At 47.1% G+C, this 82,696-nt stretch carries 61 protein-coding genes and 3 pseudogenes; 46 read left to right on the top strand and 18 right to left on the bottom strand.

Annotated features, from left to right (window positions below; all coding sequences use genetic code 11):
• Positions 1–6 precede the first annotated feature (6 nt).
• The 25 genes and pseudogenes from NO352_RS25160 to NO352_RS14475 all read left to right on the top strand — a co-directional run.
• Positions 7–237, top strand: a pseudogene (locus NO352_RS25160) (condensation domain-containing protein); the annotation flags it as partial.
• Between the two features lie 2 nt (positions 238–239).
• Positions 240–6,248, top strand: a complete 6,009-nt coding sequence (locus NO352_RS14590) for a non-ribosomal peptide synthetase (protein ID WP_289355977.1) — start codon at positions 240–242, stop codon at positions 6,246–6,248.
• Positions 6,221–7,345, top strand: coding sequence for a condensation domain-containing protein (locus NO352_RS14585; protein WP_289355976.1), 1,125 nt, complete (start codon positions 6,221–6,223; stop codon positions 7,343–7,345). Before NO352_RS14590 ends, NO352_RS14585 begins: the two co-directional genes overlap by 28 nt.
• Positions 7,342–7,767 carry a condensation domain-containing protein gene (locus NO352_RS14580; RefSeq protein WP_289355975.1) on the top strand — a complete coding sequence of 142 codons (426 nt, stop codon included), beginning with the start codon at positions 7,342–7,344 and terminating at the stop codon, positions 7,765–7,767. The genes NO352_RS14585 and NO352_RS14580 overlap by 4 nt, the downstream gene beginning before the upstream one ends.
• Before the next feature lie 10 nt (positions 7,768–7,777).
• Positions 7,778–17,305 carry a non-ribosomal peptide synthetase gene (locus NO352_RS14575; protein ID WP_289355974.1) on the top strand — a complete coding sequence of 3,176 codons (9,528 nt, stop codon included), beginning with the start codon at positions 7,778–7,780 and terminating at the stop codon, positions 17,303–17,305.
• Positions 17,306–17,867: 562 nt separating this feature from the next.
• Complete coding sequence (locus NO352_RS14570; RefSeq protein ID WP_005546179.1) at positions 17,868–18,257, top strand: Asp23/Gls24 family envelope stress response protein; 390 nt, start codon at positions 17,868–17,870, stop codon at positions 18,255–18,257.
• 51 nt (positions 18,258–18,308) lie between these two features.
• Positions 18,309–19,412, top strand: a complete 1,104-nt coding sequence (locus tag NO352_RS14565; protein WP_289355973.1) for an aminopeptidase — start codon at positions 18,309–18,311, stop codon at positions 19,410–19,412.
• 176 nt (positions 19,413–19,588) lie between these two features.
• A complete protein-coding gene (locus NO352_RS14560; RefSeq protein ID WP_005546183.1) occupies positions 19,589–20,140 on the top strand; it encodes a TetR/AcrR family transcriptional regulator in 552 nt (183 codons plus the stop codon).
• A 182-nt stretch (positions 20,141–20,322) separates the two neighbouring features.
• Positions 20,323–21,702 carry an alpha/beta hydrolase family protein gene (locus NO352_RS14555; protein ID WP_289355972.1) on the top strand — a complete coding sequence of 460 codons (1,380 nt, stop codon included), beginning with the start codon at positions 20,323–20,325 and terminating at the stop codon, positions 21,700–21,702.
• 28 nt (positions 21,703–21,730) lie between these two features.
• Positions 21,731–22,480, top strand: coding sequence for a basic secretory protein-like protein (locus NO352_RS14550; RefSeq protein WP_353961262.1), 750 nt, complete (start codon positions 21,731–21,733; stop codon positions 22,478–22,480).
• Between the two features lie 299 nt (positions 22,481–22,779).
• Entirely contained in the window at positions 22,780–23,727 is a 948-nt protein-coding gene (locus NO352_RS14545; RefSeq protein WP_005546188.1) for a carbohydrate ABC transporter permease, read from the top strand.
• Positions 23,728–23,744: 17 nt separating this feature from the next.
• On the top strand, positions 23,745–24,581 hold the full coding sequence (locus tag NO352_RS14540) for a carbohydrate ABC transporter permease (RefSeq protein WP_005546189.1): 837 nt from the start codon (positions 23,745–23,747) through the stop codon (positions 24,579–24,581).
• 188 nt (positions 24,582–24,769) lie between these two features.
• Positions 24,770–26,140, top strand: a complete 1,371-nt coding sequence (locus NO352_RS14535) for an ABC transporter substrate-binding protein (RefSeq protein WP_005546191.1) — start codon at positions 24,770–24,772, stop codon at positions 26,138–26,140.
• Between the two features lie 132 nt (positions 26,141–26,272).
• Positions 26,273–30,643 (top strand): polysaccharide lyase family 8 super-sandwich domain-containing protein, encoded by a 4,371-nt coding sequence (locus NO352_RS14530; RefSeq protein ID WP_289355971.1) that lies wholly within the window; start codon positions 26,273–26,275, stop codon positions 30,641–30,643.
• 298 nt (positions 30,644–30,941) lie between these two features.
• Complete coding sequence (locus tag NO352_RS14525) at positions 30,942–32,456, top strand: alpha-L-fucosidase (protein ID WP_289355970.1); 1,515 nt, start codon at positions 30,942–30,944, stop codon at positions 32,454–32,456.
• A complete protein-coding gene (locus NO352_RS14520; protein WP_289355969.1) occupies positions 32,453–33,415 on the top strand; it encodes a sugar kinase in 963 nt (320 codons plus the stop codon). The genes NO352_RS14525 and NO352_RS14520 overlap by 4 nt, the downstream gene beginning before the upstream one ends.
• A gap of 52 nt (positions 33,416–33,467) precedes the next feature.
• A complete protein-coding gene (locus NO352_RS14515; RefSeq protein ID WP_289355968.1) occupies positions 33,468–34,133 on the top strand; it encodes a bifunctional 2-keto-4-hydroxyglutarate aldolase/2-keto-3-deoxy-6-phosphogluconate aldolase in 666 nt (221 codons plus the stop codon).
• A 289-nt stretch (positions 34,134–34,422) separates the two neighbouring features.
• The gene (locus tag NO352_RS14510; protein ID WP_289355967.1) at positions 34,423–36,852 is read left to right on the top strand and encodes a glycoside hydrolase family 95 protein; all 2,430 of its coding nucleotides are present in this window, start codon (positions 34,423–34,425) and stop codon (positions 36,850–36,852) included.
• 211 nt (positions 36,853–37,063) lie between these two features.
• Positions 37,064–37,894, top strand: coding sequence for a 5-dehydro-4-deoxy-D-glucuronate isomerase (kduI, locus tag NO352_RS14505; protein ID WP_085981362.1), 831 nt, complete (start codon positions 37,064–37,066; stop codon positions 37,892–37,894).
• Between the two features lie 41 nt (positions 37,895–37,935).
• Positions 37,936–38,742 carry a gluconate 5-dehydrogenase gene (locus NO352_RS14500; protein ID WP_005546205.1) on the top strand — a complete coding sequence of 269 codons (807 nt, stop codon included), beginning with the start codon at positions 37,936–37,938 and terminating at the stop codon, positions 38,740–38,742.
• A 140-nt stretch (positions 38,743–38,882) separates the two neighbouring features.
• Positions 38,883–40,697 (top strand): DUF2264 domain-containing protein, encoded by a 1,815-nt coding sequence (locus tag NO352_RS14495; protein ID WP_040735809.1) that lies wholly within the window; start codon positions 38,883–38,885, stop codon positions 40,695–40,697.
• Between the two features lie 127 nt (positions 40,698–40,824).
• Entirely contained in the window at positions 40,825–42,018 is a 1,194-nt protein-coding gene (locus NO352_RS14490) for a glycoside hydrolase family 88 protein (RefSeq protein ID WP_268619884.1), read from the top strand.
• Between the two features lie 78 nt (positions 42,019–42,096).
• Positions 42,097–43,854: a sensor histidine kinase gene (locus NO352_RS14485; protein ID WP_005546210.1), complete on the top strand. Its 1,758-nt coding sequence runs from the start codon at positions 42,097–42,099 to the stop codon at positions 43,852–43,854.
• Positions 43,829–45,424 (top strand): response regulator transcription factor, encoded by a 1,596-nt coding sequence (locus NO352_RS14480; RefSeq protein WP_005546212.1) that lies wholly within the window; start codon positions 43,829–43,831, stop codon positions 45,422–45,424. Before NO352_RS14485 ends, NO352_RS14480 begins: the two co-directional genes overlap by 26 nt.
• Before the next feature lie 38 nt (positions 45,425–45,462).
• Positions 45,463–46,266 carry a hypothetical protein gene (locus NO352_RS14475; RefSeq protein ID WP_005546213.1) on the top strand — a complete coding sequence of 268 codons (804 nt, stop codon included), beginning with the start codon at positions 45,463–45,465 and terminating at the stop codon, positions 46,264–46,266.
• 145 nt (positions 46,267–46,411) lie between these two features.
• Here NO352_RS14475 and NO352_RS14470 read toward each other — a convergent pair whose 3' ends face one another.
• Positions 46,412–47,116, bottom strand: a complete 705-nt coding sequence (locus NO352_RS14470; RefSeq protein WP_005546216.1) for an alpha/beta hydrolase — start codon at positions 47,114–47,116, stop codon at positions 46,412–46,414.
• Positions 47,117–47,157: 41 nt separating this feature from the next.
• A pseudogene (locus NO352_RS14465) lies at positions 47,158–47,280 on the bottom strand (IS1595 family transposase); the annotation flags it as partial.
• A gap of 198 nt (positions 47,281–47,478) precedes the next feature.
• Here NO352_RS14465 and gnpA point away from each other — a divergent pair.
• The gene (gene gnpA / locus NO352_RS14460) at positions 47,479–49,650 is read left to right on the top strand and encodes a 1,3-beta-galactosyl-N-acetylhexosamine phosphorylase (RefSeq protein ID WP_005546217.1); all 2,172 of its coding nucleotides are present in this window, start codon (positions 47,479–47,481) and stop codon (positions 49,648–49,650) included.
• 108 nt (positions 49,651–49,758) lie between these two features.
• Here gnpA and NO352_RS14455 read toward each other — a convergent pair whose 3' ends face one another.
• A complete protein-coding gene (locus NO352_RS14455) occupies positions 49,759–50,682 on the bottom strand; it encodes a GNAT family N-acetyltransferase (protein ID WP_289355966.1) in 924 nt (307 codons plus the stop codon).
• A 254-nt stretch (positions 50,683–50,936) separates the two neighbouring features.
• Here NO352_RS14455 and NO352_RS14450 point away from each other — a divergent pair, with 254 nt between their 5' ends.
• The 3 genes from NO352_RS14450 (at position 50,937) to NO352_RS14440 (ending at position 53,311) form a co-directional block, all read left to right on the top strand.
• Positions 50,937–51,536 (top strand): DUF2087 domain-containing protein, encoded by a 600-nt coding sequence (locus tag NO352_RS14450; RefSeq protein WP_171416595.1) that lies wholly within the window; start codon positions 50,937–50,939, stop codon positions 51,534–51,536.
• Between the two features lie 127 nt (positions 51,537–51,663).
• Complete coding sequence (locus NO352_RS14445; RefSeq protein ID WP_262866567.1) at positions 51,664–52,344, top strand: YdeI/OmpD-associated family protein; 681 nt, start codon at positions 51,664–51,666, stop codon at positions 52,342–52,344.
• A 31-nt stretch (positions 52,345–52,375) separates the two neighbouring features.
• Entirely contained in the window at positions 52,376–53,311 is a 936-nt protein-coding gene (locus NO352_RS14440; protein WP_289355965.1) for an aminoglycoside phosphotransferase family protein, read from the top strand.
• A 112-nt stretch (positions 53,312–53,423) separates the two neighbouring features.
• Here the strand turns inward: NO352_RS14440 and NO352_RS14435 are convergent, their stop codons facing one another.
• Together NO352_RS14435 and NO352_RS14430 are read right to left on the bottom strand one after the other, a co-directional pair.
• Positions 53,424–54,644, bottom strand: coding sequence for a GNAT family N-acetyltransferase (locus NO352_RS14435; protein WP_005546228.1), 1,221 nt, complete (start codon positions 54,642–54,644; stop codon positions 53,424–53,426).
• 181 nt (positions 54,645–54,825) lie between these two features.
• On the bottom strand, positions 54,826–55,206 hold the full coding sequence (locus NO352_RS14430; protein WP_262866568.1) for a VOC family protein: 381 nt from the start codon (positions 55,204–55,206) through the stop codon (positions 54,826–54,828).
• Positions 55,207–55,550: 344 nt separating this feature from the next.
• Here NO352_RS14430 and NO352_RS14425 point away from each other — a divergent pair, with 344 nt between their 5' ends.
• On the top strand, positions 55,551–55,892 hold the full coding sequence (locus NO352_RS14425; RefSeq protein WP_289355964.1) for a cupin domain-containing protein: 342 nt from the start codon (positions 55,551–55,553) through the stop codon (positions 55,890–55,892).
• A 137-nt stretch (positions 55,893–56,029) separates the two neighbouring features.
• Here the strand turns inward: NO352_RS14425 and wecB are convergent, their stop codons facing one another.
• Positions 56,030–57,187, bottom strand: a complete 1,158-nt coding sequence (wecB, locus tag NO352_RS14420; RefSeq protein ID WP_289355963.1) for a non-hydrolyzing UDP-N-acetylglucosamine 2-epimerase — start codon at positions 57,185–57,187, stop codon at positions 56,030–56,032.
• A gap of 336 nt (positions 57,188–57,523) precedes the next feature.
• Here wecB and NO352_RS14415 point away from each other — a divergent pair, with 336 nt between their 5' ends.
• Together NO352_RS14415 and NO352_RS14410 are read left to right on the top strand one after the other, a co-directional pair.
• Positions 57,524–57,787, top strand: a complete 264-nt coding sequence (locus NO352_RS14415; RefSeq protein WP_005546235.1) for a YqkE family protein — start codon at positions 57,524–57,526, stop codon at positions 57,785–57,787.
• A 170-nt stretch (positions 57,788–57,957) separates the two neighbouring features.
• The gene (locus tag NO352_RS14410) at positions 57,958–58,599 is read left to right on the top strand and encodes a GTP pyrophosphokinase (protein WP_268600104.1); all 642 of its coding nucleotides are present in this window, start codon (positions 57,958–57,960) and stop codon (positions 58,597–58,599) included.
• Positions 58,600–58,749: 150 nt separating this feature from the next.
• Here the strand turns inward: NO352_RS14410 and NO352_RS14405 are convergent, their stop codons facing one another.
• Positions 58,750–59,022 carry a hypothetical protein gene (locus NO352_RS14405; RefSeq protein WP_289355962.1) on the bottom strand — a complete coding sequence of 91 codons (273 nt, stop codon included), beginning with the start codon at positions 59,020–59,022 and terminating at the stop codon, positions 58,750–58,752.
• A 358-nt stretch (positions 59,023–59,380) separates the two neighbouring features.
• On the opposite strand from NO352_RS14405, the gene NO352_RS14400 reads away from it, so the two are divergent.
• Positions 59,381–60,130 carry an alpha/beta hydrolase gene (locus NO352_RS14400; protein ID WP_289355985.1) on the top strand — a complete coding sequence of 250 codons (750 nt, stop codon included), beginning with the start codon at positions 59,381–59,383 and terminating at the stop codon, positions 60,128–60,130.
• A 128-nt stretch (positions 60,131–60,258) separates the two neighbouring features.
• On the opposite strand, the gene NO352_RS14395 is transcribed toward NO352_RS14400, so the two are convergent.
• The 3 genes from NO352_RS14395 to NO352_RS14385 all read right to left on the bottom strand — a co-directional run bounded on the left by NO352_RS14395 (position 60,259) and on the right by NO352_RS14385 (position 61,713).
• A complete protein-coding gene (locus NO352_RS14395) occupies positions 60,259–60,987 on the bottom strand; it encodes a 3-ketoacyl-ACP reductase (protein WP_289355961.1) in 729 nt (242 codons plus the stop codon).
• A gap of 29 nt (positions 60,988–61,016) precedes the next feature.
• Complete coding sequence (locus NO352_RS14390; protein WP_268600101.1) at positions 61,017–61,325, bottom strand: antibiotic biosynthesis monooxygenase; 309 nt, start codon at positions 61,323–61,325, stop codon at positions 61,017–61,019.
• Positions 61,326–61,422: 97 nt separating this feature from the next.
• A complete protein-coding gene (locus tag NO352_RS14385) occupies positions 61,423–61,713 on the bottom strand; it encodes a winged helix-turn-helix transcriptional regulator (protein WP_268619965.1) in 291 nt (96 codons plus the stop codon).
• Between the two features lie 373 nt (positions 61,714–62,086).
• Here NO352_RS14385 and NO352_RS14380 point away from each other — a divergent pair, with 373 nt between their 5' ends.
• Positions 62,087–62,605 carry an NAD(P)H-dependent oxidoreductase gene (locus tag NO352_RS14380; protein WP_268600100.1) on the top strand — a complete coding sequence of 173 codons (519 nt, stop codon included), beginning with the start codon at positions 62,087–62,089 and terminating at the stop codon, positions 62,603–62,605.
• A gap of 275 nt (positions 62,606–62,880) precedes the next feature.
• On the opposite strand, the gene NO352_RS14375 is transcribed toward NO352_RS14380, so the two are convergent.
• Entirely contained in the window at positions 62,881–63,672 is a 792-nt protein-coding gene (locus NO352_RS14375; protein WP_268600099.1) for an HAD-IIB family hydrolase, read from the bottom strand.
• A 91-nt stretch (positions 63,673–63,763) separates the two neighbouring features.
• On the bottom strand, positions 63,764–64,405 hold the full coding sequence (locus tag NO352_RS14370) for a LysE family translocator (RefSeq protein ID WP_262866569.1): 642 nt from the start codon (positions 64,403–64,405) through the stop codon (positions 63,764–63,766).
• Between the two features lie 110 nt (positions 64,406–64,515).
• Here NO352_RS14370 and pdxR point away from each other — a divergent pair, with 110 nt between their 5' ends.
• Together pdxR and NO352_RS14360 are read left to right on the top strand one after the other, a co-directional pair.
• The gene (gene pdxR / locus NO352_RS14365; RefSeq protein ID WP_289355960.1) at positions 64,516–65,976 is read left to right on the top strand and encodes a MocR-like pyridoxine biosynthesis transcription factor PdxR; all 1,461 of its coding nucleotides are present in this window, start codon (positions 64,516–64,518) and stop codon (positions 65,974–65,976) included.
• An 83-nt stretch (positions 65,977–66,059) separates the two neighbouring features.
• Positions 66,060–66,905, top strand: a complete 846-nt coding sequence (locus NO352_RS14360; protein WP_289355959.1) for an HAD family hydrolase — start codon at positions 66,060–66,062, stop codon at positions 66,903–66,905.
• Between the two features lies 1 nt (position 66,906).
• Here the strand turns inward: NO352_RS14360 and NO352_RS14355 are convergent, their stop codons facing one another.
• The 3 genes and pseudogenes from NO352_RS14355 to NO352_RS14345 all read right to left on the bottom strand — a co-directional run bounded on the left by NO352_RS14355 (position 66,907) and on the right by NO352_RS14345 (position 68,543).
• The gene (locus tag NO352_RS14355) at positions 66,907–67,797 is read right to left on the bottom strand and encodes a LysR family transcriptional regulator (protein WP_005546255.1); all 891 of its coding nucleotides are present in this window, start codon (positions 67,795–67,797) and stop codon (positions 66,907–66,909) included.
• 45 nt (positions 67,798–67,842) lie between these two features.
• Positions 67,843–68,195 (bottom strand): annotated as a pseudogene (locus tag NO352_RS14350) (DUF4260 domain-containing protein).
• A 264-nt stretch (positions 68,196–68,459) separates the two neighbouring features.
• Positions 68,460–68,543: a putative holin-like toxin gene (locus NO352_RS14345; protein WP_268593777.1), complete on the bottom strand. Its 84-nt coding sequence runs from the start codon at positions 68,541–68,543 to the stop codon at positions 68,460–68,462.
• A gap of 423 nt (positions 68,544–68,966) precedes the next feature.
• Here NO352_RS14345 and NO352_RS14340 point away from each other — a divergent pair, with 423 nt between their 5' ends.
• Positions 68,967–70,019: a YeiH family protein gene (locus NO352_RS14340; RefSeq protein WP_289355958.1), complete on the top strand. Its 1,053-nt coding sequence runs from the start codon at positions 68,967–68,969 to the stop codon at positions 70,017–70,019.
• A gap of 206 nt (positions 70,020–70,225) precedes the next feature.
• Here the strand turns inward: NO352_RS14340 and ald are convergent, their stop codons facing one another.
• Both ald and NO352_RS14330 read right to left on the bottom strand, forming a co-directional pair.
• The gene (gene ald / locus NO352_RS14335) at positions 70,226–71,356 is read right to left on the bottom strand and encodes an alanine dehydrogenase (protein WP_005546262.1); all 1,131 of its coding nucleotides are present in this window, start codon (positions 71,354–71,356) and stop codon (positions 70,226–70,228) included.
• Positions 71,357–71,540: 184 nt separating this feature from the next.
• Complete coding sequence (locus tag NO352_RS14330; RefSeq protein ID WP_289355957.1) at positions 71,541–72,830, bottom strand: PucR family transcriptional regulator; 1,290 nt, start codon at positions 72,828–72,830, stop codon at positions 71,541–71,543.
• Positions 72,831–72,937: 107 nt separating this feature from the next.
• Here NO352_RS14330 and NO352_RS14325 point away from each other — a divergent pair, with 107 nt between their 5' ends.
• On the top strand, positions 72,938–73,429 hold the full coding sequence (locus NO352_RS14325) for a sensor histidine kinase (protein WP_353961260.1): 492 nt from the start codon (positions 72,938–72,940) through the stop codon (positions 73,427–73,429).
• An 81-nt stretch (positions 73,430–73,510) separates the two neighbouring features.
• Here NO352_RS14325 and NO352_RS14320 read toward each other — a convergent pair whose 3' ends face one another.
• Positions 73,511–75,226 (bottom strand): alkaline phosphatase, encoded by a 1,716-nt coding sequence (locus tag NO352_RS14320; RefSeq protein ID WP_289355984.1) that lies wholly within the window; start codon positions 75,224–75,226, stop codon positions 73,511–73,513.
• Between the two features lie 394 nt (positions 75,227–75,620).
• Between NO352_RS14320 and NO352_RS14315 the strand changes: the two genes are divergently transcribed.
• The 8 genes from NO352_RS14315 to NO352_RS14285 all read left to right on the top strand — a co-directional run bounded on the left by NO352_RS14315 (position 75,621) and on the right by NO352_RS14285 (position 82,687).
• Complete coding sequence (locus NO352_RS14315) at positions 75,621–76,229, top strand: hypothetical protein (RefSeq protein ID WP_005546271.1); 609 nt, start codon at positions 75,621–75,623, stop codon at positions 76,227–76,229.
• A gap of 17 nt (positions 76,230–76,246) precedes the next feature.
• Positions 76,247–76,903 carry a hypothetical protein gene (locus NO352_RS14310; RefSeq protein ID WP_262866572.1) on the top strand — a complete coding sequence of 219 codons (657 nt, stop codon included), beginning with the start codon at positions 76,247–76,249 and terminating at the stop codon, positions 76,901–76,903.
• Positions 76,903–77,469, top strand: a complete 567-nt coding sequence (locus NO352_RS14305; protein WP_005546275.1) for a hypothetical protein — start codon at positions 76,903–76,905, stop codon at positions 77,467–77,469. Before NO352_RS14310 ends, NO352_RS14305 begins: the two co-directional genes overlap by 1 nt.
• A 25-nt stretch (positions 77,470–77,494) precedes the next feature.
• The gene (locus NO352_RS14300; protein ID WP_289355956.1) at positions 77,495–77,782 is read left to right on the top strand and encodes a hypothetical protein; all 288 of its coding nucleotides are present in this window, start codon (positions 77,495–77,497) and stop codon (positions 77,780–77,782) included.
• Positions 77,783–77,971: 189 nt separating this feature from the next.
• Entirely contained in the window at positions 77,972–78,940 is a 969-nt protein-coding gene (locus tag NO352_RS14295) for a stalk domain-containing protein (protein WP_289355955.1), read from the top strand.
• Positions 78,941–79,417: 477 nt separating this feature from the next.
• On the top strand, positions 79,418–81,547 hold the full coding sequence (locus NO352_RS14290) for a methyl-accepting chemotaxis protein (RefSeq protein ID WP_289355954.1): 2,130 nt from the start codon (positions 79,418–79,420) through the stop codon (positions 81,545–81,547).
• A gap of 117 nt (positions 81,548–81,664) precedes the next feature.
• Positions 81,665–81,859: an aminoglycoside adenylyltransferase domain-containing protein gene (locus NO352_RS25155; RefSeq protein ID WP_410453772.1), complete on the top strand. Its 195-nt coding sequence runs from the start codon at positions 81,665–81,667 to the stop codon at positions 81,857–81,859.
• A 135-nt stretch (positions 81,860–81,994) separates the two neighbouring features.
• On the top strand, positions 81,995–82,687 hold the full coding sequence (locus NO352_RS14285) for a hypothetical protein (RefSeq protein ID WP_005546284.1): 693 nt from the start codon (positions 81,995–81,997) through the stop codon (positions 82,685–82,687).
• The last annotated feature ends 9 nt before the right edge of the window (positions 82,688–82,696 follow it).

The following is an 82,696-nucleotide window of genomic DNA, read 5'->3' as shown; positions in this document are numbered from 1 at the left end:
CATGCGGTGCTGCGAACGAGCATCGACAGTCAGTGGCGAAGCGAACCGCTGCAAGTCGTGTACCGGAAGCGGCCGTTCACAATCGTCTATCGCGATCTGTCGAGGAGCGACGCGGGCGAGCAGGCAGCTTGCATAGCACAGTGGAAGTCGGAGGATCGGAAGCAAGGCTTTGCGGTAGCGTCGGAGAGCCTGATGCGTGTGGCGGTGCTCCGCACAGGAGAGCAAACCCACGAGGTGATATGGAGCTTCCATCATCTGTTGATGGACGGCTGGTGCTTGCCGCTGGTGATGGAAGAAAAGCGTTATCTGCGCTGCCGAAGCGGCAGCGTCAGGCGCAAGGCTATGAAGCGAAACGGGTGAGCTGGAGCGTCCCTCAGGAGCAGAGCAAAGCCATCGCACTGGCGGCCACTGCGCACGGCGTAACGGTAAGCACGCTGCTGCAAACGGCATGGGGACTGGTGCTGCACGCCTACAGCGGCGAACGGGATGCGGTATTTGGCGGTGTCGTTTCGGGCAGACCGGCAGACCTTCCCGGCGTGGAAGGGATGATCGGACTGTTCATCAATACGCTGCCTGTCCGGGTAGCGTGCGAGGGACGGGAAACGGTTGCGGACCTGCTGCGCCGCATGCAGGCGCAGGCGCTGACTGCGCAAGGTTACGCCTACTATCCGCTGCACGAAATCCAGGCGCAGTGCGCCGGAACGAGAGAGCTGTTCGACCATATTCTTGTGTTCGAGAATTACCCGATGCAAACCGCGCAGGCGGAAGCGTCAGCGGATGCAAGCGGACTGGAAATTACGGGGGTTCAGGCGGAGGAACAAACGAATTACGACCTGAATGTGATGATTCAGCCGGGAGAAGAGCTGCACATTCATTTTGACTACAACGGACAGGTGTACGAGCAAGGCACGATGGAGCGCTTGCAAGGTCACTGGATGCGGATGGTAGAGCAGATCGTGTCCACCCCGAACGTGGCGGTAGAAAAGCTGGAACTGCTGACGGCGGAAGAACGGGAAGAGCTGCTGGTGACATTTAACGATACGGCGGTTGAGCTGCCTGCGGAAGCAACGGTGCATGCGCTATTCGAACAGCAGGCTGCCCTGACGCCGGAGCAACCGGCGCTCGTAAGCGGAGAGGCCGTATGGACGTACGGCGAGCTGGAAGCGCGAGCCAACCGCATCGCTGGCTGGCTGCGTGCGCACGGGGTGAGAAGCGAAGACCGCGTCGGGGTGCTGCTCAGCCGTTCGCCGCAACTGATCGCAGCTCTGCTGGGCGTGCTGAAAGCTGGCGCGGCCTATGTGCCGCTGGATCCGGCGCTGCCGGCAGCGCGCATCGAGGGAATGATTCAGGATGCCGGTATCCAAATCCTGCTGAGCGAAGGGGCACAGACGGAAACGGTGGCAGACTGGGAAGAAACGCCGCTGCGACATGTCCTGTTCTTGGATAAGGAACGTTTGGCTGTTACGTGCTTGGATGAGGAACGTTCCGCTGTTACGGAAATAGCCGCTGCGGCTGTCGAAGGAAAGAAGGAACGCTTGGCCGTCACGGATGCCGAAGGGAACTGCTCCGCCATGGTGAGATTCGCCCCCGCGGAAGAATTGGAAGCCTATTCGCCGGCATCCACGGGAGCAACGGATGTACCGACAACGCCGATGAACAGCGCGTATGTGATCTACACGTCGGGCACCACCGGCAAGCCAAAAGGCGTGGTGGTGGAGCACCGGAACGTCGTGAACTTTATCGCGGGGATGGTGCGCTCACTGCCGTTTGCGCCATCTGCGTCGATCCTCTCGGTCACTACGGTGTCCTTCGACATCTTCGTGACCGAGAGCTGGGTACCGCTCAGCTGCGGGATGCAGATCGTTCTCGCCAATGAAGCGGAGCTTCAGGATCCTGCACTGCTAGGCGATTTACTGGCGGAGCATCCGGTACAACTGATGCAGACAACGCCTTCGAGGCTGTCGATGATGCTGAAGCAGGAGCATAGCGCCGCGCAGCTGCGCCGTATACCAGCCCTGTTGATCGGCGGCGAGCCGCTGCCAGCGGCGCTGCTGGAGCAGCTTCGAGCACAAACGAATGCGTCGCTGTACAATATGTACGGCCCGACGGAAACGACGGTATGGTCTACGTTTGAACATTTGGAGGATAGCGAAGGAGAAAAAGTTAGTATCGGCCGTCCGCTGGCGAACACGCAGGCGTATGTGCTGAACGAAGCGCTGCAGTTGCAGCCGATCGGAGCCGTAGGCGAGCTGTGCCTCGGAGGCGCCGGGGTCGCCCGCGGATACTGGGCGCGCGAAGAGCTGACCAGAGAGAAGTTTGTCGATCATCCGTACCTCCCCGGGGAGCGGATCTACCGGACGGGTGATTTGGCCCGCTGGCTGCCGGATGGCCGACTGGAGCATCTAGGCCGGATCGATCATCAGGTGAAGATCCGCGGGTACCGGATCGAACCGGGCGAGATCGAAGCGCATCTGCTGCGAGTTGAAGGCGTCAAGGAAGCGGTCGTGACCGTTGCTGCCGGGGAAACGCAGGAACTGTGCGCCTATGTAACGGGCAGCGGTGAGCTCACGGCGCAGGCGATGCGGAGCAAGTTGTCGGCAGGCCTTCCGTCTTATATGATCCCCACGCACTTCATTCGCTTGGAGAAGATGCCGCTCACGCCAAACGGGAAGCTGGACCGCAAGGCGCTGCCAGCGCCGGAAGGGGCGCTGCGAACGGGAACGGAATATGCAGCGCCGCGCACGGCGACGGAAGCGAAGCTGGCGCAGCTATGGCAAGAGGTGCTGGGGCTGGAGCGTGTCGGCATCCGCGATAACTTCTTTGACATCGGGGGCCATTCGCTCCGGGCGATGACGCTCGTATCGCGCATTCATCAGACGCTGGAGGCGGAGGTGCCGCTGCGGCAATTGTTCCTCTCGCCAACGATTGAAAGCTTGGCGGCTGCCCTGGAGGCGGCGGAGGGCAGCACCTTTGAAGCGCTTGTGCCTGCTACGCTGCAGGCGGCGTATCCGTTGTCGTCCGCGCAAAAACGGCTGTATGTGCTGCAGCAGTTGGAGGGCGCCGAGCTGAGCTACAACATGCCTGCGGCGCTTCGCCTGACGGGAGCGCTGGATCGCCAGCGGCTGGAAGCCGCCCTACAGGCGCTCATCGCCCGTCATGAATCGCTGCGCACAGCGTTTGCGGCGGTAGACGGGGAGCCGATGCAGCGCATCATAGAGGCTCCCGGCTTCACCGTCATGTACGAGGAGGCAAGAGGAGCCGAGGCGCAGGCGTTCATTCGTCGCTTCCTCCGTCCGTTTGACCTTGGCGTTGCGCCGCTGCTGCGTACGACGGTGGTGCGGCTGGACGAAACGGATCACGTGCTGCTGTTCGACATGCATCATATCGTGTCCGACGGTACCTCCATGAACATTTTGGTGCAGGAATTGACGAAGCTGTATGCGGGAGAAGAATTGGAACCGCTGCGGCTGCAGTACAAAGATTATGCGCTCTGGCAGCAGGGGTACCGACAAAGTGCGGCCTACCGGAAGATGGAAAGCTACTGGCTGAGCCAGTTTGCAGGCGAGCTGCCGGTGCTGAGCCTGCCGACGGATGCTCCGCGACCGGCGGTGCGCAGCTTCGAGGGGGATCGGGTCGATTTCGAGCTGGACAGTGTGCTGGCCGAAGCGGTCAGAGAGATGGCCCGGGAAAACGGCGCGACCGTATACATGGTGCTGCTGGCCGCGTACAGCGCCCTGCTGGGGCGGTTAAGCGGTCAAGAAGAACTGATCGTCGGTACATCGATCGCCGGGCGTTCCCATGCGGACCTGCAAGGGATGCTGGGGATGTTTGTGAACACGCTGGCGCTGCGGATGAACCCGTCCGGAGAAAAGCCGTTCTCTGCTTACTTGCAGGAAGTGAAGCAGACGGCGCTCGGGGCCTTGGAGCATGGGGACTACCCGTTCGAGGAACTGGTGGAGCAGGTGGTGAAGCAGCGGGATATGAGCCGCAATCCTTTGTTCGATGCCATGCTGGTGCTGCAAAACACCGAGCAGGCCGAATTGGAGCTGGCGGGTCTGGAATGGACGCCGTATCCGATCGAGAGCGGAGCAGCGAAATTCGACTTGACGCTGTCGGTCAGCGAGCACGAGCAGGGGATGCGATGCACCCTGGAATATGCGTCGAAACTGTTCGAACGGACGACGATCGAGCGTTGGGCGGGTCACTTTACCGAGCTGCTGCGTCAAGCGATTCATCATCCGCAGGCGATGCTGGGAAGCATCGAGGTGCTGACGACTGACGAGCGGGAAGAGCTGCTGGTGACATTTAACGATACGGCGGTTGAGCTGCCGGCGGAAGCAACGTTGCATAAGTTGTTCGAAAAACAAGCGGCGAAAACACCGGACACAGTGGCTGTGGTATTTGAAGATCATCAACTGACGTACTCCGAGCTGAATAAGCGAGCCAACCGGCTGGCGCGGACGCTTCAGGCCGCGGGTGTGGAAGCTGACCGGTTGGTCGGCATTATGGCGGAGCCATCGCTGGAGATGGTCGTCGGCATTTTGGCTATTTTGAAGGCTGGAGGCGCTTATGTGCCGATCGATCCGGCGTATCCGTCCGAGCGCATCCGTTATCTGCTGGAGGATTCAGGCGCATCGCCGCTGCTTCTGCAGACACGCTTCCAGGAATACGCCAGCCAGTTTGCAAAAGCACTGATCAGGCTGGACGATCCCGCCGCTTACCTTGAAGATGCCACGAACCTAGTGAATGTTTCCAGTCCGAGCGATTTGGCCTACGTCATCTATACGTCTGGCTCGACAGGCAAGCCAAAAGGGGTTATGGTAGAGCACCGGAATGCCGCCAACGTCATTTCCTGGTATATTTCCCGCTATGAGCTGAGCGATAACCTGATGTTAACGACATCGTTTACATTCGATCCTAGCGTAGAACAATTATTTGGCAGCCTGATGACCGGAAAAACATTGCACATGATCCAGAAAGAGACGTTGCTGAATCCGCCTAAGCTGCTGGACTACATCCACGAGAACAAGATCAATACGATCAACTTCACGCCGTCTTACATTCGGGAACTGCTCGTGAGTCAAACCAAACTACCGGGCTTGCAACATGTCATCGCCGGTGGAGAAAAGCTGGACGATCGGCTGAAAGAGGAAGTTTTGCAGCTTGGCTATCGTCTGTACAATCACTACGGACCTACGGAAACGACGATCGAGGTTCTCACAGGTCCATGTTATTCAAACGTAAAAGCGACTGTAGGCAAGCCGATTCATAATACGACGGTCTATATTTTGGACGCGCGCGGCGGATTGCAGCCGATCGGCGTCGCCGGGGAGCTGTACATCTCGGGCGCCGGGGTGGCCAGAGGCTACTTGAACCGTCCGGAGCTGACAGCGGAAAAGTTCGTCGAAAATCCGTTCGAGCCGGGCCGCCGGATGTACCGAACAGGCGATTTGGCCCGCTGGCTGCCTGATGGCACTGTGGATTATTTGGGCCGGATCGACGATCAGGTGAAAATCCGCGGTTACCGGATCGAGCTTGGAGAAATCGAAGCGCAGCTCCTGAAGGTAGCTGCGGTGGAAGAGGCGGCCGTGGTTGCACGCGAGGATGCTGCCGGGCAAAAGCAGTTGTGCGCGTACATTGTGGCGGAGCGCGTGCTGACGGTCGGAGAGCTGAGGAAGGCGCTGGCCCGCGAGCTGCCAGAATACATGATTCCGGTATACTTTACGCAGCTCGACCGGATGCCGCTGACCTCCAGCGGCAAAGTGGACCGCAAAGCACTGCCGGCGCCGGAAGAAGGTTTGAGTGCGGGGACGGAATACGTCGCCCCGCGCACGGGCGAGGAAAAAGCGCTCGTGTCCGTCTGGAAGTCGGTGTTGGGCGCAGAGAAGATTGGCATCTTCGATCATTTCTTTGAGCTTGGCGGCGATTCAATCAAAGCAATTCAAGTCGCTTCACGGCTGCTGCAAGCCGGATATAAGGTCGAGATCGTGCAGCATGATCCCGTGGATCTGCATCATTTCAACCACGCGGTCATGCTGCACCGGGAAGACCGGTTCGACATTGGAGCGCTGCGCCTGACGATGCAGCGCATTGCCAAGCATCACGACGCGCTGCGGATAATTGTAACGCAGACGGAAGACGGCTATGCCGCTTGGAACCGTAGTGTGGAAGACGGCGAAAGCTATTGTCTGGACGTATTTGACTTCCGTGGCGAAGAAACATGGAGCCAGCGGGTTATCATTTGCTGATCGCGATTCATCATTGGGTCGTCGACGGAGTATCTTGGCGCATCCTTTTTGAGGATATCGCGTCAGCTTACGAACAAGCGGCGCAAGGACAGGACATTCGGCTGCCGCTGAAAACGGACTCGTTTCAAACATGGGCGCAGCAGCTTGGCGCCTATGCGGCAAGTCCGGCGTTGGAGATGCAGCGTGCTTACTGGCAGTCGGTTGTAGAGAAGGATCTAGTGCCTCTGCCTAAAGATGATGAGCAAGGCGCGTCCACGCTGGCCGCCAGCCGGTCGCTGACGGTGGAGTGGTCGCAGGCACAGACGCAGCAATTGTTGAAAGAAGCACACCGGGCCTACGGGACGGAGGTCAACGATCTGTTGCTGACTGCACTGGCCATGGCGGTTCAAGCGTGGAGCGGACTCGAACGCGTGGCGGTCTTGCTGGAAGGACACGGCAGAGAACCGATTGCGGCGGATGTGGATGTTAGCCGGACGGTCGGCTGGTTTACGAGCGCGTATCCGGTGGTGCTGGAGATCGAGCCGGAAATGAGCCTGCCGCAGCGGATTAAGCGCGTGAAGGAAACGCTGCGGGCGATTCCGCATAAAGGGATCGGCTACGGTCTTCTGCGCTACATGTCCGTGCCGAATGAGGCGGAGTGGGCGTGCGATCCTGACATTTCGTTCAACTATTTAGGACAGTTCGATCAGGATTTGGAGCACAGCGCGCTGCGAATCTCGCCGCTTTCTACGGGCGAGGCGATAAGCGGCAGAAGACAGCGTGCGGCGGCGCTGGAATGCAACGGCATGATCGCGGAAGGAGCGCTTCGACTCCACATCAGCTACAGCGCGGAGCAATACCGCCAAGCGACGATGGAGCGCTTCGCGCACGAGTTACAGATCAGCTTACAAGAGCTGCTCGCCCATTGTGTCGCGCAGGAGAGGACGGAACTGACGCCAAGCGATCTGCTGCAGCCTGGCTTTACGCAAGAAGAGCTGGATGCGCTCATGCAGCGTAACGCAGCATTAGGTGAGATCGAAGATGTATATGCGTTGACGCCGATGCAGCAAGGGATCTGTTCCACAGCCGTCTGGATCCGCAGGCAGGAGCTTACGTGAACCAGATCCATCTGACCCTGCAAGGCGAGCTGCAGCCGGCAGCGTTTGAACAAAGCTGGCAAACCGTCGTGCAGCGGCATGCGGTGCTGCGAACGAGCATCGACAGTCAGTGGCGAAGCGAACCGCTGCAAGTCGTGTACCGGAAGCGGCCGTTTATAATCACCTATTGCGATCTGACGATGCACGACGCGGGCGAGCAGGCAGCCTGCATAGCACAGTGGAAGTCGGACGACCGGAAGCAAGGCTTTGCGGTAGCGTCGGAGAGCCTGATGCGTGTGGCGGTGCTCCGCACAGGAGAGCAAACCCACGAGGTGATATGGAGCTTCCATCACCTGTTGATGGACGGCTGGTGCTTGCCGCTGGTGATGGAAGAAGTATTGGGAATCTACAACGCCTTGCGCGCCGGAGGCGCAAGGCTATGAAGCGAAACGGGTGAGCTGGAGCGTCCCTCAGGAGCAGAGCAAAGCCATCGCACTGGCGGCCACTGCGCACGGCGTAACGGTAAGCACGCTGCTGCAAACGGCATGGGGACTGGTGCTGCACGCCTACAGCGGCGAACGGGATGCGGTATTTGGCGGTGTCGTTTCGGGCAGACCGGCAGACCTTCCCGGCGTGGAAGGGATGATCGGACTGTTCATCAATACGCTGCCTGTCCGGGTAGCGTGCGAGGGACGGGAAACGGTTGCGGACCTGCTGCGCCGCATGCAGGCGCAGGCGCTGACTGCGCAAGGTTACGCCTACTATCCGCTGCACGAAATCCAGGCGCAGTGCGCCGGAACGAGAGAGCTGTTCGACCATATTCTTGTGTTCGAGAATTACCCGATGCAAACCGCGCAGGCGGAAGCGTCAGCGGATGCAAGCGGACTGGAAATTACGGGGGTTCAGGCGGAGGAACAAACGAATTACGACCTGAATGTGATGATTCAGCCGGGAGAAGAGCTGCACATTCATTTTGACTACAACGGACAGGTGTACGAGCAAGGCACGATGGAGCGCTTGCAAGGTCACTGGATGCGGATGGTAGAGCAGATCGTGTCCACCCCGAACGTGGCGGTAGAAAAGCTGGAACTGCTGACGGCGGAAGAACGGGAAGAGCTGCTGGTGACATTTAACGATACGGCGGTTGAGCTGCCTGCGGAAGCAACGGTGCATGCGCTATTCGAACAGCAGGCTGCCCTGACGCCGGAGCAACCGGCGCTCGTAAGCGGAGAGGCCGTATGGACGTACGGCGAGCTGGAAGCGCGAGCCAACCGCATCGCTGGCTGGCTGCGTGCGCACGGGGTGAGAAGCGAAGACCGCGTCGGGGTGCTGCTCAGCCGTTCGCCGCAACTGATCGCAGCTCTGCTGGGCGTGCTGAAAGCTGGCGCGGCCTATGTGCCGCTGGATCCGGCGCTGCCGGCAGCGCGCATCGAGGGAATGATTCAGGATGCCGGTATCCAAATCCTGCTGAGCGAAGGGGCACAGACGGAAACGGTGGCAGACTGGGAAGAAACGCCGCTGCGGCATGTCCTGTGCTTGGATGAGGAACGTTCCGCTGTTACGGAAATAGCTGCTGCGGTTTTCGAAGAGAAGAAGGAACGCTTAGCCGCCACGGAAGCCGAAGGGCAGGAAAATTGTTCCGCCATGGTGAGGTTCGCCTCCGCGGAAGAATTGGAAGCCTATTCGCCGGTATCCACGGGATCAACGGATGTACAGTCGAATGTACCGACAACGCCGATGAACAGCGCGTATGTGATCTACACGTCGGGCACCACCGGCAAGCCGAAAGGCGTGGTGGTGGAGCACCGGAACGTCGTGAACTTTATCGCGGGGATGGTGCGCTCGCTGCCGTTTGCGCCATCTGCGTCGATCCTCTCGGTCACAACGGTATCCTTCGACATCTTCGTGACCGAGAGCTGGGTACCGCTCAGTTGCGGGATGCAGATCGTTCTCGCCAATGAAGCGGAGCTTCAGGACCCTGCGCTGCTGGGCGATTTGCTGGAAGAGCATCCGGTACAACTGATGCAGACAACGCCTTCGAGGCTGTCGATGATGCTGAAGCAGGAGCACAGCGCTGAGAAGTTGCGCCGTATACCAGCCCTGTTGATCGGCGGCGAGCCGCTTTCCGCGGCGATGCTGAAGCAGCTTCGTGCGCAAACGAATGCGTCGCTGTACAATATGTACGGTCCGACGGAAACGACGGTATGGTCTACGTTTGAACATCTGAAGGAAAGCGAAGGAGAAAAAGTCAGCATCGGCCGTCCGCTGGCGAACACGCAGGCGTACGTGCTGAACGAAGCGCTGCAGTTGCAGCCGATCGGAGCCGTAGGCGAGCTGTGCCTCGGAGGCGCCGGGGTCGCCCGCGGATACTGGGCGCGCGAAGAGCTGACCAGGGAGAAGTTTGTCGATCATCCGTACCTCCCCGGGGAGCGGATCTACCGGACGGGCGATTTGGCCCGCTGGCTGCCGGATGGCCGATTGGAGCATTTGGGACGGATCGACCATCAGGTGAAGATTCGCGGGTATCGGATCGAACCGGGCGAGATCGAAGCACATCTGCTGCGAATCGACGGCGTCAAGGAAGCGGTCGTAACTGTTGCCGCTGGGGAAACGCAGGAACTGTGCGCCTATGTAACGGGCAGCGGTGAGCTCACGGCGCAGGCAATGAGGAGCAAGTTGTCGGCGGAGCTTCCGACTTACATGATTCCCTCGCACTTCATTCGCTTGGAGAAGATGCCGCTCACGCCAAACGGGAAGCTGGATCGAAAGGCACTGCCAACGCCGGAAGGGGCGCTGAGTACGGGAACGGAATATATAGCGCCGCGCACGACGACGGAAGCGAAGCTGGCGCAGCTATGGCAAGAGGTGCTGGGACTGGAGCGCGTAGGCATTCGCGATAACTTCTTTGACATCGGGGGCCATTCGCTCCGAGCGATGACGCTCGTATCGCGCATTCATCAGACGCTGGAGGCGGAGATTCCGTTAAGAGACGTGTTCCGTTGTCCGACAGTCGAAGAGCTGGCGCAGGCGATCTCCGGGTTGGAGCAGAAGGAGTACGCAGCCATTCCTCTCATCGAAGCAAGGGACTACTACCCGGTGTCATCGGCGCAGAAACGGATGTACATTTTGCAGCAGATCAACGGGGCAGAGCGTAGCTACAACATGCCGGGCATGCTAATACTTGAAGGAACGCTAAACCGCAATCGCTTCGAAGAGGCATTCCGCAGTCTCATCGATCGTCATGAGACGCTGCGCACAGGCTTCGAGATGGTGCAAGGCGAGCCGATGCAACGCGTGTACGAGACGGTCGACTTTGAAGTAGCTTTTTCACAGGCTGGCTGGAATGAGGAAGAGACCATTATACGCGACTTCGTGCAGCCGTTCGACTTAAGCAAAGCGCCTCTGCTGCGGGTCGGTTTGATCGAATGGGCAGCGGATCGCCATTTGCTGATGTTCGACATGCATCACATCGTTTCCGATGGCATATCCATGGATATTTTGGTTGAGGAGTTTGTCCGCTTGTACAGCGGTGAGGAACTGCCTTCGCTGCGCATTCAGTACAAAGATTACGCGGTGTGGCAGCAATCTGAGGCCCAGAAAGAACAAATGAAACAGCATGGCTCCTATTGGATGAAAGTATTAGGCGGAGAACTGCCTGTGCTGGAAATGCCAACAGATTATGTACGTCCTGCGATACAGAAATACGAGGGCAGCTCTCTGGAATTCAAGATCGACTCAATGCAAAGGGATGCATTGCACCAGCTTGCCGCCCGAAACGGCGTGACGCTATATATGGTGTTGCTGGCCGTCTATAAAGCTTTTTTGCATAAATATTCGGGGCAGGAAGACATCATCATTGGTGTGCCGATTGCGGGGAGAACCCACAGCGACTTGCAAGGTTTGATAGGTATGTTTGTCGGGACATTGGCCATCCGCAGCTATCCAGCGGGAGAGAAGCCGTTTCTGTCTTATTTGAAAGAACTCAAGGAAACGATGCTGAGCGCCTATGAACACCAGGACTACCCGTTCGAAGAACTGATTGAACAGGTGCAAGTCAATCGAGACTTGAGCCGCAACGCGATCTTTGACACGATGTTTGTTTTGCAAAATACAGAAAGCAAGCCGTTTGGACTCGATCAGCTCCAGATGAAGCCATATCATACCGAGCATAAGACAGCAAAATTTGATTTAACCTTGCAGGCGGTGGACGAAGAAGCCGGAATAGCTTTCCATTTGGAATACGCAACTTCATTGTATAAGCTTGAAACCGTGCAGCGGTTTGCGAGACACTTTGTGCAGTTGATCGCCTCAGTGATCGAAAATCCGCAGGCGAGCCTTGCAACGCTGCAAATCGTGGCGGATGAAGAACGAGTGCAACTGATCAGTTTGTTTAACAATACCCAATTACCGTATCCTCGAGAGCTTGCGATCCATCAACGGTTTGAGGAGCAGGCCGAACGAACGCCACATGCACCTGCCGTTTTATTCGGGGAGAAGCAATGTTCCTATGGAGAGTTGAACGAGAAAGCAAATCGTTTGGCGCGGACGTTGAGAAGAGCCGGGGTTGAAGCGGAACAGTTGGTAGCCATTGCGGCTAAACGTTCTATTGAGATGATTGTCGGTATACTGGCAATCCTGAAAGCGGGAGGAGCCTACGTGCCGATCGACTCTCACTATCCGGAGGAACGCATACGTTACATGATGCAGGATGCAAATGTTCGCGTACTGCTAATCCAGAGCCATTTACAACAAACTGCCTTTGCTGCTGAAAAGGTTGTGCTTCTCGATGACGAGCTAGCATACGACCAAGATGGTACCAATCTGAAGTCGCTCACAGGGCCGACTCATCTGGCGTACGTCAACTATACTTCGGGCTCTACAGGAACTCCCAAAGGAGTCTGCGTCACACAGCGCGGGGTTGTACGTCTTGTTGCCCAAGCAAATTACGTAGACATCTGTGAAAGTGACGTCTTTCTGCAAGGGTCAACCATTTCCTTCGATGCTGCGACATTTGAGATTTGGGCCAGCTTGCTGAATGGAGCGTCTTTAGCGCTCATGCCTCCAACCGGCTTGTCGCTGGAAGATTGGACGCAAGCGATACGGAAGTATCAGGTCACGATTGTATGGCTAACGGCAGGATTGTTTACGGTTATGGCTGAACATCAACTCGAAGGATTGGCAGGGGTCAAGCAATTGCTCGTGGGGGGCGATATTGTATCGAAACCGCATGTGAAAAAAGTTTTGGAACGCTACCCGAACCTGCGATTAATCAACGGGTACGGCCCGACGGAAAACACAACGTTTACATGCTGCCATACGATCAGCTTGGAGGATATGGATCGATCTACCATTCCGATCGGTCGTCCAATCAGCAATACACAAGTGTATGTGCTGGATCGAGCAGGCATGCTGTTGCCTCTGGGCGCGGTGGGAGAGCTGTATGCGGCTGGAGACGGCGTAGCTCGCGGTTATTTGAATCTGCCTGAACTGACAGCGGAGAGGTTTGTAGACAATCCGTTTACACCAGGTGGAAAAATGTACCGAACAGGCGATCTCGCTCGCTGGTTGCCAGACGGTACCCTCGAATACGTGGGACGAACGGATCAACAGGTAAAAATTCGCGGGTACAGGATCGAAATTGGAGAAATCGAGGCGTTGCTTGGACAAATCGATGCTCTGCGCGAAGCCGTTGTGATCGCAAGGACTGCTGAAAACGGAGAACGGCAGCTATGTGCGTATGTTGTAGCCGATCGGAAACTGGCTGCAGGCGAACTGCGAGAACACTTAGCTCAGCGATTGCCAAATTATATGATTCCTGCGTACTTCGTGCAGATCGATCGGATACCGCTGACGGCAAATGGTAAAATCGATCGAAAAGCGCTGCCGGCGCCGGAAGAAAACCTTCTGGCTGCGGCTGAATATGCAGCGCCCCGAACTCGCGTCGAAGCGCAGCTCGTGAACATTTGGCAAGAAATACTTGGTCTTGACCGCGTAGGTGTGCGCGACAACTTTTTTGAAATCGGCGGTCACTCTTTGCGCGCTACGACCATGGTGAGCCGTCTGCACAAAGAACTGCAAGTGAACGTACCGTTGCGGGATGTATTCCGGTTCTCTACCATCGAGCTGCTGGCCGAGGCCATAGCAGATAGAGAGCAGCAGACGTTCACTGCTATCGAACCTGTCGAAGAGCAGGCGTATTATGCAGTGTCTTCCGCGCAAAAGCGGCTGTATATCTTGCACCAGCTCGAAGAAACGGGACTGAGCTACAATTTGCCTATAGTGCTGGAACTTCAAGGAGCGCTTGATCGGCAGCGGTTTGAATCCGCGCTTCACAAGCTTATTGCCCGTCACGAGACGCTGCGCACAAGCTTTCACATGGCAGAAGGCGAGCCTGTACAATGTGTTCATCATGAGGTTGGCTTTACTGCGGAATACGTGCAAGCAAGCGAAACGGAAGCCGCGGAAGCTGTTCGGACATTTATTCGCGCCTTTCATCTGGAGCAGCCGCCGATCTTGCGCGTCGGGCTGATAGAGCTTGCGTCTGAACGCCATTTGTTCGTGCTCGACATGCATCACATCATTTCCGATGGCGTATCGATGGGCATTTTGGTAGATGAATTTGCTCGCTTGTATGAAGGGGAAGAACTTCCGCCTCTGCGTATTCAATACAAAGACTACGCGGCATGGCAGCAGTCCGAGACGCAAAAAAAGCGCAAGCAGCAGGAGGAGACCTATTGGTTGAATAGGTTCTGTGGGCCTATTCCAGTTCTGGAGCTGCCGACCGATTTTGTCCGGCCTGTGGTACAAAGCTTCCAGGGAGAATCACTGTCATTTATGCTTGGGAATCCGCTACGCCAGAGCTTGAAACGGATAGCGGCAGAAACCGGATCGTCTCTGTATATGGTACTGCTGGCGATATATACAACCTTGCTGCATAAATATTCGGGTCAAGAGGATATTGTTGTTGGTACGCCGATTGCAGGCAGATCACATAACGACTTGGAGTCACTGGTGGGTATGTTTGTGGGCACGTTAGCGATACGCAGCTATCCGGCAGGCAACAAAACATTTTTATCGTATGTAGAAGAAATAAAAGAAACGATGCTTGATGCCTACGAGCACCAAGGCTATCCATTTGAAGAATTGGTCGAGAAGGTGCAGGTCAAAAGGGACAGAAGCCGCAACCCGATTTTCGATACGATGTTCGTTCTGCAAAATATGGAGCAAAGAGATTTGCAAATCCAGGGCTTGCACATCCAGCCCTATGCAATCGAACATTCCGTAGCGAAGTTTGATCTCACCTTCCAACTGGTAGAGGTGGAGAACGGAATCTCGTGCAGCATCGAGTACGCTTCTTCCTTGTTCAAACGAGAGACCATTGCGCGGATGGCGAAACACTTCGAGCAGTTGATTCATGCGGTTACGGCAAATCCTCAGGCACAGATTGCGTCGTTAGAGATCCTAACTGCGGAAGAGCGCGCACAGCTTGCGGCAGGATATGCGACAGCTTCGGAATATCCTCGAGAAGCAACGGTATACCAATTGTTCGAACTGCAGGCGGAAAAAACGCCAGAAGCGGTAGCCATCGTTCATGAAGAAGAGCAAGTGACATACAGAGAGCTGAATGCCCGTTCCAATCGCTTGGCAAGGACATTGCGGGCAGCCGGCGTACGAGCGGATCAATTGGTCGGCATTTTGGCGGATCGGTCGGTGGAAATGATCGTCGGCATACTAGGTGTGTTAAAAGCCGGAGGAGCTTACGTGCCGATTGATCCGGAGTACCCGGAACAACGCATTCGTTACATGTTGGAGGACTCCGGTTCGCAGGTGCTTCTCACGCAGCATCATTTACGGGCTCGCGTACAGTTTGAAGGAAAGCTTATCGATCTAAACGATCAGGCCGCCTACAGCAAAGATGAATGGAATCTCGAGCCGGTATCAAGCGCCAACGACCTTGCTTATGTGATTTATACATCGGGAACGACAGGAAATCCGAAGGGAGCAATGATTACTCATCAGGGCCTGACGAATTATTTATGGTGGGCGAAAAACGTATATGCTGCCGGAGAAAGGCTGGATTTCCCGCTGTACTCTTCCATTTCCTTCGACTTGACAGTGACATCCGTATTTACGCCTTTGCTTACAGGAAGTCTGATTCGGATTTATAGCGGGGAAGACAAAGCGCTATTAATTGAGCGGATTGTAACTGATAATCAAGTCAACATTGTCAAGCTGACGCCTGCTCATTTAAGTTTGATCAAGGAATTGAAGGTCACGCCCGGATCGAACATCCGAAAGCTGATTGTCGGTGGAGACAATCTTGGCACAGATCTAGCGAGAAGCATCCATGACCAATTCGGTGGAGAAATCGAGATATTCAATGAATACGGCCCGACAGAAACGGTTGTCGGCTGCATGATTTATCGATACGATCCGGCAACCGATACGAGCGGTTCGGTTCCTATTGGCGTACCGGCTGCGAATGTCAGCATCTATTTGCTCAATTCTGATGGCAAGCAAGTTCCGATAGGGGTACCAGGAGAAATCTATATTGCTGGAGATGGAGTCGCGAGAGGGTACCTCAACCGCTCTGACTTGACGGCTGAGAAGTTCGTAGACCATCCACTCGTTCCTGGAAAGCGAATGTACCGCACAGGAGACTTGGCAAAAATGAAGGCTAGCGGAAACTTGGAGTATTTGGGTCGTGCAGACGACCAAGTGAAAATACACGGCTTCCGCATTGAGCTGGGCGAAGTGGAAGCCGCTCTGACGAAAGTGAAGGAGGTGAAGGAAGCGGCGGTTATTGCTCGCGAAAATGAAGCGAAGGAGAAGCTTCTATTCGCATATGTCGTAGCGGATACCGAGCTTGTGGCCGGAGAACTGCGGAGAGCCTTATCCACGCAGCTCCCAGCCTATATGATTCCGACGCGATTCGTGCAACTGGATATGCTGCCGCTTACAGCCAATGGCAAAGTCGATCGCAGAGGCTTATCTCATATACAGCTCAATGAGCCTCTTCAAGCAAACTATACAGCGCCAAGAAATGCGTTAGAACAAGCGCTTGCCGACATTTGGCAGGAGATTCTCAACTTAGAGAGGATCGGCATTCACGATAACTTCTTCGATGCAGGCGGTCATTCTTTGAAGCTGATTCAAATGATTGGTGAAGCTCGCCGTAGATTGAATGTGGACATATCGTTTAGTGCCGCCTTCGCTTACCCGACGGTTATGGAACTCGCTGATCACCTTCAAAGCGGAATCAGTTCAGACGATCTAGCGAAGCAGCCAACGGAAGGAGTGTCCGTGTGGAACGGAAACGATGCAAACGGCATAACCTTGCATTGTTTCCCGCCTATCGTCGGATTTGGTCAAGTATTTACGATGCTGGCGACATTACTGCGAGATACGGCTGCTATTTATGCCTATGATTTTATTAGCTGTGAAGATGCAGCCTCATACTTTGCCCAAAGCGTTCACAAGCTGCAGCCTCAGGGCCCGCTTTATTTGTTGGGTTACTCTGCCGGAGGTAATCTGGCATTTGAAGTGGCCAAGCAGTTGGAACAACAAAATCGCGAGGTAGCCGGCATCATTATGCTTGATGCCTACCCAAGAAATTCGCATACCTTGGACATGCCGCAAGAAGAGTACCTGGAGACGCTACAAGAAGAAATTTCTCTATTTCTACGTTATGTTCCAGGACTAGACGCAGAAGAAGTGAGACAAAACATAACGGCTTACAAGAATTGGATCGATAATATGGCAACGACAGGAGAAGTTCGGGCAGACATTTATCTGATTCAATCGTCAGAAGCAACAGGCGAAGTAGAACGCGGATGGACGTCCTGGAGCGAGTTAACAACTGGACAGTTGCACTTCTATTCAGGAAACGGCAAACACGAGCAGATGCTGGAAAGAGACTATGCTCCAACAAACGCATCTATCATAAAAGCGATTTTGGAAAACTCCAAAGCTTACAAGTAAAGAAAAGTTGACCATTGCATGTAAACGGGTACCCATAGACTGGACACTAAGAAAAAAAGGTGTTCAGGCTGTGGGTATCTTTTTTTATAACGAAGTAAGCACGGAAGGGATAACATGAGTAAGAAACTTTTTAGCGAAGCAGACCGGAACTTTTGTCAATGAACAAATCATTTTCATTGAGACATTATTTTACGAACATACAAGGGGGGTTAGGCCTCATACTTGCAGCTTTTTTACATAGAAAATAGGAGTTGCTTCCGGAGTTTTTGAAGAGTTGACTTAGAGTTATTTTATGGTATTATAACAATATGAGTACTGAAAATACTAAATTGGTACTCTAGGTACGTGGGGGGGTAAGCAGAGGAGAAAATGAATGGCAGTAACTATGATTTGTTTCTTACCTATCGGGATGACATTGATGATGGAATTTTTTTATAGTCGGTATGACGCTATATCATTGGGGCTGATGATCGACGTGAGGAACCATTTTGCGTCCAGTATTCAATTTCACGTTCAACGATAGATTACTATCTAACTTGGAGAGACAGAAAGGAAGATGACCATGGCTGAGAAACAATTGAACAAACATGGAGGTAACATTCTGATATCCGATGATGTCGTCGCCACAATCGCTGGTCTAGCTGCGCTTGAAACTCCAGGAATTGCTGCTATGTCAGGCGGACTGTCGGATGATTGGGTAAAGATGTTGAGTGGCAAGAACTTGCAAAAGGGGGTGTCTGTCAAGGTAGGTGAAGTTGAAGCTGCTATAGACTTGCGAGTTATTGTTGTGTACGGTATGAAAATTCATGAAGTGTGTCACCAATTGCAGGTAAACATCCGCGATGCAGTTCAAAATATGACTGGACTTAGCGTTGTAGAGATTCATGTAAAGGTAGAGGAAGTCTCTTTCAAAGATGAGGAGTTGAAGGAAATTCAACGAATTAGCAAATAGGCACTGATATGCAATATTAATGGATAAAAACAATAGGTGAGGTGTAACTATATGTTGGATCCGCGACTCACAAATTTAGCTGATATGCTTGTAAACTATTCTACAAAAGTGCAAAAGGGAGACAATGTATTAATAGATTCAACTGGAATCGACACATCTTTGGCAAAAGAACTTGTGAAAGCCGTGCATAAAGCAGGTGGGCACCCATTCGTAAATCTGCGCGAAAACACTGTACGACGCCAGCTTTTATTAGAAGGGACAGAAGAACAGTTTAAGACCTGGGCTGAGATTGAAAAATATCAGATTGAAAAAATGCAAGCTTGTATTGTTGTCGACGGTGGGCAGATCAACGAGATGTCAGATGTACCCGATGACAAAATGAATCTGTTTTCTTCATTATACCAGCCCGCTATGATGGAGGTGTTTACATCCAAATGGATCTATCTCCGTTATCCGACTCCTTCTATGGCTCAGCTGGCTAATATGAGTATAGAAGCATTTGAAAACTTCTACTTTGATGTTTGCGCGGTGGACTATGCCAAAATGGCACGTGCAATGGAACCTTTGATCGAATTGCTGGAGAAGACAGACCGCGTTAAAATCCAAGGGCCAGGTACGGAGCTTACTTTTTCGATCAAAGGTATTCCGGTGATATCGTGTGCCGGTGATAACAATATTCCGGATGGAGAAGTGTATACTGCTCCGGTTCGTAACTCTGTGAATGGAGTTATCACGTTTAACATCCCATCACCTTATCAGGGATTTACATTCGAAAATGTCCGACTGGAGTTTAAAGATGGGAAGATCATTCATGCGACAGCAAATAACACCGAGCGGCTAAACAATATCTTAGATGCGGATGAAGGTGCACGTTACATAGGGGAGTTTGCAATTGGGGTAAATCCAGCCATCAGGGAACCAATGCAGGATATTCTGTTCGATGAAAAAATCGATGGCAGCTTTCATTTCACACCGGGGCGATGCTATGATAATGCATCAAATGGGAATGAGTCAGCAATCCACTGGGACATGGTGATGATCCAACGCTCAGAGTATGGCGGTGGAGAGATTTGGTTTGATGATCGACTGATTCGAAAAGACGGACGTTTCGTGATTCCAGAACTGGAAAAGCTAAACCCCGAAAATCTAAAGTAGTTCAAACGGTGGGTGATCGTTCCTCCGCTGAAGGCACAAATGGCTGAATGTGATTGAACAGGGCTAACTTGGTTGCAGAGTTTGACCCCAAGGAGATAAAGAGTTACACTTTTCTAGTACCTGAAGTACTATAAATGGATCTATGGGTACTACTCTTGGTTTGAGGTGAACTAAGGATGAAAGAACGGATTGCCAAAACTGCTATCGCGCTATTTCATGAAAAAGGAATCAAGTTTACAATGAATGATTTGGCGCGCGAATTAGGTGTAAGCAAAAGCACGCTGTACGAGCATTTCCCGTCCAAGGACGAACTTATAGGTTATGTGGTTCAGCAAGTTAACGAAGAAACGGAAAGACGTTTTCGAGAAGTGATCCAAGATACGAATTTGACCATATCTGAAAAATTAAAAGGGATACTCTTGATTGTCCCTCATGATTTTCAGAACAGCTATGTACGCTTACTGGTCGAACTTCGGCGGTACTACCCCGAACGGTGGAGGGAAATGGAGCAAGCCATTAATGATGAGTGGGATATCATTACTAGCCTCATTGAAGAAGGCATTCATAATGGTGATTTTCGTCCGATGCATATCCCAACACTGATCCAAACCCTCAATTTCTTAATGAAATCGATTTTCGATCAGCGCAATTTAGCTTCCAGCCAAATTACGGTGCAAGAATCTCTTTCCATGATGGTAGATATCATATTGAATGGAATTAGGAAGTGAACGAAGCGCCCATTCGTTAGAGCTGAGAAAAACAATGCTTACAGGTTGCCGTTCTTCTCAGCTTTCTTGTTTTCGTGGATTCATTTAGAGCAAATTTATGCTATATGATAACGTTTGTACTCAAAATAATAATATAGTACTTATAGTACTTGGGTGGAAATGAAGAAAGGTGGGAGAATCCGATGGGATTTTGGGAAATCAGTTTGATCTTTGTTAATTTCGTCCTTCTGGGATGGACTCTATTTGCAGGATGGAAGACAAAACGGTGGTCTGTCACCGCCTTGACGGTTGCATATGGTGTTCTTATCGTACAGCTTATCGCTGAAGGTTTTCGTTGGCAGATGATTCCGGCTTATTTGTCCCCAGCTATATTGACAGTATGTTATCTATTGGCCAGGAGCAAAGAGAGGCCCAAAAATAGAATTACGTTCACGGTTCGTACATTGTTGCTTGTCATCTATTTGTCTGTAGCGGTCGCGATGCCTGCACTCATGCCTGTATCTTTATTTCATAAACCGACCGGCCCATTTATGGTCGGCACAACGCTGTATCATTGGGTTGATAATCAGCGGGAGGAACTTTTTACAAAAGATCCGAATGACCGGCGCGAGCTAATGGTACAGATGTATTATCCTGCAGGTGATAAAGGCGAGGGGAATCGCGATCCCTTTATCCGCAATGCGCATGAGGTTGCAAAGGGACTGGAAGCAGATTTGTCCCTCCCGGCATTCGTACTAGGCCATCTGAATGTGGTGAAATCGAATGCGTTCACGGAAGCCCGGCTCTCAGACGCGGAGAGTCGTTATCCCGTATTGATCTTCTCCCATGGGTTGAACGGTTTTCGCAATCAAAATACGTTTCAAGTCGAAGAGTTAGCAAGTCAAGGTTATATCGTCTTATGTATCGATCATGCCTATGACGCTGCGGCTACCGTCTATCCAGACGGTCGAACCGCATATTTTCAGTCTGCTAATCTAACTGAACTTGCTGAAAGAGATCGCCATATCAAATTATGGCGGGAAGATACCGCTTTTGTGCTAGATCAAGTGGAGAAGCTTAACCGAGGCGATATAGACGACCGCTTTACGGGAAGGATCGACACCTCTCGAATCGGAATGTTCGGCCATTCTTATGGTGGCGCTACCGCTGCGCAAATGCTTGTGGAAGACACCCGCATCCAAGCAGCTATTAATATGGATGGTCTGTTGTATGGGTCGAATGTGCCAGATACGGGAATCGGCAAACCGATTCTGCTCATGAGTGCAGGGATAATCGATGATCCACTTGAAGATATCAAGGTAATCAACAACCGCAACGAGCGTGCGCTTGCCGGTGGTGGCATGTCGATGGTCATTCCCAACACCGATCATACGAGCTTCACTGATTTTCATCTGATTTCACCTTTATTGCGAAGCCCTGACGAAGATCCGCGGTACGTTCATCGTATCATTAACGAATTCAGTCTCGCTTTTTTTGACCTTTATGTGAAACAGACAGGCGACAGTTTGGCACTAGAGAGGTTGGCCGCCAAATACCCGGAAGTAAATTTTAAAGTGAACTGAAGAGTAGGGGGAATAATGAAACTTCTTAATCAAAAAAAGAGGAGAGGACAAACATGAAAAAAACAGGAGCACTTATCTTAGCGGCCCGGCCGCAATAGGATTAGGATTTAGCAGCAATGTACATATTCCGGTTGCTATTGCAGCCGAGTCGACACCGACCATTCTGCCGATCAATTTAGCTGTAAACGGCACGGTAACCGCAAGTGGTGATTTACCTAATGCCGAGCAAGAAATTTTGACGATCTTGCGTAAAGCAAATGAAATTTTCTACAAGAGTCCAGCAGAGATGCCGATTAGAGTAAAGAAAATTCTGGTGCAAATTGAAGACGTTCCTGGAGCTGCCTGGATATCAGGAGACAATGAGTTAAAAACGCTAGGTATCAGTTCTCAGCATCGCGCAAATTTAGCAGCTAATCTCAACAACTTACGCGATGAAATTATCGGCATTCTTTACCTTGAATGGGGTCATGCTTATCAATATAGCAACTTTGATGTAGAAGCAGTAGCGGATAGCTTGCGTTACGAAGCGGGTTATCATGATCGTAATCGCATCAGCCCGGGTGGAACTTGGTCTAGCAATGGAACAGCGAACTTCATTCGCTGGATTGAAGATACGAAACATCGCGGGTTCATTCGTGCTTTAAATGCGGAAAGAATTCCTTATGGCATGAATGAGCAGCAAATTCAATTATGGAAAGAAAGTCAATTTCAATCGATTACTGGCATAGACGTGAATACCCTATGGTCTCAATATCAACAATCACTTTCTAATCATTGATTGGGTATTTCAGTTGCAAAAGAGGTGATAGGCGGCCCTTACATGGAAAAGTAGGGGGCGCTTTTCTGTTTACATTGCATTTCTTCCCCAATTTGAGTGATCCAGCTCTCTCCATCTCCGATCTATCCAATCTAACCCTTCATCTAAGTGATGCTCAATATTAGTTACCTCGGTTGCATGTTTCCTTACACGACAAAGGTCAAAATTTTACCCACACAAGGTCATAATCCATCCTTTGTTCTCCCTTGTCTGCCGCTTATGATGAAGTCAACAAATTATAAGCTGAGGTGACATAAAAAGTGGAAGAGACAAAATCAAGTTATCAGCTTCCAAAACAGCAGGCGGAGAGCGGAGTGAAAAAATTTTGGTCGCCACGGAGAAAGGAAGCATTAGTTGGTTGGCTGTTTTTACTGCCTGAAATTGTGGGCATGTTGATGCTTAATGTATTTGCCCTTGGGTTTTCGTTGTATTTAAGTTTTACGGATTGGGATTTACTGTCTGGGGTATCAGGTATTAAATTTGCCGGTTTGCAAAACTACATTCATCTATTTCAAGACCCGACCATTTGGAAGGCATTATACAACAACTTAGTGTATACGGTGTTAACCGTTCCAATTCCGATTGCGATTGCGCTTGTGCTAGCGGTCGTTATTCATAGTAAAGTCTACTTTAAGGATTACTTTAAAGTCGTATTCTTCATACCTTATATTTCTTCGATTATTGCTGTGGCAGCAGTGTGGAGCATTTTGTTCCACCCATCGCTAGGCCCAATCAATCAATTTCTAATGGATCTTGGTATATCGAATCCTCCGAAATGGCTCGTTGATCCGAAAACATCACTCATCGCGGTCGCCATAATTAGTGCGTGGGCAGGGCTCGGTTATACGATTATTATTTATATGGCGGGACTGTCCAATATTTCCGAAGAATTATATGAAGCGGCAGAAATTGATGGGGCGACAGGGTTAAAGAAGTTTTTCAATATCACGATTCCGCTGCTCCGTCCAACGACGTTCTTCTTGCTTATTACGATGCTAATTGGTTCATTTAAAGTGTTCGATATTATTTCGTACTTGACCGAAGGCGGACCTGATAATTCATCAACGGTCATTGTATTCCGTATTTATCAAGAAGGCTTTGTCAACTACAATATGGGCTATGCATCTGCAATATCTTGGCTGTTATTTGCGATTATTGGTCTGATTACAGCGGCAACGTGGAAGATGCGTCAAGAAGAATCATTTTAATAGAAAGGGAGAATATGATGCTAACCTTACGTAATAAGATTTCTAAAATTATCGCTACCGTGTTAATGGGAGCATTGTCCATATTTTTCATCTTTCCATTATTATGGATGGTATCGTCGGCGTTTAAATTTGAAAAAGATGTGATGCGCTTCCCGATTGAATGGATTCCATCCGCAACCAACTTTATCAATAACTTTAAGGCAGTATGGATGCAAAGGGTACCGTTTGGTCAAATTTATGTAAACTCCATTAAAGTGGCGATTATCGTTACTATACTTTCGCTACTTATATCAACGATGGCAGCTTATTCATTTACGAAACTACAATTTCGCGGCAGAAACCTCGTATTTGCCATGCTGCTAGCCATGATGATTATTCCTGATCAAGCGACGCTCATTCCTCGCTTCATGCTGATTCGTTGGCTGGGACTATATGACACCCATGGAGCGCTAATATTGATGGGTATGTTTTCGATTTATTTTACATTTTTGTTGCGTCAATTTATGGCCGGAGTGAGTGATGATATTTTGGAAGCTGCTAAAATTGATGGTGCAGGGCACCTGCGTTCCTTCACTTCAATTATGCTTCCGCTCTGTCAACCTGTGATAGCGACGGTGGCGATTATTAAGTTCATCTGGTCGTGGAATGATTACCAAAATCCGTTAATCTTCTTGCAAACGAAATCATTGTATACCGTTCCGCTAGGCATGACATTGTTTAGGGATGATTATACGACCAACGATGCGATTATGATGATGGCGTCAGTGTCGGCGATTATTCCTCTGCTGATTGTGTTTATTGTTTTGCAGAAACAAGTTATCAGTGGGATTGCTCTTGGTGGTGTGAAGGGGTAAGCAAATCAGACTCGTGGTAAATCCGTAGGCATCTTTTAGTTTAGAGTCTTCAAAGAGGTCAAAATCGTTATCGTACAAGCACAAAATTATACACGCAAGCAAGTATTAAACGATATATACTGTCTGTAAGCGCTAACAATGGCCTTGATTAAAACAATTCTATCATTCATTTTAGGGGGAAGTTGCACATGGCAAGTAAAAGTAAACGTTATTTTCTTCTGTCAACATGTCTACTGCTAGCACTAATGATGTTTACAAGCGCTTGTGGAAACAAAGCTGACGAATCCGCACAATCGAACGGTACGGAGAAGAAGGAAGTGACCCTTAAGTACTATAACTGGGATAATGAGGCTCAACAAGAGGGGACAGACGCAATGCTGCGTGAGTTTGAAGCAGCTAACCCCGGTATTAAAGTGGAGCATGTCGTGCTCGTTCCAGGTAATTCATTGGAGATGTTGAAGAAATTAGACTTCCTTATTTCGTCAGGGGATGAAGTTGACGTCGTTCAATTACCAAGTACATCAGCGGTCGTTGAAAGAGCAGTTCGCAGTGCATTTACGCCACTCAATGAATTTTATGATAAAGAAGGTTTAAAAGCGGAAGATGAGTATTATGTAAATCCGCAAGTAGACGGCAAATATTACGGGATGCCATATACATCAGGTTATACCTATGTAATGCTCAATAAGAATGCGTTGGATGAAGCGGGACTGCCTGTTCCTAAATTCGGCTGGACATGGGATGACTATCGTGACTATGCGAAGAAGCTAACAAAAGGCGAAGGCGTAGACAAACGATATGGAACCTACTTCCATACATGGGAGTTGTATATGAATGCCCCAGCGCAAACGGTAATGAAAGATCCGTTCCGTTATGACGATGGCAGTACAATTCTGTCTGACCCAACCTATCCATATTTCTTCCAACTGCGCAAAGATATGGAGAGTGTTGATAAGTCAGCGAAACCATATGCGGATGTGCTAGCATCTAAGCTTAATTATCGCAGTGAATTTTTCGGCGGTAGTGCAGCGATGATCATGTCAGGCAGTTTCACGATTCCGGATCCAGGTAATCTTGAGCAGTACCCACATGATTTTGTGACTGCTTTCGCGCCAGTTCCTTTGCCTCCAAAGAATGCTTTGCCTAAAGATTATGAGGGCGGTAAATACTTTGTTGGCAGTTCACAATTAGCAATGGGTGCAACTACAAAGCACAAGGAAGAGTCATATAAGCTGATGCGCTTTATGTCTACAGCAGATTCAACCAATAGACAAGAGTTTTCCGGCTGGAAGAAAGCTGATCAAACAGCACTATTGGAGCGCATGATCGGCAAAAACAAGGACAAGTACGATGTAGAGTCGTTAAAGTACACACTGTTTGGCGACGATATTAAGTATTTGGATGCTTCCAAGGTGCTTACCATTTCGAGTGCAGATTTAACAAAAGTTATCGACGATGGCTTTAGCAAATTTATGCTTAGCAACGAGCCAATTGACAAAGTACAAGCATGGATGGTTGACGAAGCAACGAAGATTATTAATGAGAAAGAGAAGAAGTAACGATTAGGAAGTAACATAATAAATAGAAATCCGCTGAAACAAGGCGTCTCTATATTCCATGCTATATAAAGCGTAAATAGTGGGGAAAGGGACGCCTTTTCTGTATGGTGCTCAGAGAAAGGGTGAAGAGTGATGAAAAGAATACTAAGTTTGTTATTAGTAGTTACGATTGTTGTCACATTCTTGCCTGTTAGCACAGGTATAGCGATGTCATCACATGTTGATAATTTATTTCCAAATGGTGATTTCGAATCAACAGTAGCGCCGAGCGGTACTTGGACTCAATATACGGATACGAACCCTGCACCTGTTAATTGGGACACTTGGATTCCTGTAGGTTCTGGTAAACCAGCTGGCAGGACAGTAAGTGTAACGGTCGCTACCTATGATTCTTATAGTGGTCAGCAGTCGATGCTGATTGATGCTTCCGGCACAAGCCGTGTATCCATTAATGCTAAGGCACCCGTTGAGGCTGGGAAATCGTACCGTTTGCAAGTGTGGTATAAAACCGAAAATATTGCAGGCGGCAACGGTGCTTATTTTCGTACTTCTGTGCTGAATGCTTCAAATACAAAATTAATCGATGGACCTACTTCAACGAAGGTGTATGGTACGAACGATTGGACGATGCAACAGGTTTTTATAACGGTGCCAGCCGGTGGTGCCAAATTTTTTGTTGAATTGTTTTTAGAAAATTGCACCGGCAAAGTGTGGTTTGATAACATTCGGCTGGAGGAATATGACGGCATTACGGGGTTAACGCTTGAACCGACGGCAACGACGATGACGGTTGGAGATGTGAAACCGCTTACATTAACCGTCACTCCAAATAACCTGCCATCTCCCAAAGTAATATGGAGTACTAGCGATGAGAACGTAGCTACTGTTGATCAAGATGGCAATGTAACAGCAGTTGCAGCGGGTGTCGCAACAATCACTGTTGCAACAGATGACCAGATGATAAAGGCACAAAGTACCATTGGTGTAGACTCCACAGAAACAGCAGCTGCCTACAACCAATTGCGTGAACGCTGGAAGCAGAAGTTAGTAGGAGTTGTAGACGATAACCTCGCTTCTGATCCCGCTATTCTAGCATTAGTAGCAGAGATGGACAATAGCGTATCCAATGCCGCTCAGACGGGGTATCTTGATACGCTTAGTGCTAATGATGGCAGCCGCAGATACTTATGGTCAGATCTTGTCGATAACGCTGACACGAAGGTACAGCATGCTAACAACATCGTTAGCGAGTTTACTCGTATCAAAATAATGGCAAACGCTTACAATACAAAGTATTCCAATTATTACCACAATCCGCAGTTGCGGGATGCCATTATAGGTGCCTTGGATTGGATGTACGCTAAGCGTTATAATGAGCGTTTATCCTACAGTAGCGCCAGCAGCTGGTGGGGATTTGAAATCGGTGCACCGCAACTGTTAAATGATTGTTTGATCCTTATGTATGATGAGTTGAATGATCAGCAAATAGGCAACTTTATGCGGACAATTGATAAATATTGTCCTAACCCAACAATGCGGGTGCAAAATAGCTCCGTGATCGAGACTGGCGGCAATTTGCTGGACAAAGCGCTTGTCGTAACTTTGCGCGGCGTAATTGGTAAAAATAGCGCTAAAATTATGCAAGGACGGGATTCGATTGGTTCCGAATTCACCTATGTCACGAAAGGTGATGGTGTTTACGAAGATGGCTCACTGGTGCAGCATGCGAATATCGCTTACACTGCTGGTTATGGTGCAGTTTGGCTCAGCCGCACGGCGGACATCACTTATTTGCTCAACACTTCACCATGGCCTGTGACTGACCCGCGTGTGGCTAACATTTACAAGTGGGTAAGTGATACATTCGAACCGGTTATTTACAAAGGGCTGTACATGGATATGGTTAACGGGCGGGGGATCTCCAGAAGAGATTCGGGTACGGCTCGCAGTACGATTGTAGCCTTAGCAAGTTTAGCAGAGGGTGCACCGCCACAGATTAGTGCTACTATTCGCAGTATGGTTAAGGAATGGGTGAGCAAGGATACAACCTTTGATGATTATTATAAAGGCTTGCCAATTTATAGTGTGATGTTGCTGAAGAAAGTGATGAATGATGATACCGTTGCACCTCGCGGTGAGCTGTCGCGCAGTTATATGTTCAACGGAATGGCCCGTGTTGCGCATCATCGTCCGAACTACGCTTTTGGGCTAAGCATGTTCTCAGACCGCATTTCTGCCTTTGAAATGGGCAATAAAGAAAATGTGAAAGGTTGGGATACCGGTCTTGGCATGACCTATATCTATAACGAAGACTTATTGCAATATCGCGATGGATTTTGGGCAACGGTTAATAGTTTCCGCTTGCCAGGCACGACGACAGACGGTTCTGGCGAAGGAAAGATGCCGGGCGAATGGGCGTACTATTACAATACGAAAAGTCATGTTGGCGGTGCAACACTAGATCATTTATATAGCGCAAGCGGCATGGATTTCTCATTGACGAAAGTAACGGGCAGTGATTTAAGTGGTAAGAAATCATGGTTTATGTTCGATGATGAAATTGTAGCCCTTGGTACGGATATTCGTAAAACATCAGCCGCTACAAAAACGGTAGAAACGATTGTTGATAATCGCAAGTTGAATAGCAGCGGTGATAACGCCTTTGTGATTAACGGTGTACAGGTGCCTGCAGCATTGGATTATGCAGCAGATATTAACGATGTAAACTGGGCGCACTTGGCGGGCAATGGTGCAGGTTCTGGTGCGGATATGGGCTATTATTTCCCAACTGCACCCACACTCCATGTCGTGCGCGAGGCGAGAACAGGCTCTTGGTATGATATTAACAACGGTCAATCGCAAGATAAGTTGACGCGCAACTATGCCAGCATTGCCTTTGATCATGGGAATAATCCACAAGAAGCTAGTTACGAATATGTGTTGCTTCCGGGTAAGACAACGGCACAAACACAAGCTTATAGTGAACAACCGACAGTTGAAGTGCTGAGCAATACATCAACCGTACAGGCTGTTAGCAATAAGCCGCTTGGCATCACCGCGGCGAACTTCTGGAGTGCGGATACTGTGGGAAGCATCCATGTTAAATCCGCTGCTGCTGTCATCATGAAAGAAGACGGCGGTGAAATGACAATTGCGATATCCGATCCAACGCAAAAGCAGAACACAGTGACGATTGAAGTCCATCAACCGAACTTGACATTGCTAACTGCAGATACGGGGATGAAAGTTACACCGATACAGGATGGAGTCAGCATTGAAGTCAACACTTCGGGATCGCTTGGCAAGACGTACACGGCAACATTTGATCTCGGAAAGAGCTACACCGTAACGGCGGAAGGGGCAACAGCAGATAAACAGACTGCGAAGAAAGGTGAGACCGTAACGGTAACTCTGGATACACCTGTGGGTAAATCGTTCGACAAGTGGATCGTTACGCCAACAAGCTTGACGTTAACCCAAGATTCAACAAACACCAACATGTATGCGTTCATCATGCCAGATGAAGCAGTTAAAGTAACAGCAACGTACAAAGATACTACACCGGTAGACAATACCTCGCCTACATGGCCGACGGGTGCACAATTATTAGCTTCAAGTGTTGGTAAAACGAGTCTATTGCTTTCATGGACAGCAGCAACGGATGATACGGGTGTAATAAGCTATAAGATTTACAAGGATGGTATAGAATACATTCAATTACCAGATACTATCACGAGCTATACAGTCAGTGGTCTTTCACCAAACAAGAGTTATATCTTTGAGGTTAAAGCAGGCGATGCAACTGAAAAATGGAGCGATGGTCTGCGTGTAACGGTAAGGACTGAAGCTGACTCTTCGGGTGGCGGATCGACGCCATCACCGGGCCCGACAACACCAATACCGGATCCAACACCAACACCTGAACCAACTGATCCAATAGAACCTACTGATCCAGAAACTCCTAAAGTAGATTTGTCTGATATCGCAGATCATTGGGCTAAGGCTTCCATTGAAAAATCAGTTGAACTTGGTTTTGTAAGTGGCTATGAGGATGGAACCTTCAGGCCGAATAGGTCGATCACTCGCGGTGAGATTTCAGCCATGTTAGCTAGAGCGCTGAAATTGGAGAAAGTGAATACAGCATTTGGTTTTGCGGATCAAAGTCAAACTCCAGTATGGGCACAGCCATTCATTCAAGCACTTGCTAAAGCGGGATATATTTCAGGCTATGAAAATGGTACATTCCGTGCGAATAAAGAAATCACCAGAAGTGAGCTCGTTGTTATGATTGTTCGTGCACGGGGTCTTGAAGTACATCCAAATGCAACTCTGACGTTTACAGATGCAGATCAAGTGCCAGCATGGGCTAAGCCTTATGTAGCAACTGCAGAAGAAGCAGGCCTGATTAAAGGATATGGAGATGGTAAATTCAATCCTAATGCTTCTACAACCAGAGCTGAAGCAGTTACTTTGATTCTAGGCATGTTAAATGATTTGAAATAAGAGATGCTGACTTTTGTAGGTAAGTACTAGATGATCATCACCATAAACAAGTTGCTTCCAATGAAGAGTTAGTAAAGGTTAAAAGAAACAAAAAAAGCCAAGATCCGATTTTAAGGATCTTGGCTTTCGTTGTTAAGGTCAAAATATTGCATATTTATAAAAAAATAATGCGTGTTTCTACCTATCTTTGATTTGCTATTATTAGCCTAAGTTCGGTTTTTAATTTCTATATAGATACTTATTATATCTTTTTTATATCTTTCAATATGTTGCTTAGAGAAAATGAGGGGGGGGTTCAATGGTTATTTACAGCAGTGGAGTTATAAGACCAGAGCAAGTTAAAGCGGCAGCGTTGGTGCGGCCATCGGAACGGCAGTTGGCAATTCAAGAGATGGAGTTTTATGCTTTTGTACATTTTACAGTAAATACGTTCACGGATCAGGAATGGGGCAGTGGGCAGGAGCAGCCGGATATTTTTAATCCGACACAGTTGGATGCACGACAGTGGGTGCGCGCTTGTAAGGCTGCAGGGATGAAAGGCCTGATACTAACTTGTAAGCATCACGATGGGTTTTGTTTGTGGCCGAGCGAGTATACCGAGCATTCGGTGAAGAATAGCCCGTGGAAAGATGGCAAGGGTGATGTTGTTCGTGAGGTGGCTGATGCTTGTCGTGAAGGCGGGTTGAAGTTTGGGATTTATTTATCGCCTTGGGATCGTCATGAGGCCTGTTATGGGGATTCGCCAGCTTATAATGAGTACTTTACCAATCAACTGCGAGAATTGTTGACAGGGTATGGGGAAATCTTTTGTGTATGGTTCGATGGGGCTTGTGGTGAAGGTCCTAACGGCAAGCGACAAGTTTATGATTGGAATGGCTATTATGCACTGATTCGTGAATTGCAGCCAAATGCGAGTATTTCGGTTTGTGGACCGGATGTGCGCTGGTGTGGCAATGAGGCGGGGCATTGTCGCAAGTCGGAGTGGAGCGTAGTGCCTGCGGAGCTGCAGGATAAGGAGAGAATTCAGGAAAACTCACAGCAGGAAGATAATGCTGAATTCGCCAAGCGTTTCACTTCAGAAGATGAAGACTTGGGCAGCCGCGACATTATCGCCAATGTATCGGAGCTTGTCTGGTATCCAGCGGAAGTGGATACGTCGATTCGTCCGGGATGGTTCTATCATGCGAGTCAAGATGATCAAGTCAAGTCGCTTGATGAGCTGCGGAATGTGTACTATGGTTCGGTCGGAGGAAATGCTACGCTCTTGCTTAATATTCCTGCCGATACGCGCGGTCTGCTCCACGAGAATGATGTGCAGCGGTTAGAGGAGCTCGGGGCTTGGATTCGCAATACGTTTAAGACGAATGTGGCGCGCGATGCAGTTGCTGCGGCTAGTGAAGCGATGGCTGGACATGAAGCGGCCAATGTATTGGATGGCAATCGAGATACGTATTGGGCTCCTGAGCAAGGTACAGAGGTGGCGAGTATCACTGTCGATTTAGGAACAGTGCAGACGTTCGACCATATCGTACTGCAGGAGTATCGCTATACGCAGAGAATTGAGAGTTTCCGCTTAGAGTATTGGCAAGTCGATGCTGCTGCAACGACAGAGGCAAGCACGGATACAACTGCAGGCAGAGGGACGTGGCAGCCAATACTGGAGGGTACCATTATCGGTCATAAGCGAATATGCCATTTTCCAGCTGTTCGCAGCAGTCGATTGCGTCTTCAGATCACTGGCTCGCGCTGGTGGCCAAACTTGTCCACATTCGAAGTGTACAATAGTCAGGTTCAGGGTGGTGAATGTGAATGAATAATCGAAATGCTCATCCGGAAGTGGTCACCTTCGGGGAAAGTATGGCCTTATTGATCGCCGAGGGAGGAAAAGGTCTTGAATACACATCGAATTTGACGCCATCCTTTGGTGGAGCGGAGACGAATGTAGCGATCGGGTTGTCAAGGCTTGGACATTCCGTAGGCTGGTGCGGCCGGCTTGGAGATGATCCGTTCGGGCAGCGGATTTATAAGATGGTTCGGGGAGAAGGCGTAGATGTTACACGCGTTTCATTCACAGATGAAGCTCCAACCGGACTAATGATTCGAGAGAATGCGGGTGGAAGAAGTTCTGTTTATTATTACCGCAAGCTGTCGGCGGCTAGTAAAATGACTCCTGAGCATTTGGATGAGGAATATATTGCTGGAGCAAAGATTTTGCATGTTACCGGAATCACACCTGCGTTAAGTACAACCTGCGCGGAGACGGTGGCAGCAGCTATGGACATAGCGAAGCAGCACGGAGTCAAAGTGAGCTTCGATCCGAATTTGCGCTTGAAGCTATGGGATGTTAAAGCAGCCCAAAGGGTTCTATTGCCATTGGCGTTCAAAGCGGATTATTTCTTGCCGGGATTAGATGAATTGAAACTGCTGTATGAGACGGAATCGATGGATGAGATCGTTGCCAGACTCGGTGAGCTGTCCGCTGTAAGCATTATTAAAGGTGGCGAGGACAGAACCTATATTCTGGAGAACGGTAAACTGTCATCAGTTCCTTACTATAAGGTTGAGCATGTAATTGATACGGTAGGAGCTGGAGATGGCTTCTGCGCTGGATTTCTAGCTGGTTTGCTGCGGGAACATAGTCTTGAAGAGGCGGTTCGTCTCGGTAATTTGATAGGCTCACAGGTAATCCAGACGGTTGGCGATTGGGAAGGTCTCCCTAGTGGAGCACAAATCGAGCGTTTGCTAGCTGGTAAGGTGCATGTTGAGCGGTAAGATATAGGACTATTAATAGAAACGACATTCGATAAATGGGGAGGAGTTCAATATGAAGAAAATGCAGATTATTCAGAAGATTATGCAGGAAGGTGTCGTTGCCGTACTTCGCGGAGAAACGGCAGAAGAAGTTGTTGCAATGGCCGAGGAAGCGATACGCGGCGGGATTAAAGTGATAGAGATTACGATGACGGTTCCGTTTGCATTGAAAGCGATTGAGACACTAGCTCAAAAATATAAATGGGATTCGTCGGATGAATCTACTTATGCGATTATTGGGGTAGGGACTGTGCTGGATGCTGAAACGGCACGCGCGGCGATTCTTAGCGGCGCCCAATTCGTAGTGTCTCCTTTCCTTAGCGCAGAGACCGTAACCATGTGCAACCGATATCGCGTACCGGTTATGCCAGGAACGATGACCATTAAGGAAATTAATGAAGCGCTTGAGCTTGGAGCCGATATCGTCAAGCTGTTCCCAGGCAACCTGTATGAGCCATCCGTAATCAAGGCGATCAAAGGCCCATTGCCGCAAGCTAACATTATGCCAACCGGCGGTGTGTCGTTGGATAACCTTGGTGAATGGGTGAAAGCCGGAGCGGTAGCGGTAGGGATCGGCTCCGATTTGACGAATGAAGCAGTTAAGAACAAAGATTTCTCGTTGATTCAGAAGAAAGCTGCCGCTTATGTAAATGCCTATCGTCAGGCAAAGGGGATATAAAATTTCGAAATGATATACGAAAATCGGACGATTCAGCATGTATGAATCGTCCGATTTTTTTTGTTCAGCATGACCAGAAAATAGAGTGACAAGTATAGGTTGTTACACGATTTGAATGGATCAGAATGTAAGCAGTTGAAGCTTACGATATGTCAATAAAGGACACATACATGGTCATAATCGTGCATCTATTTTTAAGTAGAATGTCGATATAATGGTGCGAAGTACGATATAGGGGATAAGTTACAAGCTATTACACATGATTCTTTACAGAAATGAGGGTAGCTTAATGAATCATATAAGCAACTATTATTTGCTTGAGCGGACAGCGGCCAGCAAATGGACGGAAGCGTTTCCAATCGGTAACGGGCGCTTAGGGGGCGTTGTATATGGTGGGATACAGCGCGAGCAGATTCAATTGAATGAAGATTCGATTTGGTATGGTGGTTCCAGGGATAACGATAACAGAGCAGCGCAAGCGGCGTTGCCGGAAATTAAAAACTTGTTGCTGCAGGGTAACGTGCGCAAGGCAGAAAAGTTAGTGTTGAAGCATATGACGAACGTACCACAATATTTCAACCCGTATCAGACATTAGGCAACTTGTTCTTGGATTTTGAACCGAATATAGATGTTCATGCAATTCATCATTATTGTCGTGAACTAGATTTGGATAATGCTTTGGTTCAGGTAAATTATGAAGTGGGACGGCATGCTGAGGAAGGAAGTACGGCAACTAAGGCAGCGGGTAAAGCTCAGAAAGAGGCAATTCAGTACAGCCGTGAGATATTTTCTAGTGCCGCTGATCAAGTGCTGGTAATCCGGATGACTACGACCGATGAAGCAGGCTTAACCTTTGCAGCTAAATTCGATCGCCGACCATTCACCGGTGAAATGGTTCAGACAGATGATGGACAGGGTATTGCCATGCAAGGACAATTAGGAGCAGATGGCGTACCTTATGCTGTTGTGTTGCAGGCAGTAGTTGAGGGCGGACAGTGTCAGACGGCGGGCAATTATCTTGATATTCGCCAAGCTCGTGCAGTCACGCTTATTGTAGCAGCGCAGACTTCATTTCGCTGTGCGGATGCTTATGCTGTTGCTTGTCAGCAAGCGATACAGGCAGCAAAAGTGCCATATGAGACATTGAAGCAGCGGCACTTGGATGATTATAAGCCGCTGTTTAACCGTGTGACGTTGGATTTGGAAGCGGAGGAAGGAGAAAGGACTGAGCCACAGCAGCAGGTTCCTGGACAGCAATGCTTGTCCACGTCGCAGCGGTTAGAACGCTACCGGCAAGGTGCAACTGATAATGGGCTGGAGGCTCTGTTTTATCAGTACGGGCGTTATTTGCTGATTGCCAGCTCCAGACCGGGAACGCTGCCAGCTAACTTGCAAGGGATTTGGAACGATAGTTTTACTCCGCCATGGGAATCGGACTATCATCTTAATATTAACTTGCAAATGAACTACTGGCTTGCCGAGACGGGGAATTTAGCCGAATGTCACATGCCGCTATTTGATTTTATTGAACGCTTAGTCATTAATGGACGCCAAACCGCGCGCAATATTTATGGTGCACGTGGATTTGTTGCTCACACGAGCAGCAATCTGTGGGCGGATACAGGCATTTACGGTGAATATGTGAGCGCCAACATGTGGCCAATGGGTGGCGCATGGATTGCGCTGCATATGTGGGAGCACTATTGTTATAACGGCTCACTTTCGTTCTTGCGAGAACGTGCGTATCCCGTGTTGAAAGAAGCGTCGTTATTTTTCATAGATTTCTTATTGGAGCTGCCATCAGGACAGCTGGTGACCGTACCATCACTATCACCAGAAAACTCGTATCGTAGTGAGCAGGGTGAAGTCGGGGCGCTATGCTATGGTCCGTCGATGGACTCGCAAATTTTGTATGCGTTGTTTACAGCATGCATTCGTGCTGGTGAGCTGTTGCAACTGGATGAAGGGCATATGGGACAGGGATGCCAAGAGGACAAAGATTTATTGGCACAGTGGAAGCAAGTACGCAGTAAGCTGCCACAGCCACAAATCGGCCGCCATGGACAAATTATGGAGTGGGCGGTTGATTATGAGGAAGTAGAGCTGGGGCATCGCCATATCTCTCACCTATTCGCTTTGCATCCAGGTGAACAAATCATTCCTCATCGCAGTCCTGAACTTGGACAAGCTGCTAAGTTCACGCTGCAGCGCCGCCTAGCCCATGGTGGAGGACATACGGGCTGGAGTCAAGCGTGGATTGCAAACTTCTGGTCAAGGCTGGATGAAGGAGATCAGGCACATCTGAGTTTACGCAATCTATTAAGCAAAGCGGTACACTCGAACTTGTTCGGCGACCATCCTCCATTCCAAATTGATGCCAACTTTGGTGGAGCAGCAGCGATGCAAGAGATGCTATTGCAGTCGCACGGGGGTGAAATCCGGTTACTGCCAGCTCTTCCGCCTGCATGGCGGCAGGGTCATGTTACTGGCTTACGTGCCCGCGGTGGATTTACCATTGATATGGCTTGGCAGGCAGGCAAGCTGCAGCAGGCCCAGATAACGTCTACACTTGGCAAGCCTTGTGTTATTTATAGCACGGTTCCGCTTACTTTTCGTACTGATAAGCCATCAATGCCAGTGGCCGTAACACAGCCCGCGCCACATACGTATCAGTTGGATATCCCGCTTGGAGCTACGGTTACAGTACGCTTAGCGTAGGCTGCGCTTGAGTTAATACACAAAAAAAGGAAATATAAAAGTCAAATAGGCAAAAAGGTCAAAATTGTTCACAATCGAGCAAAATAATTGACTTACTATTGCTGGGAGCATTTACTATGATGGTTGTAGGTTCAATATCGAATGATCATCATTGTTCATTGTGATGAATCCAAGTCTATGAAATCGGGAGGAACTAGAAAATATGCAAACTATGGAGACACGCTACGCGTATGCGCCACAATCGATCGCACGCATGACAACAGAAGAATTGCGCAAGGAGTTTTTAGTGGAGCAGGTGTTTGTTCCCGGTGAAATTCGCTTGACTTACTCGCATAATGACCGTTTGATCTTTGGTGGCGTAACACCTACGAAAGAGCCGTTGGAGATTAAGCTTAGTAAAGATTTGGGTGTGGAGTATTTTCTAGAGCGTCGCGAACTAGGTATCATTAATATCGGTGGTCCTGGGTTTATAACGATTGACGGTGTACGTGAATCGATGAGCAATCAGGATGGCTATTATATCGGAAAAGAAACGAAAGAAGTGCTGTTTGCTAGTGCAGATGCAAGCAATCCAGCGAAATTTTATATTGCTTCTAGCCCGGCTCATCACAAATATCCGAATGTGCGTATTTCGATTGATAACATTAAGCCAATGGAGACAGGTGCTGATAACACAATGAATAAGCGCAAAATTTATCAGTACATTCATCCGAATGTGTGTCAGTCATGCCAGTTGCAAATGGGCTATACGCACCTAGAAGAAGGAAACGCTTGGAATACGATGCCATGCCACACGCATGAGCGACGCATGGAAGCGTATGTATACTTCGATTTGGAAAGTGACAACAAGGTATTTCATTTCATGGGCAAACCTGATGAGACGAAGCATCTCGTAGTCGGTAATGAGCAAGCGGTTATCAGTCCAAGCTGGTCCATTCACACTGGCGTTGGCACTAGCAACTATACGTTTATTTGGGCAATGTGCGGCGAGAATATCACATATACCGATATGGATATGGTCGCTATGGACGATCTAAAGTAGATAGATGAATAGATAGGGTATATAGAGAAGGGAGTATTAAAATGTCACAATTTTCGGTAGATCGTTTTCGCCTTGATGGTAAAGTCGCTCTCGTAACAGGTGCAGTGTACGGGATCGGATTTGAATTGGCAAGCGCTATGGCGCGTGCGGGTGCAACAATTGTATTTAATGACCGTAAGCAAGAAGGAGTAGAGCGCGGTATTGCTGCTTATAAGGAAATCGGCATTGAGGCACACGGATATGTATGCGACGTGACCGACGAGTCAGGTGTACAAGCGATGGTGCAACAGATTGAAGCGGAAGTTGGAGTCATTGATATTCTTGTCAACAATGCTGGTATTATTAAGCGGATTCCAATGATAGAAATGACTGCGGAAGAGTTCCGTGAAGTCATTGATATTGACTTGAACGGACCATTTATTGTTTCCAAAGCGGTTATTCCAGGAATGATTAAAAAAGGCGGCGGTAAAATTATTAATATTTGCTCGATGATGAGTGAATTAGGACGGGAAACGGTGTCTGCTTATGCTGCTGCCAAAGGCGGCCTCAAGATGCTAACCCGCAATATCGCTTCTGAGTATGGCAAATATAATATCCAATGTAATGGTATCGGACCAGGCTACATTGCTACGCCGCAAACAGCGCCGTTGCGTGAACTTCAAGCTGATGGCAGCCGTCATCCGTTTGATTCCTTTATTATTGCGAAGACACCTGCAGAGCGTTGGGGAGAAACGGAAGATTTAGCAGGTCCTGCAGTATTCTTGGCTTCACCAGCTAGTGACTTTGTCAATGGACATGTTTTATATGTTGACGGTGGAATCCTTGCCTATATTGGGAAGCAGCCTTAATTTACGAATAGTAAGATGAAAATATAGAGACTAACAGGAGTACGTTGCTGTTAGTCTTTGTAATTTATCTGATGTGTACGATGTGAGCTATGAGGTTTGTTGTGCTGTGAAAACTGTTGAAGGAAGCGTGAATAATCGTGATGGAGAAAATACGTAGCATGCAGTGGAATCATCGTGATGATGTAGCGGAAGCCCTGTTGACGCTAGTGCAGCCGCTAAGGTCGCGGGCAGCAGAACAGCCTGGACACTTAGCATTAGGAAGCCACGGCACGGTCTATACCGAGAATCGCAGAGATGCCGAAGGATTCTTAAGAATCCTGTGGGGATTGGGGCCTTTCCTCGTTCATTATGATGACGAGCAGCTTCAGCATCAATGGATGCGTGGACTAGCGGAGGGATGCAACCCGCACAGCGAGCATTATTATGGCAAGACGATGGATGGCGATCAACTGCTGGTCGAGATGGCATCTATCGCTACTACATTGCTGCTTGCACCGCACAAAACTTGGGATACACTTTCGAAGACAGAACAGCAGCATTTGGCGGACTGGTTATGGCAAATTAATGGACGCCGTTTGGCGCCGAATAACTGGCACTTCTTTCGCATCTTAGTGAATGTGGCACTGAAGCGGCTTGGTATGAAGTATTCTCAGGAGAAGATCGAAGAGGATTTTGCCCTGATTGAGTCATGCTATGTTGGCGATGGCTGGTATTTTGACGGTGTGGATCAGCAGTTTGATTATTACATCCCATGGGCGTTCCATTATTATAGTTTAATCTATGCTACGTTTATGGCGGATGAAGATCCGGAGCGGGCAGCTAGGTTGAAAGAGCGGGCTATACTTTTTGCGCGCAGCTATCAGTATTGGTTCGATAGCAAGGGAGAGGCGGTTCCTTTCGGTCGCAGTCTAGCGTATCGCTTTGCGCAAGCAAGCTTCTGGAGCGCGCTTGTGCTGGCCGATGTTGAAGCGCTGCCATGGGGCGTCATTAAAGGTTTGTATGCGCGCAATATGCGAAGCTGGATGAGTCATCCTATTTTTACGACAGATGGCGTCCTAAGCGTAGGCTATCGCTATCAGAACTTGGTGATGGGCGAGGGCTATAACGGTGCGGGTTCCCCGTATTGGGCGTTCAAAAGCTTCTTATTGCTTGCTGTTCCGGATGACCATCCTTATTGGCAGGCAGAGGAAGTAGAGCAAGAGGTATCACCAGGCCGACTGTCGCTGCCGAGCATGAAGGCGATGATTGAACATACGCATCATTCGCGACATGTGCTTATGTATCCGGTAGGTCAATTTATTGGCTATCAGAACCATGCTTGCGCCAAGTATTCTAAATTTGCCTACTCGACTGTGTTTGGCTTTAGTGTGCCGCGCAGTAATTATTACTACTATGAAGGTGCTTTTGATAGTGTACTTGCTGTAAGTGAGGATGGCGTACATTTTCGTGATAAGCCGCTCGATACGAGCTATGAGCTGCATGAAGATCGACTTGTACATAACTGGAAGCCGCAAGTCGGAGTTGCGATTCGCAGTACGATTGTCCCTTGCGGCGACAGCCATGTACGCATTCACGAGTTGGAAACGAGCCGCGCCTTAATTGCCTATGATGCCAGTTTCTCAGCGCCGTTCGCCACAGTTAGCAGTGACGACACAACCGTAGTCGAGACAAGCTGGGCGAGTTACGATTCGCCTGCCGGTACTACCACCGCCAAGGCGGTTACAGGATTCACACAAGCGGAGATGATTCGCACCGAGCCTAACACCAATGTGTTCTATGAGCGTACATTGATGCCTGCACTGCGTGCTGAACTTCAGCCAGGGACACATTTGTTAGTAAGTGTGATGGCAGGAGTGCCTGCTGGCTGCGAGTCGCAGTTGCCTGAGGTGAAACTGACAGCAGATCGCGTAATTGTGCACTATAACGAGCAAACGATAACGGTTAAGGTGAAATAGATAGAAAGTGAATACAACCAAAAAGTCAAAATTGTTCACATTTCACACAAATAAAGGCGTACATTCTGCGGAATGTATCCGCTATCATAAGATATGCATTGAGTTATTTTTCTGAGAGAGGGCTGAAATGCAGATGTCTACAGAGGGAACGCAAACAACGGTCATGCAAGCAAATCAACTTTACACACAAGCAATTGAAAATATTCTAGCGAAAACGCTGATCAATATTGATAAGTTTGGAACTCAGTTTCCGCATGTTAGCCTGAATGGGAAATATCAATTGAATGATAACAACGACTGGACAAATGGCTTCTGGTCGGGAATATTGTGGTTATGCTATGAATATTCACAAGATGAACGTTATCGGCAGGCAGCAGAAGCTACTGTGGCTAGTTTTCGTCAGCGGTTTGAGCAAAAAGTTGTATTGGATCATCATGATATTGGATTCCTATTTAGCTTGTCTTCCAAAGCGCAGTGGATCATAACAGGCGACGATCGTGCTCGTAAGTTGACACTTGATGCAGCTGATCATTTATTGAAGCGTTGGCGTAACACGAGCGATGGAAGCGGATACATTCAAGCTTGGGGAACGAAAGATAACGAGCAAGAAGCGGGTCGTATCATTATTGACTGTTTGCTTAATCTGCCATTGTTGTATTGGGCAAGCGAACAGACTGGTGATCCGAAGTATCGAGAAGTTGCAGAAATCCAAGCAGAGAAAACACGGCGCTATATCGTTCGTGGGGATGACAGTTCGTACCACACTTTCTTTTTCGATACCGAGACGGGGGTTCCAATCGGCGGTGCGACTCATCAGGGCTACAGTAACGGTTCGACGTGGACGCGTGGGCAAGCTTGGGGCGTATATGGCTTTGCACTTTCCTATCGTTATACGGGAAATGAGGCATTTTTGGAGACTTCTAAGCGTATGGCGCGCTACTTCCTTGAGCATTTGCCTGAGGACAGTGTTGCTTATTGGGATTTCAATGCGCCTGTAACGGCTGGTACGTATCGCGATAGTTCAGCTTCAGCGATTGTAGCTGCCGGACTAGCGGAGCTTATCTCACATTTGGATGATGCTGACCCCGATCGTCCTTATTTCGAAAAGATGCTGGCAACCAGTATGGAGTCGCTGATTCACAACTATGCTACGATGGATGACGATGCAGCGGAAGGTTTGCTTAAGCATGGCTCGTACTATGTCCATGGTGGCTTGTCCCCTGATGATTATATGATTTGGGGCGATTATTACTACTTGGAAGCGCTGATGCGTCTTGCACGCGGTATTCCTGGTTATTGGTATGAGCGTAAATCGAAATAGGAAGATAAAGTCGATGATTTGGCTTGAACTGTAACGGAAATGATGAAGGATTGAAGGAAGGGAAGTGACGCTAACCTTATGTTCCATTTAACTTACTATAAACGAATGTTACTTTCCTTCATGCTATTTATTATCGTACCGATGGTTGCTGTATCTGTGCAATCTTTTTATTTAATTAAGGAATCGATGCTGGATAAGTTGCATGCAACGAATGAAAACATGTTGAACGTAATCGGTGCAGAATTTAGCAAAACGATTGATGATGCTACGTTTGCCTCCCATTTCATTGTCAACGATGAAGGCTTCAAAACTAGCTTACGTCAATTCGCTGATGTGAAGCATTTAAATAGTTTTGCTGATTATGAGAATTTCTCGCAAATCAAAGCTGTATTTTCGCTTATCAATTCGAAAACGTTGAATAGGCAGACGCAGATGTACTTAATTAACCGCCAGCACTTTATTATCCCTTCAGGAGATGATGAACCGGCGAAACTATTACCGCATTTGTCAGAATTGTATAGCAAAATTAATTTCCAACAGCCAGAACGGCTGCAGTGGCTAGGACTACTCGATGACAAGGGAGCGAGTAAATATTATATTGCTCGTGTCATCTATGATCGTGTTAGTAAAGGGCATACGGCCGTGCTGCTGATTGGAATTGAACAGTCCTATTTCGAAAATGCATTACAGGCTGTGAAGTCATGGGATGTTGCTCTCCTGGATGAACATGGTGACCGGATTGCTGGCTCAGCACAATTGCTTGCCTCCGATTCAAATAAGGTGGACGATCGTATGCGTTCGGAAGTCGTGCTGAGCAAAAACGGGTGGAAGCTTGTATATGAGATGAGCAACAACACGTTTAGAGGCATTATTTCAAAGACCCTTTATATCGGTTCTGCTGAAGTCATGCTTTTTGTCATTATATTCTCTTTGTTTGCATTGCTGATCTCTAAACGATTGCATCGTCCGATTGAGCAATTACAGCAGGTTGCAGGACAATTTGGCAACGGCAAGCTCGATGTTAGATTGCAAGTTAAGGGAGATGATGAGCTAGCAGCGGTAAGCAAGACGATTAACTTGATGTTGGATCAACTGCAACAGTCCATTTATGAGATGGAGCGGCAACAGGAGCAGAGACGAGTGTTGGAGCTTGAGGCGCTGTTTATGCAAATTCGTCCCCACTTTCTGTTGAATACGCTTAATTCAATTAAGTGCAGCTTAATGTTGCAGAAGGATCGACTGCATAGCGGCATGATTGACTCCTTAATGAGCTTACTGCGTGCCTATATGAATTTCAATGCACTGGCAACACTGCAGGAAGAGTGTGAGTTAATGGCTCACTACATTGATATTATGCAAATGCGCAGTGATATTCCCATCCAACTGCAAGTCGATATAGAGCCACAATTGCAGTTGCTTAAGTTTCCAAAGTTATTACTACAACCGTTAGTTGAAAATGCAATTATACATGGCTTTGTCGATACTGATGTAGATATGGAGGGCAATGATACTAGGAGCCAGCAATCTCAAATTTGGATCTCCGTCTATCATGACGCGGATACCATCGTTATTGAGGTTGCCGATAACGGAGCAGGTATGGACGAGTCTTTGTTGCATCGACTGAATGAAAGTGTGTTGCGTTGCAGTGATGAACCTGATCCTAGTTATAAGCGGGTCGGATTGGTTAATGTTGCTCAACGCTTGAAACTGTCTTTCGGTTCAGAGGCTGCGCTTTCTTTTGCTCCTAACAGGTATGACGGTATAACGGCACGAATGCAGATTCCAGTGACATCAAGCGGGGGGACAACCAGTGATATACAAAGTGATGCTTATTGATGATGATGTGCCAATGCTCAAATTATTGCAGCAAATGATTGATTGGGAACAATTACAGTTGAAGGTTGTAGCTGCGACCTATTCCAGCGTCAAAGCAGTACACCTGTTTCAGCAGACCGTTCCCGATATTGTGATAACAGATATTGGCTTGCCGCAGAAGAATGGGATTGAGTTAGCAGAACAGTTTCGCCAAATCAAACCTGACGTGCGCGTCATTTTCTTAACCTGTCATGAAGACTTCAACTACGCGAGACAAGCGCTTAAGCTTCAGGCTGACGATTATTTAATTAAAGATCAATTAACAGATGAACAGTTGCAACAAAGTTTGCATAAGTCGCTGCGCTTACTGAAAAAACAATCATCGTCAGTAAGTGTACAACCTTCAAGCTACAATCAACAGTTGCTCAAACAAGGTTTATTACAGAGTGTGCTTGATCGAACGAATGTTGACGAGATCCTTAAATATGCCGCTGGCATTGGAGTAAGGTGGAGCTGTCCTTGGTATATGCTCAGTCTTGTGCATGTACAATATGCCAGTTACGATGAACATTACTCACAGCAATCGTTATCGTTAATTTGCTATGCCGTCTACAATATTGCGGAAGAGCTAGCACGCAAGTATGAAGGGATCACGCCATTTTTGCAGCAACATCATCTTGTCATTGTGTATAACTATCACGATAATTTAGCAGATAACAACGTGTTGCACTTCAACAGCTACTTGCAAAAATTGAAAGAACGAGTTGCACAATATATGAAATTGCAGCTGGTAAGCGTCACGGTTAGTGATAAGTTGCAACTGAAGCAAATGGGTACGTGTTATCACTCCTTATTGCGCCATAAATATGAGTTTTATGTTGGGGAGTCGATGCTGATTGCCGATCGGCGGCAGGCAATGGAATCAACATGGCTGAAATTGCCTGCTGGGGAGTTGGACAACTATAAAGGTGAACTAAAGCAGGCGCTAGCTATCCATGATATAGAGGGTATCCAACGTATTATTGGGAATATGAAAGAACATTTTCAAGCGAGAATGATTGAACCTGCTTCATTCATGCATGAGCTGCAAGTTTGCTTACGAGAGCTGACGATTGCAGCTTCGGTTAGACTCGATGAAGCGATCTTCAATTATATGGAGCAGGCACGGACCCTTGTTGATGTGCTTGCATTAGCGGAACGCCCGCTAACTGCGATAGCAATGTCTAACGATAAAGAGGGGAAACAAGGGCGAGGTACACTAGCTAGCAGCTATGAACCGAAGTTACAGCAAATTCAACATTATATCGAACAAAATTTAGCTGATAGTATTACTTCCATTGATATTGCGCGCTATCTGTATTTGAATCCAAGTTACTTCTCACGCTATTTCAAACGCATGACTGGCAGCAATTTCACGGATTATGTCCATCAGTATAAAATGAACATTGCTTCACAGATGTTGAAAACATCTGGGCATACGCTGGAACAGATCGCACTGACACTAGGATACTCAGACCGTACCTATTTCTCTAAAGTGTTTAAGAAGTATATGGGCGTAACACCGAGTGATTATAAGAACGAATGCTCGTAAATGTTTCACAAATAACGGAAGAAAGAGATGATCATCTTATGACACCACTAACGCAGTTTACGATTGAAATTCACGATGCAAATCATACCGTATTGGCAACTGCTTCTGATCAGGGGCAAGCCCAGCTTGTATATCATCAACCTTATCAAGAGGGTGACCAAATTGTTGTAAAGAGTGAGCAGCCCCACCAATATGTCATGTTGCAGCTTGATGATACGATGCCGGAAACGTTCGTATATTTAGCAACAACTTGCTATCGGCTTACGATTCCATTTGGAGAGAAGAAAATTTCCTATAATCCAAAATCATATAGTGGTGATATCCATGCGCTTAGCGTGCGTCTAGCGACTGAAGCGGAAATCTCCAGTTACAAAAATGTAGCCCTGAATCCATTCGACCAACATGAGAATGACAGTTGTTATCCGCATGCGATTGCGAATGTGGAAACGCGTGGAGAGTCCGTGTTTGCCGCTCGCAATGCCATTAATGGCAATTGCTTTAATGCAGGTCACGGGGCATGGCCATTTGAGTCATGGGGGATTAACCAGCAAGATGACGCTGAAATGAGCGTGCAATTTGGACGCACGGTAGAAATTGACTGCATTGCTCTTACGCTGCGAGCAGACTTTCCTCATGATAACTATTGGGAGCAAGTAACCGTCTGCTTCTCCAATGGTGATTATGAGACGATTCATTTAACGAAAACGCATGCCAAGCAGGTATTTAAGCTTACGCCGCGTCAGGTAGAGTCATTGACAGTAAAGAACTTAATCAAGTCCGCTGACCCGTCGCCGTTCCCTGCACTAACGCAAATTGAAGCTTATGGCTATGAAGTAAAGTGAGTAAATAAAAGATATAGAACTGAGCCTGCTGTGAGCAGGGAGGTCTATATCTTTTTTTTGGTGATGTTTTTAAAACAATGTTGAAATGATATAACTTTTAAGGGAAGTCATTTTGACTCCCCTTAAAAGCTTTTAAAGTTATCATTTAACGTATATGTTTTTTCAGCCATTGTCTGAAATACTGCAACTGTTCCTCAGTATGGAAATAGTGTTCTCCATTCTCCATTACTTGCAAATTACAGTTAAAAGATTTATTAAATTCAGACACAACGTCAAATTCACATACGTTATCTTCTGAACCATAGAGAATGGAAGTTGGAATATTCCAAGCAACAATAGGATGTTCTTTCACATAACAGTAGTAATCCCAATAGAGAGTTTGTCCAATAGGTGTAGAAATTTCTTTCTCTATTTTTAGTCTACTCTCACTTATGTTAAACCATGTCATCATATTATTTATGATACGTTCCATATTTACCACAGGAGAGAGAAACAAGCACTGCTTCAACGGCTCATGGCTATATTCTAATAGACTAAAATACGCTCCCATGCTGCAAGCAAAAAGGCTTATATGATTTGATAATGTTTTTGCATGGGTCATAATTGTATGAAGGTCTTGAACACAGTTTTGAACGTTGCAAAGATAAGTTTCATCCTTACGATCACCATGTTGAGGTAAATCAAAACTAAGCACTTGATAACCTACTGCTGTTGCTTCTTCTGCAAATACAATAATCGAGTCATCTGCCTTGTTTGACATGTTACCATGCACCACCACAAATAACTTATCTGATTTGTCGCCCCACAAAATCGCTGGAATATTTTCTATTTTCAAATTATTTTTTAACATTACAATTCATCCTCCATAAAATACAAGTAATTGCTGATTTATTTAGTTGCAACATCATTAAACGTATTCATCCACTTTTTTAATTTGCTGTGTACAGCATTCATGTGCCCGATATGGTGAGTTCCTCCTTTATGTATTCCTCTTTGTATGCGCTTATGTTCCAATGGTCATCGAGTCTTTCTAATTCTTGGTATGCCATTCTACTTCTTTATAGTAATCCATAATCGATTTAAAAACGCAGCCTTTTTTGCAGCAAAGGTCAAAATTTTACCCGTGGAAGGTCATAATCCGTCCTTGGGTCTCCCTTCCTCGCTGAGTATGATGGTATCAACAATCAGTTATGTGGAAGGAGCATGTTTCAAATGGGCGAGCAGAACCAGAACAAACAAGGCAGAGGGCGCCTCACCATCCCTACCGATCTTGATGTCGTAGGAGAAACGCTGAAAACGATGGAGTTGTGGGGAGCTGATGCTGTGCGCGATGCAGACGGCACAACTTTTCCGCAAGAGCTAGCTGAATGTGGAGCGAAAGTATACGCTACTTACTATACAACCCGCAAAGACAACAATTGGGCGAAAGCAAACCCTGACGAAGTACAGCAATGCTATATTTCAACGAAATTTGTTGCTGCTACAGATGCTGAGCTTTCTATTCGGTTATTGGAAGGGATCAGCGAAGACTTATTGCAAGTTAACAACCGCGATGATATATACCGCTGGTGGGAAGTTATCGATCGTACTACTGGCGAGGTCGTACCTACGAATCACTGGCGCTATGATGAAGCTAGCGGCTGTGTAATGATTAATAATACGATACCTTACCATGAGTATAGCGTGAGCTTCTTAACCTATCTGATTTGGGATCCTGTTCATATGTACAATGCCGTCGTGAATGATTGGAAGGATTTCGAACGACAAATTACGTTTGACGTACGTCAGCCTAAGACACGGGAATACTCCAAAGGCAGACTGCGTGAATTTTTGCGGGACAAGCCTTATGTAAATGTAGTACGGTTCACAACGTTCTTCCATCAGTTCACGCTTATATTCGATGAACTGCGTCGGGAGAAATATGTGGATTGGTACGGCTATTCCGCTAGCGTCAGCCCTTATATTCTCGAACAGTTCGAGCGTGAAGTTGGCTATAAGTTCCGTCCGGAATATATTATTGACGAAGGCTACTACAACAACCAGTATCGGATTCCGTCCAAACAATACTTGGACTTTATGGCCTTCCAACGGCGCGAAGTGGCGGGGCTAGCTAAAGAGCTCGTTGATATTACCCATGAAGAAGGTCGCGAAGCGATGATGTTCTTAGGGGATCATTTTATTGGCACTGAGCCTTATATGGATGAGTTTAAAACCATCGGACTGGATGCAGTCGTCGGCAGCGTCGGCAATGGTTCGACATTGCGCTTAATTAGTGATATTCCTGGGGTGAAATATACAGAAGGGCGCTTCTTGCCATACTTCTTCCCGGATACGTTCCATCCTGGCGGGAATCCAACGGCAGAAGCTCAAGAAAACTGGTTGACAGCTAGACGAGCTATTTTGCGTAAGCCTGTAGATCGCATTGGCTATGGCGGTTACTTGAAGCTGGCGCTGGACTTCCCAGACTTTGTTGATTATGTCACGAAAGTTGCCGATGAATTCCGTGATTTATATGAGAAGGCACGCACGAAGCCGCTGTGCTTAGCTAAAGTTGCTGTACTGAACTGCTGGGGGAAAATGCGCTCTTGGGGCTGCCATATGGTGCATCATGCACTGTACCAGAAGCAAAACTACAGCTATGCGGGCATTATTGAGATTTTGAGCGGCGCTCCTTTCGATGTATCGTTCATTAGCTTTGACGACATTCGTGAGCAGCCGCAGCTGCTCAATGATATCGATGTCATTATTAATGTCGGTGACGCGGACACCGCACATACCGGCGGTGACAACTGGAAAGACCCGTATATTGTTGAGCAAATCCGTGCATTTATTGCTCGCGGAGGCGGCTTTATCGGGGTAGGTGAACCATCCGCTGTTCAACATCAAGGCCGTTTCTTCCAACTGGGCGATGCTCTTGGCGTAGAGCTGGAGCGCGGCTTCACCCTCGGCTACGATAAATACAATTGGGATGTAAAACCATCTCACTTTATTACTGCCGATATGAATGGTGACATCAATTTTGGTGAAGGCAAGAAAAATGTATACGCGACGAGCGCTGATATTTTAGCTTGCAAGGATAAAGAAGTGCAGTTTGCAGTCAATAACTACTTTGGCGGTCGATCTGTCTATCTCGGCGGACTGCCGTACAGTGCAGAGAACGCCCGCTTGTTGCATCGTGCAATATTGTGGTCGTGCAGCAAGGATCATGAATTGCACAATTGGTTTAGTTCGGATGCGCATACGGAAATCCATGTCTATCCGGAAACAGGTACGTATTGCGTTGTCAACAACACGGCAGAGCCGCGCAACACGACTGTGTACGCGAATGGCAAGAGCTTCGAATTGGAGCTCAAGGGCGGCGAATTGCGCTGGTTTGATATGTAAGTTTACGTCGCATTCACACATTGCGATTGAAGAACAATTAGATTAGGCTGGGCAATTAGTATCTAATTGTTCCAGCCTAATCCTGTCTAATCCTGTAGAGCGATCCATTTATCTCAACTCTATGCAGTACCTTAGTTCTTCTGCCCTCTGCTCGAATCCGAGCGATTCGTACAATCGTAATGCTGTTCGATTGTCGGTTAATACCTCCAGGCTAGCACGTGTCAAGCCGTGAGACTGGGCATAATGCAATGCCTGAGCAAGCAGGAACTTCGCAAGGCCCTGACCCCGCCATTTCTCGCGAACGAATACATTATCGATTTGGACATATTCGTCTTCTTTCCAAATCAATAAACCGGCTACGACCGTATCTCCTTGGCGGACAACCATAGAAGTCCAGAGCGGATACTGCCTGTATTCATTCAGTCTCTCCAATCCAAGCGGATTATCTGGCCAAATTTCTGTATCGATATCCAGATAGGCATGAGCTTCTTCAGACGTATCTAAATTCCAATAAGAAAATTGATAAGCTTCTGGCAATTGCAGCTCTGGAATTGGTGCTTCTATCATTCGTTCCATTTGATATAGACTAATCAGATGACGGTAACCACGCTGCAGGAAGAATTGACTGTTCGCCTCTTCTGTTGAATCATTGCCAACACAGAGTCTCGTTCCGTATTCGGCAGGAAGTGTTGCCTTCAACTCGATGGCTCTGGCGTACAGCAGATTATAAATACGGTCAAGCAACACATAGTCATGCTCACGTTCTGGGATAGCTTTGATATTCACGTAAATGGCATGCTTGTTCTCTTGAGCCCGGCCGGGCGGTACAATATTAATGATACTGACCTGTCCCTTGGCAACCATCTTGCCGTGCTCGAAGGCACATACTACATTGCACCAATTTGCTTCTTCGCCTACCCACCAAAATATTGCATTCGGTCGCGAAGTAACAGATCGATATAATTCCCCTAGCAAAGGCATGTCCTCTTGTTGAAAATTACGGATCTGAAGCTCAGACGATAGTAAATTCACAGAATTCCCCTCTCTTTTTTTCAGGTGAGTCTAGCTTAAAACGTCATTCCTTCCTCATAACTATAGGGTACAAAATATGGATTGACAATATATTCCTTGATTGTGTACCATCTATTTTAATAAACATCTAATTAGATGTTTATTCAATTTGTATAATGCCACCTGTGATCATGACTTCACATTTCATAATCGAATGTTTTTATTGCCTGTTTCATATTGAGCTTCCCAGATCGAACAGAGGAGGAATACCCCCAATGCAGGTAGAGAAAGTAGTTGCTTATCATAAAGCGTTGGCCGATCCTACACGCATCAAAATGCTTATTTTACTGGCGGAAGGCGAGCGTAACGGTCAAGACTTGGCAGAGAAGCTGTTCGTTACACCAGCTACGATTACCCATCATGCATCCAAGCTTCGCGAAGCGAGCCTCATTAACGAACGAAGAGAGAAGAACATGATTTATTTTTCATTAAATGACTATTTTCTGAAAAACAATGCCGTTGCCGCCATGAATCTCATTTATCGCAGAGCTGAAGGAGGTGCTGAAATGTTGAATGAGGATCAACAGCGGATGAAAGATTCGGTCATTCGCAATTTTATTTCCAAGGAAGGCAAGTTAAAGAACATCCCTTCCCAGCTAAAAAAGAAGCTTATTGTACTGGAACATATGGTGTCTAACCTTGAAATGGGGCGGAAATACAGCGAGAAGGAAATCAATGAATTTATTAAGGCCTATCATGAGGATTTTGCTACGATTCGCCGGGAATTTATTATGCATCAATTTTTGTACCGAGAAAATGATCTCTATGAGATGAACCCGCGGGAGTTGTGGGCCAATTGGTCAACCTTATCATGAACAAAGGCTGGGTACTTCACAGCCAATTAGGTATAGACAGTGCACGTAACAGTTGGTCAGGATATGTGGTTTCTCAGGCTGGATGGTATACTAATGGACAGCACATATGGGAAGGAACTGACACAGGATGAACCAGAACTCCAAGAAGAATATTATTGATAAATTGAATTTGAATAAATACCCGATGAAGCTGATTTTGAACAAGCCGAGCGATATAGCAGAATTCGATGAATTGGATTATGACAATGCAATCCGCAAGGAGAACTATGATCTTATTTTTGCATTTATCTTCACGCTAGAAGAATTTACAGAGCTCGTACAGATGGTTATCGATAAGCAGTTGTTGAATAACAAGGGGTATCTGTTCGTCGCTTATCCGAAGAAAAACAATCCCAAATATGAACAATATATTGAACGTGACAGCTTTTTCAATATTGGATTCGTCAATGAGGATGGCTATGTAGCAAACAGCGCTATTAAATTTGCGCGGATGGTTAGCTTGGATGACGTGTTTACGGTAATCGGGCTGAAGTCGGAAACGAAAAAAACAACCAAACCAGCAGGAGCTACAAAGAGCCAGTGTGTAGATGACTACGTGGATCATATCGCTGACATTCAGAAATACCTGGCAAACAGCGCGCAATTGGAGTTTTACAACAACTTGACGCCAGGCTATCAAAAGGATTGGGCGCGTTATGTGTATAGTGCCAAAAAAACAGAAACGCAGCAAAAAAGGCTAATAGAGATGGAGTCCATTTTGGCCAAGGGATACAAATCATTTGATCTTTATCGAAGACGAGGAAAATAACATATTGTGCAGGATCGGGGAGAGTCAGCCAATGAGTTTCGCTTTTACAAAGGAAATCAAGAATTGGAATTCATGGGGAGCCGTTTATCAATCAATTGAAGATTTTCGACAGCTCATCGAAGTCATTTACGAGAAAGAAGATTTGAGCGGCGCAGAGCAAATATCGAATGTAACTCCAGGCACGAACGCGGTATTTCGGGCAGGCAGCTACGTGATTAAAATTTTTGCGCCCAAGGAATCTGGAGCGAATACCGACGCTGATTACGATGCAGAAATCAGTGCAATGGAACGTGCTCTCCAGCAAGGCATTCACGCGCCGAACATTATCGCGGCATCCTTTATTCAAGATAAATATTTGTTCCGTTATATAATCATGGACTTTATTCAAGGGCAGGAAGCGGGCAAGGTACTGCCTAATTCAACATCCTCCCAGAAGGCGACATTCGTTAAGCAACTGCTTGCTAATCTGGACAAGCTGAACACGCTGCCTGAGGAGCAGGTCGATGCAAATGCTATAAAGCAAAGAGTCGTTCGCAACGCGAGATGGAACATATTTACTGAAGCTATCCGAACTCAAATTGCTGAAATTGTCGCGAAAAGCCCGATATCACAGCCCGTATATGTGCATGGCGATATCACAGCGGAGAATGTCATGGTTGATGCAAAAGGTCAGCTTTACATGATCGACTTTGCAGACAGTACGATTGCTCCAGCGGCGTATGAATACCCGCCAATTTTGTTCTCGTTATTTGATTTTGATGCCGAGTTGATCCAATTGTTCATGCATGAGCTGAATTGCAGCCGCGAAGCGTTCATCGATGAGGTATTTCTCGCTATATTGCTGCATGAATTCGGCTTTGACTTTGTTAGAATGATCTGTGAGAAGTATTCGAAGCTGGGTGCTCAGTCATTAACCGATATTTATGAAGTAAAAAGATTGCTTCAAGCACACCTGCCTATGGAATGACGGAAGCGGAAGTAGAAATGGAAGCAAACAGCATCGTCCATCAGAAGTGGCGTAAAGCAGTTGAGAGCACTCTAACTCGTTTGGGAGTTGGAAGTGCTCTCTTTTTGTTCGCTTAGAAATAGTCGGAGAAGTATGGGATTTGGCGGATGATCAGTCGTTCAAGCATATCAATGGTTGCTTCGTTGGCCTGGAATCGTCCGATTTTTGCTAAATAAGATGGGCGCTTATAGCCCATAAGCATAGTGGTTAATGTTTGGATATCGAATTCAGCATCTCGTTGATTTCCACCCTTGATCAGCTTCCCATGTCCTTGTTCATCTACTGATAAGGTGAACACGCCTTGATTCCACTCCAGCATCGGATCGTGGAGGACGAAGGTGAAGCTGCACGGCATTTCCTGTGGCTGGAACGGATATTGTTTCAAAAATAAGCCGATATCGACGATCCTTGCCATATAGTAGGGAGCAATCGTCTCCTTAATGTCACTGTCTTCAAGCAAAAAGGCAAGTGGTTCATCGGTATAAATATGCCCCTTTACTTTGGTCACCATGGAGAAGTGTGCACTGATGAAGTTCCATAAGCCATTGCGTGCTTCCTGGTTCACATACACCATCTCTTTCATATAGAACACTTCCTCGGCAATCCAGTAAAGCAAATACCCTGTTGGCTCATGGCTGCTGTTATAATAAACGGCCACGGTCATATCATCGAGATCCCATCGCAAATATTCCTCCCACGCCAGTTCATTGCGCAGCATTGCACCGTGTGTCTGCAGAGCAAAGTGGTGATAGACTTGTCGCACGTCTGGATGCTCAATCGTAACACGCTCTACATTGCCGGGTACTGTTTTAAGCTTGGGCAACTGTGTATCTTTCACTTCGAACGAGATTTTATCGGAGATGATCTCCCAGCCTTTCCGGCGGTAGTAAGGAATGGAATAAGGATATAAATAGGATACGGATTGCTTGCGCTTGCGCATATTCGTCAGGGCTTGACGCATCAACTTATTCATTAAGCCTAGGTTGGCGTATTCAGGGTAGGTGCCGACTCCTGTTAATCCGCCCATTTCATATATTTGGCCAAAGATGTTGACTTGGAACGGGTATACTGCCAATTGGGAAATAAGTTTATCCCCATCGAACCAGCCCAGCACGTCAGCCTGCCTCAGCACAGGCAGCTTAGCCTGCGCGATCTCGCGATTTTCCCAACCTAGCGCCTGCAAATCATGATTGGTCACTTGGAATACATAGCGCAGCAAGTCATTGAACTGCTCGCCATGCTGGATTTCAACTTCCTTCATTTTCAGTCTTTCTTGCAGCTTTTGACGGCTCATGGAATAGAACCTCCTTATTTAGGGCCGATTAGCCTTATACTATTTTACACGAAATTGACATGGTTCAATCATGTATAGAAATAAGGACTGTGAAGGTAGGAGAGACGACGATAGGCAGAAGCTGCGAAACAAAAAAGAGCGCCGCCACGAAAGTGGAGGCGTTGTATATTGGAAAACGGGTTTATTTTTTCTCCATAACCGCAAAATAGTTGTTTTCGCTGTCTGCAAAGTTGAATAAGCGGCCTGTGGGCATGGTCACTAATTCACCGACCGTAATGCCTTTATCCTTGAAAGCTTCATACAGTCCATCGAGATTGTCGGAGAATAGCATGATCGAAGGTGTGCCAAGGTTAAGCTCTGGCTGCATCTGAGCAATAAGCTGCTTGTTATGAAGCACGAAGGAGGTTTGAGCACCTTGTGCAGGGGCGATTTCAATCCATTTCATACCTTGTCCGTTGTTATCTTCCGATACGACAACGAAGCCGACCTTTTCTGTCCAAAATTGCACGGCTTGGTCTTGATCATTTACATACAGCATAACTTGTCCGATTTGATTGATCATAGGTCATTCTCCACTTCTCATTGAATTTGCTGAATCCATGTTCGATGGTACAATTTCTGGACTTGGATTGCAAGCAAACAGACGGGAAGACAGCAGTTCATCAATCGCAGCTCCAATTCCTTTATTTTGATTACACGATAGGATTATAAAATTAAGATTAGGGATTGCTTCAACGTCATAGTTGTATATGACGCTTGGTAATTGGGGAAAGTATTCTATTTTGTTATGTGATTATAATCACAATGTTTTTGGATCCGTCCTATATAATAGGTGCAGGACAGGAATGTTTCTCTCGTCGAAGATTGGAAAATAGATTCATTTACAATATTGGAAGGTGAGATCTCATGCAAAAAAATCATATATCCCAATTTCAGGAATATGTAGAAGGCAGATTTACGAAACGAATCATTCATAAGGATGGAGACAACGTTATTTTCGTGTTGAACTTCAGCCGAGGAGCCGAATTGCCGACACATAATCATCCGGGAGCTGATGTATATATCTTAGTTCTGGACGGAAGCGGGACAGTGACTGTCAATGGGGTGGAGACTGAAGTTGAAGAAGGAGATATCCTTCATATTGCTGGAGACGAAAATTTTGCTTATCGTAACGGGACAGATGCCGATTCCAGCCTGTATGTTATTTTGACGAAAACGCCATGTGAGCGCTATGCCCAAAATATGTAATCATAGCGTTGCATAAGGCAAATGACATAGTGCCCCTGGGGATAGGGTAGGATACCGTGGTAGATATCCATCACCTAATCTTAGGGGCACTATTGGTATGGCAACAGATGTGCCATGCTGTTCGAATGTAACGTTCTCTATCCTTTAAATGGAATTGTCTGCTCCGAGGTAAAACCGAAGTGGTTCGCGATGATCTGAACGATGCGCTTGGAAGCTTGTCCATCACCAAATGGATTGCTTGCCTTGGTCATCCCTAGGTAAGTCTGCTCATCCGAAAGCAGTCGGTTCGCAATATTGAAAATCGAGTCCTCCTCGGTTCCCGCAAGGGCAACCATATTGGCATCCACTGCTTCCGGACGTTCTGTCGTGTCTCGCATCAGAACAAGCGGCTTATTGAACACCGTTGTTTCTTCTTGCAAGCCGCCGGAATCGCTCATAATCAGATAGGAACGGGCAAGCAGGTTGATCATATCCGGGTATTCCAGCGTATTGAGCAAATGAATGCGATCATGCCCGGATAGAAGCGTGTGAGCTGCATCTCGGACGACTGGACTCATATGAATAGGATAGATGATAGCAGTATCAGGATGTTCATCTACAATTCGGCGAATGGCTCGGAACATGTTCTGCATTGGAGTTCCATAATTCTCCCGACGATGGGCCGTCACTGTAATGATTCTGCCTTGATGCTGGACAAGTGCATGTAATGCAGCTTCACTGAACGTATAATTTTCCTTATAAGTCTGCAAAGCGGCGTCTACAGCAGTTTGGCCTGTTATGTAAATATGCCCCTCGCTATACCCTTCACGCAGAAGATTATCCTTTCCAACCGAAGTTGGCGCAAACAGCAAATCGGTTACCGCATCGACAATTCTACGGTTTACTTCCTCTGGCCATGGGGAGTATTTGTTGTGCGAACGCAAGCCTGCTTCTACATGTCCAACTGGGATTTTGTGGAAAAATGCCGCAAGCCCACCGCACATCGCTGTTTGCGTATCGCCGTGAACAAGGATCATATCCGGCTTATCCTCTGCAAGTACATTGTCGAGTCCAGCGATAGCAGCGGACGTGAAATAGGCGAGAGATTGATTCTCTTTCATTAAGCGTAAATCTAGATCAGGCGATAGAGAAAAATGGGAGAGAGCCTGATAGAGCTGCTCTCGGTGCTGTCCGGTAACAACAACTTTTGTATCGAACCAATCAGATTGCTGCTTCAATTCCTGCACGACAGGGCACATCTTGGTAGCTTCCGGCCTTGTCCCGAAAATGACCATGATTTTCTTCTTTGTATTCATATGGAAAGCCCCCTCTACCTCGATTCTAATATGGAACATTCCTAATATTACCACATGAGGTTGGGTAAGTCATAAGTTCGAGGGATGAAGCGAAGGAGGTCATATTTTCTTTGACGAATATTTTGATAGAGAAGGCATTACATCACTGTTATTGATTATTGTCATAAAAATGTTGGGGAAATTAAAGTGGAGACAAGACTGATTCAAAGTTTTTTCGATTATGCCAGGTGGGTTAGAGAGTGTATAATGGACAACCATCAGATAAGGAAAATATGTGGACACATGGAACGGCAAAAGGATAACTGATATAATGATAATGAAATCGAGGTGATCGAAATGGGGAAGAAACGCAGAACAGCAGTTGCTCCGACTCAGAACACAGCAGAGAAGCCAGCCACATTGAAGGACTTGTTAAGTTCCGAGGTGCTGGACAAGTTGAAGGCACAAGCCAAAGAACTGAAGGTTCAGGAAGATAACCGCAAGGAAGTGGAACGACAGAAGGCGGAAGAGGCTCGCCGTGTGGAGCAGAAGAAGCTTGATAATAACTTTGAGTACTTATTGAATAACAGCAGCATGGATTGGCGAAAATTTAAAAATTAACAAAAGCGTGCAGACGAGAGCGTCTCACGCTTTTGTTACGTATGGTCAGCACTTATGAGCTTTAAAGATCTCTCATTCACGTTATGTGCATTTGATCTCTGGTTCAAGAGGATGTAATCTAGTTTATATAGGATTGTTACATTGTTCACATATTATTTGGAGGAAACAACATGAACTTGCCTATCTTAAACAAATTTGAATTGTTCGAAGCGATACAGAAGCATTGGGGCGGATTTTTCCGTCAATATGAAATGGCTCTGAACGAGCTGCAAAGCGACTTTCAAATTATTGATTTGGAATGGAAGACAAAGTTTGGATATTCCCCGATCGAACATATGAAGGCACGGGTGAAAAACCCACTATCCTTGCTCAAAAAAATAGAAAAAAAGAGAATTCCATTTTCCATGGAATCTGTACAAAATAACATCCGTGACATTGCTGGTTTGCGGATTGTCACTACATTTCTTGATGACGTATATATGATGAAAGAACATATCGAACAACGTGAAGACATCCAAGTGCTGCAAGTAAAAGATTACATTCAGAACCCAAAGCCAAGCGGCTACAAGAGCTTGCATATGGTTGTCAAGACACAGGTCATTCTTTCGCAGGAAGTGCTGTGGGTACCAGCCGAAATTCAGTTGAGAACGTCTTCGATGGATTTCTGGGCTGCTACAGAACATAAGCTGAACTATAAATATGAAGGCGGCGAAGTGCCCGAGGATGCACGCACCCAATTATTTGAGCTATCCAAATCGGCATTTCAAATGGATCAGCAAATGTCCATGCTTCGGAATCAGCTGTTGAAATAAATAAAAATAAAATAAAAGGCAAATAGGCTTTCCTTCAAAAGGAAGGCCTATTGTTTTATCTCGAACGATTATTTGATCCCATGCCACTTAGCGAGGTACTCCGCATGGGAACGCAAATACGCATGAGGTCCAAAAATTTGATCGTAATAATTAGCGATCATGACGTGTAACAGAATGAGGACAGCCCGTAACACCGCCAACTGCTAGCAGTATGAGAAGCTTCTCGATTTCATCCAGTGGAAGTGGCTCATGCTTGGACGTGTAGACCAGAGGGCCGTCAGGAATATCTGGTCCCCTGAATCCCTCGGGCCAACCACCGTTGTATTCAGAAGGGGCATATAATTCGATTGAAAGAAATGAACTCCTTGTTCCCGATAAATGGTCGGAATCCGAACAGCAGGCTTGCTCCTGATGAAGTGTCACATTTTTTCTTCCCCCGTCTTCCAATAAACTACAAGAGGCATCTATTTTCCCATGATTAACCCCCACTTTTGACTAACTACTACATTACCTTAACCAAGATTCAAAATTTTTACGTAAGCGTTGAACACCACTTGTATTTTACAGCCTTGCTATTCATGTTAAGACTCAGATGCTTATTCCCTCCTGTTGCTCATACATATGAAATAGGGTTCTTTCTAAGGGAACGTTATTTTAGATGAGTGAAGGGAGCGTTGCAATGAGCCATGAAAGGAATGGAGGATATGGGGGATTCGAGTCGGAAAATCAATCATCTTATGCAAATATGAAGATGCAGCAAGAGTTCGAGGATGCAAGGTATATGAACTGGTGTGACCAATCCCTTACTTTTGTTCTTGTTCACGGAGCATGGGGGGATTGCCGTTATTGGTCAAGAACGGCCGAAGTTCTGCACAGTATGGGGCATAGGGTGTACGCTCCGAATTTGCCAGGACATGGGATGGATTGGAATAAAAATGTAACGCATGCCATGTATGTGGATGCAGTCGTTCATTGTATCAAGCACTATCAACTCTCAAATGTTGTACTGGTTGGGCACAGCTTTGGCGGTACGGTTATTTGCAAGACGGTAGAACATGTCCCTGATCGTATACGTCGGCTTGTCTTTATGGATGCATTTGTTGTACGCGATGGATATAGTGCTGCAGATGAAATACCACCGCAAAGCAAAGAGGAGTGGGCGCAGCTGGCACAACAATCATCTGACAATACCATTATGTTGCCTTTTACCGTATGGAGGGAGACATTCATGAACAATGCCAGTATTGAGCTGGCGTATCATGTCTATTGTACGGTTACACCAGAGCCTGCAGGGCCATTGTTTGAGAAGCTGGATCTGTCGAAATTCTATCGTTTACCTATGCCCAGAAGCTACTTGTACTTAACGGATGATACTGCGCTGCCTCAAGGGGAGCAGTATGGCTGGCACCCCCATATGTCAAGTCGATTAGGGCTGTTCCGGCTCATAACGGCACATGGCGATCATATGACCCCATTTCATATTCAACCGCATCTCGTTGCGGAGAAGCTTATTGAAGCAGGGCGGGATTAAGTACGGGGGTATGAGGGCTGCGGTAATGTGTACGGAATGATTAAAAACAAAGGCTGGCCAAAAGAGAATTTCCCTTGGCCAGCCTGCATGTGCTGCAAGTATTTCCGATGTATGGAACGAAATGATAATTACTGTGGATTGGTTGTCCAAATACCAGCAGTCTTCACAAAGACACGCTGCGGCAGCTTAAGCGCAGCTAGTGCAAGCTCGGCTACATCCTCAGGCTGCATCATGCGCTCCTCGTCTCCGATGTTGAGCCCTGCATTTACTGCGAGTTCTGTATTTACGGTGCTTGGCGTCAATGCAGTTACACGGATATTATGCTTGCGAACTTCCTGCATGAGCGCTTCGGTCATGCCCATAACCGCGAACTTGGATGCATTGTAGGCAGAACCTGTTGCAAACCCACGTTCTCCAGCAGTTGAAGAAATATTGATAATACTTCCTTCATTCTGTTCAATCATGGCAGGGAGCACTGCACGAGTAACATAGTAGGTGCCCATCAAGTTGACTTGGATAATGCGCTCCCATTCTTGCGGATCCATATCGACCAACTTGCCGAACTTGGCAATGCCTGCGTTATTAATGACAATGTGGATAGCGCCAAGCTGCTCCGAAAGAGAAGCAACGGCGCGATTGACGTCCTCTTGTACTGCAACATCAGCCGTTGCGATCGCGACTCGGATATCATATTTCGCAGTAAGTTCGGCTTTTAGAGCTTCAAGATCAGCGGCTGTACGGGCGATGAGGCCAAGATGTACGCCTTCCTGCGCTAACGATTCGGCCAACGCTTTGCCAATACCTTTGCCTGCGCCAGTAATCAGTGCGGTTTTGTTCGTAAGATCTTGCAATTTCATATTTTTAATCTCCTTTTACTTTTTTTTGCTTAACCGTTATGACTAACAACAAGCTCGTATTTGTTCAAAGAAGCACCCAGCATGTACTGCTTGCTGTCGCTGGCACCCCGGTGGGATTCGCGGAAGGTATCGCTAGATGTCCAGTTGCGGAATGACTCCTCATTCTCCCACATCGTACAGACCTTCAGTTCTTCTTCGCCTTCCTGACCTGGACCGAGCCATACCTCCAAGCGGACAAATCCGCTCATTTGCTGTACGCCCTTGGCCTGCGCGAATCGCTCTGCCACTTGCTTCCCGAATCCTTCTTTAATTCGGATTGTGTTCGTCACGACTAACATGCTATCGCCTCCTGTGTGCATAATGATGTTCATGTTCATTTGTACAGATTGTATATCTGCCTCTCTATTATACTCGAACTGTTGGACAAGATCACACTCACTTGTGAGTATTACCAAGCACATTCCATCTTGTTCCCCATTCCTTCATGGCATCAAATATGGGACGAAGCGTAATTCCCCTCTCCGTTAATGAATATTCGACGTGTGGAGGGATTTCGGAATAGACGGTTCGTTGAATAATGTTCTGTTGCTCCAGCTCCTTCAATCGGAGTGAGAGCGTGCGTGGACTGATGCCATGGAGTGCGCGTTCCAGCTCGCCGAATCGCTTTGTCCCGTGAAACAAATCGCGCAATATTAGAAAAGTCCACTTCCCCCCGATAATATGCATTGTATGCTCAATGGGACATGCTGTGATCGAGGCCGTATCCACGGGAGATTCATACTTATGTGTTGTATCTAGGGAGGCCGAAGCGTGTAATGTTCCTTCTTGGCAAGGTGTATGTGTGGTTTGTTCTGGAGTTGACATGTGAAGCCCCCTTCTCTTATTGCACTTCATTTAGTATAGTGCAATGAAGTCGATGGTGACAATGCTGAGACCTCGCAAGAAGCAGTGGGGAACAGGACGAGCTCATGGCTTCGATTGGCTAGATCAGATAAGGGGCTATGCAAGTATAGACTATGAGAAAGGCATGATAGGTAATGAATCATGTATTGTGCTAAAATTAATGATGATACTGTATGCACAGAAGGGGAGGAATATTATGAAGGTGCTTGTCATAGTTGCACATCCGAATTTGGATGCCTCTAACGTTAACCGTGCTTGGGTCGAAGAGCTGCGCAAGCATGACAACATTACTGTACACGAGCTGTACAAGGAATATCCCAATGGACAGATTGACGTACAGAAGGAGCAGGCGTTGATTGAAAGTCATGACCGCATCGTATGGCAGTTTCCATTCTATTGGTACAGCTCGCCGGCATTGATGAAGCAATGGCTGGACAGTGTGCTTACATATGGCTGGGCATATGGCACGGGCGGCGATCGCTTGCATGGCAAGGAGCTTATGCTGGCTATATCGACCGGAAGCCCGCAAGAGAAGTATCAGGCGGGCGGGCTTAATCATTATTCCATGAGTGAGCTGCTGAAGCCGTTCCAGGCGACTAGCAATCTGATCGGCACAACATACCTGCCTGCATTCGTATTCCATGGAGCAATGGGAGCGGAAGAGGCTGCGATTCAGAATAGTGTCAAGGACTATGTATCCTATCTGTTGAAATAGGAGCTGATGTAAGTAGGCGGAGTATAACGAATAGGAGTGCCGCAAAGTAGGTTCACCTAGCTGTGAGACGAACTTTAAATTTGAAAAAAAGGTTGGGTTAAGGGAATGTGCATGTTTCCTTTAACTCGGCCTTTTTGTTTTATTGGTGTGATATGGAGACAAAAAAAGAACTCAACATCCACTAAAAAGTGGACAATTGAGCTCTCTTCGAGTTATTGGGATGTTCCTATCCGTTTCGATTACCCGTTCATCGTTATCTATGTTGAAGGACGTGCTTATGCAGACGTTGACGCTGCATTCCCTGGAATTCCGTTGCCAAACGCCAGTTCTTCAAGCTTCGCAATAATGCGTTCTTCTGTATCGCTGTCGACAGGAATGTTACATGATGCAAGCGGAAGCAGCTTGTCGAAGCTTCCAATTGCAACAGAATAGCCAGCCTGCTGAAACATCGGAATATCATTCATATCATTGCCGAAGCAGACGAATTGTCCAGGGATAATCCCAAACGAGCGAAGTGCAGCCATTTTGTTGACACCGATGCTTGTCATATCAACGATGCCTTCCGCGGAGTGGTAATGGAGCGTTGTATCCAGCGACTTCAGTTTTTCCGTTAGCTCCTCTAAGCGATTGCTGCCTAGAACGAGAATCTTGATCACATTATAAATTTCATTCATAGGTAAACAAGCAGCTAGGCGCAGCGGATCGACATGGAATAGGAACGGATGTGTCCCCTCCAAGTTGTGCGCATAGTTCCACTCATCATCAACAAGGTAGGCCGCTTCATATTGATGCAGCAAGCTCATAATCGCATCGGCTGTTGCCTGCGGAAGCGGGCTTGACGCTAGACGCTCACCTTGGAAATAGGTCATGGCACCGTTGGCGCCGATGAGCAGGTTGTGGTGAAAGCGTTCATCCAGGACAGGAAGCATATCCCGGCAAGGACGTGCCGAAGCGAAGCCTACGATATGTCCAGCTTCTTGTATGCGTGCAAGGCAATTCATAATTGGAGCAGAGACAGGCTGTCCTTTGAATGAAATCGTACCATCAATATCAAAAATGAAGTGCATGTAAGATGTTCTCCTTTGACTGAATGTATGTTTTCTGTATGCAAGTTATAAGTTGTAAGTTGTAAGTAGCAATGCTGGCAGGAATATTAGTTTAAAAAAACGAAAGGGCTTGCTTGACTGCACAGTAGCCGAAATAGATGCCAAACCCGATAAATACAATGCCTGCTGTAATCGATACATATTGCATGATGCGTGGGGTAATGGCTCTGCGGCTGAAATGGGTCACAGCAGCGACGAAAAGATCCCATATACAAATACCGACAATGATAGCGCTGCTATATAGCAAGGTATCCTGCTTGCCTAACACATCCATGGTTGTTGCCATAACGGAGCCATATATGCCGATCCAAAATACGATGTTAAGCGGGTTGGATAACGCCAGTAAAAAGCCCGATAAAAAAGAGGAACCGACATGCTGCTTCTTGGCATCGGAATCGGAGATCTGGACTGTAGATCTGGCTTCACGAAAACTTTCATATCCAAGATACAGCAGCAATATGAACCCTGCCGTCCATAGAATGAGCTTAGCGAACGGTGTTGTTAAGAACGAAGCGGCTCCATAGTAGATAAGCAGCATGAAAATAACATCCGTGCTCATGGCGCCGAGCCCCAGGAACCAAGCGTTCCAGAACCCATTTTTTAATCCGGCCTTGATCTGAGCGATGCTGATTGGACCGACAGGGGCTGAGAGAGACAGCCCGAGCAATACATAGCTGAACCATATGCTAGCCATCTGATCTTCCTTCCTGTTCTTGCGAAATAATGGTACTATTGTACTGGTTATCTGTCCTGTTGATAAGTGGCAGATTTGTAGATTTAATTGGGGACAGAGGTGATGGGGAAATGCTTGAACTGACTCCGCATATTGATGATCATTCTTCGGAACCGAAGTATTTGCAATTATACAGCTACATAGCGAAGCAAATCTGGAATGGAACATTGACAGCAGGCACGCGGCTTCCATCTATTCGAACATTGGCGGCACATTTGCATCTAAGCCGCAATACGGTTGAGGCGGCCTATCAGCAGTTAATTGCAGAAGGGTACGTAGAGAACCGCTCCCGAATTGGTTTGTTCGTCATGCCGATTGAAGGAGGTGTGAAGCAAGCGGAGAGTGGCGAGAAAGGAGCCGAACGAGAGCTTGAACGAGAGCTGGCGCAGCCATTAACGGCTTCTTTAGATGATGAAAAGGATGTATTCGATACGGATGCAGGAATTGAAATTGATTTTCGTCATGGCAACGTAGACAGGGAAAGGTTCCCGTTGATCGTATGGCGCAAGCTTGCAAATGATTTATTTCGACATAGACGGGATGAGGCGCTTCAATACGGACATCGTCAGGGTGAAGCAGGATTGCGCAGAGCGATTGCTCGATATTTATACCAATCAAGAGGAGTACATTGTACGCCTGAGCAGATTGTGATGGGGGCTGGCATTCAACAATTGTTGATGCTTATCTGTCAGTTGATTCGCAAAGATACGCATTCCATTGCGATGGAGGAGCCGGGATATGACGGCGCACGGGCAATTTTTTATCATAATGGTTACGAGATAGTGCCAATTCCACTTGAGGCCGAAGGAATATCTGTACAGCATCTAAGAGAACAGAGTGCTGGTGCGGTATACGTAACGCCGTCGCATCAGTTTCCTCAAGGCATGGTGATGTCTATCGCGAAGCGGATGCAGCTGCTGCAATGGGCGAACGATCGGGAAAGCATCATTATCGAGGATGATTATGACGGAGAATTCAAATATGGAGCGAAGCCAGTTCCCTCGCTGCAAGGGCTGGATGGGCATGGCCGGGTCGTATACGTGGGCACATTCTCCAAGTCCCTGCTTCCTTCCATTCGATTAAGCTATATGGTGCTTCCTCCGTGGCTTCTAGCGCGGTATAGGCTTGAATTCGCTGCTTATGAGCAGACGGCCTCAAAGCTGCATCAGATGACAATGGAGCGGTTCATGACAGAAGGGCATTGGGACAAGCATCTGCGGAAAATGCGCAAGCTGTACCAAGAAAAGCACAGCACACTGTTGACAGCGTTAAGTGAAGAAATGGGTGATCGAGTCCGTGTGATAGGGCAGCATTCCGGACTTCATATCAAGCTTCAAGTGAAGCATGAATATAGTGAACAGCAATTAATCGATGCGGCAAGAACAGTTGGAGTTAAGGTGTATCCGATCTCGATTTATCGAATTAAGCAGGAGGAAGACGAACAGCCTTCCTTGCTCATCGGCTTCGGTGGACTCAGTCTGATCCAGATAAGAAAGGGAGTAGAACGACTCAGACAGGCATGGTTTGGATGAATGCCTGATTGCCTGACTTCTGTCAACGACATTCTAAAGGTAAAAAGTTTAGAAGGGAAAAGGGAAGGGACGGGGACGAGCGAATGAACAGCTGGATTACATTTGACTTGGATGGAACGTTGATGCAGAATCCATTTGCTGCATGGATCTTTCCGGAGATTACAAGTGTCGTACGGGAGCAATTGAGAACCGGCATTGATGTTGACGATGATGCTGGCTTTGATATGGGAAAGCTTCTTTATGAGGAACATCGTAAGCGAATGGAGGCGGGTAAGACAGTTCGCGCTTATGATTGGGACGATATGCTGCGGCAAGTGCTTGCTGAACTAGGTGCCGAACAAAGTATTGATATTCAGGTAGAGCAGCTTGTACGCAAGCATGCGGTGCCGCCTGCGAAGGTCTATTTGCTAGAAGGAGGCGTTAAGCCTGTTCTGGAGCAGTTGAGTCAGCACGGATACCGATTGGCGGTAGCAACGAACGGATATTATAAATACCAGTTTCCAGTGCTTGAAGCTCTAGGCATTGCCCAATATTTCGAGCGAATTGTTACCCCAGAGACTACAGGAGGCGGCAAACCTGATATGCATATGCTCCATGCTGTTCGCCAGTACGGTTCAATTGCCGCGCATGTTGGGGATCGGCTGGATCATGATGTGTATATGGCCAATCAATTCGGAACTGCTTCTATCCTGGTGCACCGCAAGCTGCCGCAGGAATTGCAACAGCTCGCTCCTGAACAACGCATGTATGAACCAGCCTTTGTGCCGATATGCAGCCAACAGCTTCAGCGGGAAAGCCAGAGCTTGTATACGAAGCTGTTCGGAGATGATGATGGAACGGAACTGCCGGAGCAGATTAGACCCGATTTCGTTATTCGCAGCATTCATGAACTGCCTGCATGCTTGGCCGCAATAGCGAACAAAGAGTAGATTACCGCATTTTGAAATGCCGAACCTGTTCGATGAACATCGTCATGGCCATCGTGGCGGAAGCATTATTGTCTTGGAGGATGTGGAACGCCCGCTTGACGCTCTTGCCCTTAACGTGAACTAAGCGCAGCTCGCCATGTTCCTGCTCTTTACGAATTACCCAATAAGAAAGCATTGCGATCCCGAGTCCGGCCATGACGGCTTCCTTCACACTTTGACTGCTGTTGAACACATAAGAACGCTTGATGTGCAGCTTCAGATCGCTCATGAATTGATCGCTGTAAGCTCTTGTTCCCGAACCCTGCTCACGCAGTACCCATACCTCGTCATGCAGCATGCTCGGCTCGATGGTGGGCATGGAAGCAAATGAATGGTTGGGCGATACGACGAGTACCATCTCATCCTCCATGAACGGAGTGCCAAGCTGAAGGTCTTTATATTCGATTTTGCCTTCTACAAGCCCGATATCCAACTCATTCGCACGTACGGATTGGGCAATTTGTTCGGTGTTGGCGATTGTCACTTGGACATCTACGCTCGGGTATTGACGAGCGAATGAAGCCACGATACGAGGCAATATATATTCTCCGATCGTGAAACTGGCTCCGATCCGCAGTGATCCTGTAACCTCATCCCGAAGCAGACCGATGTCTTCGCGTGCCGCTTCATAACGGGCAATCATTTCCTTGGCATGCTTATATAATATCTCTCCAGCTTCGGTCAACTTAACATGCTTAGGGGAGCGGTGAATGAGCTGCACCCCGAATTCCTGCTCCAAGTTGCGGATATGCTGGCTGACGCCGGGCTGAGACAGATGGAGCAGCTCGGCGGCTCGCGAGAAATTGCGCTGTTCCACGACCGCTACATATACCTTCATTGTATCTACAATCATAGGGTGAACGAACCTCCGTGAATTCTTATCCATGAAAAATGAGATCTATAATCGGCTCAAATGAGTATCTTTGATGTTGTCGCATACTTTAAACCATATCCAAGCATTCGATCCATGCCAATATGGGCCGTCCATATGATCCCCACTGCTAAGACCGCTTGATTGGACAACAGAAATCCGCACATCACGGTTGCGAGTGATACACTGTACGTATGGAGTACATTATAAATAAAAGCGCCTGCTTTATTACTAACGACATAACCGATCATGGATACATCGGGAACAAACAACAAAGCAAAAAACAGCAGCCAGTTAAATTGATGATATTCGTAAAAATAGATGCATCCTAATAATACGAACAATCCTTCTACATGTAATAATGCTTTACTTCCTGTCATTTATTATCCTCCAATCTTGTTGTAAAGGTAAACTCTTGCGCAATCATTGCCGGCAGGGTAAGAGTGGGCAGAGGCAGTTTTTGAAGAAAAGGTGTGATTTTGCAAGTTGATTCGCAGCAGCAATAAGGTATAATATGTAATAAGAGAGATACAATGAATAAAGGGATCGTGTTGGTAGCACGATCCCTGTACAACGGCCGCATGTAAGAACGGTCGGCTGCAAAGACGGACATGAAATAGACCGATACCTTGCTACGGGGCGGTCTATTTCCGTTTATTAAACGATAACAGCGCTACAATAAGCGTACCAAAGCTAATCATTAGCGTTAGTGCTTCGAACACTGTCATGGGCATCACCTCCCGTCAGGGAGACTAGCCGACCGCCCTTCATGCCGAATCAGTTGTACTCTTGTATCATACCATAATTTTCTATAGTCAGAATATATAATTGCATGTTTCGCAATATACGATATATTGAGCGGACTAACCCTAACTATGAGACCATTCAAGCACCTCCATGGATAAGTTTTTCTATCACAAGATGGGAAGACAGCCTGGAGGTGTTTTGCATTTATCATGAACATGCTTGGCAAATAGCCAACATCAACGGATAGAGGCACCATAAATGCTATCTATGAATAGATAAATATAGTGACAATAAGTTTTCCTTATGCTAGGGATTGCATATCCGTATTTCCCCTTGCGAGCGAAGCCATTTATAGTAATCATCGTAAGGATCAGGCTGCGCCTGCTGAAAGATGGGGGATGGATATGAATAACGGGGAAGTGCTCCTGGCCACGAAGCCGAAGCGAAATAAACAATATAGCGGATTTGCGCTTGGGATTGCTTTGACGCTAATTATCGCAGTTGCAGCGAAGCTGCTTGCAGGATTGCCGTTCCTTAGCATTATGGGACAGCTTGTCATCGCAATACTGATTGGCATCATGTGGCGCGCCACAATCGGGGTGCCTAAACAAATCATAGCGGGAACGAACTTTTCAAGTAAGAAGCTGCTCCGACTTGGAATCATTCTGCTCGGAATGCGCTTGGATCTCATGGATATTGTACGTGCTGGCCCGAAGGTTTTCTTTATCGCAGTACTCGTAATTGCATTTACTTTGTCAGTCGTATATGGGCTTACGAGACTATTCAAGGTGGATAAGCGACTCGGTATACTGACGGCATGTGGAACGGCGATTTGTGGAGCGGCGGCCGTAGTGGCGATAGCACCGCAAATTAAAGCGAAAGATGAGGAGACGGCAATCGGCGCGGCCATGGTTGCGATTTTAGGAACTATTTTTACACTTGCCTATACATTCTTGTTCCCGATCCTCGGTTTTTCGGATAATGGATACGGCGTTTTTGCCGGAGCGACGCTGCACGAGATTGCCCACGTGATAGCAGCGGCAGACCCAGGGGGAAGCGCGGCGGTCGATATGGCCGTTATTGTGAAGCTGACACGTGTAGCACTGCTTGTGCCTGTAGCGATTCTCATTGGCATTTGGTCGTCGCGTGAGAGCCGCAGGGAAGCGGGAGATAGTGCTGGAGTAAAGAAAGCAAAAGTGCCAATTCCTTGGTTCATTCTCGGATTCCTGCTTGTCAGCGGCTTTAATTCACTGGGAATTGTACCAGAAGCAATTGCTGGATATATTGTTATTGCGGCTTACATGCTCATTGCTATGGCGATGGCTGGGCTTGGCTTGAATGTCGATCTCGCAGCGTTCCGCAGACTTGGGATGAAGTCGTTCGCGGCGGGATTCATTGGCTCCGTTCTGTTGTCCTTTCTTGGCTTCGGGCTAGTGCATTGGTTCGGCTTGGCATAAATAAATATTTACTAGCAATAAGATATGTGAAAGAACTTTTACAAGAGGTCAACACACCAACACATTGGTTGTTGACCTTTTTGCTTTATTATCATTCTGCCCTGAACAAAAAATAGACGCCCAATTGCTGAGCGTCCCAAGCACAGAATATGACTATGACATCTCCTGAGGGGGAGAATGCAAGATATATTGTTTGCCGCTACATTCTAAATCACGCTTGCATTATGCAGCGCCTCTTCCACTGGCACATAAGGAAGAGCAAGATCACGAGCGACTGCTTCGTATGTGATGGAGCCTCCGGCTGTATTGACGCCGCGCATAAGCGGTTGACTGTTCTGCAATGCTCTGCCGAGCCCAAGATTCGCAATGCTGAGTGCATAAGGAACCGTAACATTCGTAAGCGCCATCGTTGATGTGCGCGGCACAGCACCAGGCATATTTGCTACAGCGTAGTGAACGACACCATGCTTGACGTAAATCGGATCGTCATGAGTCGTAATGCGATCAACCGTCTCGAAAATGCCGCCTTGATCGATTGCGACATCGATGACGACAGAACCAGGCTGCATGGAGCGAATCATCTCTTCCGTGACAAGTTTCGGCGCTTTCGCACCCGGAATGAGAACTGCACCGATAACCAAGTCGGATTCGGCTACAGACTCAGCTATCGTGAGCGGGTTGGACATTAATGTATTTACGCTGGAGCCGAACAGATCATCCAGTTGGCGCAGTCGATCTGCGTTCATATCGATAATGGTGACGTCTGCTCCAAGACCCACTGCGATCTTGGCTGCATTTGTACCGACAACACCACCGCCAATTACTGTAACCTTGCCGCGACGTACGCCTGGAACACCGCCAAGCAGGATTCCGATGCCGCCATGCGGCTTTTCAAGGAACTGTGCGCCAATTTGGGCTGACATACGGCCAGCCACTTCACTCATCGGAGTGAGCAGAGGCAGTGTGCGGTTGATTTCAACGGTCTCATAGGCGAGAGCCGTTACTTTGTGCTCGATTAAGGCGCGAGCCAGTTCAGGTTCAGCCGCCAGGTGCAAATACGTGAACAAGATGAGCCCTGGACGGAAATAACCGTACTCGGATGACAGGGGCTCCTTCACTTTCATAATCATATCTGCCTGTGCCCATACTTCTGCTGCACTAGGGATAATAGTTGCTCCTGCCTGTTCATAAGAGGCATTGTCGAAACCGCTTCCAATTCCAGCGTCATGTTCGATAATGACACGATGGCCGGCTTTATGGAATGCAGCTACACCAGCGGGGGTGAGCGCAACGCGATTTTCGTTATTTTTAATTTCCATAGGAATTCCGATTATCATTGCATAGCCTCCTCATATATCCTGAACCTGTTTGGTTATCCAATTAAAGTATAATTCGTCGATCACGCTTGCGCTTTGTTGCAAGCTCCAAAAAAAATACCCTGTCCTTGTGTATTTCCCACAAAGCCAGGGACAATTGCGTATCGGTAATCGATCGCAGGGAAGGTTGGCAACGGATGACGTGTTACGTAGATTCGTTGTCCTTGTTTATCGTTGCCAATCGATGCAATTTTAATTCCAAAAAAAGCGACATCTTCTCATCCATGCTGTCCATATGAATGCCGCCAACTTCTGCAATGCGCTTTATCCGATACATCAGTGTATTCGTATGAACATGGAGGGCTTCCGCTGTACGCTTCACATTGCAATCGTGACGAAGATATTGTTCGATCGTATGCACAAGCTCACCGAAATGTTCGGAATCATATACACGCAGCTTCTCCAGCCCATCATGCTGATAAGCCTGCTGTGCAGCATGATTCGCGGAGCGCGCGGAACGCTGCTCGGTCAATATTGGCAGATGGCGATAATAGCCTAGCTCGCTGTAGCTATGGATAGAAGCGAGTTCGTCAGGGAATGCCTTCTTTAAGGAAAGAGTGGTCATTGCCTCCTCATAAGATCGCGATACGTTAAGAAATGATGAAGAGCTATCGCTGGCACCACTGCAAGTGGGGGAGGCACCGAATCGCTGTTCCATATGGAGAAGAAGTTGTTGGCATTGCACCTTAGACATGTGAAGCGTATTACCTGCTTGTGCTTGCTGCATTAGACCCGGCATCATGATGAGACGGTCACGCTCAACCACATGCAGCAATATCCGAAGATGCTGTGTTGTCTTTAACGTATATTGAATTTGGCGGTATAGCTTTTCTTGGATAGGGGTGTTGAACTGGATGATCCATATGAAATATTCAGATGGGAATGTAATGCCTAGCCGAGCTGCGTGCTCTCGTATTGCTTGCTCAGATGAGTGATGTCCGGTTATAAGCTGCCAGAAGAAATCATGCTTGTGCTGCTCCTGCCGTCTGCTGTGCAACTGGTGCTGCATAAGCTTGGACTTGGCAGCCTGAGCCGCTCGCGACAAGGTATGAAGGGCGGTATCCGGCAGCGGCTGCTCGTTGTCGAGCACCCATATGTAGCCGATAATATCCTGTTGATGGCGAATGGCTACAGCCAAACGATTGCCGAGGCCAACCTCATCGATATGCTGGATGCGTATCGGTTCTGTGCTGGACATAAGCCGCTGCATCGTTCCATCTCTCCATAATGCGCTGATCACCTGCTCCGGGACGCGCCGACCGATAATGGTCGCAATCCGCGCTGGATCGGTGCCCGGATGATGCGTGCTGTACGCAAGCAGCTTATGTCCGGCATCTTCAATTGTGACAGGACACTGCAGCAGATCACTGACGGTGTCGGCAACCGCTTCCAGACTGTCAAAATGCTGTTCGAAAAGATGGTTTATTTTATTCATGCACATGGCTCCTCAACGATAGGAAGATCATGACTATTTTAGCATGAAATCCATCGTTTTGTAGCCGGATTCATCAATTTAAATGCCGACATCCAGTGTGCCATAAGATGGAAAGCGACCGCGCCACCATGCTCTATCATCCCTTCAATTTGAGTGAAGCAGTGGAAACGATTCTGCTGATGATGGAAGCCGTTATTTTCGAGAAACAGTTGCAATGGGACTATGACATCGAGCCTGATTTGATGGTGCATGGCAGCAGTGAACCAATTAAGCAGGTCGTTCTCATTTTGCTTGATAACGCCCTCAAGTATACGAATCCGAACGGATCCGTAACCATTTCTCTGAAAATACAGCATCAGGATGTCGTTCTTACGGTGTCCAATACAGGCAAAGGGAGTGCGCCTGAGCATCTGTCTCGGATTTTTGATCGCTTCTATCGAACCGATGCGTCGAGATCGCGCCAGCAGGGCGGCTACGGGCTTGGTCTGGCAATCGCAAAATCCATCGTCGAGCAGCATAAAGGAAAACTTTACGCGAAGAGTACGATAGGCGAGACGACGTCATTTTATTTGCATCTCACAAGATTGGAAAGTTGCTAATAATCATCGAAACACCTCATTTAGAAAGAAACGGGCAGGGTGACACTGTCACCCCGCCCATTCAAGTACGAATCGATATGATTATTTCAAAATGATGCGCTCAGACAAGGAGTCCCACTTCAAAGCTTTGCCAGTCAGCTTGCTGAATGCGTCAAGGCTCAGGTAGAGGATATTGTGCTCCACTTCTACCGGAATGGAAATTGCTTTGCCATTCAACGTTACGGAAGCTCCGTCTTTTACCTTCAAGGTTACCTTGTCCTTCGCAAATGTAGTTGTTTTCGATGTGCTGTCATTCGTTACTTTAATTTGCAGCGCTTGTGCAAGCTTCACAGCAGGGAAGAGAACCTTGCCGTCGCGGCTTACCTTGAACTTTGGATACAGGTGCTTGCTTTGCAGCGCGGCTGTTGCTTTCTTCAGATTCAATCCTGCTACCTTCGCGATGCTTGTTGCAATTGCTGTGTTGTCAATTTTACCTTTCACATATTCCGCAATTGGTCCATACGCCCATACGCCAACATCTACCGCAGAGTGGCCATGCCCAGACCAGCCTACCAAGTAACGCTTCGCCATCACTTGATTGAACGCTCCTTCCTGTTTGTAGGAAGAACCATCGCCCTGCATGATGTATTGGGCTTCTTCATCTGTGATGTCAGTGAAGCCTGTATGTTTCTTGATTAACGACTTCACTTCGTCCGTGGACGCTGCTTTTGCAAGCTGTGGCCCAAGAAGCTCGGAGGAGATTTTTTGCTTGCCCCATGCATCGACATTCAGTTCATAAATGTTGTCACGGGACAGAGAAAGGCCGCCTGTCTCATGATCGGCCGTAATGACGATCGAAGTGTTGCCGTCCTTTTTCGCAAAATCAAGAGCGACCTTCACCGCTGCATCAAAATCAAGCGTTTCTTGAATCATGGCACCCAGATCATTCGCGTGAGCTGCGTGATCGATACGTCCGCCTTCAATCATCATGGTGAAGCCTTTAGGGTTCGTAGAGAGAGACTTAATCGCTGCAGATGTCATGTCAGCAAGGCTTGGTGTTTCAGGCTTGCGATCCAGTACATAGTCCACATGAGAATCGTGGAACAGACCGAGAACTTTGCCGTTTTTCGCCGTTAACGATTGCAGACCTTTTTTGTCGTATACGACTTTATAGCCCTGTTTCTCGAAATCAGGAATGATTGTCTTGTCTTCGCGCTTGCCTTTCTCCTGCTTGCTGACGAATTGGCGCTTGCCGCCTCCGAGCAGAACGTCAACAACGCCCGATTCTAAATATTGGGATGCGATTGCATTCTCATTGTCGCGATTGCGGACATGGGAGGCATATGCCGCAGGTGTTGCGTGTGTAATACGAGCTGTCGTTACGAGGCCAGTCGACTTGCCGATAGCCTTGGAAGCTTCGATGACGGATGCGACTGGCTTCGAAATGTCTTCATTCGATACGCTGATTGCAGCGTTGTATGTTTTGTTGCCCGTTGCAAATGCAGTAGCTGCAGATGCAGAGTCTGTTACTTCGCCGGAGACGATCGTATCCCCGTCCTCGCCTTTGTCAGCGAAGGTCGTTGCCTGGCCCACATACAGGCTGTCCATATATAAGGATGGACGCTTCAGCTTGTTCTTCGAGTAGATTCGTGCGGCAGTTACTTGAGCAGGTCCCATGCCGTCACCAATAAGGACAATGAGATTTTTCGAAGCGGTTTGCGGCTTCACGGCGCTTTTAGCCAATACTGCATCGGATTGCATTGCTCCGAACGGCAGCATGAGAAGCGCCAGCGTCGTCACCAACGATTTGCGTAACATTTTATTCAACCGAAATCCCTCCAACCAAGTATGTAATATACAGCTTTATTGTAGACAAGGTTTGTTAGCGATTGTGTAAATAAATGTAATTGGTAAATCAAATAGATTTGAAAATTTTGTAAATCTTATATATGCCTATTATAGATCTCATACGTATATGCCAGATTTGTTGCTTACACTTACAGCAGGAAAAGGTTAATGACATAGAATGTTGGGAATGGCATGTTGAAAATACAGGTCGAGTGTTATTGATTTAGGCTGGGAGTGCTGGGTAATTGAAGAGAAATGGGACAGAAGACCTGCAAGGATAATCAGGGAGTCTATTGATTGTTCGTAAGAGGTTACCTATACTTGGTAATGATTTGGTAAAAATATCGGAAGGAGGAAAGACATCATGGAACGATTTATAGACCCGCTTGGTCTTCCTTTTCGATTTTATGCGATATTGCGCCGGAATGAAGAGGTTGCTGTAAAGTGCCCGAAGTGTAAAGGTCTGGCCTATATTTCTCAAGGGGAATGCGGACTAATGGTGAAGTGCACCTCATGCTTCCATCAAGAAAAGGAACCGGAGGCTTATCGGTGCAGTGCTAGCGGTGTTTGCGCAGTATGCGAAAGATGGTTCAATGAGCAGGTTACCGATCACAAGCAGCAGACGCAGAAGGCAATACGTATCGCTTGTCCTCATTGTTCAGCTGTGAATCAAGTGCCTTTGCGCAGGGCGCTGACGTATACTGGCTGCTACTCTGATTTTCGAGATGAACGGGATCCTGTCTTTCAATTGGAGCTGTACTATTTGGATTATTTCCGCAGTAAGCCCGTATGGGCTGCCAATTGGGAGCATTTGAACTATTTGATCCGCTATATATCGGCAGATTTGCGTGAGAAGCCTGCTGGCGTAATCAAGCGTACAGCTTCCCATTCGCTGCCTGCCTATATGAAGGATGCGAAGAATCGGGAGGCCATCGTGAAGCTGCTGTACAAGCTTCAGCATAAAGATATGTAATTGCATAAGGAGGCAGCATGAGCAAACTCAAGCATAAAATGGCCATCGTACTCTTTGTCCTTGTGGGGTTAAGCATTCCTGCATACTTTATTTTTCGTTCATTTGGCGTGTTCCAAGGTGAGGTAGTGTTGAGCAAGTATGCCTTAGCAATCGAAAAGGACGGTAAAAAGTATGACGCATGGCCTCTGCTAAACTCCATGTCCGCGATGGATAAGAAGGAGGAAGAACGGCAGTTTTATTATCGAGCGGATCCCGGCGACATGGAAGAATTGTTTATGCTGGCATATGGAAAATACGAGGTGAAATCCTCTAAGGAGAACCCATATTTAGATGGCAAGGTTGGATATGACACAGAACGCGAGCATACGTATATCAAAACGGTTTCGAAATATGAGAATGCGAATGATTACACGAATACATATGAATTTTTTGATGATAATGGAAATCATGTGTACACGTATGATCCTGCCGCTCCCGTGGACAAGGACTATGTGAAAGATATTATTAATGCCGGCATGTCTCGGTCAACGGGAGGCGGGGGAACTTCTGAGGCTATCGACCGCTACATTAACGTAACGAAGCTGTTCAAAGATAAATTAGACATTACGGTAGAGCTGAAAGTTGACGATAACAATCGTATCGTAACGATCATGATGACACTAGATAGGACGTGATGAAATTGATGAATCAAATTGACTACAGACAAGGCCCTGCTTATTTGGACGGCATTGCAATTCCGGAGAGTCCGGCGACATGGCATGAGGTAGAGTGGACAGGAAGGTTGTCTATTGAAGGCGGAGCGAAGAAATTCCATATTTTCTATTATGGGGAGCTCATCGATGATCTGATTTCATCGACTGATTTTGCTCCGCCGCTCATCATTGCAGAGGATCCAGACACGGGGAAACGCTACGTGCTGTTTGATGGATGCAAGCATGGTTATGATGCGATGCTGTGCGACACCTTCACAGCGGAGCAGCACAATGAGCGGAAGCCGCTGCTTCCTTATGTGGATGGAGACGGAGAGGATTTGTTTGAAGTTTTCGTAACCGTCTATTACAACGTCGACTGGGATGAGGAATTCGAAGAAGAAGTGGATGAGGACGGGAAGCTGGAGCTGATTAGCGGAGAAAAGTGCAACTTCGATGAGGCGAAGCGCAATGGATATGATGCGATCAGTATCACGATCGTGAACTCGCGCGGGCGTAAGACGGAAATCGCCCAGGGAGAGCTGGCTTAGCCAGGATAAAAGAGAGCAGCGGCCTATGAAAAAATCAACAGTTTGTGTACTGCTGGCATTCCTTTTTACAGTGGGTGTACTGGTTGGCGGGGGAAGTTATTATGTGCTATTGCAGCCCTCTGTGCAGCACTTGTTATTAACTCGTCCTTTCATGATCGTGTTGTTTATTGGTTGCGTTATCGGGCTCGTGGCCCTAGTCGGGAGCTTAGTGAAAAGGTTTTTCGGTTCGGAGTTGTTTATGTTGTTCTTAATCGGGATTGTGCTTGGATTCGTGGGGATTTGGATTTGGGCGATGACAGGCGTACTGTCGTAATTTTTAAGACGGAAACCTAGTATGGCGCATGCAACTATGTGAGTTTGAGTAAATGGGTTAGTAAAATATGGAGAAAATCATTTGTGCAACCTTTTGATTGAATGCCCCGTCTGAGTGTGTGAATCAGCTGAAAAAACATTGCGCAATGCGTCACAACACAAGGATTCATTCGAGAGGAAGTGGACACAGATGAAAAAGACAACCATTGCAACTACCGTAGCATTAGCTCTTGGATTAATGGGCGCACAAGCGTACGCAGCTCCGGCTGCACAACCAGTCGATGCAAAAGCTGTAACAACGAACATGGAAGTGAAAGACTTAGGAACGAATTTCTACGATAAATATGTGAAGAAGTTTGTATATAACGATAAAGGCGACATTGTAGGCACGACACGCGGCGCAGCCTTGGATAACAAATGGGTACATAACGTTGGATCTCAAACGTCGGTAACGATTAACGGCGAAAAGGTAGCCAGCCAAGTGAAGGTCGATGGCAATCATATTCTTGTACCTATACGCACAGTAGCAGAAGGACTGGGCTACAAGCTGGATTGGAATAAGAAGGACAAGTCGGTCACTGCGATTAAGGGAGAGCAGAAGGTTACGGCCGTGTTGAACAAGGATGAGTATGGACAAGCGAAGGATATCCTGCAATTGGGCAAGGCCGCCTTGCTTAAGAATAAGCAGTTGTATGTACCGCTGCAGTTCGTCTCCGATGTACTGCATGCTGGCGTGACGATGGATGCCGACGGACATATTGAGATTGTTCAAACCAACCAACTTCCGCAGGATTCCTTCGGCGGCATGCATTGGGTGCTTGTCGTCAATGGCGAAGGGCTTGGCGAGATTTCCAAGGAAGTATTCACGACGGAACACAACGTCATGGTGCCAATCGAAGAAATCAGTAAGGCGCTTGGCTATAAAGTCGAAAAGAACGAAAAGACTGGAGCATATGAGTTCATGCGCGGAGCGAGATGGATTGCGCTGAAAGAGGACGACAAGAATGCATCTGTAGCAAAGATGTTCGTCGAGCTGAAGGAAGCGCCGGTCGTAAAGGACGGCAAGCTCTTCATGCCGCTTGACTCCCTGCAAGATGTCTTCGGCGCGAAGTTCGGCGTAGACCCAACAGGCGTTGTTGGGATTAGCGACAAAGAGTAAGTTGTTGTTATCAACTGAGGCTCTTGCTTCAGTTTAGATATAAGTTAGTTTAAAAGATAAATAGACAGAGACAGTACAAAGAGAAGATAAAAAAAAGGTTAGAATTATAGGTGAGTCAAAAGACACGCTGGTAGTGAGGGGAAATCCCTAGCTGCTGGCGTGTCTTTTTGTGTTAGAAGAGGATATGAGCGCTATACGGAATTCGATAACCAAGCTCAGTTTCAAACAGATGAACAACTTGACGTTGAAGTCCATGATTATTTCATTAGTTTAATCATCACCGGATCTACGGAACACTTAATTATCTTACTCTGTTGAAGCTAGGATTGTGTCCTTATAAGAGTTTGTTCAGTGCAGCGTTGAAAATCCCAGCACAAAAGGGCTGGTTGACTATGATATATATCACAAATGCCAGTGAATTTTATCGGTAAAATATACTGGACATCTAAGAGAATATATCATGGGGGTAAGAAAAGTATGTTAGACCAATTATTAAGTCCATTTACTTCGATCCTATCGAGGCTAAAATATGGGCAAAAGTTTATGCTCATCAGTGTACTATTTATTATTCCAATAGTAGTCCTTCTATATAATTGGAACGCGACACAGCAAACTCAAATAAAATTCATCAAAGGCGAACAAGCTGGTGTTGAGCAGATCAGTGAAATAATGCCCTTCATGCTACAAGTACAACAGCAACGTGGGCTTATAAATGGTTACTTGAATGGAAATAAAGAATCAAAGAGCGCAATTGAGGCGAAGCTACAAGAAATTGCTCAATTGATTGGACACATGGAAGCAAAATTCCAGAAGAAAAACCTACCCCAGTCATACGAAAAATGGGCTTCTATTCATAGAGAATGGATTGAACTGCGTGATTCTTATAAAAGCTTAAAGGCGGCAGATAGTTTTGTTCGTCATTCAAAACTGGTGGAGCAGATAGAAGAACTTATTGTCAGCAGCGCCGATGAGTCTGAATTATCACTTGATAATGAAATTAATTCATACTATTTGATGAGATTGGTCGTTCAGGAACTGCCTGCATTAATCGAAAACTCCGCTTTTATCCGGGGAAGTGGCAATGGTATTCTTGCATCGAGAACGCTAACGGATGAGTTGAAAATCCAGCTACTTCTGAAAGAATATGAGAGTAAGACTGCTCTTGTCAATCTAAATAAATCTCTTTCCAAAATTGCGGAATCTCAGAGTAACAATAATGTGAATCTAGTTGAGAAGGGAGGGCAAGTTGCACAAAATATTCAAGACTATCTCGTTTTACTTGAACAAGAAATTATACATAAGCAAGAGATGAACATGAATCCTGATACTTTTTTCACTCAAGGGACGGTTGCGATCACAACAGCGGATGAGGTATTCAAACTTGCCATAATGGAATTAGATCATATTCTTCAAAAACGGATCGATGACTATACTGCTGAGCGCAATATAACATTATTGATTATGGTGGTAGTCTTACTATTAGTAGTCATATTTTATGTAGCATTCTTTAAAAGTGTTATGGATACAGTGAGTATCTTAAAGCAAAGAGCGGAATCGATGGCGAAGGGTGATTTCTCCCAAGACATTGTACTGAATACTAAGGATGAGCTGCAGCTTGTAGGTGCGGCCTTTAATGAAATGCAAAGATCGATGAATCGAGTGCTTAGTTTAAATCAACAAATTTCCTTAACAACATTTCAATCCTCCCAGCAACTAACTGGAATCTCAGATCAATCAATACAGGCTATGAACAAGGTTGCCGATTCTGTGCAGAAAGTATCGGATGGGACAGCTTCACAAAAGAAAACGACAGTGGAAGCGGCATCTGCAATGAATGAGATGGCGATTGGGATTACACGAGTTGCGGAAGCGGCATCTGAGGTTGCTTCGGTTGCCATTCGTGCAAGTGAAAATGCAGTAATTGGGAATCAGCAACTGATAGAAACCGTGGATCAAATGGTGAGTATTAAGAAGGCTCAGGCTGATTCTGCCCAGATTGTAGCTAAGCTTGACGAGCATTCAGTACGTATTGGTCAAATTATAAATTCAATTATGGAGATTGCTGGGCAAACAAAGCTGCTTGCCTTAAATGCAAATATTGAAGCGGCACGTGCGGGGGAGCATGGTCGTGGATTTAGCGTAGTTGCACAAGAGATAGGAGCGCTTGCCGAAGAAACATCGAGCTCTGGGAAATCCATTTCTGACCTATTGATTGATATTCGATCGCTTGTTGGAGAAACGGTATCCGCTATGGATTCGATACAAATCGAGACGAGTATGGGTATGGAATCTATTGCACGAACGAAGGAGACCATTGATGGCATTCTTAGTGAGGTTAAGCTTGTAAGTGAACAAATTCAGGAAGTATCCGCAATCACTGAGGAAATGTCAGCTGGAATGGAGGAAGTGGCGGCTTCAATTACAGATGTATCTGATATTTCTCAACGTACCTCGAATGAAGCTGAGATAATGGCTACAGGTACAGCAGAACAACTAGTTTCCGCAGAGAAAATCCAAATTTCTGCCAAAGAGTTAAGGGATATGTCACAGCAATTGCAGAATGACTTAAGCAAATTTGTATTGTGCAATGACGTTATAATAAATTAAGTTCGTTTGTAATTCAGGGTACCGATCTCGACTGATATCAACGGCGCTTTAGAAAAAATCGCTTTTATTATGTATTAAGATTTATCACGGGTTCTTTGGTATGTAAAAGAGTCGGTTATTTCGTCCAAGAAGGAAGCAGGTAAATGGGCTCTCAATTATTTACCGAGCGACTATCATAACTTAATTGCACGGTGTCTTGCCAAGTATCGAAATGAATTAGACGATCTGAATCTCGACGAAACGATGCTCTTAAACTACACGGAATATATGCTTCAAGAAATCCAGTGCTCCGCTGAATCAGCAACGGTTTGATAAAATCGGCAGAGACTCATGAAAGTGCGAATAGAAGAGCATCAGACAAGAATTTGTCAACAGCACCGTGCCAAGAGAAAAAACGATTTTGAAATCACTTAAGAAAAAATCTTATCATTAATTGGGGTATGTCAGATGAAAAAGAGTATTATCATATCGACTTTTGTGGCTGTATTTATTATAGGGACAGCAACTGGGTTTGCAGCTTCAAATTATAAAGAAGTAAAAGCTTTATTGTATCCTGCTGTAAAGGTAGACTTAAATGGACATGAAGCCAGTAATGTAAAGGCACTAATGTATGAGGGAACTTTATATTTACCAGTCAAGTCGATGACGGATTATTTCGGGCTTAATTCCAAATTAGAATTTAATAAGAAGGAAAATAAGATTACGATTGGTGGGCCCAAATATCTTAATTTGTTCAATAGCGAATCCAATAATTTTTATCAGGTTATGGTGAACGGAAACTGGGGTGCCTCATATCAAACCAACGAACGACAAGTGGTAAGCAATTATTACATGGGTGTTGATATTTTTCTGCAGACAATAAATAATTCGAACTTAGAACAATACACGAAGGCACTCCAACAAAAACTTAGTAGTATAGGTTATACCGTTTCCAATGAAATAAATCGAAAGATTGCTGGCGAAAATGCAAAAGTATTGGATTATAAAACAGATGGATCTATAGGGAAAATAGCTATCCTTCAAAAGGATGATGATTACGTAACGCTTATGTTCTTCGTTGATAAAACTCGTTATAAAAAAGAGGATATGAAAGAGTTCGACAACATTGTAAAAAGCTTTACTATCCAACTAGTAAATTAATAGTTTAAA

Origin of the sequence: Paenibacillus sp. S-12 (assembly GCF_030363895.1) — a bacterium.
Classification (GTDB): domain Bacteria; phylum Bacillota; class Bacilli; order Paenibacillales; family Paenibacillaceae; genus Paenibacillus_B; species Paenibacillus_B alvei.
Note: the sequence above shows the minus strand (reverse complement) of the source record. Positions and strands in the feature narration are given on the sequence as shown.

Excerpts from the sequence above, each read along its gene's own strand:
- NO352_RS14590 (WP_289355977.1), top strand. The coding sequence starts at position 240 with ATGGAGCTTCCATCATCTGTTGATGGACGGCTGGTGCTTGCCGCTGGT.
- NO352_RS14585 (WP_289355976.1), top strand. The coding sequence starts at position 6,221 with ATGGAGCCAGCGGGTTATCATTTGCTGATCGCGATTCATCATTGGGTC.
- NO352_RS14570 (WP_005546179.1), top strand. The coding sequence starts at position 17,868 with ATGGCTGAGAAACAATTGAACAAACATGGAGGTAACATTCTGATATCC.
- NO352_RS14565 (WP_289355973.1), top strand. The coding sequence starts at position 18,309 with ATGTTGGATCCGCGACTCACAAATTTAGCTGATATGCTTGTAAACTAT.
- NO352_RS14560 (WP_005546183.1), top strand. The coding sequence starts at position 19,589 with ATGAAAGAACGGATTGCCAAAACTGCTATCGCGCTATTTCATGAAAAA.
- NO352_RS14555 (WP_289355972.1), top strand. The coding sequence starts at position 20,323 with ATGGGATTTTGGGAAATCAGTTTGATCTTTGTTAATTTCGTCCTTCTG.
- NO352_RS14540 (WP_005546189.1), top strand. The coding sequence starts at position 23,745 with ATGCTAACCTTACGTAATAAGATTTCTAAAATTATCGCTACCGTGTTA.
- NO352_RS14535 (WP_005546191.1), top strand. The coding sequence starts at position 24,770 with ATGGCAAGTAAAAGTAAACGTTATTTTCTTCTGTCAACATGTCTACTG.
- NO352_RS14530 (WP_289355971.1), top strand. The coding sequence starts at position 26,273 with ATGAAAAGAATACTAAGTTTGTTATTAGTAGTTACGATTGTTGTCACA.
- NO352_RS14525 (WP_289355970.1), top strand. The coding sequence starts at position 30,942 with ATGGTTATTTACAGCAGTGGAGTTATAAGACCAGAGCAAGTTAAAGCG.
- NO352_RS14520 (WP_289355969.1), top strand. The coding sequence starts at position 32,453 with ATGAATAATCGAAATGCTCATCCGGAAGTGGTCACCTTCGGGGAAAGT.
- NO352_RS14515 (WP_289355968.1), top strand. The coding sequence starts at position 33,468 with ATGAAGAAAATGCAGATTATTCAGAAGATTATGCAGGAAGGTGTCGTT.
- NO352_RS14510 (WP_289355967.1), top strand. The coding sequence starts at position 34,423 with ATGAATCATATAAGCAACTATTATTTGCTTGAGCGGACAGCGGCCAGC.
- kduI (WP_085981362.1), top strand. The coding sequence starts at position 37,064 with ATGGAGACACGCTACGCGTATGCGCCACAATCGATCGCACGCATGACA.
- NO352_RS14500 (WP_005546205.1), top strand. The coding sequence starts at position 37,936 with ATGTCACAATTTTCGGTAGATCGTTTTCGCCTTGATGGTAAAGTCGCT.
- NO352_RS14495 (WP_040735809.1), top strand. The coding sequence starts at position 38,883 with ATGGAGAAAATACGTAGCATGCAGTGGAATCATCGTGATGATGTAGCG.
- NO352_RS14490 (WP_268619884.1), top strand. The coding sequence starts at position 40,825 with ATGCAGATGTCTACAGAGGGAACGCAAACAACGGTCATGCAAGCAAAT.
- NO352_RS14485 (WP_005546210.1), top strand. The coding sequence starts at position 42,097 with ATGTTCCATTTAACTTACTATAAACGAATGTTACTTTCCTTCATGCTA.
- NO352_RS14475 (WP_005546213.1), top strand. The coding sequence starts at position 45,463 with ATGACACCACTAACGCAGTTTACGATTGAAATTCACGATGCAAATCAT.
- NO352_RS14470 (WP_005546216.1), bottom strand. The coding sequence starts at position 47,116 with ATGTTAAAAAATAATTTGAAAATAGAAAATATTCCAGCGATTTTGTGG.
- gnpA (WP_005546217.1), top strand. The coding sequence starts at position 47,479 with ATGGGCGAGCAGAACCAGAACAAACAAGGCAGAGGGCGCCTCACCATC.
- NO352_RS14450 (WP_171416595.1), top strand. The coding sequence starts at position 50,937 with ATGCAGGTAGAGAAAGTAGTTGCTTATCATAAAGCGTTGGCCGATCCT.
- NO352_RS14445 (WP_262866567.1), top strand. The coding sequence starts at position 51,664 with ATGAACCAGAACTCCAAGAAGAATATTATTGATAAATTGAATTTGAAT.
- NO352_RS14440 (WP_289355965.1), top strand. The coding sequence starts at position 52,376 with ATGAGTTTCGCTTTTACAAAGGAAATCAAGAATTGGAATTCATGGGGA.
- NO352_RS14435 (WP_005546228.1), bottom strand. The coding sequence starts at position 54,644 with ATGAGCCGTCAAAAGCTGCAAGAAAGACTGAAAATGAAGGAAGTTGAA.
- NO352_RS14430 (WP_262866568.1), bottom strand. The coding sequence starts at position 55,206 with ATGATCAATCAAATCGGACAAGTTATGCTGTATGTAAATGATCAAGAC.
- NO352_RS14425 (WP_289355964.1), top strand. The coding sequence starts at position 55,551 with ATGCAAAAAAATCATATATCCCAATTTCAGGAATATGTAGAAGGCAGA.
- wecB (WP_289355963.1), bottom strand. The coding sequence starts at position 57,187 with ATGAATACAAAGAAGAAAATCATGGTCATTTTCGGGACAAGGCCGGAA.
- NO352_RS14415 (WP_005546235.1), top strand. The coding sequence starts at position 57,524 with ATGGGGAAGAAACGCAGAACAGCAGTTGCTCCGACTCAGAACACAGCA.
- NO352_RS14410 (WP_268600104.1), top strand. The coding sequence starts at position 57,958 with ATGAACTTGCCTATCTTAAACAAATTTGAATTGTTCGAAGCGATACAG.
- NO352_RS14400 (WP_289355985.1), top strand. The coding sequence starts at position 59,381 with ATGAACTGGTGTGACCAATCCCTTACTTTTGTTCTTGTTCACGGAGCA.
- NO352_RS14395 (WP_289355961.1), bottom strand. The coding sequence starts at position 60,987 with ATGAAATTGCAAGATCTTACGAACAAAACCGCACTGATTACTGGCGCA.
- NO352_RS14390 (WP_268600101.1), bottom strand. The coding sequence starts at position 61,325 with ATGTTAGTCGTGACGAACACAATCCGAATTAAAGAAGGATTCGGGAAG.
- NO352_RS14385 (WP_268619965.1), bottom strand. The coding sequence starts at position 61,713 with ATGCATATTATCGGGGGGAAGTGGACTTTTCTAATATTGCGCGATTTG.
- NO352_RS14380 (WP_268600100.1), top strand. The coding sequence starts at position 62,087 with ATGAAGGTGCTTGTCATAGTTGCACATCCGAATTTGGATGCCTCTAAC.
- NO352_RS14375 (WP_268600099.1), bottom strand. The coding sequence starts at position 63,672 with ATGCACTTCATTTTTGATATTGATGGTACGATTTCATTCAAAGGACAG.
- NO352_RS14370 (WP_262866569.1), bottom strand. The coding sequence starts at position 64,405 with ATGGCTAGCATATGGTTCAGCTATGTATTGCTCGGGCTGTCTCTCTCA.
- pdxR (WP_289355960.1), top strand. The coding sequence starts at position 64,516 with ATGCTTGAACTGACTCCGCATATTGATGATCATTCTTCGGAACCGAAG.
- NO352_RS14360 (WP_289355959.1), top strand. The coding sequence starts at position 66,060 with ATGAACAGCTGGATTACATTTGACTTGGATGGAACGTTGATGCAGAAT.
- NO352_RS14355 (WP_005546255.1), bottom strand. The coding sequence starts at position 67,797 with ATGATTGTAGATACAATGAAGGTATATGTAGCGGTCGTGGAACAGCGC.
- NO352_RS14345 (WP_268593777.1), bottom strand. The coding sequence starts at position 68,543 with ATGACAGTGTTCGAAGCACTAACGCTAATGATTAGCTTTGGTACGCTT.
- NO352_RS14340 (WP_289355958.1), top strand. The coding sequence starts at position 68,967 with ATGAATAACGGGGAAGTGCTCCTGGCCACGAAGCCGAAGCGAAATAAA.
- ald (WP_005546262.1), bottom strand. The coding sequence starts at position 71,356 with ATGATAATCGGAATTCCTATGGAAATTAAAAATAACGAAAATCGCGTT.
- NO352_RS14330 (WP_289355957.1), bottom strand. The coding sequence starts at position 72,830 with ATGAATAAAATAAACCATCTTTTCGAACAGCATTTTGACAGTCTGGAA.
- NO352_RS14325 (WP_353961260.1), top strand. The coding sequence starts at position 72,938 with ATGGAAAGCGACCGCGCCACCATGCTCTATCATCCCTTCAATTTGAGT.
- NO352_RS14320 (WP_289355984.1), bottom strand. The coding sequence starts at position 75,226 with ATGTTACGCAAATCGTTGGTGACGACGCTGGCGCTTCTCATGCTGCCG.
- NO352_RS14315 (WP_005546271.1), top strand. The coding sequence starts at position 75,621 with ATGGAACGATTTATAGACCCGCTTGGTCTTCCTTTTCGATTTTATGCG.
- NO352_RS14310 (WP_262866572.1), top strand. The coding sequence starts at position 76,247 with ATGAGCAAACTCAAGCATAAAATGGCCATCGTACTCTTTGTCCTTGTG.
- NO352_RS14305 (WP_005546275.1), top strand. The coding sequence starts at position 76,903 with ATGAAATTGATGAATCAAATTGACTACAGACAAGGCCCTGCTTATTTG.
- NO352_RS14300 (WP_289355956.1), top strand. The coding sequence starts at position 77,495 with ATGAAAAAATCAACAGTTTGTGTACTGCTGGCATTCCTTTTTACAGTG.
- NO352_RS14295 (WP_289355955.1), top strand. The coding sequence starts at position 77,972 with ATGAAAAAGACAACCATTGCAACTACCGTAGCATTAGCTCTTGGATTA.
- NO352_RS14290 (WP_289355954.1), top strand. The coding sequence starts at position 79,418 with ATGTTAGACCAATTATTAAGTCCATTTACTTCGATCCTATCGAGGCTA.
- NO352_RS14285 (WP_005546284.1), top strand. The coding sequence starts at position 81,995 with ATGAAAAAGAGTATTATCATATCGACTTTTGTGGCTGTATTTATTATA.